114 protein-coding genes and 1 tRNA gene (2 of these 115 only partly in view) are annotated in these 111,088 nt (G+C 57.5%); 42 read left to right on the top strand and 73 right to left on the bottom strand.

Annotated features, from left to right (window positions below):
- Nucleotides 1–1,147, bottom strand: the 5' portion of a protein-coding gene (locus ACR0MP_RS03365; RefSeq protein WP_480885820.1) for a phage portal protein. Its footprint begins 14 nt before the window's first position; the window shows 1,147 of its 1,161 coding nt (coding positions 1–1,147); it begins with the start codon at nucleotides 1,145–1,147; its stop codon lies off the left edge, out of view.
- A 301-nt stretch (nucleotides 1,148–1,448) separates the two neighbouring features.
- On the opposite strand from ACR0MP_RS03365, the gene ACR0MP_RS03360 reads away from it, so the two are divergent.
- Together ACR0MP_RS03360 and ACR0MP_RS03355 are read left to right on the top strand one after the other, a co-directional pair.
- Nucleotides 1,449–2,090: a hypothetical protein gene (locus tag ACR0MP_RS03360; RefSeq protein WP_170403128.1), complete on the top strand. Its 642-nt coding sequence runs from the start codon at nucleotides 1,449–1,451 to the stop codon at nucleotides 2,088–2,090.
- A gap of 105 nt (nucleotides 2,091–2,195) precedes the next feature.
- Entirely contained in the window at nucleotides 2,196–2,450 is a 255-nt protein-coding gene (locus tag ACR0MP_RS03355) for a hypothetical protein (protein ID WP_170396475.1), read from the top strand.
- A gap of 73 nt (nucleotides 2,451–2,523) precedes the next feature.
- Here ACR0MP_RS03355 and ACR0MP_RS03350 read toward each other — a convergent pair whose 3' ends face one another.
- The 3 genes from ACR0MP_RS03350 to ACR0MP_RS03340 all read right to left on the bottom strand — a co-directional run bounded on the left by ACR0MP_RS03350 (nucleotide 2,524) and on the right by ACR0MP_RS03340 (nucleotide 5,215).
- Entirely contained in the window at nucleotides 2,524–3,894 is a 1,371-nt protein-coding gene (locus ACR0MP_RS03350) for a DNA-packaging protein (RefSeq protein ID WP_480885818.1), read from the bottom strand.
- Nucleotides 3,803–4,147 carry a hypothetical protein gene (locus ACR0MP_RS03345; RefSeq protein ID WP_039536221.1) on the bottom strand — a complete coding sequence of 115 codons (345 nt, stop codon included), beginning with the start codon at nucleotides 4,145–4,147 and terminating at the stop codon, nucleotides 3,803–3,805. Before ACR0MP_RS03345 ends, ACR0MP_RS03350 begins: the two co-directional genes overlap by 92 nt.
- 180 nt (nucleotides 4,148–4,327) lie before the next feature.
- A complete protein-coding gene (locus tag ACR0MP_RS03340; protein WP_170403131.1) occupies nucleotides 4,328–5,215 on the bottom strand; it encodes a DMT family transporter in 888 nt (295 codons plus the stop codon).
- A 325-nt stretch (nucleotides 5,216–5,540) separates the two neighbouring features.
- Here ACR0MP_RS03340 and ACR0MP_RS03335 point away from each other — a divergent pair, with 325 nt between their 5' ends.
- A complete protein-coding gene (locus ACR0MP_RS03335; protein ID WP_170403133.1) occupies nucleotides 5,541–6,800 on the top strand; it encodes a DEAD/DEAH box helicase in 1,260 nt (419 codons plus the stop codon).
- Nucleotides 6,801–6,913: 113 nt separating this feature from the next.
- On the opposite strand, the gene mltG is transcribed toward ACR0MP_RS03335, so the two are convergent.
- The 7 genes from mltG to fabD all read right to left on the bottom strand — a co-directional run bounded on the left by mltG (nucleotide 6,914) and on the right by fabD (nucleotide 13,253).
- Entirely contained in the window at nucleotides 6,914–8,071 is a 1,158-nt protein-coding gene (gene mltG / locus ACR0MP_RS03330; RefSeq protein WP_480885815.1) for an endolytic transglycosylase MltG, read from the bottom strand.
- Nucleotides 8,072–9,337 (bottom strand): beta-ketoacyl-ACP synthase II, encoded by a 1,266-nt coding sequence (gene fabF, locus ACR0MP_RS03325; protein ID WP_170403139.1) that lies wholly within the window; start codon nucleotides 9,335–9,337, stop codon nucleotides 8,072–8,074.
- Nucleotides 9,338–9,540: 203 nt separating this feature from the next.
- Nucleotides 9,541–10,284 (bottom strand): 1-(5-phosphoribosyl)-5-[(5-phosphoribosylamino)methylideneamino]imidazole-4-carboxamide isomerase, encoded by a 744-nt coding sequence (locus ACR0MP_RS03320; RefSeq protein ID WP_170396463.1) that lies wholly within the window; start codon nucleotides 10,282–10,284, stop codon nucleotides 9,541–9,543.
- A gap of 123 nt (nucleotides 10,285–10,407) precedes the next feature.
- Complete coding sequence (locus ACR0MP_RS03315) at nucleotides 10,408–10,947, bottom strand: GNAT family N-acetyltransferase (RefSeq protein WP_170403143.1); 540 nt, start codon at nucleotides 10,945–10,947, stop codon at nucleotides 10,408–10,410.
- Between the two features lie 141 nt (nucleotides 10,948–11,088).
- Nucleotides 11,089–11,322 (bottom strand): acyl carrier protein, encoded by a 234-nt coding sequence (locus ACR0MP_RS03310; protein ID WP_008756330.1) that lies wholly within the window; start codon nucleotides 11,320–11,322, stop codon nucleotides 11,089–11,091.
- Nucleotides 11,323–11,532: 210 nt separating this feature from the next.
- Nucleotides 11,533–12,270, bottom strand: coding sequence for a 3-oxoacyl-[acyl-carrier-protein] reductase (gene fabG / locus ACR0MP_RS03305; RefSeq protein WP_170396459.1), 738 nt, complete (start codon nucleotides 12,268–12,270; stop codon nucleotides 11,533–11,535).
- Nucleotides 12,271–12,314: 44 nt separating this feature from the next.
- Complete coding sequence (gene fabD, locus ACR0MP_RS03300) at nucleotides 12,315–13,253, bottom strand: ACP S-malonyltransferase (protein ID WP_170403147.1); 939 nt, start codon at nucleotides 13,251–13,253, stop codon at nucleotides 12,315–12,317.
- 172 nt (nucleotides 13,254–13,425) lie between these two features.
- On the opposite strand from fabD, the gene ACR0MP_RS03295 reads away from it, so the two are divergent.
- On the top strand, nucleotides 13,426–14,655 hold the full coding sequence (locus tag ACR0MP_RS03295) for a cytochrome b/b6 domain-containing protein (RefSeq protein WP_480705155.1): 1,230 nt from the start codon (nucleotides 13,426–13,428) through the stop codon (nucleotides 14,653–14,655).
- Between the two features lie 55 nt (nucleotides 14,656–14,710).
- On the opposite strand, the gene ACR0MP_RS03290 is transcribed toward ACR0MP_RS03295, so the two are convergent.
- Both ACR0MP_RS03290 and ACR0MP_RS03285 read right to left on the bottom strand, forming a co-directional pair.
- The gene (locus ACR0MP_RS03290; protein WP_170646377.1) at nucleotides 14,711–15,283 is read right to left on the bottom strand and encodes a YceI family protein; all 573 of its coding nucleotides are present in this window, start codon (nucleotides 15,281–15,283) and stop codon (nucleotides 14,711–14,713) included.
- 126 nt (nucleotides 15,284–15,409) lie between these two features.
- Nucleotides 15,410–15,928 (bottom strand): hypothetical protein, encoded by a 519-nt coding sequence (locus tag ACR0MP_RS03285; protein WP_170403156.1) that lies wholly within the window; start codon nucleotides 15,926–15,928, stop codon nucleotides 15,410–15,412.
- A gap of 269 nt (nucleotides 15,929–16,197) precedes the next feature.
- Between ACR0MP_RS03285 and rpsF the strand changes: the two genes are divergently transcribed.
- The 6 genes from rpsF (at nucleotide 16,198) to ACR0MP_RS03255 (ending at nucleotide 20,032) form a co-directional block, all read left to right on the top strand.
- Complete coding sequence (gene rpsF, locus ACR0MP_RS03280; protein ID WP_068332653.1) at nucleotides 16,198–16,551, top strand: 30S ribosomal protein S6; 354 nt, start codon at nucleotides 16,198–16,200, stop codon at nucleotides 16,549–16,551.
- A gap of 27 nt (nucleotides 16,552–16,578) precedes the next feature.
- Nucleotides 16,579–16,806 (top strand): 30S ribosomal protein S18, encoded by a 228-nt coding sequence (rpsR, locus tag ACR0MP_RS03275; protein ID WP_005608650.1) that lies wholly within the window; start codon nucleotides 16,579–16,581, stop codon nucleotides 16,804–16,806.
- 12 nt (nucleotides 16,807–16,818) lie between these two features.
- Nucleotides 16,819–17,439 carry a 50S ribosomal protein L9 gene (rplI, locus tag ACR0MP_RS03270; RefSeq protein WP_170396450.1) on the top strand — a complete coding sequence of 207 codons (621 nt, stop codon included), beginning with the start codon at nucleotides 16,819–16,821 and terminating at the stop codon, nucleotides 17,437–17,439.
- A 153-nt stretch (nucleotides 17,440–17,592) separates the two neighbouring features.
- On the top strand, nucleotides 17,593–18,078 hold the full coding sequence (locus tag ACR0MP_RS03265; RefSeq protein ID WP_170396448.1) for a lytic transglycosylase domain-containing protein: 486 nt from the start codon (nucleotides 17,593–17,595) through the stop codon (nucleotides 18,076–18,078).
- Between the two features lie 278 nt (nucleotides 18,079–18,356).
- Nucleotides 18,357–19,058, top strand: a complete 702-nt coding sequence (locus tag ACR0MP_RS03260) for an autoinducer binding domain-containing protein (protein ID WP_170396446.1) — start codon at nucleotides 18,357–18,359, stop codon at nucleotides 19,056–19,058.
- 119 nt (nucleotides 19,059–19,177) lie between these two features.
- Entirely contained in the window at nucleotides 19,178–20,032 is an 855-nt protein-coding gene (locus ACR0MP_RS03255) for an acyl-homoserine-lactone synthase (protein ID WP_170396444.1), read from the top strand.
- A gap of 95 nt (nucleotides 20,033–20,127) precedes the next feature.
- Here ACR0MP_RS03255 and tig read toward each other — a convergent pair whose 3' ends face one another.
- The 3 genes from tig to ACR0MP_RS03240 form a co-directional block, all read right to left on the bottom strand.
- On the bottom strand, nucleotides 20,128–21,459 hold the full coding sequence (gene tig, locus ACR0MP_RS03250; RefSeq protein ID WP_170396960.1) for a trigger factor: 1,332 nt from the start codon (nucleotides 21,457–21,459) through the stop codon (nucleotides 20,128–20,130).
- A 184-nt stretch (nucleotides 21,460–21,643) separates the two neighbouring features.
- Nucleotides 21,644–22,768: a porin gene (locus tag ACR0MP_RS03245; protein ID WP_170403159.1), complete on the bottom strand. Its 1,125-nt coding sequence runs from the start codon at nucleotides 22,766–22,768 to the stop codon at nucleotides 21,644–21,646.
- A 300-nt stretch (nucleotides 22,769–23,068) separates the two neighbouring features.
- Nucleotides 23,069–24,652 (bottom strand): NAD(P)H-hydrate dehydratase, encoded by a 1,584-nt coding sequence (locus tag ACR0MP_RS03240; RefSeq protein WP_480885811.1) that lies wholly within the window; start codon nucleotides 24,650–24,652, stop codon nucleotides 23,069–23,071.
- A gap of 169 nt (nucleotides 24,653–24,821) precedes the next feature.
- Between ACR0MP_RS03240 and ACR0MP_RS03235 the strand changes: the two genes are divergently transcribed.
- From ACR0MP_RS03235 to ACR0MP_RS03215, 5 genes are all read left to right on the top strand, one after another.
- On the top strand, nucleotides 24,822–25,160 hold the full coding sequence (locus ACR0MP_RS03235; protein WP_170396438.1) for a P-II family nitrogen regulator: 339 nt from the start codon (nucleotides 24,822–24,824) through the stop codon (nucleotides 25,158–25,160).
- 33 nt (nucleotides 25,161–25,193) lie between these two features.
- Complete coding sequence (gene glnA / locus ACR0MP_RS03230) at nucleotides 25,194–26,600, top strand: type I glutamate--ammonia ligase (protein ID WP_170396436.1); 1,407 nt, start codon at nucleotides 25,194–25,196, stop codon at nucleotides 26,598–26,600.
- Nucleotides 26,601–26,728: 128 nt separating this feature from the next.
- Nucleotides 26,729–27,376 (top strand): MSMEG_1061 family FMN-dependent PPOX-type flavoprotein, encoded by a 648-nt coding sequence (locus tag ACR0MP_RS03225; RefSeq protein ID WP_170403165.1) that lies wholly within the window; start codon nucleotides 26,729–26,731, stop codon nucleotides 27,374–27,376.
- A 67-nt stretch (nucleotides 27,377–27,443) separates the two neighbouring features.
- On the top strand, nucleotides 27,444–28,238 hold the full coding sequence (locus ACR0MP_RS03220; protein ID WP_170396432.1) for a lytic murein transglycosylase: 795 nt from the start codon (nucleotides 27,444–27,446) through the stop codon (nucleotides 28,236–28,238).
- Between the two features lie 197 nt (nucleotides 28,239–28,435).
- Nucleotides 28,436–29,344 (top strand): hypothetical protein, encoded by a 909-nt coding sequence (locus ACR0MP_RS03215; RefSeq protein ID WP_480885809.1) that lies wholly within the window; start codon nucleotides 28,436–28,438, stop codon nucleotides 29,342–29,344.
- Here ACR0MP_RS03215 and ACR0MP_RS03210 read toward each other — a convergent pair whose 3' ends face one another.
- On the bottom strand, nucleotides 29,345–30,124 hold the full coding sequence (locus tag ACR0MP_RS03210; RefSeq protein WP_170403174.1) for a heme-dependent oxidative N-demethylase family protein: 780 nt from the start codon (nucleotides 30,122–30,124) through the stop codon (nucleotides 29,345–29,347).
- A gap of 124 nt (nucleotides 30,125–30,248) precedes the next feature.
- Here ACR0MP_RS03210 and dddP point away from each other — a divergent pair, with 124 nt between their 5' ends.
- The gene (dddP, locus tag ACR0MP_RS03205) at nucleotides 30,249–31,592 is read left to right on the top strand and encodes a dimethylsulfonioproprionate lyase DddP (RefSeq protein ID WP_170422254.1); all 1,344 of its coding nucleotides are present in this window, start codon (nucleotides 30,249–30,251) and stop codon (nucleotides 31,590–31,592) included.
- Nucleotides 31,593–32,052: 460 nt separating this feature from the next.
- On the top strand, nucleotides 32,053–33,267 hold the full coding sequence (locus ACR0MP_RS03200) for a bifunctional alpha/beta hydrolase/OsmC family protein (RefSeq protein ID WP_170403180.1): 1,215 nt from the start codon (nucleotides 32,053–32,055) through the stop codon (nucleotides 33,265–33,267).
- Nucleotides 33,268–33,322: 55 nt separating this feature from the next.
- Here the strand turns inward: ACR0MP_RS03200 and ACR0MP_RS03195 are convergent, their stop codons facing one another.
- The 5 genes from ACR0MP_RS03195 to ACR0MP_RS03175 all read right to left on the bottom strand — a co-directional run bounded on the left by ACR0MP_RS03195 (nucleotide 33,323) and on the right by ACR0MP_RS03175 (nucleotide 35,795).
- Nucleotides 33,323–33,673 (bottom strand): hypothetical protein, encoded by a 351-nt coding sequence (locus ACR0MP_RS03195; RefSeq protein WP_170403183.1) that lies wholly within the window; start codon nucleotides 33,671–33,673, stop codon nucleotides 33,323–33,325.
- A gap of 10 nt (nucleotides 33,674–33,683) precedes the next feature.
- Complete coding sequence (locus ACR0MP_RS03190) at nucleotides 33,684–34,241, bottom strand: hypothetical protein (RefSeq protein ID WP_480885806.1); 558 nt, start codon at nucleotides 34,239–34,241, stop codon at nucleotides 33,684–33,686.
- A gap of 139 nt (nucleotides 34,242–34,380) precedes the next feature.
- Nucleotides 34,381–34,968, bottom strand: coding sequence for a biotin transporter BioY (locus tag ACR0MP_RS03185; RefSeq protein ID WP_170396416.1), 588 nt, complete (start codon nucleotides 34,966–34,968; stop codon nucleotides 34,381–34,383).
- Between the two features lie 75 nt (nucleotides 34,969–35,043).
- Nucleotides 35,044–35,466, bottom strand: a complete 423-nt coding sequence (locus tag ACR0MP_RS03180; RefSeq protein WP_170403189.1) for a DUF6314 family protein — start codon at nucleotides 35,464–35,466, stop codon at nucleotides 35,044–35,046.
- A complete protein-coding gene (locus ACR0MP_RS03175; RefSeq protein ID WP_170403192.1) occupies nucleotides 35,463–35,795 on the bottom strand; it encodes a hypothetical protein in 333 nt (110 codons plus the stop codon). Before ACR0MP_RS03175 ends, ACR0MP_RS03180 begins: the two co-directional genes overlap by 4 nt.
- 88 nt (nucleotides 35,796–35,883) lie before the next feature.
- Here ACR0MP_RS03175 and purB point away from each other — a divergent pair, with 88 nt between their 5' ends.
- The 4 genes from purB (at nucleotide 35,884) to ACR0MP_RS03155 (ending at nucleotide 40,281) form a co-directional block, all read left to right on the top strand.
- Nucleotides 35,884–37,188, top strand: a complete 1,305-nt coding sequence (purB, locus tag ACR0MP_RS03170; RefSeq protein WP_170403195.1) for an adenylosuccinate lyase — start codon at nucleotides 35,884–35,886, stop codon at nucleotides 37,186–37,188.
- A gap of 380 nt (nucleotides 37,189–37,568) precedes the next feature.
- Nucleotides 37,569–38,111: a hypothetical protein gene (locus ACR0MP_RS03165; protein ID WP_170403198.1), complete on the top strand. Its 543-nt coding sequence runs from the start codon at nucleotides 37,569–37,571 to the stop codon at nucleotides 38,109–38,111.
- Nucleotides 38,112–38,204: 93 nt separating this feature from the next.
- Nucleotides 38,205–39,272, top strand: coding sequence for a flagellar motor switch protein FliG (locus tag ACR0MP_RS03160; protein WP_480885885.1), 1,068 nt, complete (start codon nucleotides 38,205–38,207; stop codon nucleotides 39,270–39,272).
- 85 nt (nucleotides 39,273–39,357) lie between these two features.
- Nucleotides 39,358–40,281: a lysophospholipid acyltransferase family protein gene (locus ACR0MP_RS03155; RefSeq protein ID WP_170396406.1), complete on the top strand. Its 924-nt coding sequence runs from the start codon at nucleotides 39,358–39,360 to the stop codon at nucleotides 40,279–40,281.
- Here the strand turns inward: ACR0MP_RS03155 and ACR0MP_RS03150 are convergent, their stop codons facing one another.
- Nucleotides 40,282–40,983: a DUF1223 domain-containing protein gene (locus ACR0MP_RS03150; RefSeq protein WP_170403201.1), complete on the bottom strand. Its 702-nt coding sequence runs from the start codon at nucleotides 40,981–40,983 to the stop codon at nucleotides 40,282–40,284.
- A gap of 226 nt (nucleotides 40,984–41,209) precedes the next feature.
- Between ACR0MP_RS03150 and acnA the strand changes: the two genes are divergently transcribed.
- From acnA to ACR0MP_RS03135, 3 genes are all read left to right on the top strand, one after another.
- Nucleotides 41,210–43,900: an aconitate hydratase AcnA gene (gene acnA / locus ACR0MP_RS03145; protein ID WP_170396402.1), complete on the top strand. Its 2,691-nt coding sequence runs from the start codon at nucleotides 41,210–41,212 to the stop codon at nucleotides 43,898–43,900.
- A gap of 117 nt (nucleotides 43,901–44,017) precedes the next feature.
- Entirely contained in the window at nucleotides 44,018–45,520 is a 1,503-nt protein-coding gene (locus ACR0MP_RS03140) for a BCCT family transporter (RefSeq protein WP_170403204.1), read from the top strand.
- 115 nt (nucleotides 45,521–45,635) lie between these two features.
- Nucleotides 45,636–46,337 carry an SDR family oxidoreductase gene (locus ACR0MP_RS03135; RefSeq protein ID WP_170403208.1) on the top strand — a complete coding sequence of 234 codons (702 nt, stop codon included), beginning with the start codon at nucleotides 45,636–45,638 and terminating at the stop codon, nucleotides 46,335–46,337.
- On the opposite strand, the gene ACR0MP_RS03130 is transcribed toward ACR0MP_RS03135, so the two are convergent.
- From ACR0MP_RS03130 to yajC, 10 genes are all read right to left on the bottom strand, one after another.
- Nucleotides 46,332–46,874, bottom strand: coding sequence for a DsbE family thiol:disulfide interchange protein (locus ACR0MP_RS03130; protein WP_170635251.1), 543 nt, complete (start codon nucleotides 46,872–46,874; stop codon nucleotides 46,332–46,334). The genes ACR0MP_RS03135 and ACR0MP_RS03130 overlap by 6 nt on opposite strands.
- The gene (gene ccmD / locus ACR0MP_RS03125; protein WP_010442050.1) at nucleotides 46,867–47,025 is read right to left on the bottom strand and encodes a heme exporter protein CcmD; all 159 of its coding nucleotides are present in this window, start codon (nucleotides 47,023–47,025) and stop codon (nucleotides 46,867–46,869) included. Before ccmD ends, ACR0MP_RS03130 begins: the two co-directional genes overlap by 8 nt.
- Entirely contained in the window at nucleotides 47,022–47,795 is a 774-nt protein-coding gene (locus tag ACR0MP_RS03120) for a heme ABC transporter permease (protein WP_480885802.1), read from the bottom strand. The genes ccmD and ACR0MP_RS03120 overlap by 4 nt, the downstream gene beginning before the upstream one ends.
- A 61-nt stretch (nucleotides 47,796–47,856) precedes the next feature.
- Entirely contained in the window at nucleotides 47,857–48,513 is a 657-nt protein-coding gene (gene ccmB / locus ACR0MP_RS03115) for a heme exporter protein CcmB (protein ID WP_170396393.1), read from the bottom strand.
- A complete protein-coding gene (ccmA, locus tag ACR0MP_RS03110; RefSeq protein WP_170403218.1) occupies nucleotides 48,510–49,124 on the bottom strand; it encodes a heme ABC exporter ATP-binding protein CcmA in 615 nt (204 codons plus the stop codon). Before ccmA ends, ccmB begins: the two co-directional genes overlap by 4 nt.
- A 130-nt stretch (nucleotides 49,125–49,254) precedes the next feature.
- On the bottom strand, nucleotides 49,255–49,608 hold the full coding sequence (locus ACR0MP_RS03105; protein WP_170403221.1) for an Mth938-like domain-containing protein: 354 nt from the start codon (nucleotides 49,606–49,608) through the stop codon (nucleotides 49,255–49,257).
- Between the two features lie 10 nt (nucleotides 49,609–49,618).
- Nucleotides 49,619–50,377 carry a TSUP family transporter gene (locus ACR0MP_RS03100; RefSeq protein WP_480893675.1) on the bottom strand — a complete coding sequence of 253 codons (759 nt, stop codon included), beginning with the start codon at nucleotides 50,375–50,377 and terminating at the stop codon, nucleotides 49,619–49,621.
- The gene (secF, locus tag ACR0MP_RS03095; protein ID WP_170403224.1) at nucleotides 50,358–51,326 is read right to left on the bottom strand and encodes a protein translocase subunit SecF; all 969 of its coding nucleotides are present in this window, start codon (nucleotides 51,324–51,326) and stop codon (nucleotides 50,358–50,360) included. The genes ACR0MP_RS03100 and secF overlap by 20 nt, the downstream gene beginning before the upstream one ends.
- 1 nt (nucleotide 51,327) lies before the next feature.
- Entirely contained in the window at nucleotides 51,328–52,989 is a 1,662-nt protein-coding gene (secD, locus tag ACR0MP_RS03090) for a protein translocase subunit SecD (protein ID WP_170403231.1), read from the bottom strand.
- A gap of 33 nt (nucleotides 52,990–53,022) precedes the next feature.
- Nucleotides 53,023–53,310: a preprotein translocase subunit YajC gene (yajC, locus tag ACR0MP_RS03085; RefSeq protein ID WP_155151194.1), complete on the bottom strand. Its 288-nt coding sequence runs from the start codon at nucleotides 53,308–53,310 to the stop codon at nucleotides 53,023–53,025.
- A 192-nt stretch (nucleotides 53,311–53,502) separates the two neighbouring features.
- On the opposite strand from yajC, the gene ACR0MP_RS03080 reads away from it, so the two are divergent.
- Together ACR0MP_RS03080 and serS are read left to right on the top strand one after the other, a co-directional pair.
- Nucleotides 53,503–55,167 carry a mechanosensitive ion channel family protein gene (locus ACR0MP_RS03080; RefSeq protein WP_480885797.1) on the top strand — a complete coding sequence of 555 codons (1,665 nt, stop codon included), beginning with the start codon at nucleotides 53,503–53,505 and terminating at the stop codon, nucleotides 55,165–55,167.
- 72 nt (nucleotides 55,168–55,239) lie between these two features.
- Nucleotides 55,240–56,532, top strand: coding sequence for a serine--tRNA ligase (serS, locus tag ACR0MP_RS03075; protein WP_170565858.1), 1,293 nt, complete (start codon nucleotides 55,240–55,242; stop codon nucleotides 56,530–56,532).
- Nucleotides 56,533–56,585: 53 nt separating this feature from the next.
- Here serS and ACR0MP_RS03070 read toward each other — a convergent pair whose 3' ends face one another.
- The 5 genes from ACR0MP_RS03070 to ACR0MP_RS03050 form a co-directional block, all read right to left on the bottom strand.
- A complete protein-coding gene (locus tag ACR0MP_RS03070) occupies nucleotides 56,586–57,170 on the bottom strand; it encodes a helix-hairpin-helix domain-containing protein (RefSeq protein WP_170403241.1) in 585 nt (194 codons plus the stop codon).
- A gap of 88 nt (nucleotides 57,171–57,258) precedes the next feature.
- Complete coding sequence (locus ACR0MP_RS03065) at nucleotides 57,259–58,245, bottom strand: fatty acid desaturase (RefSeq protein WP_170403244.1); 987 nt, start codon at nucleotides 58,243–58,245, stop codon at nucleotides 57,259–57,261.
- A gap of 164 nt (nucleotides 58,246–58,409) precedes the next feature.
- Nucleotides 58,410–59,873: a ribosome biogenesis GTPase Der gene (gene der, locus ACR0MP_RS03060; protein WP_170396374.1), complete on the bottom strand. Its 1,464-nt coding sequence runs from the start codon at nucleotides 59,871–59,873 to the stop codon at nucleotides 58,410–58,412.
- A gap of 49 nt (nucleotides 59,874–59,922) precedes the next feature.
- Nucleotides 59,923–61,245 (bottom strand): PQQ-like beta-propeller repeat protein, encoded by a 1,323-nt coding sequence (locus ACR0MP_RS03055; RefSeq protein WP_170403247.1) that lies wholly within the window; start codon nucleotides 61,243–61,245, stop codon nucleotides 59,923–59,925.
- A gap of 40 nt (nucleotides 61,246–61,285) precedes the next feature.
- Nucleotides 61,286–61,957, bottom strand: coding sequence for a hypothetical protein (locus ACR0MP_RS03050; RefSeq protein WP_170396370.1), 672 nt, complete (start codon nucleotides 61,955–61,957; stop codon nucleotides 61,286–61,288).
- A 226-nt stretch (nucleotides 61,958–62,183) separates the two neighbouring features.
- Between ACR0MP_RS03050 and ACR0MP_RS03045 the strand changes: the two genes are divergently transcribed.
- Both ACR0MP_RS03045 and ACR0MP_RS03040 read left to right on the top strand, forming a co-directional pair.
- Nucleotides 62,184–63,407, top strand: a complete 1,224-nt coding sequence (locus ACR0MP_RS03045) for an efflux RND transporter periplasmic adaptor subunit (RefSeq protein WP_170403249.1) — start codon at nucleotides 62,184–62,186, stop codon at nucleotides 63,405–63,407.
- Nucleotides 63,404–67,219 (top strand): efflux RND transporter permease subunit, encoded by a 3,816-nt coding sequence (locus ACR0MP_RS03040; protein ID WP_480885794.1) that lies wholly within the window; start codon nucleotides 63,404–63,406, stop codon nucleotides 67,217–67,219. Before ACR0MP_RS03045 ends, ACR0MP_RS03040 begins: the two co-directional genes overlap by 4 nt.
- A gap of 46 nt (nucleotides 67,220–67,265) precedes the next feature.
- Here ACR0MP_RS03040 and ACR0MP_RS03035 read toward each other — a convergent pair whose 3' ends face one another.
- From ACR0MP_RS03035 to ACR0MP_RS03025, 3 genes are all read right to left on the bottom strand, one after another.
- Nucleotides 67,266–67,589 (bottom strand): hypothetical protein, encoded by a 324-nt coding sequence (locus ACR0MP_RS03035; protein ID WP_170403255.1) that lies wholly within the window; start codon nucleotides 67,587–67,589, stop codon nucleotides 67,266–67,268.
- A 136-nt stretch (nucleotides 67,590–67,725) separates the two neighbouring features.
- Nucleotides 67,726–69,537, bottom strand: coding sequence for an ABCB family ABC transporter ATP-binding protein/permease (locus ACR0MP_RS03030; protein ID WP_170403258.1), 1,812 nt, complete (start codon nucleotides 69,535–69,537; stop codon nucleotides 67,726–67,728).
- A gap of 59 nt (nucleotides 69,538–69,596) precedes the next feature.
- Entirely contained in the window at nucleotides 69,597–70,937 is a 1,341-nt protein-coding gene (locus ACR0MP_RS03025) for a LysM peptidoglycan-binding domain-containing protein (RefSeq protein ID WP_480885792.1), read from the bottom strand.
- Nucleotides 70,938–71,063: 126 nt separating this feature from the next.
- Between ACR0MP_RS03025 and ACR0MP_RS03020 the strand changes: the two genes are divergently transcribed.
- Nucleotides 71,064–71,615 (top strand): LOG family protein, encoded by a 552-nt coding sequence (locus ACR0MP_RS03020; protein ID WP_480885790.1) that lies wholly within the window; start codon nucleotides 71,064–71,066, stop codon nucleotides 71,613–71,615.
- 49 nt (nucleotides 71,616–71,664) lie between these two features.
- Here ACR0MP_RS03020 and ACR0MP_RS03015 read toward each other — a convergent pair whose 3' ends face one another.
- Together ACR0MP_RS03015 and ACR0MP_RS03010 are read right to left on the bottom strand one after the other, a co-directional pair.
- The gene (locus ACR0MP_RS03015; RefSeq protein WP_170396355.1) at nucleotides 71,665–72,117 is read right to left on the bottom strand and encodes a baeRF12 domain-containing protein; all 453 of its coding nucleotides are present in this window, start codon (nucleotides 72,115–72,117) and stop codon (nucleotides 71,665–71,667) included.
- Between the two features lie 284 nt (nucleotides 72,118–72,401).
- Nucleotides 72,402–73,001 (bottom strand): superoxide dismutase, encoded by a 600-nt coding sequence (locus ACR0MP_RS03010; protein WP_113789565.1) that lies wholly within the window; start codon nucleotides 72,999–73,001, stop codon nucleotides 72,402–72,404.
- A gap of 101 nt (nucleotides 73,002–73,102) precedes the next feature.
- Between ACR0MP_RS03010 and ACR0MP_RS03005 the strand changes: the two genes are divergently transcribed.
- Complete coding sequence (locus ACR0MP_RS03005; protein WP_480885788.1) at nucleotides 73,103–73,870, top strand: FkbM family methyltransferase; 768 nt, start codon at nucleotides 73,103–73,105, stop codon at nucleotides 73,868–73,870.
- Nucleotides 73,871–73,979: 109 nt separating this feature from the next.
- On the opposite strand, the gene ACR0MP_RS03000 is transcribed toward ACR0MP_RS03005, so the two are convergent.
- The 4 genes from ACR0MP_RS03000 to ACR0MP_RS02985 all read right to left on the bottom strand — a co-directional run bounded on the left by ACR0MP_RS03000 (nucleotide 73,980) and on the right by ACR0MP_RS02985 (nucleotide 79,259).
- Complete coding sequence (locus ACR0MP_RS03000) at nucleotides 73,980–74,546, bottom strand: sarcosine oxidase subunit gamma (RefSeq protein ID WP_480885786.1); 567 nt, start codon at nucleotides 74,544–74,546, stop codon at nucleotides 73,980–73,982.
- Nucleotides 74,539–77,553, bottom strand: coding sequence for a sarcosine oxidase subunit alpha family protein (locus ACR0MP_RS02995; RefSeq protein ID WP_170403278.1), 3,015 nt, complete (start codon nucleotides 77,551–77,553; stop codon nucleotides 74,539–74,541). The genes ACR0MP_RS03000 and ACR0MP_RS02995 overlap by 8 nt, the downstream gene beginning before the upstream one ends.
- Nucleotides 77,554–77,596: 43 nt before the next feature.
- Nucleotides 77,597–77,926, bottom strand: coding sequence for a sarcosine oxidase subunit delta (locus ACR0MP_RS02990; protein ID WP_170422295.1), 330 nt, complete (start codon nucleotides 77,924–77,926; stop codon nucleotides 77,597–77,599).
- Between the two features lie 88 nt (nucleotides 77,927–78,014).
- Nucleotides 78,015–79,259 (bottom strand): sarcosine oxidase subunit beta family protein, encoded by a 1,245-nt coding sequence (locus tag ACR0MP_RS02985; protein ID WP_170396345.1) that lies wholly within the window; start codon nucleotides 79,257–79,259, stop codon nucleotides 78,015–78,017.
- Nucleotides 79,260–79,437: 178 nt separating this feature from the next.
- On the opposite strand from ACR0MP_RS02985, the gene ccmI reads away from it, so the two are divergent.
- From ccmI to ACR0MP_RS02970, 3 genes are read left to right on the top strand one after another with little or no spacing between them, the layout of a single operon-like run.
- Nucleotides 79,438–80,658, top strand: coding sequence for a c-type cytochrome biogenesis protein CcmI (gene ccmI, locus ACR0MP_RS02980; protein ID WP_170403284.1), 1,221 nt, complete (start codon nucleotides 79,438–79,440; stop codon nucleotides 80,656–80,658).
- Nucleotides 80,655–81,119, top strand: a complete 465-nt coding sequence (gene ruvX, locus ACR0MP_RS02975) for a Holliday junction resolvase RuvX (RefSeq protein ID WP_170403288.1) — start codon at nucleotides 80,655–80,657, stop codon at nucleotides 81,117–81,119. The genes ccmI and ruvX overlap by 4 nt, the downstream gene beginning before the upstream one ends.
- Before the next feature lie 17 nt (nucleotides 81,120–81,136).
- Nucleotides 81,137–81,370: a DUF1289 domain-containing protein gene (locus ACR0MP_RS02970; protein ID WP_170403291.1), complete on the top strand. Its 234-nt coding sequence runs from the start codon at nucleotides 81,137–81,139 to the stop codon at nucleotides 81,368–81,370.
- A gap of 9 nt (nucleotides 81,371–81,379) precedes the next feature.
- Here the strand turns inward: ACR0MP_RS02970 and ACR0MP_RS02965 are convergent, their stop codons facing one another.
- The 7 genes from ACR0MP_RS02965 to ACR0MP_RS02935 all read right to left on the bottom strand — a co-directional run bounded on the left by ACR0MP_RS02965 (nucleotide 81,380) and on the right by ACR0MP_RS02935 (nucleotide 85,976).
- On the bottom strand, nucleotides 81,380–81,580 hold the full coding sequence (locus tag ACR0MP_RS02965) for a hypothetical protein (RefSeq protein WP_480885783.1): 201 nt from the start codon (nucleotides 81,578–81,580) through the stop codon (nucleotides 81,380–81,382).
- Between the two features lie 280 nt (nucleotides 81,581–81,860).
- The gene (locus tag ACR0MP_RS02960) at nucleotides 81,861–82,589 is read right to left on the bottom strand and encodes a SpoIIAA family protein (protein ID WP_170403297.1); all 729 of its coding nucleotides are present in this window, start codon (nucleotides 82,587–82,589) and stop codon (nucleotides 81,861–81,863) included.
- 36 nt (nucleotides 82,590–82,625) lie between these two features.
- A complete protein-coding gene (locus ACR0MP_RS02955) occupies nucleotides 82,626–83,411 on the bottom strand; it encodes a hypothetical protein (protein ID WP_170403300.1) in 786 nt (261 codons plus the stop codon).
- Nucleotides 83,405–84,229, bottom strand: coding sequence for a sulfite exporter TauE/SafE family protein (locus ACR0MP_RS02950; protein ID WP_480885781.1), 825 nt, complete (start codon nucleotides 84,227–84,229; stop codon nucleotides 83,405–83,407). The genes ACR0MP_RS02955 and ACR0MP_RS02950 overlap by 7 nt, the downstream gene beginning before the upstream one ends.
- 28 nt (nucleotides 84,230–84,257) lie before the next feature.
- Nucleotides 84,258–85,277 (bottom strand): tRNA dihydrouridine(20/20a) synthase DusA, encoded by a 1,020-nt coding sequence (gene dusA / locus ACR0MP_RS02945; RefSeq protein WP_170403303.1) that lies wholly within the window; start codon nucleotides 85,275–85,277, stop codon nucleotides 84,258–84,260.
- A 92-nt stretch (nucleotides 85,278–85,369) separates the two neighbouring features.
- Nucleotides 85,370–85,446: transfer RNA gene (locus ACR0MP_RS02940), tRNA-His, on the bottom strand.
- 47 nt (nucleotides 85,447–85,493) lie between these two features.
- Nucleotides 85,494–85,976 (bottom strand): GNAT family N-acetyltransferase, encoded by a 483-nt coding sequence (locus ACR0MP_RS02935; RefSeq protein ID WP_170403306.1) that lies wholly within the window; start codon nucleotides 85,974–85,976, stop codon nucleotides 85,494–85,496.
- A 78-nt stretch (nucleotides 85,977–86,054) separates the two neighbouring features.
- Here ACR0MP_RS02935 and ACR0MP_RS02930 point away from each other — a divergent pair, with 78 nt between their 5' ends.
- Nucleotides 86,055–86,243 carry a DUF6324 family protein gene (locus ACR0MP_RS02930; protein WP_170396325.1) on the top strand — a complete coding sequence of 63 codons (189 nt, stop codon included), beginning with the start codon at nucleotides 86,055–86,057 and terminating at the stop codon, nucleotides 86,241–86,243.
- On the opposite strand, the gene ACR0MP_RS02925 is transcribed toward ACR0MP_RS02930, so the two are convergent.
- A complete protein-coding gene (locus ACR0MP_RS02925; protein WP_480436653.1) occupies nucleotides 86,240–86,659 on the bottom strand; it encodes an MmcB family DNA repair protein in 420 nt (139 codons plus the stop codon). The two genes, ACR0MP_RS02930 and ACR0MP_RS02925, sit on opposite strands and share 4 nt — an antisense overlap.
- Before the next feature lie 117 nt (nucleotides 86,660–86,776).
- On the opposite strand from ACR0MP_RS02925, the gene ACR0MP_RS02920 reads away from it, so the two are divergent.
- Both ACR0MP_RS02920 and ACR0MP_RS02915 read left to right on the top strand, forming a co-directional pair.
- On the top strand, nucleotides 86,777–87,097 hold the full coding sequence (locus ACR0MP_RS02920) for a metalloregulator ArsR/SmtB family transcription factor (protein WP_170396321.1): 321 nt from the start codon (nucleotides 86,777–86,779) through the stop codon (nucleotides 87,095–87,097).
- Nucleotides 87,094–87,519, top strand: coding sequence for an SRPBCC family protein (locus tag ACR0MP_RS02915; protein WP_170626627.1), 426 nt, complete (start codon nucleotides 87,094–87,096; stop codon nucleotides 87,517–87,519). The genes ACR0MP_RS02920 and ACR0MP_RS02915 overlap by 4 nt, the downstream gene beginning before the upstream one ends.
- A 215-nt stretch (nucleotides 87,520–87,734) precedes the next feature.
- Here the strand turns inward: ACR0MP_RS02915 and ACR0MP_RS02910 are convergent, their stop codons facing one another.
- Genes ACR0MP_RS02910 through ribB form a run of 4 tightly spaced genes read right to left on the bottom strand, consistent with a single transcriptional unit; the run spans nucleotide 87,735 to nucleotide 90,254 of the window.
- Nucleotides 87,735–88,040, bottom strand: coding sequence for a hypothetical protein (locus ACR0MP_RS02910; RefSeq protein WP_170403312.1), 306 nt, complete (start codon nucleotides 88,038–88,040; stop codon nucleotides 87,735–87,737).
- Nucleotides 88,041–88,099: 59 nt separating this feature from the next.
- A complete protein-coding gene (nusB, locus tag ACR0MP_RS02905) occupies nucleotides 88,100–88,582 on the bottom strand; it encodes a transcription antitermination factor NusB (RefSeq protein ID WP_480885779.1) in 483 nt (160 codons plus the stop codon).
- On the bottom strand, nucleotides 88,579–89,130 hold the full coding sequence (locus ACR0MP_RS02900; RefSeq protein ID WP_170396313.1) for a 6,7-dimethyl-8-ribityllumazine synthase: 552 nt from the start codon (nucleotides 89,128–89,130) through the stop codon (nucleotides 88,579–88,581). The genes nusB and ACR0MP_RS02900 overlap by 4 nt, the downstream gene beginning before the upstream one ends.
- A 2-nt stretch (nucleotides 89,131–89,132) precedes the next feature.
- A complete protein-coding gene (gene ribB, locus ACR0MP_RS02895) occupies nucleotides 89,133–90,254 on the bottom strand; it encodes a 3,4-dihydroxy-2-butanone-4-phosphate synthase (protein WP_480885777.1) in 1,122 nt (373 codons plus the stop codon).
- Nucleotides 90,255–90,573: 319 nt separating this feature from the next.
- Here ribB and ACR0MP_RS02890 point away from each other — a divergent pair, with 319 nt between their 5' ends.
- The gene (locus tag ACR0MP_RS02890; RefSeq protein ID WP_480885775.1) at nucleotides 90,574–91,629 is read left to right on the top strand and encodes a phosphatase PAP2 family protein; all 1,056 of its coding nucleotides are present in this window, start codon (nucleotides 90,574–90,576) and stop codon (nucleotides 91,627–91,629) included.
- A gap of 3 nt (nucleotides 91,630–91,632) precedes the next feature.
- Here ACR0MP_RS02890 and ACR0MP_RS02885 read toward each other — a convergent pair whose 3' ends face one another.
- Complete coding sequence (locus tag ACR0MP_RS02885) at nucleotides 91,633–92,220, bottom strand: riboflavin synthase (protein WP_170612455.1); 588 nt, start codon at nucleotides 92,218–92,220, stop codon at nucleotides 91,633–91,635.
- Between the two features lie 140 nt (nucleotides 92,221–92,360).
- Here ACR0MP_RS02885 and ACR0MP_RS02880 point away from each other — a divergent pair, with 140 nt between their 5' ends.
- From ACR0MP_RS02880 to ACR0MP_RS02870, 3 genes are all read left to right on the top strand, one after another.
- Entirely contained in the window at nucleotides 92,361–93,659 is a 1,299-nt protein-coding gene (locus tag ACR0MP_RS02880; RefSeq protein ID WP_480885773.1) for a capsule biosynthesis protein, read from the top strand.
- An 80-nt stretch (nucleotides 93,660–93,739) separates the two neighbouring features.
- On the top strand, nucleotides 93,740–94,873 hold the full coding sequence (locus ACR0MP_RS02875; RefSeq protein ID WP_170396306.1) for a polysaccharide biosynthesis/export family protein: 1,134 nt from the start codon (nucleotides 93,740–93,742) through the stop codon (nucleotides 94,871–94,873).
- A gap of 3 nt (nucleotides 94,874–94,876) precedes the next feature.
- Complete coding sequence (locus ACR0MP_RS02870; protein WP_480885771.1) at nucleotides 94,877–96,874, top strand: capsular polysaccharide biosynthesis protein; 1,998 nt, start codon at nucleotides 94,877–94,879, stop codon at nucleotides 96,872–96,874.
- A gap of 3 nt (nucleotides 96,875–96,877) precedes the next feature.
- On the opposite strand, the gene ribD is transcribed toward ACR0MP_RS02870, so the two are convergent.
- The 6 genes from ribD to ACR0MP_RS02840 all read right to left on the bottom strand — a co-directional run bounded on the left by ribD (nucleotide 96,878) and on the right by ACR0MP_RS02840 (nucleotide 100,430).
- On the bottom strand, nucleotides 96,878–97,978 hold the full coding sequence (gene ribD / locus ACR0MP_RS02865; RefSeq protein ID WP_255612049.1) for a bifunctional diaminohydroxyphosphoribosylaminopyrimidine deaminase/5-amino-6-(5-phosphoribosylamino)uracil reductase RibD: 1,101 nt from the start codon (nucleotides 97,976–97,978) through the stop codon (nucleotides 96,878–96,880).
- A complete protein-coding gene (nrdR, locus tag ACR0MP_RS02860) occupies nucleotides 97,975–98,445 on the bottom strand; it encodes a transcriptional regulator NrdR (protein WP_039534475.1) in 471 nt (156 codons plus the stop codon). The genes ribD and nrdR overlap by 4 nt, the downstream gene beginning before the upstream one ends.
- A gap of 119 nt (nucleotides 98,446–98,564) precedes the next feature.
- Nucleotides 98,565–98,975 (bottom strand): secondary thiamine-phosphate synthase enzyme YjbQ, encoded by a 411-nt coding sequence (locus tag ACR0MP_RS02855; protein ID WP_170422324.1) that lies wholly within the window; start codon nucleotides 98,973–98,975, stop codon nucleotides 98,565–98,567.
- A 6-nt stretch (nucleotides 98,976–98,981) separates the two neighbouring features.
- Nucleotides 98,982–99,383: a hypothetical protein gene (locus ACR0MP_RS02850; RefSeq protein ID WP_480885769.1), complete on the bottom strand. Its 402-nt coding sequence runs from the start codon at nucleotides 99,381–99,383 to the stop codon at nucleotides 98,982–98,984.
- A 77-nt stretch (nucleotides 99,384–99,460) separates the two neighbouring features.
- Nucleotides 99,461–100,015, bottom strand: a complete 555-nt coding sequence (locus ACR0MP_RS02845; protein WP_170734774.1) for a DUF4166 domain-containing protein — start codon at nucleotides 100,013–100,015, stop codon at nucleotides 99,461–99,463.
- On the bottom strand, nucleotides 100,005–100,430 hold the full coding sequence (locus ACR0MP_RS02840) for a thiol-disulfide oxidoreductase DCC family protein (protein ID WP_480759038.1): 426 nt from the start codon (nucleotides 100,428–100,430) through the stop codon (nucleotides 100,005–100,007). Before ACR0MP_RS02840 ends, ACR0MP_RS02845 begins: the two co-directional genes overlap by 11 nt.
- 68 nt (nucleotides 100,431–100,498) lie before the next feature.
- Between ACR0MP_RS02840 and ACR0MP_RS02835 the strand changes: the two genes are divergently transcribed.
- Together ACR0MP_RS02835 and ACR0MP_RS02830 are read left to right on the top strand one after the other, a co-directional pair.
- Nucleotides 100,499–100,621 carry a hypothetical protein gene (locus ACR0MP_RS02835; protein WP_255612047.1) on the top strand — a complete coding sequence of 41 codons (123 nt, stop codon included), beginning with the start codon at nucleotides 100,499–100,501 and terminating at the stop codon, nucleotides 100,619–100,621.
- A gap of 148 nt (nucleotides 100,622–100,769) precedes the next feature.
- Entirely contained in the window at nucleotides 100,770–101,783 is a 1,014-nt protein-coding gene (locus tag ACR0MP_RS02830) for a helix-turn-helix domain-containing protein (RefSeq protein WP_170396293.1), read from the top strand.
- Nucleotides 101,784–101,967: 184 nt separating this feature from the next.
- Here ACR0MP_RS02830 and rpoD read toward each other — a convergent pair whose 3' ends face one another.
- The 7 genes from rpoD to ACR0MP_RS02795 all read right to left on the bottom strand — a co-directional run.
- Nucleotides 101,968–103,956 (bottom strand): RNA polymerase sigma factor RpoD, encoded by a 1,989-nt coding sequence (gene rpoD, locus ACR0MP_RS02825; protein ID WP_170396291.1) that lies wholly within the window; start codon nucleotides 103,954–103,956, stop codon nucleotides 101,968–101,970.
- Nucleotides 103,957–104,070: 114 nt separating this feature from the next.
- Nucleotides 104,071–106,020 (bottom strand): DNA primase, encoded by a 1,950-nt coding sequence (gene dnaG, locus ACR0MP_RS02820; protein ID WP_480885767.1) that lies wholly within the window; start codon nucleotides 106,018–106,020, stop codon nucleotides 104,071–104,073.
- Between the two features lie 80 nt (nucleotides 106,021–106,100).
- A complete protein-coding gene (locus ACR0MP_RS02815; RefSeq protein ID WP_170396287.1) occupies nucleotides 106,101–106,397 on the bottom strand; it encodes a hypothetical protein in 297 nt (98 codons plus the stop codon).
- A 35-nt stretch (nucleotides 106,398–106,432) separates the two neighbouring features.
- Nucleotides 106,433–106,978: a sarcosine oxidase subunit gamma gene (locus tag ACR0MP_RS02810; protein WP_480885765.1), complete on the bottom strand. Its 546-nt coding sequence runs from the start codon at nucleotides 106,976–106,978 to the stop codon at nucleotides 106,433–106,435.
- The gene (locus ACR0MP_RS02805; RefSeq protein ID WP_480885763.1) at nucleotides 106,971–109,904 is read right to left on the bottom strand and encodes a sarcosine oxidase subunit alpha family protein; all 2,934 of its coding nucleotides are present in this window, start codon (nucleotides 109,902–109,904) and stop codon (nucleotides 106,971–106,973) included. The genes ACR0MP_RS02810 and ACR0MP_RS02805 overlap by 8 nt, the downstream gene beginning before the upstream one ends.
- Nucleotides 109,901–110,164, bottom strand: a complete 264-nt coding sequence (locus tag ACR0MP_RS02800; RefSeq protein WP_170396281.1) for a sarcosine oxidase subunit delta — start codon at nucleotides 110,162–110,164, stop codon at nucleotides 109,901–109,903. Before ACR0MP_RS02800 ends, ACR0MP_RS02805 begins: the two co-directional genes overlap by 4 nt.
- A gap of 55 nt (nucleotides 110,165–110,219) precedes the next feature.
- Nucleotides 110,220–111,088 carry the 3' portion of a sarcosine oxidase subunit beta family protein gene (locus tag ACR0MP_RS02795; protein ID WP_170512810.1) on the bottom strand. Its footprint extends 385 nt past the window's final position, so only the last 869 of its 1,254 coding nucleotides appear in the window; the start codon falls outside the window, past its right edge; it ends in the stop codon at nucleotides 110,220–110,222.

Here is a 111,088-nt window from a genome sequence, read left to right as displayed (position 1 = left end):
GCTCAGGTAGCCCCAGCAACGCCCGCTTTTCAGCATCCGTCAGGAAATCGGCCCCATTGACCCGCGCCCATTGCGCATCGCGTTCCGCCGACAACGCAGGCACCTGATCCAGATCGGGTTTCAGCACCAGCTCTTCGCCGGTAAAGCCCACCAGCCATTCCGAAACCGCCGCCGCCACCCGCGTCACCAGGGGCAGCACGGTCAGGCGATAAAACGCCCGGTTGGCCTCCTGATAGTTCGAATAGGTCGCATCGCCTTGTATCCCCAACAACATTGGCGGGACCCCAAAGGCCAACGCGATCTCGCGGGCGGCGGCTTCCTTGGTCTTTTGAAACTCCATATCGGACGGTGAGAACCCCATCGGCTTCCAATCCAGCCCCCCTTCCAGAACCATCGGACGGCCCGCATTCCGCGCCCCGCGATAATTCTGCTCGATCTCATCGGACAGGCGGCGGAACTGATCCTCGGCCATTACTCCGTGGCCATCGCCTTTCCACACCAGCGCCCCCGAAGGCCGCGCCGCATTATCCAACAACGATTTCGACCACCGGGACGCGCTGTTATGCACATCAATCGCCATCGCCGCCGCCTGCATCGGCGAGAACCCATAGTGATCATCCTGCGGGTGGAACGACTTGATATGACAGATATTTTCCGCCGCAAACCGATGCGTCTTACCGCCCACTGCGTAATCATACGCCTTTGGCCACCCATCCGCCCCCGGCACCACGCTCATACGGTCGGATCGCAGCACATGCAGTTCAACCGGCAGGCCCTCATCGGCCTGCACGGCCTCGACATAAGCATTGCCCGACAGCAGCAATTGCCCAAACAAGGCCTCCATCAACTCCGCCCGCCCCTGCGCCGCATTCGGACGACGCATCAGCGACAGGATCGGATGAACATCAAACCGTTGCGCTAGATCCTGCAACACCAAAGGCAACGCCGCCGCCGCCTCGGCAATCAACTTGACCGAGCGAAACCCCACCGGATTCCCCGAAAACCCCGTCCGCGTCAGCGACACCGCATCCCGAGGGCTCCACGCCACGCGCCCACCCGTCTGCCACGCCACAACCGGCCCCGGCGCGCTCGCCTTCACCTCGGGCGCCTCGCCAGCCGATCCACGACGCAAGAAATCGAATACCATCTGTGCTCCTTTCTGCCGCCGCTCTGCTCGGCTTGTTGAAAGGAGTTATGACGGAAAGAAGTTTAAGCCCCGGGAATGATGCGTACGGGGGGTGGGCAACGGACAGAAATGATCATTAATCTCGTCTACTAGAGCCAATTACTTTAGCCAGCATTTCCCTCCAACGGCTCGCCTCAAACCCGCCGATGTTTCCAAACTTGAAGTACCAAACACCCGCGGCAAAACACCGATAAGCATCCTCCATTTCGGCGTCAGTACTATCATGAACTGAAACGACCAAATTTTGTGTACGAGAGCCGTCTTGCACCAACAGTTTGAAGCCTTGAACATAACAAACGTCAGTATTGGTAGGCAGATTAACTACTGCATCAACCAATTCTCTAGGAAACTGCTCGAGGGCTTTGATAGAAACTCAATCATTCTCAATAAAACCGCGTCCGGAAGCAAAGAAAAAGCTAAGTTCAGCATCCTGGGCGTTAGGCTCAGATCCTACTTTTTCTTGATTGTCCAAAATCTGAACCGCAGTGGCGATGGAGTGAATACCAGCCTGATCACCGCTGTCCTCAACCCGCAAAACGAATGTGAATTTCCCGTAAGGGCTGCCCAGAAGTTGCGCCGATGCCAAGACGGGAAATACGGCGATGCACGTCAGAAGATAGCCCAGAATCCTATTGCTACTCATTTGACTTTACTCGCATTCAGCCCAATTCCGAGGCAGGTAAACGCTGCCGACAAAGATATGCAAGTCGGGACTAACAGTAACAGAACGCAGAAGAAGCATTATCTCTTACAAAGCCCTTACCCGAGGACGCCGATGCGCCCCTGCTGGCCCCACCACCAACTCATGCAGCGCCCTGACCGGCGCGTCGACCCGATCAGGCCAATCCTGTCCCTGAATCCATCATGGCCAATTGTAAGGCTTAGCGGCTTGCTGGACACTTAACTTAAATCCTTTGCAATCACCGCCAAGTTCTTGTGATTTCATGCCACGGCAATTGTCTGCGTTTCACATGCCCCCACGTGTGCTTCAAATTGAAGAGGCCACCCGATGACTGAAAACGAACCTGCACCGTCCGGACACTCCGATACGAACAATAACTGGACCAAGGAACCTACTGCTGCCGACAAACACGTCTACGAGGTGTTTGCCTCCAACGTAGTCGTTCTTGTGCAGCTGCTTGATGACTACAAAACAATGATGTCGCCGGATGTCCACGCAAGGCTGTTTTCTTCGCTGCTGACGTTGTCCCGGTTGCTCGGCGAATACGAGGACAGTTGGAATCAAGAATACCCAACGCCCTGAACCTGAATGCGCCCAGCTAAAGATCAGCCCTTTAGGAGAAATATGATTGTTTGTAGAGCACCCCTCAGAGTGCTCACAAACTCCGCACCCTCGGCCTTCTAAACGCCCCCGCAGGCCCCACAACTAACTCATGGAGCGCCCAGACCAGCGCGTCGACCCGGTCGGGTGAGCCCTGCCCTTCGAACCCGCGCGCGGTCATCTGGCACATCTGCTCCTCCAGCGAGTCCAACCCGGCCACATGGGCCACACGCCCCTGATCGTACAGCGCCGCTACAGGCTCGGCCCGCGCGACCTTGCCGCGTGACGCCCGCACCGCGCGATAAGGCACCAGAGGGTCCACCTGCCGCACGACCTCTTCCACCAGTTGCCCGCCCTGATTGACCTCGGCCACCAGCCGTTCGGCCCCGAACTCATCCATCGCGTCAATCGCCGCCTGCGCCCAGCCCGCCGGGCCAACGCCCTGCACCGTCCGGTCAGCCAGTACATAGGCCCGCCAGTCCTCGGGCGGCCCCTGTAGCTGAGCACCAACGACCACGATCCCGCAGGCATCCGCATCCGACCCCGTCGTCACCGCCGGGTCCAGCGCCACGACAACCCGGTCCAATGCGGGCACCTGCGCACAGCGCGCCGCCTCCAGCATCGAGCCGGTCCACAGCGCCCCTTCGGCATCCGACAGCAACACACCGTCCAACTCCTGCCGCCCCAGCCGCGTACCTGCATAACGCGCGCGCACCTCGTCCAAGAAGGACTCTGCCAGATTGGCCCGGTTCGCCTCGGTCGGCGCATGGGTCTGCACGGTCGACGGCGACGCCAGCAAATTCTTCAAAACCTTCACATTGCGCGGCGTCGTCGTCACACAGACCCGAGGCCGATCCCCCAAACGCAGTGCAAATTGCAACATATCCCAGGTCTCTCCAGCCTTCTTCCACTTGGCCAGCTCATCCACCCAGGCCGCATCGAATTGCGGCCCGCGCAACCCCTCGGGATCATGTGCCGAAAACGCCTGCGCCTCGGCCCCGTTAGGCCAAACCAGCTTGCGTTCGGACGCCTTCCAAACAGGCCGCCGATCCGGCGGTGAACACTGCAAGATCCCACTATCACCAAAGATCATCACATCGCGCACCTGATCGAAGGTCTCACCGACCAGAGCCACGCGACTGGCCTCACCCTTCTCCAACGGCAAAGACCCCTCGACCACCGACCGCACCCATTCGGCCCCCGCCCGCGTCTTACCGGCCCCACGCCCGCCCATGATCACCCATGACCGCCAGTCCCCCTCAGGCGGCAACTGATGCGGCAGCGCCCAGAACTCGAACAGGAAAGGGAGGGCACACAGCCCCCCCTCCCCGATCTCACTCAGAAATCTGTCCTGCACCGCAGCAGGCGCGGAGGCGAGCCAGCCTGCACCCGATCTCAGATCGTGCCCGATCAAGGTCGAGCGCATAGCCCCCTTGGGCAATTCCGGCTTGTCTGTGATGTTGTTCGACAAAGCTTGTCTCCACTTTCTGGCAACTGCGGATCAGCCCCTCTAGCTGACCCAGTTGCTTGCCTGTTCCGGCAAGGTCTGCATCCTCCCCGGCACCGATCTGTTTTCGCAGTTCTTCCGCTGCTTGGCGCAGATCGCGAATGGATCGCTCAAGCGACTGCAACAAATCAGCCGTCTGAGAAATCCGCTCTTCCGGGGTAATCAAAGTCATGTTTGCCTGTGACCTCATGCGTGAGTTTTTCCGCACGAGAGAAACGAAAAACGACCGCCGGGTCGCCCCGGGGCCGTTGCCCACCTCTTCTAGCATGACATAATTCATACCAAGAAAAGCGCGCAAAGTCAATGCGTTACGCAACGCGGACGCAACACCCGGCGTCCGATCCGTTAACGATCAGCCCCGCATGACCTCAAGAAACGCAGCGCTTACGATCAAAGCCGCACCCAATGCTTCTCTCATCCCAAACGGCTCGCCCGAGAAGACCGCCGCCGAGATCAGGCCCACCACAACTTCGCTCATCAGCAGTAGACCAACGCGTGCCGGGGTCAGCTTGGTTGCGGGCCAAATCGTCAGAAAAAACATCGGCAAGGTGTACAGGACCGACAGCAACGCGACCGGGCCGATTCGTATAACCATCTCGCCGACTGCCTCTGATGACGCCAAACCGCCGCCGAATGGAAGGCTCAGCAGAGACAAAACCAAAGCGCCTGAAATAAAGGCAAAAACCTGCCCCGGAACAGAGATACCGGACGTCCGATAAAGCCCCAGCGATCCCATCGCCCAAGTGATCCCCGAGATCAGGGCCAGCCAGTCTCCAGTATTGCGCGGCCAGGGAAACCCCTGTTCTCCGCCAAGCACGATGAACATGCCACCCAGACCGCAGAGTAAGCCCAGCACGCGCGCCGGGCCAAGACGCTCACCCAGAAACACCATTCCAAGGATCGTTCCCCAGACCGGTGTCAGATAGAACAGCAGGATTGACCGGACGACATCTGTGTAAACCAGACTGATGGTAAACAAGCTGAACGCAGCACCGGTGAACATCCCGCTGAAGATCAGCCCGCGCCAATCTTTCAAAAGCGCTTGCCGTTCGCGCATCAGGAAAGGCGTCAGTACGATCAACGCCGAGGTGTACATCACAATACCCGGCCATGGGCCATCCAGTCCTTGGTCGACAAAGTAGCGAACCGGAATCCAGTACAGCCCCCACATCATCCCGCCGATGACAAGGGCGACGCTGGCGGTCCTCAAATCCGCTCCGTGTAAAGCTCTGAATGTCATGACCCGACTCATAAAACCTTCCGAACCGTATCTGGCAAACGCGCAACCCGCGCAAGCTTATGGCCGACACGGCGCTTGACAATCGCGACCGCAAGGCGCATGTGCCCCTCAAACAGCGCTACCGCGTGAGCACGTGGGCGACACCGCCCCCAACAGCGCCCGATTCACCCATAGTTCCCCATCACGCAGGGTTCTTGACGCGACAACCAGATGCTGCAGGGAACGCCTGCACGTCCTGAGGTTTCGCACAACCCCTGCCGGTCGCGGATGCGGCCCATCACGACTTGCCCGTGGACCTTTGCCTCGGGCTGTAAAGGATAGATATTTGTTCGACTTCGATATGCTGGGCCTTGCGCCCGCTCTAAATGATGCGCTCAAACGCGCCAACTTCACTCAACCGACCCCGATCCAGAACCAGGCGATCCCGCTGGCCCTGAATGGTCACGATATCCTTGGCCTCGCCCAGACCGGTACAGGTAAGACATTGGCCTTTGGCCTGCCGCTGATCGACCATCTGCTGGCCCAGCCCGGCAAGCCCGATCCCAAAACCGCCAAAGCGCTGATCCTCGCGCCCACCCGCGAGTTGGTCAACCAGATCGCCGACAGCCTTCGCAACTTGACCAAGAAAACCAAGATCCGCGTCGCGACCGTGGTTGGTGGTCAGTCGATCAACAAGCAGATCATGTTTCTGGCGCGCGGCACCGACATTCTTGTCGCCACCCCCGGTCGCCTGATCGACCTGATGGATCGCGGTGCGGTTAATCTGGGTTCAGTCAAGCACCTTGTGCTGGACGAGGCTGACCAGATGCTCGATATGGGCTTCATCCATGCCCTGCGTCGGATCGCGCCGGAACTGGGCACGCCGCGCCAAACCATGCTGTTCTCAGCCACCATGCCGAAGCAAATGGAAGAGCTCAGCCGCGCTTACCTGACCAACCCGCAACGGGTGCAGGTCTCGCCCCCCGGCAAAGCAGCCGACAAGATCACGCAGTCGATCCACTTTGTTGAAAAGCCTGCAAAACCCGCCAAACTGCGCGAGATCCTCTCGGCTGACATGGACGCGCTGACGTTGGTCTTCTCCCGCACCAAACACGGGGCCGAAAAGCTGATGAAGGGGCTGGTCGCGGATGGGTTCAACGCTGCTTCCATCCACGGCAACAAAAGCCAGGGCCAGCGCGACCGCGCCATCAAGGCCTTCCGCGCGGGTGAGGTGAACGTCCTCGTCGCTACCGACGTCGCCGCGCGCGGCATCGATATTCCGGGCGTAGCTTATGTGATCAACTACGACCTGCCCGAGGTACCGGACAACTATGTCCACCGCATCGGCCGCACCGCTCGTGCAGGCCGCGAGGGCGAAGCCATTGCCTTCTGCTCGGCGGAAGAGGTCGACCTGCTGCGTCAGATTCAGAAGCTGATGAAGATCGAAATCCCGGTCGCCAGCGGTGAGATGCCTGAAGCAATCTCACCAAAGAAAATCCCGCGCCGCCCAAGCAACCGCCGTCGCGGCCCGAAACCTCAGCACTCTGGTGCGCCCAAACCGGGCGGTCAGAAACGCCGCCGACCGCGTCGCGCGAAAGCGGCCTGAATAAGAAACGGCCCGGTCGATTGACCGGGCCGTTGCTTTATCGGGGTCAGAGCTTCGTGTTGTACAAGTCGGACAAAGTGCCGTTTCAAACCTGTACAACACGGACGATTGAATCAGTTCCCGGAATTCCGCTCAGCCTCGATCTCACGCCACTTTGCGACGTTGCGATTGTGCTCTTGCAGGGTCTCGGCAAAGGCATGACCACCGGTTCCGTCCGCAACAAAGAAGATGAAATCCGTGTTGTCAGGTGCCACCGCAGCCTCAAGGCTCGCAAGACCCGGATTGGCAATCGGGGTGGGTGGCAGCCCTTCGATGACATAGGTGTTCCAAGGCGTCGCACGGCGCAGTTCGCTTTGCCGCAAACCGCGACCCAAAGTACCCTGCCCTTTGGTTACACCATAGATCACCGTCGGGTCTGTCTGCAGCCTCATACCTTGGTTCAGACGGTTAACGAAAACGCTGGCTACCTGGCCACGCTCTTCCGGCTGACCTGTTTCTTTTTCGATGATCGAAGCCAAAATCAGCATCTCTTCGGGGCTGCTCAGAGGTAAACCATCCTGACGCCCCTCCCACGCTGCGTTGATTCTAAGCTGCTGTTTTTCCTGCATTTCAGCAAGAATTGCATTCCGATCTTCACCGGGTCTGACCTCATAACTGTCAGGGGCCAACATCCCTTCAGCTGGCAATTCGGCAACTTCGCCGGTTAGCAAATCCATCGCCTTCAGCGACTCGACAATCTGCCAACTGGTGACGCCTTCAGCTAACGAGATGCGATAACGCGTATCCGCCTCACCGCGTTTTTCTGCATAAACTTCCGGGGCGTCCTCTTCGCCGATCACAAAGGAAGCCACCTCATCAAAATCCAGAGTCGCCGGGTTCAGTTCCCGCACGCGGGTCTGCATACGGGTCACACCAATGCGGTATTCGATCTCGGTCCCGCAAGTGCTGGCGCCGCTATGAGTTATGTCGTCGACGATTTGCTCCATCGACGCTCCTTCGCGAACCAGAAAGCTACCCGCTTTCAGATGCTGAGATTTGTCTGTGTAATCAGCAGCTAAGCGGAAAATCAACCCGCTGCTGATCGCACCTTGATCCTCGAGGTCACGGCTGACCCGTGTCATGTTGGAGCCTGGCTTTACCTGCAGGCAGATCGCGGTTTCCAGCGGTCCTTCGGACTTGTATTGCGACTGCCCCCACAGGACGACACCGCCCATCAGGAACAGCCCAACGATCAGTATTGTCAACGCGTTCGAAGCGAGCGCTCGCCACATTTAGTTGACCTTTCCGAAGATCACACTTGCATTGGTGCCGCCGAAGCCGAACGAATTTGACAAGGCCACGTTGATCTCACGCTCGCGCTTGGCATTCGGGGCCAAATCGATCGGAGTTTCGACTGCTGGATTGTCCAGATTGATCGTCGGTGGCGCAACCTGATCGCGGATCGCAAGGATTGAGAAAATCGCCTCAATCGCGCCAGCGGCGCCCAGCAGGTGACCAGTGGCCGATTTGGTCGAAGTCATCGTCGCGTTGCTGGCGTGATCCCCCAGCAGGCGTTCTACCGCGCCCAGCTCAATCGTATCCGCCATGGTCGAGGTCCCATGCGCGTTAATGTAATCCAGATCCTTCGGCTCAAGCCCCGCACTACGCAGCGCTGCTTTCATCGAGCGTTCGGCCCCGTCGCCATCCTCGGACGGCGCGGTTATGTGATAAGCGTCACCCGACATCCCATAGCCCAGAACCTCGGCATAAATCTTGGCGCCACGCGCTTTGGCGTGTTCGTAATCCTCAAGAACTACAATGCCTGCACCTTCGCCCATGACGAAACCGTCGCGGTCGATGTCATAGGGGCGGCTCGCTTTCTTCGGATCATCGGCGTATTTGGTCGACAGCGCCTTGCAGGCGTTGAAGCCGGCGATACCGATTTCGCAAATACAGCCCTCGCCGCCGCCTGCGATCATCACGTCTGCATCCCCGGCGCGGATGATGCGGCTGGCATCACCGATCGCATGGGCACCGGTCGAGCAAGCAGTCACGACCGAGTGGTTCGGCCCTTTGAACCCATGACGGATCGAAACCTGCCCCGAGGCCAGATTGATCAGCGCGCCCGGGATAAAGAACGGAGAAACCCTGCGCGGACCTTTGTCGCGGATCAGGTTGGCCGTGTTGGCAATTGATCCCAGCCCACCGATACCGGACCCAATCAGAACGCCCGTGCGCAGGCGGTCTTCTTCGTCTTCGGGCAGCCAATTGGCATCCTTGCAAGCCATCTCGGCTGCAGCGATGGAATATAGGATGAAATCTTCAATCTTGCGCTGTTCTTTCGGCGGCATCCAATCGTCAGGATTAAACGTCCCGTTGGTGCCATCTCCGCGCGGCACTTCGCAGGCATAGGTCGTGGTGACCCCGCTTGCCTCGGCATCAAACTGCGTGATTGGTCCTGCGCCGGATTCTCCATCCAGCAGCCGTGACCATGTTTCCTCGACCCCACTGGCCAAAGGAGTGACCAATCCAAGACCGGTTACAACGACTCTGCGCATGAAGTGCCTCTTGCCTGCTTCCTGTTATGAGAACCGCTCATACCCCGGCCCGGGGTGCGGGGGCAAGAGCAACGGCATATTCTGAACCGGCATCCTTGTGCCGTAACCTGTTCAAATCCTCTGTCAATTGAGTTGAACGATGCCTGAAAGGCAAAAACCCGCCCTTCCTTCAACGGGAAAGGCGGGTCGTCTGGTACTGAAGTTTACTGGAACTCGGCGACTGGCTCGTGTGCCGATTGGGCGACCTCCAATGCTTCGGACAGATCGACGGACTTGCGGAACAGTGCCCGGCCTACGATCGCACCCGAAATATTCGAGATATAGGCGAGACGAGAGATATCGTCGCTGGTACGCACGACACCGCTGGCTATGATCGGCGTGCGTGATTTTTCGGCCAATCCTGAAATCAGACCCAGCTGCGCCTCGACGTCTTCCATATCGCTATCGATATCGGTCACCAGAATGGCTGCAAGCGGCGTATCCGCGAAAGCTTCGATGAAGGCTTCCGGGGTAAACGCACTTTGGCTGCGCCAACCTTCGGTCATCACTTGCCCTTGCCAAACATCGACCGCCAACACGATCTGATCGGGATAAAGCTTGGCCAATTCCTTAACCAACTGCGGGTCCCAGGCCGCAAGTGTGCCAATCACGATTCGGCCAGCCCCTTTGTTGATCCAATGTTCAACATGCTCGCGGGTCCGCATCCCCCCTGCCAACTGCACTGACATTTCAGAGGAGCGAATGATTTCTTCGATCAGTTCGGAATTGGTATCCCGGCCTTCGATCGCATCAAAATCCGTAAGCTGCATCCATTCCGCTCCAGCCGCAGACCAGCCGCGCGCGGTCTCGACCGGATCGACATGCCAGATCATCGCTTCATCCAGACGCCCCTTGTCCAGCGTAACGCACCGACCGTTCTGCAACTCCATCGTGGGGTAAATCATCATGATTCATATCCTCCGCTGAATCATTCCGTAATTCCACGATAGCATAGAGTCTCAGTTTGCCGCTTTATTTCACAAGATCGGCAAAGCTCGTCCATTTTGCGGCATCGCACTGCCCAATGCGTTTCACACCCGTGTCGGAGGTCCGTCACGGCGAAACAGATGAACGGGGGTGTCGCGGTATTCAGCTTCGCGCAACAGCTTGTAGCCCAGCTTTTCAGCCAATCGCTGTGAGGCTGCATGGTCCGCGTCGATCAGCGCAACCAACGGGCCCGGAATGATCCGGTCGAACCAGTCGTGCGCCGCCTGCGCGGCCTCACACCCGTATCCTTGCCCCTGCATGTCCGGGGCCAGAACCCAGCCGGCTTCGGGAAAACCATCAAAATCATCGCCCAGGGACCGGTTGCCATAAAAGAACCCGGCTTGCCCGATCAGAGTACGATTCGACTGCAGCATCACACCCCATTGACCGAACCCGGTCATCTGCCAATGTCCAGCGTTGCGCAGGAAAGAATCCCACGCCTCGCCGCGCGTTTTCGGGGTGCCTCCAATATGGCGTACAACCTCGGGGTCGCGCCAGATTTCGGCGAACCGGTTGAAATCTTCGGGGCGCATTGCACACAAGGTCAGACGCGCCGTGTTGATCATCGGGGTGGATCTTATCATGCCCTTGCCCGCTCAGAAACTTGCCTCAGGTGTCAGAGTGCGGAGCCTCAACGCCTCAAAGCAAGCGCGAAATGTGGCAGAGCATAAAAAAACGGCGCTTCCGTTGCCCGGAAGCGCCGTTTTTGTCTCAGTCAGGTCAGCTTAGGAAGCTTCGCTGATGAATTTGACCGCGTCGCCAAAGGTCTGGATGGTCTCGGCTGCGTCGTCCGGAATCTCGATGCCGAACTCTTCTTCGAACGCCATTACCAGCTCAACGGTGTCCAGGCTGTCTGCGCCCAGATCGTCGATGAACGAGGCGTTTTCGGCAACCTTGTCCTCTTCAACACCCAGGTGCTCAACAACGATCTTCTTTACGCGATCTGCGACGTCGCTCATGTCTATTCCTCATTTCAATTTCAGGGCTGTCCGCCCGGTTCTGCCCTTGCCCGTTCGGGGTGGACTTGTTTTGCCCTTTCCGGGCGGTTTGGGTCCCGGGTCCCCGGGAAATCAGAGAACCGGCCCTTGGACCGGTTCCTGCGCATATGCGCCGCCTATAGCACAGACAACGCACAAGGCAAACGCTTTCGCGCCCACCCTGAATTGCGATTACAACATGGCCATACCGCCATTCACATGCAAGGTGCTTCCGGTAACATAACCTGCTTCAGGGCTTGCCAGATACAGCACAGCGGCTGCGATTTCCTGCGGATCACCCATACGACCGGCCGGAACCTTGAGCAGCAGACCCTTCTTTTGCTCATCCGTCAGCTTCTCGGTCATCGCGGTGGTGATAAAGCCCGGCGCAACCGCATTAACGGTAATGCCACGGGTCGCAACCTCATGCGCCAGCGCCTTGGAAAAGCCGATCATGCCGGCCTTGGAGGCAGCATAGTTCGCCTGCCCTGGGTTTCCGATCGCAGCCACAACGGACGAGACATTGACGATCCGACCCCAGCGCGCCTTCATCATGCCCCTGATCACGCCTTTGCACAGCTTCATCGTTGCGGTCATGTTCACGTCGATCACGCTCTGCCATTCTTCATCCGACATGCGCATGAACAGGTTATCGCGTGTGATGCCTGCGTTGTTCACCAGAATATCAACCGAGCCCATCGCCTCAGCCGCTTGTTTCGGCAGGGCCTCGACGGCTTCGGGATCGCTCAGGTTACACGGCAAGACATGCGCACGATCGCCAAGGCTGTCGGCCAGAGCTTGCAGAGGCTCCACGCGCGTTCCGGAAAGGCCAACAGTTGCACCAGCGTCGTAAAGCGCGCGGGCGATATCACCGCCAATACCACCCGAAGCACCGGTGATTAGCGCATTCTTACCTGTCAAATCAAACATCTATGTTTCCTCTCTGGCCGCCGAATCCGGCGGCTGTCCCTTGTTCATGCGCCGGGGTTAACGGCTTTTTGTACATCTTCAGGCGTCCCGACCGCTGTGCACGCCAATGCTCGATCGATCTTGCGGATCATGCCCGACAAAGCTTTGCCCGCGCCGATCTCCCACGCTTCGGTCACACCCTGCGCGACCATGTACTGTACGCTCTCTCGCCACCGAACCGAGCCGGTGACCTGTTCCACCAGCAACTGACGGATCATATCTGGATCAGCCACAGCTTCGGCGCGAACATTCGCAACCAAAGGCACGGCAGGCGCTTTGATTTCAACCGAGGCCAAAGCCTCTGCCATTACATCTGCCGCAGGCTGCATCAGCGCACAGTGAAATGGAGCACTTACCGGCAACATAATTGCACGCTTGGCACCTTTTTCCTTGGCGATCTCGGCTGCGCGCTCAACAGCGGCTTTTGAACCAGAAACGACTACCTGGGTTGGGTCATTGTCATTGGCAGCCTGACAGACCTCATCTTGCGCGGCCTCTTCCGCAACGGCGCGCACCGCTTCAAGATCGAGCCCCAGAATGGCGGCCATTGCGCCCTCGCCCACCGGCACTGCACTTTGCATCGCCTGCCCGCGCGTCCGCAGCAGGCGGGCAGTATCGGCAACCGTCAAGGCTCCGGCCGCAGCCAGCGCCGAGTATTCACCCAGCGAGTGACCCGCCACATAAGATGCCATTGAAATCGAAACGCCTTCGGCCTCAAGTGCGCGCATTGCGGCCATCGAGGTTGCCATCAGCGCGGGCTGTGCATTCTGAGTCAGGGTCAGCTCTGCGATATCGCCGTCCCAGATCAGATCGCTCAGTTTTTCGCCCAAGGCCTCATCGACCTCATCGAAAACGGCGCGGGCGGCTGGATATGCCTCAGCCAAGGCCTTGCCCATTCCGATGGTCTGGGCGCCCTGCCCGGGGAAAACAAACGCGCGTGTCATTGGTGCCTCTTGCGTGACGTCAGATTTCGGCGGGGTTTAAACTGACAATCGGCGCGGCACAAGCATTGCCTGCGTTCTGCATCAGGACACCTTTACTGTGCATTTCTCTGTCTTGTGTCCACACGGCATCCATTTAACTTACCCTCAATTCAGAAACTCGGAGAGCCAATCGATGCCCCTTACCAACACCCGGTCCAGCTATGGTGGTGTAACCAAAGCATTTCACTGGCTGACCGCGCTACTGATCCTGACGGCTCTGCCGCTGGGCTGGTTCGCGAACCAATTGGCCCATGCGATTTACGATCCGAGCATTCCCACGACCGAGGATGACATCGCCCGCGCCGCCCAGCTGTTTTCACTGCACAAAACCATTGGTGTTACCGTGTTCTTCGTCGCACTGGCCCGAATCCTTTGGGCTGTTACCCAGACGAAGCCGGGCTTGCTGAACGCTGAAAACAAACCCGAGGCCTTCGCCGCCGAAACTGTGCACTGGCTGCTGTACGGCTCGCTTGTACTGGCTCCACTCAGCGGCTGGATCCACCACGCCGCCACCGACGGCTTCGCGCCGATCCTATGGCCCCTTGGTCAGAACCTGCCGCTTATTCCGAAGTCAGCTTTCCTTGCCGACATCAGCGCCAGCCTGCATTGGCTTTTCGTCTGGGCCCTGGGTGTGGCACTCGTGCTGCACATAGCGGGCGCGCTGAAACACCATGTCGTGGACAAAGACAGCACCCTGCGCCGTATGCTGCCCGGCCAATCGGACGCGCCGGAACCCCCGGCACAGCACCATTCCATTGTTCCCGCCTTCGCCGCCTTGGCAATCTGGGGCGCGGTGCTGGTTGGAGGTTGGTCCAACGGTGTCTTTGACGACCAGTCCAAAGCATCCGAAGACACGGCCGAACTTGCGCAAGTTCAATCGGAATGGGAGGTCGAAGACGGATCCCTGTCGATTACTATCTCGCAACTGGGCAGTCCCGTAAGCGGCGAGTTTGCAGACTGGACTGCAGCGATAGCGTTTGAGGATCCCGCCGAGCCGGGGTTGGCCGGTTCCGTCGATGTAACGATTGCCATTGGTTCACTCAGCATCGGCACAGTCACCGACCAAGCGATGGGTGCGGATTTTTTTGACAGTGCGCAGTTTCCTACGGCTCAATTTAAGGCCGACCTGTTCAAAACGGATGCGGGTTATGAGGCGCGAGGACCTCTGACAATCCGGGACAAATCTATCGATGTCGTCCTGCCATTTACGCTGGAACTGGCCGACGATGCAGCGACGATGTCGGGGAATCTGGAACTCAACCGAATGGATTTCGACGTTGGAACATCGCAACCCACCGAAGATTCGTTGGGGTTCACGGTTATCGTTGCAGTTGAATTGACGGCAGAACGCGACGACAAATGAAAAACCGCCGGGGCGCATAACCCCGACGGTTTCTTTTTTTGGGATCATGAAGGGATTAGTCGGCCTTCTGCGCCTCGATCGAAATATTGACCTCGACCTCGTCACCCACGAATGGAGCGAATTGGCCCAAATCAAAATCGCTGCGCACCAGCGTTGTGGTGGCGTCAAATCCGGCCCATGGCTTGCCCGCCATCGGGTGCTCACCCACCTGGTTAAGCTTGGCATCCAGAACCACGGATTTGGTGACACCATTCATGGTCAGATCACCGGTGATGTTGGCTGTGTTTTCGCCAGTGACCTCAATACCAGTTGAAGTGAAGGTCACCAGATCACCTTCGGCTGCGCCAAAGAAATCTTCGGTCATGAAGTGATCTTCGCGCGGTTTCCAACCGGTGATCATCTCAACGACCGGCATCGAAACAGTCACGCTCGATGCTGCCGGGTCTTCCTGATCAAACATGATTTCGCCCTCAAAGCCCGAAAACATGCCCGTGGTGGTCGAAAAGCCAAGGTGGTTATAGCTGAAGATGACCTGGCTGTGGCTGGGGTCCAGAACGTATTTCTCGGCGCTGGCAAACGCCGAGGTCGCTGATACGGCCAAAGCAGCAGCAAGAAGGGTGGATTTCATGACAATCTCCGCAAATTTGTGAATGCAAACCGAATGGGTTGCTCGATAACAAAAATGTGCTGCCCAAGGGCAGCACACAAGTTTTTTTGATTCACAACTTCTGTTCCTTTTTGAACAGAATAAAAGTCAGGCGAAAATTGTTACGTTTTGGCTGAGTTGACCTTTGAGCGCTGAGCCAACATCCGCCGATTCCAGTGGCAGCTTCATCAGCAGGCTTCCGTCTACATCGTACAGTTCGACCTGGTCGTCAGCGAAACGCGCGCCACCCAGCGAGTCGTAGCTGCGGCGCAATACCGTTTGCGGCCGACCGTTTTCGTTTTTCTGAAGAATGCGAACCTCGCGGCGGATTGGGTCAAAGTAGGCGTCTGGGCGCGCATCCATCACCTCGATGGTCAGCAGGCTGACGCCAACAATCAAGAACATCAGCGAAGCGACTAACTTGATAGGCCAAACCTCGGCCCCCATAACCGAACCCGGCATCAACCACATCGAAAAGGCCGACACAATCAGAAAGACACCAACGGCACGCAGAAGAAACATCCGAGCCCGCCAATTCGGCGCAAACGTAATCAGCACGGGGACGGATTTATCAAATACCGCGGCAGGTGCCGATTGTTCAAAAGTGTTTGTGTTCATGACGGCCATTGTCTTGCCCTGTCTATGTTTTCCAATCTACCGGGTTCTCCCGGCTTCATGAACAACCTCGGGGCGAAAAGCGTCAGGAATTGGGCGCACCAGTGGAAATAGGGCGACTTCACAAAGGCATATGTGGCAGGGCTTGCCCCGCCCGCTCAAACGTGTATACGGGGCCATCCTTCGCAGGAGTTATGAATCGCGCAGCCTCTCGTGGCAGGGTCGCGAAGGACCATATGGCCCCGCCTTTGAAATGCGCCTTGATATAAACAGGAGTGCACATGCCACTGTATGAGCATGTAATGATCGCGCGTCAGGATTTGTCCAACGCGCAGGCAGAAAGCCTTGTCGAACATTTCGGCACCGTTCTGGCGGACAACGGCGGCAACGTCGTCGAAAGCGAGTACTGGGGCGTCAAGACGATGGCTTACAAGATCAACAAAAACCGCAAAGGCCACTATGCCTTTCTGAAGACCGACGCCCCCTCGGGCGCGGTTCAGGAAATGGAACGCCTGATGCGGCTGCATGACGACGTTATGCGCGTTCTGACAATCAAGGTCGACGAGCATGCCGAGGGCCCTTCGGTCCAGATGCAGAAGCGCGATGAGCGCGAAGGCCGCCGCGAGCGCCGCTGATCAACGCCTGACGAAAGGACATAAACCATGGCCGCAAAACCATTTTTCCGCCGCCGCAAGGTCTGCCCGTTCTCGGGTGAGAACGCGCCGAAAATCGACTACAAAGACACTCGTCTGCTGCAGCGCTACATCTCTGAGCGTGGCAAGATCGTACCTTCGCGCATCACCGCCGTTTCGGCGAAAAAGCAGCGTGAACTGGCCCGTGCTATCAAGCGCGCCCGCTTCCTCGCCCTGCTGCCCTACGCCGTGAAGTAAGGAGAGACTGACATGCAAGTTATCCTTCTGGAACGCGTTGCGAAACTGGGTCAGATGGGCGACGTCGTTGACGTCAAGCCCGGCTACGCCCGCAACTTCCTGCTGCCCCAAGGCAAAGCGCTGAGCGCATCGAACGCCAACATCGCGTCGTTCGAAGCCCAGAAAGCGCAGCTTGAGGCACGCAACCTGGAAACTAAGAAAGAAGCTGAAGCGCTGGCTGAAAAGCTGGACGGTCAGCAGTTCATCGTGATTCGCTCGGCATCGGATGCCGGCGCTCTGTACGGTTCGGTCACCCCGCGTGACGCCGCAGACGCTGCAACCGAAGCTGGTTTCACCGTCGACAAGAAACAGATTGCCCTGATCGCTCCGATCAAGGAACTGGGTCTGCACTCGGTCGCAGTCAACCTGCACCCCGAGGTAGAAGTCGAGATCAAGATGAACGTCGCACGTTCGGAAGAAGAAGCCGAACTGCAGGCATCGGGCAAATCGATCCAGGAACTGGCTGCTGAAGAAGAAGCCGCTGCCGAATTCGAGATCGCCGAGCTGTTCGACGACATAGGCTCTGCCGCTTCGGAAGACGAAGATCTGGTTGCCGAAGAAGCTCCGGTCGAAGAAGACGAAGCAAAAGCCTGATCTGACTGCATATCCAATATCAAAGGGCCGCGCTTTTACGCGGCCCTTTTTCTTTTTGTTACATCGCAAGCAAAATTCGGCCCGATTGTTCGCCTGGCCTTGCAGACCGGCGAGGGTTTCATATCATCGCCATTCGCAATCAGGAGTATTTTGATGACCCCCCTCCTTCGTCGCCGCGTCTTAACCTTGTTGCTTATGGCACCGCTTGCAGCTTGTGGCAGTCCTGGCAGCTCGGGTTCCGGCGATACGTTCGATCCCCCCCTCTACCCCAATGAAACACCCGAGCTTCGCGCCTCGATCAATAAATGGGCTGACCACTACGAGCTCCCGCGGGAGTTGGTGCACAAGCTGGCGATCCGTGAAAGCACACATCGGCCGTGGGCGGTGAACCGCCCCTATTATGGGCTTCTGCAAATCCTCCCGGCCACTGCGCGATCAATGGGTTACACTGGAAATGCCAAAGGCCTGCTGGACGCCGATACCAATCTGGAGTTTGCCGGAAAATACCTGCGAGGCGCGTGGCTTTTGTCTGATGGAGATCAACAACGTGCCATCTTTCTTTATGCCAAAGGATATTGGCCCGAAGCAAAGGCCAGGGGCATGCTCGTCGAGACGGGTCTGGTTTCTGCCACAGAATAGGCATGTTTAATTCGCATTTCGATTGTAATGCACATACATAACCTTCGAAATGCCACGGCGAATCCCATGACCTACTGCACAACTCTGACGTTAAATCTTTTAAAGGTGCGTAATTGTGTGCCCGAAAGGCACATTTACCTATAAAAGGCAGACATTTCCCACATCTTCTTGTCTTGACAAGCGAAATGTGGTGTCTTGCTTGACGTCAGGGAAGACAGTATCATTTTCCTGGCCAAGGGGATCCGCCCGCTCACTCGGGTCTAACTGGTCGTTACCGTATGGATATTGTTGATCTCAGCACTCTTCCCGAACAGGATACTCGGTATGACGAGTTCCTGCGTCAGGTCTGTGACAAATATGAAATGGACCACGCAGCCTATGCGGGTATGAATCCTGCTGCAGGTACGATTCACGGCCATGTGACCTATGGGGACGACTGGAAAACCCACTATCAAGAGCAAGGCCTGCACCTGATCGATCCGACGCTGCACATGAGCCAGCGCAGTATCGCTCCGGTCGACTGGAGCCGTCTGGAACGCGGTAAAGATTTCCAGCGCGTTTTTCGCGATGCACATGATTTTGGCATTCCAGATCAAGGCATTACGATTCCGGTTCGCGGGCCGTACGGAGATATCGGCTTGCTTAGCGCAGTGCGCGAGTGCAGCCGGGATGAGTGGAAGAAACTGGTGCCCAACGTGATAAGTGACCTGCAATCATTGGCCGTACACATCCATGACAATGTCATGACATCAGATACGATCAGCCGAATGCTGTACCACCCGACCCTCTCCAGCCGAGAATTGGAGATTTTGCAATGGGCCGCAGCGGGTAAATCGCAACAAGATATCGGCGATATCCTGTCGATTTCGCACCGCACGGTTGAGGTGCACTTGCGCTCTTCACGCGAAAAGCTTAATGCACTGACGACTCCGCAGGCTGTCGGTCGGGCCATCGGAATCGGCTTAATCTACCCAGGATAAAGCCAAATTTTGCCGAAAATGGGCTAAAAAAAGCCAATATTACGGGAAACCCCCAATAGATTCGCTGTGGAAACCGGGTAACGTTTTATCCACAGACAGATCACTCGAAGGGGGTTAACATGATTTTGGTAGTTGATGGGCTGAACAGACATCTGTTCACCGAAGTTCTTGACGATATGTTCGAACTGCGCGCTCGGGTTTTTGGTGGACGACTTGGATGGGACGTCCACATCGAAGACGGCAAAGAAATCGATCAGTTCGATCACCTGGATCCTGCATACGTAATTGGTCTCGACGATGAGGGGAACGTCGTAGCCGCAGTACGTGCACTCCAGACCACCGGCCCGCACATGCTTTCAGATGTCTTCTCGGACATCTTGTGCGGCGAAGCGCCAATGCGCAGCGCGACCATGTGGGAATCCACCCGCTTCTGTGTCGATACGCAGCGACTGACCCGAGGAAAAGAGAAGAACTCGGTTTCTTATGCGACCTGTGAGCTGATGATCGGATCTCTGGAATACTGCCGTAGTGCGGGTATCCAGGACATCATCACCGTGATTGACCCGGTTATGAACCGCGTTCTCAAACGCTCGAACTGTGCGCCTTACGACTATGTGGGCGAAACCGTTCCGATGGGCAAGGTACCGGCCATGGCGGCGTTGCTGGATTGCACAGAAGAAAGGATTTCGGGCCTTCGCGAATTCGCAGACATTCACCACGATGTCTTTATCGAAGAAGAAAAGGCGTTAGAGTTCTTCGAGGCCAAAAAGGCCGCCAAACTCAGCCCCGCAAATCGCGACCACAAGCCGCTCACCGATCTTGAGAAATACTTTGTCGAACAGATGAGTGCGGCCAAGACGGAAGAAGAAAGGCAGGCAGTGCTGAAACTGATCGAAGCGCTGTCCGACACATTCACCCCAGAGCAGAAGACCGCTCTGTTACAGACCCCCCGTGCTTTTGCTCATGAGGCCTGACCCCCTCACCTCATAGTACAAAGCCACCCATGCGGAGCCGTCTAATTCGAGACGGCTCCGCTTTTTTTTGACCCCTAATGGGGGAAGGAAGAGGATTATTCCTCTTCCAGTGCCTCAACGGCTTTTTGCAGATCGTCCTTGCTGACTTCTTTGTCCGCAACCTGAGCCAGTTCGAAGACGTAGTCGACAACCTTGTCTTCAAAGATAGGCGCACGCAGCTGCTGCTGCATTTGGGCGTTCTGCTGCACAAATTCAAAGAACTGGCGCTCCTGGCCCGGGTACTGACGCGCCTGGTTCATGATCGCTTGTGTCATTTCCGAGTCGGTCACTTCAACCTCGGCCTTCTGGCCCAGTTCGGCAAGCAGCAGGCCCAGACGCACGCGGCGTTCGGCAAGCTTGTTATGCTCGTCGGTTGGTTCGATCGGATCGTGATCGTGACCTTCAACGTCAGGGTTTTCCTCGTGCCACAGCTGGTGTGCGATCTGCTTGGCTTCGGCTTCTACCAGTGACGGCGGCAGGTCGAACGAGACTTTCTCGTCCAGCACGTCCAACAAAGCGCGCTTCATAACTGCACGGGACGCACCAGCATATTCGGCTTCCAGTCGCTCGGCGATCTGTGCCTTCAACCCAGCCAGATCTTCGGCACCAAATTTCTTGGCCAACTCGTCGTCGACCTCAGCCGCGACCGGCTCTTTCACCTCTTTGATAGTGCAGGTGAAAACGGCGTCTTTGCCGGCCAGATGCTCAGCACCGTATTCTTCGGGGAAGGTGACGTTGACGTCTTTTTCTTCCTCGGCCTTCACACCAACCAACTGCTCTTCAAAGCCGGGGATGAAGCTGTTCGAGCCCAGAACCAGCGGGTAATCTTCAGCCGAACCGCCTTCGAACTCTTCGCCGTCAACCTTACCAACAAAGTCGAACACGATCTGGTCACCGTCTTTGGCTTTCGAACCTTTGCGACGCGCTTTGAAGTTCTGCGCGGTCTCAGCCAGGTTGTTCAGCGCTTCTTCCACGGCTGCGTCGTCCGCTTTGACAACCAGCTTCTCCAGTTCGACCGATTTCAGGTCAACTTCCGGAATCTCGGGCAGCGCTTCGTAGGACATCGCAACTTCTACGTCGTCGCCTTCTTTCCAGTCCTCGTTGGTCATCTTGACCTCGGGCTGCAAAGCAGGACGTTCGCCGCTGTCCTCAAAGTGCTTGTTCATCGCACCGTCGATGGTTTCTTGCATCGCTTCGCCAAGCAGGCGCTGGCCGAACTGCTTCTTCAGCAGAGCCATCGGCACCTTGCCTTTGCGGAAACCCTTCATTTCAACCTCGGGCTGCGCTTCGGTCAGTTTCTCGTTGACCTTGTCGTCCAGCTCGGCTGCGGTCACAACGATGTTGTAGCCGCGCTTCAGACCTTCGTTCAGCGTCTCGGTAACCTGCATTTTGGTAGTCCCCATAGGATTCGGGGCGCGCAAAACGGGCGCGCCGGGCAAATTTGACGCCTTCTATTTGCACAGCCGCCTGCGTGCAAGAGGCAAAGGCCCTTTCAGGCTGGTTTTACCCCTATTACAGACGAAAAAACGCCCCGGCACAGGCCGGAGCGTTCGATCATCGAAAGCTGAGAAATCAGAACCTCCAGCGGGCCCCCAGCACCCACGCCTCGTTGTTGTCGAACGAAGCGCCATCTTCGAAATCGTGATTGCGGTATTTCAGATATGCATCTGTATTGATGCTGTCGATACGCTGAACAACAGCGATGCCCCAAGCATCGGTGCTGGAACCGTCATTTACGAAGTCCGAGCCCGAGTAATAGTCGATCCCGATACCGGTTTTACCCCAGGATACCCACTGATCCTCATAGGCAATCTTGCCGTAGAAGTAGTTCGGGTCAGACGCACCATCCGCGTCATCGTCCCGCGTACCGGCGGCTACGGTGAAGCTCAGGCCGTTTTGCAGCATAACCGAGGCCGACCCGATCGTATCCTTGCGGTCCCCCGATCCATCGTCAGCCGAACGCACCGAGTATGCAACCGCCGCTGCAAATTCAACCCCGCCGCCGAAGGTGTTGTCATAGCGAAGGCCGATATCGTAATAGTCATCGTCATCGCTGCTGGACAGAATGTTCTGACCATAGGCGATGCCGGCCTTAAAACCGCTGAACTCCGGCGTGTCATACCGAACGCGGCCACGGCGCGCACCGTCAAAGTTGCTGCTGGAATCGCCAACGGTGATGTCGCTCAGAAAACCGTCAGTACCGCGATAGAAGAACCCGCCATTTTCATCGTTGGTAAAGGAATACAGCGCGGTTCCGACGTAAGACAGATCCACTTCGGCAGCGCCATCGGCCACCATGCTGCCCTGACCGGCCGAGAATTTACCCCAGTCACCGGCAAGTGCGAAATCCACGTGACGGATATCTTCACGCGTCCAGCCGCTGAAATCTGTGCCCAGCTGGTTCCACTCGCTCGAGCTCGGCAGACCAAGCCCGGTTTCAAAACGGAAGGTGAAATCGTTGTTGCCGAAGGGCTGCAACAGTTCCAAACCGACGCGGCTGTTTGACAGGTCATTGTCCAGAACGCGCGTTTCGGTCTCTTCACCGTCGTCAACCGAGATTAAGGCCGGGTGCAACTGACCATAAAGCAGGACATAACCGCCCGTGTTGTTTTCGTATTTCAGTTCGGCGGCGGCGGGGATTGCCGTTGTTGCGACAAGCGCCGCTGCTATCGAAGTCAGCTTAAAATTCACTGTCATGTCATTCACCATAGATGGGTCAGTTTTTTTGATATTGCCGATATGCGCACCTGGATTAACGGTTCCAATGATTGCTAAAGCTTATTAGCCCGGCATTGCATTTCTGCCACAGGCGGAGGCGGGGACCTTCAGGGAAAGCGTTTTATAATCAATATTTTGACCTAGTTCGAAAGCAGCACCCAGCTAACCTGCAAGACAATTCTTGCGCTGCGTGTTGCAGCTTGCAAACACCCGTTATGCGCACAGGTAAATCATAAGGCGAAACATTGCCGCTTTGACCCGCGATCGGCCAATATTTGCCTATGACCCATTGATTTCAAGCCGTGCGAATACCGCTGGCACTTGTTCCGGCAGATCTTCAGCAATCAACCCCGGCCCAAATTGCCTGGCGCATTCCACATGTAACCAAGCTGCGGTCTTGGCTGCAGCCATCGGGTTGAAGCTCCGCGCCAGTAGTCCCGTTATGAACCCGGCAAGCACATCGCCCGACCCTGCTGTCGCCAGCCAGGGCGCCGCCCGGTCAAACAGCGCCGCATTGATCACACATTGCCCATCCGGTGCAGCAATCACCGTGTCAGGGCCCTTGTATAGTACCACACAGCCAGCCTGCTTGGCCGCCTCACGCACGGCATCCACTTTGGAATAAGCCGGCCCTCTGCCCGGCTTGATCGAGAGCTTTTCGGAGATCTCCGGGAACAATCGCGCAAACTCGCCCCCGTGCGGTGTCAGAACACATCTGTCATGGAGCATGTCCAACAGCACCTCTGGCGCATCAGCAAACGCCGTCAAAGCATCCGCGTCCAGCACTGCTGGACGCCCCGAGGCCAGCACCGCAGGAACCAGCTCCTGCGCACGCGCCAGCCCCAAACCAGGACCGAGGCATAGTGCATTCAACCGCGCATCCATCAGGACTTCCAACAGATCATCGCCGCTCTGGACCCGCTGCAGCATCAGCGCAGTGATGTGACTGGCAACCTCCATCTGAGCCGAGGGTGGAACACCCAGCGTCACCAATCCGGCCCCGATGCGTAATGCACCACGTGCCGCCAGCCTTGCTGCGCCGGTTGCCCCCGCACCTCCGCTAATAATCAAGGCATGCCCATGCGCATATTTGTGTAAGGCAGTTGCCTTCGAAAAATCAGCATCCGGGGCGGTCACCAGTTTGACCGCACCCTGAACTCCCTCCTCCAAACCAATGTCCTTGACGACCAATCGGCCACTTCTGACCGGCCCCAGCCCCAGATAATGCCCCAGCTTTGCAGTATGAAACGATACCGTGAGCCTGGCCTGAACCGTCGCGGTCCCCGGGACCAGCTCACGCCCACTATCGGAACACAGGCCAGACGGCATATCAACGGATACTGTCTTTTCGGCGATGGCTGGATCCGAGGCAGTCATTTCTGCCCATTTTAGAACATCACCCTCAAGCGGTCGCTGTAAGCCCGTCCCGAATAACGCATCGACATAAAGGTCAGCCCCTTGATGCGCGGCAAACACTTCGGAAAATGGGTGAACCTCCCCCAATTCGCCCCACCTGTCATGATTCACACGCGCATCTGGTGGCAGCTTCGCCGGATCACCAAGAAGAAATGCCGCCACCTCCCAGCCGCGCTCCCGCAGCAAGCGTGCAACAACAAATCCATCCCCCCCGTTATTTCCTGGCCCGCAAAGAATTACCGCACGCAGCGGATCCTCTTCATCTGGCCCCAAATACCTCGGGGGTGCGGGGGCTGGCCCCCGCTGCAGCTCTAGCCATTCTTCAAATACGGCTTGAAGAACACCGCGCCCCGCCCGCTCCATCAGCTCCAGCCCGCTCACGTCGCCGGACTCAATCGCGGACTTTTCGATCGTCCGCATCTGTGCCGCTGTCAGCAACTCTGCCATATTGCGCCCTCACGCGATTCAATTCTGATTACATTTTGTGCACATCGATCAAAATTTAACCCGTTGCACGATTTCGCAGCACCACAAGGCGACCAAATTCGCAGTTCCATTGCCGCCCGATCTTAGACGTGATCATTGCCATCGAGACAACCATACAAGGTGAGCCGGAATGAAAAAGATCGAAGCGATCATCAAGCCGTTCAAACTGGACGAAGTGAAAGAGGCGCTGCAAGACGTGGGAGTCCAGGGCCTCAGCGTGGTCGAGGTGAAAGGCTTTGGTCGCCAGAAAGGTCACACCGAACTTTATCGCGGCGCAGAATATGTTGTCGACTTTCTACCCAAGGTAAAGGTCGAGGTCGTGCTGGATGATGATCAGGTTGACGCAGCGATCGAAGCCATCGTTAGCGCCGCAAAGACCGACAAGATCGGGGACGGAAAAATCTTTGTCTCACCTATCGAACAAGCCATTCGTATCCGCACCGGCGAAACCGGTTCGGAAGCCCTGTAACACAGCAATCTTCAAATCAGAGGAACAAATAGTATGAGCAAGGACGCAGTTCTTCAGCTGATCCGTGATGAAGACGCCGAATACGTCGACATCCGCTTTACCGACCCGCGTGGCAAACTTCAGCACGTCACCATCATGTCTGATCAGGTCGATGAGGACTTCCTGGAAGAGGGCTTTATGTTCGACGGTTCGTCCATCGCGGGCTGGAAGTCGATTGAAGCTTCCGACATGAAACTGATGCCCGACACCGACAGCGCCTATGTCGATCCGTTCTATGCGGAAAAGACCATCTGCCTGCACTGCTCGGTTGTGGAGCCTGACACTGGTGAAGCCTATGAACGTGACCCGCGAGGCACCGCTCAGAAAGCCGAAGCGTACCTGAAGGCTTCCGGTATTGGTGATGTGGCCTACATGGGTCCTGAGGCCGAATTTTTCCTCTTTGATGACGTTCGTTTCTCGAACAGTATCAACAAGGTATCCTACGAAGTTGATGCTACTGATGCATCGTGGAACACCGACACCGAATACGAGATGGGCAACATGGGCCATCGTCCGGGCGTCAAAGGTGGTTACTTCCCCGTAAACCCCGTTGACGAAGCGCAGGACCTGCGCTCGGAAATGCTGTCGACAATGAAGCGTCTGGGCATGAAGGTCGACAAGCACCACCACGAGGTTGCATCCTGTCAGCACGAACTGGGCCTGATCTTCGACAGCCTGACCAAGCAGGCCGATGAGCTGCAGAAATACAAGTACGTGATCCACAACGTTGCACATGCCTATGGCAAATCGGCGACCTTCATGCCGAAGCCAATCGCAGGTGACAACGGCACCGGCATGCACGTGAACATGTCGATCTGGAAAGACGGCAAGCCGCTGTTCGCGGGCGACAAATACGCCGACCTGTCTGATGAGGCGCTGTACTTTATCGGCGGCATCCTGAAACACGCCAAAACGCTGAACGCCTTCACCAACCCGGCAACCAACAGCTACAAGCGTCTGATCCCAGGGTTCGAAGCCCCCGTCTTGCGCGCCTATTCGGCCCGCAACCGTTCAGGCTGCGTGCGTATTCCGTGGACCGAAAGCCCGAAAGCCAAGCGCGTCGAGGCCCGCTTCCCCGATCCGGCCGCAAACCCTTATCTGGCGTTCGCCGCGCTGCTGATGGCCGGTCTGGACGGCATCAAGAACAAGATCGATCCGGGCGAAGCCATGGACAAGAACCTGTACGATCTTCCTGCCGAAGAACTGGCCGACATCCCGACCGTCTGCGGCAGCCTGCGCGAAGCTCTGGAAGCGCTGGCATCTGATCACGACTTCCTGCTGCAAGGCGACGTGTTCACCAAAGACCAGATCGACGGCTACATCGCGCTGAAGATGGAAGAGGTAGAAACCTACGAGCACACACCTCACCCGGTTGAGTACGGCATGTACTACAGCTGCTGATTAAGAATTTTCGACGAAAATTCTCAGGGGGCGCCCATCGGGCGCCCCTTTTTCTGTATCTCTGCGAGATTTGACGGATCGATGATGATCTTTCAAAATTTGAGCTCAACATCAGGCGGAGAGAGCACATGCCCGCAAGCGACGAACCCTTTTCTGAGTATTCAGGACTTGTAACCTCGGAGAAAGATCTGGAACGCATTTGCGGGCAACCCTTGCCGCAGATCATTGCAAAGGAATTGCCTGCACTTGATGAGATGTGTCGAGACTTCATCGGCATGTCCTCGTTCTGCCTGATCGCTTCGGCCAATCCCGATGGGCATCTCGATATTTCGCCTCGTGGCGATCCTGCGGGGTTTGTGCAGGTGCTCTCGAACTCGATGATTGCGATCCCGGACCGGCCCGGGAACAAGCGCGTGGATACGTTTCATAATGTGCTGAAAGATCAGCGCGTCAGCGTGATATTCTTTGTCCCCGGAAAATTGGAAACTCTGCGCCTGCGGGGATCCGCGAGAATTAGCGCAGATCCCGAACTTCTTTCAAACATGGCCGTTGGTGGACGCGTGCCCAAGCTGGCCCTGTTGATCCATGTCGAAACCGTCTTTGCGCACTGTCCCAAATGCATCATTCGATCAAACCTGTGGCAACCCGATGAATGGCCGGACTCATCCAGTCTGCCAAATATGAACGCGATGATGGTCAAACATGCCAAGATCGACAAAACCCCGGATGAATGGTTCGAATCCCTGAAAGGCACAGACGAGCTTGATCTCTATTAAACCACTTTGCGGTAGGTCGAACTCGGCTTAGGCTGAGCATGGTTTTTTTTGCACTCGGATTTCCTCTATGCCTCGTCTTCGCCTTTACGCTGCACTCGCGTTCCTTCTGCCCTCAGTGGCACTGTCCGCCCCTTGTGGGAATACCAGCAGCGGGTTTGAGGCCTGGAAAGCCGACTTTGCCAAAACCGCCAAACGAGCGGGTGTGAAAAAGAAGGGTCTGCAAGCGCTCGCACAAACGCAATATGCAACACGTACGATTGCCGCGGATCGCAATCAGAAGAGCTTTAAATACTCATTAGACAAATTCATGCAGGTGCGCGGGGCAAACACCATCGTTGCGCAAGGGCGCAAGCGCAAAGCTCGCAATCCGCAGTTTTACGCCGCGCTCGAGCGTCAATATGGCGTACCGGCGGGTGTGCTAATTGCCATTCACGGCATGGAAACCGGCTTTGGAGGTTTCATGGGAGATAGTCAGGTTGTTTCCGCAATCACGACATTAGCCTATGATTGTCGCCGATCCGAATTCTTCATCCCGCACGCTATCGGCGCCTTAAAACTGGTTGACCAAGGTACCCTTACGATGGCGACAAAAGGGGCAAAACATGGCGAGCTGGGGCATACACAGTTCCTGCCCGGCAACGCCCTGACCTATGGTGTGGACGCCACCGGTGACGGTCGGGTCGATTTTTATAACATGACCGACGCGCTCGCCTCGACCGCGAATTTTCTACGTAAGAAAGGGTGGAAGCCCGGTCGCGGCTATCAACCCGGAGAGCCGAATTTTGCGGTCATACAGCAATGGAATGCGGCCTCGGTCTACCAGCAATCCATTGCAATCATGGCGGCGCGAATCGACAACTAGGGCGGTCATAGGCTTGACGTCAGAGCACCTGAATTCGGCCACATTGTTGCCACATAGATTTAAGGAAACCCCGATTTTCTTGGTTTCCAAAGCGTAATCAATCTTGGAATATTTCGACTTTTTTCCATTTTGGTCAAAATTTGCGCCATTTCGCCTGTTAATTTGTTGTGAAGATTATGACAGCAAAGGAACATGCTGTGACTGCAAAGCATAGTTACCACGGTGGGCTCCAGTTTGACGGGTCGGCAGATGGCGCGCTTGAGCGTATGTGCGAGGTCGTCTCGACGACGCTGGGTGACTATGGCCATCTGGTCGAGCGCAAGACGCTTCTTAGCGCATCGGAGGCCAGTATCGTCAGCAGCCAATATCTCGTGCGTCTGACATTGGACTCGGAACCAACCCAAGTAGATCACAATCACCATGAGCGGATGGATCGAACCGCTGGTCTCAAAACTATGCCGCGTGCTGCGGTTACGCTGCCGGGAAACCGGCTGACGATCTTGATTTGTCCGGTGTCAAAACTGCTCGATGACAGTGAAATATCCGAGTTGATGCTTGTGGTGATCCTGTACCGAATGGTCGACATCTGCACGACCCGTCGTGTCGAATGGTTGTCGCCCAAAACGGTTCTGACCATCGAACAATTCATGAGTGCCTTTGATTCAATTGCACCGCGCAACGCCCGGAACCGAAAGCAGATATTCGAAGCAGTCAGCGGCCCATTTGCGGGGCTCGATCTGCCCGATCCTGATGCGGAAGATACACAGACCAAACACGCCAAGCCGCGTCCGATCAAGCTAAGTGACGACCAACTGCTCAGTATCGCCTTCCGGACCGAGGCTGATGCTCCCCTGCCCGCCGGCAACATTCACCAGTCCGAGGACGAAACGGAACGCCCAAGCGATATTCTGCGACTGACCAGCTGGGGCATGACTGGTGCTGTGGCAAGCATATCGACACCGATTGCCATATCCCTGGCAGCAGTCAATCTGATCCGGGGTGAGGATTTCCGCCTCAACACTCAGGTTCTGGCTTTTACCACAGCGATTTTTGGTCTGAACGCTACGAATGCTTTTGCCGAGGTCGCCAGCGCGATTGGCATGTAATCAAATTACCCAAGACCCTCCTTGGAGGCCCCGCCGTGAGGCGGGGTTTTCCATTTTAAGGACCTGATCAGCGGCCATTACATAAGTGTGGATCGCGAACACCACTGCGTTTGTCTCAGGTAAACGCAAGAGAGTCTGACGTTCACTACGCAGATATCGGGCCGAATTTTCATCCCGCGGTGTGCGTCGCTGCATGAGACTACGCGGTTGGAACAATTCGGCATCATTGTACCAAAGCGCATTGAACCGCCAGAGTGGCCGGTTGGGCTGAATGCCGTCAAACAATCGTTGAACTCTGCGGGCAATATTGGCGTCGTAGGCATCAACCGGTTCATGGATCCCAATCAACGGGCGCATGAACTTTTCCGACAGCATCCAGCTTGCAGGAAAGCACAGGATCGCGCCAGTCAAAACATGCTCGTCATCGTGTTTCTGCAGAATGCAGAAATCCTCTTGCACCAAATGGCATAGCGTTTCCAACGGGCATTCCCGGTCAACCTCAACCCGTACACCGTCGGGCCGCACAACGTGATCGGAGACATTCGGATAAACTTGCTGAATGACCAGTTCCAGCAACTCCTGCGCGGGTGCCAACGCCTCGGGGCTTTGCGCCAAGACGTCCGGTTTTTGCTGCGCCAACAGCGCGGCGCGTCGTTGCATCTGGGCAGAAAACGCATCGTCGCGATGCAACCAGGCCCTGGGGTCCGCAGGCTTAATGCCAGGCAGCGGGTTTTGGGCGAGTGGATCATAGGGAATGGCTTGCTGTAGTATCACGGTCATAGTCGAGGCATAGCACCCTGCTCTGGCGCTGTCGGTCAAAAAGCGACCAGAAGACGGTCGCAAACCTAGAAGACGCAGCGCATCTGGATTTGCAGGTTGGTCAGGCAAGCAGAAAGGTCCAACCGTGAACACACCATATCGTGACACCCGTAAGATTGACCCGACCCGGGGCGCCACACTCGGGGACGGGACACCGAACGACAATGACAGGATCGAGATCGGACCGACACAGCTTGCCTTTGACGAATGGGCCGCTGCCGGGCTTAGCCTGCCCAATCTAGAACAGATGCGTAAATACCGCTGGAAACGCCTCACTCAGGCCATCGTGCAGCGCGATTGGGGCGGGATCCTGCTGTTTGACCCCCTGAATATCCGCTATGCGACTGACAGCACCAACATGCAGCTCTGGAATACCCATAACCCGTTCCGGGCCGTTTTGGTTTGCGCTGACGGGTATATGGTGATCTGGGACTACAAGAACTCTCCGTTCTTGTCGAAATTCAACCCGCTGGTGCGCGAGCAGCGCTCGGGCGCCGATCTGTTCTATTTCGACCGGGGCGACAAGATTGACGTTGCCGCAGATGTGTTCTCAAACGAGGTGCGCGCCCTGATCGAAGAACACGGCGGCGGCAACATGCGGCTGGGTGTCGACAAGATCATGCTGCACGGCCTGCGCGCGCTTGAGGCTCAGGGGTTCGAGGTGATGGAGGGCGAAGAGCTTACCGAGAAAACCCGTGCCATCAAAGGCCCAGACGAAATCCTCGCCATGCGCTGCGCCAGCCACGCCTGCGAGACCGCAGTGGCCGAAATGGAGCGCTTCGCACGTGTCAATGTCGGAGACGGGAAGACATCCGAGGATGACATTTGGGCAGTGCTACATGCTGAAAACATCCGGCGCGGTGGTGAATGGATCGAGACCCGCTTGCTTGCCTCGGGCCAGCGCACCAATCCCTGGTTTCAGGAATGCGGCCCGCGCATCACGCGGCAAAATGAAATCATCGCGTTCGATACCGACCTGATCGGGTCTTACGGCATTTGCGTCGACATCTCACGAACCTGGTGGATCGGCGATCAAAAACCGCGCCCCGACATGATCTATGCCATGCAGCACGCGCATGAGCATATCATGACCAATATGGAAATGCTGAAGCCCGGCGTCATGATCCCGGAACTAACTGCGAATGCCCATCGGCTGGATGACAAGTTTCAGGCACAGAAATACGGCTGCCTGATGCATGGAGTTGGATTGTGCGATGAATGGCCCTTGGTAGCCTATCCCGACAAGGCGGTCGAGGGATCCTATGATTATCCACTTGAACCCGGAATGGTGTTGTGCGTCGAAGCGGCAGTTGGCGAGGTTGGCGGCGATTTCTCGATCAAGCTGGAAGATCAGGTGCTGATCACCGAAGACGGCTATGAAAACCTCACGAAGTATCCGTTCGACGCACAGTTGATGGGGTCTGGCTAAGCGCTATCGCCTAGTTTGACCAGTGGGACCGTCTGACATTACCGTGCCAATCCTCAGGCGCTGTGAGAGTTGGCGTGTCCTCAGACGTATTCGTCAGCGGCCAGCTTTGTCCCAGTGCAAAACCAATTGCGCCAGTCACGAGAATTGCCAACAGAACTCCGGCGTGGAGTGTCGGGCTTAGCGGTGCAGATGTTGTATGTGCCATTTTGACCTCTGCTTTGGATAAGAAGGATGATTGCAAGTTGGGGTCCAAGTATAAATAAGTAAAATGAATGTTTATCCGAATTATCATCACATTTTTTGATTGTTCAGATACCAACCCCAACAATGCATTGATGCGACGCGCCAAGGGCTACGTGGTCCCACCCCCTCACCTTCCTGTTACGCCACTGACACAGGGGTTGAGAGAACCGCACACAGCACACAGTATTGTCGAAACCTGGACCACCAAGGATTCATCATGCCCACCGAACGCATTACTTTCGCCGGTCACGACGGCAGCCAATTGGCCGCGCGCCTTGATCTGCCGGACGGGCCGGTACTGGCAACGGCTTTGTTTGCGCATTGCTTTACCTGCTCTAAGGACATACCTGCCGCACGGCGCATTTCGGCGCGTTTGGCGGCGATGGGCATCGCCGTGCTCAGGTTTGATTTTACAGGCCTTGGCCACTCGGATGGAGAGTTTGCGAATACGACATTCACCTCAAATGTCGAAGATCTGATCGCTGCAGCGCACTACCTGTCCGGCCGCAACATGGCCCCCGCCCTGCTTATTGGCCATTCACTTGGCGGCGCTGCGGTACTGCGCGCACGCGCTGGCATACCGTCGATCAAGGCGGTCGTCACATTGGGTGCGCCTGCTGACCCGGGCCACGTATCACACCATTTCGAGGCCGCCCTGCCCGAGATTCAGGCGCAAGGCAGCGCAGAGGTTTCGCTTGGCGGTCGCCCGTTCCGCATTGGCAAAGCTTTTGTCGATGACATTTCAGAGGCCGCGCTTAGCCCTGCCGTTTCAGATTTGAAAGCAGCGCTTCTGATCCTGCACGCACCGCGCGATGACACGGTCAGCATTGACAACGCCAGCACCATCTTTCTGGCTGCGAAGCATCCAAAAAGTTTTGTCACGCTGGACGATGCCGACCATCTGATCACACGCGCCGCTGATGCGGATTACGCGGCGGATGTCATTGCGGCTTGGGTGTCGCGATACGTCAAACTGTGCCCGCCCGCCCCACCACCCGGCGCCCCGGAAGGTGTTGTTCGCGTGACCGAGGCAGACCCGGCAGGGTTCCTGCAAGACATCCAGTCCGGCCCGCGCCACCATGCGGTCGCTGACGAGCCCGCTTCGTACGGAGGAACGGACCGAGGCATGTCCCCTTATGGATTTGTGTCCTCGGGATTGGGCGCCTGTACCTCGATGACCATTCGCATGTATGCGCGGCGCAAGAAATGGCCGCTGACAGGTATCACCGTCGATGTCTGCCACGACAAGGTACACGCCCAGGACGCCGGACTGGCCAGCGATGGCAAGGTCGATCAGTTCCGCCGCAAGATACGGCTACAAGGGCCGCTGGATGCCGCGCAACGTGCTAAGCTATTGGAGATCGCAGATAAATGTCCCGTGCACCGAACCCTTGAAGGCTCGGCCCATATCACGACTGAGCTGCTGGACTGAAAACCACCTTTGTCAGCTTATGATAATGATTGAAGGGGGCTTTTGCCCCCTTTTTCTAACGGCGCCTCGGTGAGGGTCGGTGAATTGGTGGCCGTGCCGTCGGAGGACGCGCCACCGGGGGATGCGGACGCGACGGCGGTTTGGCGATCGGTGGCTTTGGCCGCGGTGGAGGGTTCGGACGAACCGGTCGATCGGGGCGGTCGGGCCGGTCTGGGCGGTTTATGTCAACATCTACATTCACGTTACGGTCGTGGTAGTAATCATTCCACAGCATCGAGTCGTAGAACGGGTCATACCCAACGCCATACCCTACCCCGACGGACACGCCATCGCAGGCGGACAATGTAAACGTTGCAGTACCCAACCCCAGCGCCAGAACAGACCGTTTTAACAGTTTGCGAGTCATCCGAGCCTCCTTACTGCAAAGACCGGAACGACGCGAAAACGGCGTTCAAGGCATCAACATAAGACAGGTCGGCCCCGTCACGCAGGATCGCAACCCCAATCGCAACACGGTCTCGCGGCAGGTCGATCACAGTGGCGGTAAAGTTTACGCCTCGCCCATCCCGATTGCCGGTGCCGCGGATAACATGCGCAGGCCGCCCACCAATCCTTGTATCACTGGTGCTGGTCACCGTCGGGTCCTTGACGAGGAATTTGTCGATATCCTCAAGATAGCGCACCCCGCCCTGAATGCTGGAAACCCGTGATGGTGAGACGAAGCCCATCCAGACATTATCGTCGGTCACCGGTCTGATCCCCATGACGCGCGAAACCGCACGGGCATCGCCCAGATTGGTATCCTCGATTTCACGCGGGCCACCGGTACGCAATGCCCAAAAGTCGGGAACCTCAAAGCGGAACAGGGCGCGCCCTTCATCGGTGTAGGTCACCGGTGTGTCAGCTTGCACAGGCGTTACAGCCAACCAAGTCACGGCACTTGCAGCAAGCGCCAAGCTTAACAAAATACGCATATCTCAATAACCTGATCAGTTTTCTGATGTCAGGTTGCCCATGCAGTTTGACTTTGTCCAGTATCCTGTTCTGAAGACAATAAAAAACCCGCGTCCGGAAAGCTCCGAACGCGGGTGTGTCTTGCGCAAGAGCGCGCTATCAGGTGCGTGCGTCGCCCAGCAGCTTCCACAGGCCAGGGATCAGCAGAGCGGCCAGCGCCAGCTTGATCGCGTCACCCAGCAGGAACGGTGTCAGACCCCATTCCAGGATCGGCTTGTCCCAGCCATACAGCTGACCCAGCCACAGCAGGCCCGGTACGTAGATCAGCACGTTGGCCAGTACCAGCGCCAGCGCCAGCTTGCCGACCGAACGATCCCAGCCGCGCGCGGCCAGTGCGCCCAGCAGAATGGTCGCCATCAGGTAACCGACCAGATAGCCGCCGGTGCCACCCATCATGTAGGTCAGGCCGTATTTTTCGGCCGAGGAACCTGCAAACACGTCAAAGCCCAGAGCACCAACCAGCAGGTAACCCAGCATCGTGATCAGGCCAAGGCGCGCGCCATAAGCGGTGCCGATGGTCAGAACGGCGAATGTGCCCATGGTGATCGGAACCGGCCACATCGGCACTTTGATTTTGGCAGCAACAGCCAGAGCAACGATACCCAGGGCAACCAGAGCCACCTGCTTGACGCGCAGCGCCGTCCCCTCACGCGGGCCAAAAGCATTGGCCAGTACGTTTGCGTTCATCTCATTTCTCCACATTCGGACTTATTTGCACATGCAGCAATGCCCGTTCCGGGCCGTTGCTGCAAGATGATTACGCTATCGCAGCGCGTATTTGGTCTCCATTTCATAGGATTTTCGCGGCCCTGATACGGTCCAGCGGACTGTCCAGCGCGGCCATCCCGAGAAATCATAGTGTGCATCATAGCTGTCCGGCGGGCAATCGTGATGATCCTCGACCCGGGTTTGGCCAAGTTTGAGTGCGTGAAAAAACCGATCATCATCAAAATGGATAGCGATCCGATCACCGGCGTCGCGCCAAAGGTATCGACGCATTCCCGTCATTGCAGGCTGCCCCGGAACACGCAGCGTGACCGTCTCATCATAGACCAACCCTTGGGTATCTTGCCGAAGCTCTGCCTTACCCTCGGCCTGAATGATCTGGCCTGCACGCTCGTCCCGGATGAGGCGGCTCAGGTCCCAAACCCCCTGGAAATCATAAATATTTCTGGGCAGGCTCACTTCAAATAGATTCCGTCAGTTGTATTACCTGAATCATCCACAAACCGGATGGTTTCACCGCTTTGCTCAACATCATAACAAGCCCAGAAATCCGAACGCGGCCAGACCGAGCAATAGCGATCATCACGAACGGCCCATCGTCCCGAACTTGGGCGGCCTGAAAAGTACTGCGTTTGCATATTGCTATCGAAGGTCTGGGTGATCCCCTCGCCATAGTCGAGCTTCTTGCCAGCAAGCGCCATCAGAATCTCATCACCCGTCAGTTGCTGAAACTCGTCGGCGGCCACAAATCCCGGCCAAAGCAATAAAATCAGGGCAAACCGTCTCATCCCAGCACTCGCGCCTTGTTCCTTGGTCAATGCGCGGCTAAACCCCGCGCCAACGCCTCATCCCAATCATAAAAAGGTGCTGCCGCCAATGATTCCCCGCTATTCACGCCCCGATATGGTCGCCATCTGGTCACCCGAGAGCAAGTTCCGCATTTGGTACGAGATCGAGGCGCACGCCTGCGACGCCATGGCCGATCTAGGCGTGATCCCGCGTGAAAACGCCGAGGCCGTGTGGAAAGCCAAGGATGTGGATTTTGATGTCGCCCGTATCGACGAGATCGAAGCCGTCACCAAACACGACGTCATCGCCTTCCTGACCCATCTGGCCGAACATGTGGGCAGCGAGGAAGCCCGTTTCGTGCATCAGGGCATGACCTCCTCGGACGTGCTGGACACTTGCTTCAATGTGCAACTGACCCGCGCCGCCGACCTGCTGATTGCAGACCTCGAAGGTCTGTTGGCTGCCCTGAAACGCCGCGCGATAGAGCATAAAGACACCGTTCGCATCGGTCGCAGCCACGGTATCCATGCCGAACCCACCACGATGGGCCTGACCTTTGCCCGCTTCTATGCCGAGATGGACCGCAACTTGTCCCGGATGCGCGATGCCCGCGCGGAAATCGCCACCGGAGCGATCAGCGGCGCGGTCGGGACGTTTGCGAATATCGACCCGCAGGTTGAAGAGCATGTCTGCGACAAGCTGGGTCTGGTGCCTGAACCGATCAGCACGCAGGTCATTCCCCGCGACCGTCACGCCGCATTCTTCGCCACACTGGGTGTTATCGCCAGCAGCATCGAAAACATCGCTATCGAAATCCGCCATATGCAGCGGACAGAGGTGTTGGAAGGTGCCGAGTTCTTCTCGATGGGACAGAAAGGTTCCTCGGCGATGCCGCACAAGAAGAACCCGGTCCTGACCGAGAACCTGACCGGTCTTGCGCGCATGGTGCGTGCGGCCGTGATCCCGGCGATGGAGAACGTGGCGCTGTGGCACGAGCGCGATATCTCGCATTCCTCGGTCGAACGCATGATCGGGCCGGATGCCACTATCACGCTGGACTTTGCACTCGCGCGATTGACCGGTGTAATCGACAAGATGCTGATCTTCCCCGAGAACATGATCGAGAACATGAACAAGTTCCCCGGTCTTGTCATGAGCCAACGAGTGCTGTTGGCGTTGACCCAAGCAGGTGTAAGCCGCGAGGATGCCTATGCCATGGTTCAGCGCAACGCGCTGAAAGTCTGGGAGCATCGCACCGACTTCAAAGAGGAACTGTTGGCCGACGCCGATGTCACCGCCGCGCTGAGCCCGAAAGAAATCGAAGAGAAATTCGATCTCGGCTACCATACCAAACATGTAGATACGATTTTCGCCCGCGTATTCGGCGAATAATTCAAACTCAAACAGTGCTAAAAACTTGGCCCGGTTTGCTCAATGCAGCCGGGCCTTGTGTCTTTGCCAGATTGGCAAAAATCGGTTAATCTGTTGGCACAGTTTCCGCGAAAGGAAAACTCGATGCTACGAACTGCTCTATGCGCAATTGCTCTTATCTGTGCGGGCACCGCCGGATTTGCCTGTAACGGTAACACCAAGCAAACCCAGTCCTGTGCTGAAGGCACAATTTGGGACAGCGAAAGCCAAAGCTGCATGAAAATCGTCAATAGCTGACATTTTTATTTCCTGCTTGTGAATAAAAGCGATCAGTCAATCGTTAGCTTTTTTGAAGATCAAGCTATGATTGTAACAAGTCTCTTTGACAACGGAGTAGGAAAATGCGTCTTGTACTAGCCTCGGCCATCGCTCTTCAGGCCTTTACCTTCGCGCCCATGGCCATTGCTGCGGGTGGTGGGGACAGCAGCCCGCCCAAGCCCACCAACACCACCAAGAAATGCCTGTTTGGCCGCGTCTATGACGAGGCAGCCGGGCGCTGCGTCAAACCCAACAAGACGAATTTCACCGAAGACCAACTGTATGATGCCGTGCGCGAGTTGGCTTACGACGGGCAGTACGAAAATGCTCAGGGCATTCTGCGTATCATGGATCAAGATGATGATCGGGTGCAGACCTATTGGGGGTTCACCTATCGCAAGATGGGTGAGCTGAAACTGGCTGACGCGTTTTACCAAAAAGCAATTGAATCCAACCCCGACAACATCCTCGCCCGCAGCTACATGGGTCAGGGATTTGTTACCCAGGGCAAGACCGAGTTGGCCATCGCACAATGGCGCGAGATCAAGGCGCGTGGTGGCGAAGGCACATGGGCTGAGACATCGCTGCGCGAAGCGATCAGAACAGGGCTGACATATAGCTACTGAGTTTCAGGGTTTCTTTACCCGACTCTCTATATTCTGCCTGCAACGCGAATGAGGCATTGCAGGCAGATGCAGGACACGAAACTAATGGTGCAGATGACGCCGGGCGCGCAACCCCCGGTCGTTGAACAAGACGATGATGCGCCACGTGTTGTGCCGCGCGCCCTCAGCAACCGAGAGAAAGCCGCAGTTGTGGTTCGGCTGCTGCTGAACGAGGGGGCGGATATCCCGCTGGAAGAGCTTCCCGATTCACTGCAGGAACAACTTACCCACCAACTTGGACAGATGGGGTTGGTTGACCGGGTAACGCTGGCCGCCGTCGCGCAGGAATTTGCCGATGCGCTGGATGGCGTAGGGCTTGCATTTCCCCATGGGCTTGCTGGTGCTCTGGACGCGGTGAACGGCAAGATCGCCCCAGCCACCGCCGCCCGGCTGCGCCAGGTAGCTGGCGTGAGGCAGATCGGTGACCCATGGCAGCGTTTGCGCGAAGTACCCTCAGAAGATCTGGCCGAGATGGCCAAAGCTGAAAGCACCGAAGTCGCCGCCGTTATGCTGTCGAAACTCGAAACCGCCAAGGCTGCCCAGTTGTTGGGCCACCTACCCGGCCCCACAGCGCGACGGATAACTTATGCAGTCTCGAAAACGGCCAACGTGACGCCCGAGGCGGTTGAGCGGATCGGATGGTCCTTGGCCGCTCAGCTGGATCAACGCCCCGAGCCCGCCTTTCGGGATGGGCCGGGTGAGCGTGTGGGCGCGATCCTCAACCAGTCGGCCGCGGCAACGCGTGATGGTTTGCTGACCGCGCTGGACGAAGAAGACGCCGATTTTGCGGATACCGTCCGGCAATCGATCTTCATCTTTTCGCATGTGCCCTCGCGCATCCAACCCCGCGATGTTCCAGCGATTCTGCGCGTTGTGGATCAACCCGTTCTCATCACGGCGTTGGCCGGAGCCAATAGCGACGAAGACCTCGCCACGGTCGAGTTCTTCCTAGCCAACATGTCCTCTCGCATGGCGGAAAACTTACGGGAAGAAATGGCCGAACGTGGCAAGGTCAAACAATCCGACAGTGAAGAAGCGATGTCTCAGATCGCTGCAGCCATCCGCGCGCTTTTGGACGAGGGCGCGATCGCACTGGTCGAGGCTGAGGAGAATGCAGAATAGTCCGGCAAGGCGCGACCACTTGTGATCGCACGATGGGGCCTGTATGTCTCGTCGCGCAGTTCACAACGCTCAGGTGTCTCTCCCCATGCCCGTCGAAAAGTCGGAACTAAGCCGATTTGAGCTTGGAAAATACTACGTCGCCAACCTGTTTCTGACCGGCGTAATCCGCGGCATGCGCCTGCTGCCATATGAGCGCCGCATCGGAGCGATGGGCGCGATTGTGCGCTGGCTTGCCCCCATTGTCGGGTTTCGAACCCGCGTGCGCCGCAACCTGAAACTCACCTGCCCAGATCTGCCCGAGGCCGAGGTCAAGCGCATCTGCCGCGCCGTGCCTGACAATGCCGGGCGCGCGATCATGGAGCATTTTTCAGCCGACGGTTTCATCGAGCGACAAAGCAAGGCCAAAGTATCGGGCTCGGGTGTCGAAGCATTTGATGCCGCCGTGGCGGAAGGGCGTCCAGTGATGATGATCACTGCGCATTTCGGGCACTATCTGGCCGCGCGGGTCGCGCTGCAGGCGCGTAGCGGTAAACCCATCGGCAGCCTCTATCGCCGCATGGCAAATCCATATTTCAACGACATGTATGTCGAGGCATTCTATCAGACCGGGTCGCCCATGTTCGAACAGGGCCGCCGAGGTATGGTCGAAATGGTCCGTTCACTGAAAAGCGGAGGCATCATTGCCATTGTATCCGACCTGCATGCGCATGGTGGTGAGGAGCTGACCTTTTTCGGCAAACCCGCCGTCACCTCGGTGCTGAACGCGGAACTTGCGATCAAATACAAGGCTGTGCTGATCCCCTGCTATGCAGTGCGCCAACCCAACGGGATCGATTTTGAGATCGTCCTACACGACCCGGTCCCGCATACTGATGCCAAAACCATGACCCAGTTCACCAATGACGACCTGGAAGCGATGGTGCGTCAGCACATGGGACAATGGTTCTGGATTCATCGGCGCTGGAAGTCCTGGAGGGGACTGGGGGTCCAGCCAAAGGATATGCCCTGATCACTTAACCCGCGCTGCGGCCACGATCGGACCATGGCCACTGCGCTGGATCAGAACAACGGCAGGCAATTCCGATGACAATGTTGCGGTGAAACTCTGCGGTGTTTGGCCATCCCAGCGACCGGCAATCTGCCAATTCTCGACCACGTTTGCATAATCCAGATCATGTCCGGCCAATTCGCCACGCCGGATCGAGGTGCGACGCATCGGCGAATACTGCACAATCCGAACATCATAGGTTTCGTCGTCTGGTAACTCGATCGGAACGACATTCATGGATACTTCGTTCGCAGTACGCGTGGCACTGACCTCGGCCTCCGGCGGCGCAGCCAGGTGTGCATCGATTAGCCGGTTCAGTTCAATTGACTTGGCCCCAACCACATCCTGCTGCCCATTCACAACCATCTGCGGCGTGTAGATCATCGTCCGCCCGCCTTCACGTGCATAGGCGCGCTGACGATCGGTGTGGTCGGGATTGGCGTATTCATCTTTCCAGCCAATGTAGTCCCAATAATCCACATGCAACGCCAGACCGATTACATCATCCCGCTTGGCCAATTCATGCATGATCCGGTCTGCTGGCGGGCAGGACGAGCACCCCTGCGAGGTGAACAGTTCGACCACCACCGGATCATCCTGCGCCTGAGCCGGGGCAGCAAGAAAGAGTGAAACAAACGCGGTCGCAGCGACTGATCTGAGCATGTTTTCTCTCGATAGAGGATGATTGCCTGAAAGGTTTAAGTCGGAACCGAATAAACTGCCAATCAAGGTTTCTTGAGACCTCAGACACAAGCTTTCGACAAAATGTGTGCAATGGTATACTAAAAACCACCCAAACTGCCCGTTGCACCTTGAAACAACTGGTGTGGTAATGCAGATAACCCTTAGCGAAGCCCGTATTCCAAGTCATTTGAGAGGGAGGCCACAGATGCCCATCAAGGTCGGACAGGACACCGCCAAGACACGCCGCAGCCTGAACGTGAATGGCAAATCCATTTCCTATTATTCGATTCCAGCCGCGCAAGAAGCAGGCTTAGGCGATTTTTCGAATCTGCCTGCCGCGTTGAAAGTGGTTCTGGAAAACATGCTGCGGTTCGAAGATGACGGGTTCTCGGTTTCCGTCGATGACATCAAAGCCTTTGCCGAATGGGGTGCCAACGGTGGCAAGAACCCACGTGAGATTGCCTATCGCCCTGCCCGGGTTCTGATGCAAGACTTTACCGGAGTTCCGGCCGTGGTGGATCTGGCAGCGATGCGCGACGGCATCAAGGGCCTTGGTGGGGACGCGCAAAAGATCAACCCGCTGAACCCGGTCGATCTGGTCATCGACCACTCGGTCATGATTGATGAGTTCGGCAACCCACGCGCGTTTCAGATGAACGTGGACCGCGAATATGAGCGCAACATGGAACGCTATCAGTTCCTGAAATGGGGTCAGAACGCGTTCAACAATTTCCGCGTCGTGCCTCCCGGCACCGGAATCTGCCACCAAGTAAACCTGGAATACCTGGCGCAGACCGTCTGGACAGACACGGACCAAAGCGGCGAAGAAGTCGCTTATCCCGATACACTTGTTGGTACTGACAGCCACACCACCATGGTCAACGGCATGGCCGTTCTGGGTTGGGGCGTTGGCGGAATCGAGGCCGAAGCCGCGATGCTGGGTCAACCGATCTCGATGCTGATCCCCGAGGTTGTGGGTTTTGAACTGACCGGTTCGATGGTCGAAGGCACAACGGGAACTGACCTTGTCCTGAAAGTCGTCGAGATGCTGCGCGAGAAAGGCGTGGTTGGTAAATTCGTTGAGTTCTTCGGCGAAGGTCTGGACCGCTTGCCCTTGGCCGATCGCGCAACCATCGCCAACATGGCCCCCGAATACGGCGCGACCTGTGGTTTCTTCCCGATTGACGGCGAGACCTTGCGCTATATGCGCAATACTGGACGCGACGAAGACCGCATCGCATTGGTCGAGGCCTACGCCAAGGAAAACGGCTTCTGGCGCGATGCCGATTACGCGCCGATCTACACCGACACTCTGTCGCTGGATATGGGCACAATTGTTCCTGCGATCTCGGGCCCGAAACGGCCGCAGGATTATGTCGCACTAACCGACGCCAAGGCCGCATTCACCAAGGAAATGGCCGAGACCTTCAAACGCCCGATGGGCAAACAAATAGAGGTCAAAGGCGAAAACTACGGCATGGAATCGGGCAAAGTCGTGATCGCCTCGATCACCTCCTGCACCAACACGTCGAACCCGTATGTGATGATCGGCGCGGGCCTCGTTGCACGTAAAGCCGCCGCGCTGGGATTGGATCGCAAACCGTGGGTAAAGACCTCATTGGCGCCCGGCTCGCAGGTTGTGTCCGCCTACTTGGAGGCTGCGGGTCTGCAGGAAGATCTGGACAAGATCGGCTTCAACCTTGTTGGTTATGGCTGCACCACCTGCATTGGCAACTCGGGTCCGATCCAAAGGGAAATCAGCGAAGCGATTGCCGAAGGCGATCTTGTTGCCACTTCGGTGCTGTCAGGCAACCGCAACTTTGAAGGCCGCATCTCGCCCGACGTGCGCGCCAACTATCTGGCCTCGCCTCCACTGGTCGTGGTCTACGCGCTGGCCGGTACGCTGGACATCGACCTGACTTCGGAACCAATTGGACAGGATCAGGCCGGCAACGATGTCTACATGAAAGACATCTGGCCGACCCAAAGCGAAATCGCCGAATTGGTTGAGGCAACTGTGACCCGCGAGGCGTTCCAGTCGAAATATGCCGATGTCTTCAAAGGCGACGAGAAATGGCAGGAGGTCGAGGTTCCGCAACAGGAAACCTATGATTGGCCACCGACGTCAACGTACATTCAAAACCCTCCCTATTTCCAAGGCATGGGGCCTGAGCCGGGCACGATCTCGAATATCGATGGTGCAAAGGTTCTGCTGATCCTGGGCGACATGATCACCACCGACCATATCTCGCCCGCCGGTTCGTTTGCGACAACGACACCTGCCGGGAAGTATCTGACCGATCGTCAGGTTCAGCCGCGCGAATTCAACTCGTATGGCTCACGCCGTGGCAACCACGAGATCATGATGCGCGGCACCTTCGCCAATATCCGCGTCAAGAACGAGATGCTGGATGGCGTCGAAGGCGGTTATACAAAAGGCCCGGATGGTGAACAAACCTCGGTCTACGAAGCATCGATGGCCTATCAGGAGCAAGGCACCCCGCTGGTCGTCTTTGGCGGCGAACAGTACGGTGCAGGTTCGTCACGCGACTGGGCGGCCAAGGGCACAGCTCTGCTTGGCGTCAAGGCAGTGATCGCCGAAAGCTTTGAGCGCATCCACCGTTCAAACCTGGTAGGTATGGGCGTCATACCATTCGAATTCACCGATGGTGATACCCGCAAGACACTGGGTCTGAAGGGTGATGAGACCGTTTCGATCCACGGGTTGGATTCGGTTGAGCCCCTGCAGGAAGTGCCCTGCACCATCATTTACGGAGATGGTACCGAAAAGACGATCACCCTGAAGTGCCGCATCGATACCGCGCCCGAGATCGAATACATCGAAAACGGCGGTGTGCTGCAATACGTGCTGCGCAATCTCGCAAAAGCGTCATAAATCAGCAGGTTGATATCCAACCTCAGCCCCCGGCCCTGCGCCGGGGGTTTTGTTTTCTGGCCATTTATTTAAAAATCTGAAACTGTTGGGCAAGACAGTCTTCGGAATTCCATCACCATGAAAAAGCCCAACGCCCTACTGGTTTGCTCGCTTAGCGTCATCGCCGTGATCGGGATCTGGGGCGTCGTCGATATCGAAAGCTTGGTGACTTGGGCCAACAGCATCGTGCAACAAACCTTCCACAGTCGCGGTTGGTTCGTGATGCTCGCGGCCTCAGGCATGTTGATCGGGTGTTTGGTTCTGGCCTTTTCACCCTATGGCAAAATCCGTCTGGGCCGGGATGATGAAGAGCCCGAGTTCTCGACCGCCACCTGGATCTCAATGCTGTTCTCCGCAGGAATGGGCGTTGGACTGCTGTTCTGGGCGGTCGCCGAGCCCCTGACCCATTTCAACTTCATCTCGGGCATGGCACCCGACTATGTCGCCGCGCAGCAGGCCATGCTGGCAACAAACTTCCATTGGGGCCTGCACGCATGGGCGATTTACGGTTCGACCGCGCTGACCATCGCTTATTTCAGCTTTCGGCGCGGGACAGGCATGATGGTCAGTGCACCGATCAAAAGCCTGTTCCCAGGAGAACGCTGGGCCGAGCGGGTCGGGTGGCTGTCGGATTTCATGGCCATTGTTGCAATCTCTATCGGTGTTGGCGGTTCAATGGCCATGGGTGTGTTCCAGGTTGCGGACGGGATTGCGGTTCTGGGTGGCCGGGAAACGGTTGGTGCCCTTCTGATCGGAGTTGTTTTCCTGGCGATGGTCGCAGCCTACATCCCTGCTCTGTTAATCGACCTTGGCCAAGGCATGGCGCGCTTGTCGAATGCGGCAATGCTGATCGCGATCTGCCTTGTGGCCTACACAGTGGTCCTCGGGCCTACAGAGTATCTGTTGAACACTGTGGTTCAAGGGTTCGGCGATTACGTCACCAATGTCATCCCTCGGGGCTTTCAGACCTTCACCTTCTTCGGCGATGACGTCACCAAATGGTTCAGCGACTGGACCCTCACCTATATGGTCTGGTGGATCGCCTGGGGACCTTTTGTTGGTGTGTTCGTCGCGCGTATCTCTCGCGGTCGCACGATCCGGGAATTCGTGATCGGAGTACTCTTTGCGCCCACGCTGTTCTCGATCCTTTGGTTCGGTGCCTTCGGCGGCATCGGTCTGTTCGAGGCGCTCAACGGTGCCGGAGAACTGCTGGCCTATACGCAAACAAACATCGAGCGTGTGACCTTCGCCCTGCTCGACCGTTTGCCCTTATCGCAGATCACAATACTTGCAACCGTAGCAGCGGCGTTTCTGTTCATCGTAACCAGCGTTGTAAGCGCGGCCTTTGTGCTGGGTACATTCTCGTCCCAGGGGGACGAAAACCCGCCCCCGCGCGTGCGGCTGATCTGGGGTGCATTGCTGGGCTTGTTGAGTGTCGCGATGATCCTGTCGGGCTCGGTGGAATCGGTCAAAGTCCTGATCTCACTCGGAGCGCTGCCCTTTGTGTTCATCTCGGTTCTGCTGATGGTCTGCCTGTTCCGAGGGCTACGAGAAGAGGGGCTGAGCCATGCTGATCGGTGATCTGACGGATACGCTTATGAATCTAACCACCTTTGCATTCATCGGCGCGATGATCTGGATTTTGGTCCGTAAGTAACGGCTTGAATCCCGACCATTTTACCGATTTCCTACGATTATGGACAAAGTCGCATTGATAACCGGCGGTGCACGCGGAATTGGGCGTGCAATCGTCGAAGACCTCAGCCGTGATCACCGCGTCGCGTTTACTTGGTTGTCGAGTAAACCCATGCCCGAGCTACTGGGTGGGGATGTTCTGGCCATACGCTCTGATCTATCTGCGCCCGACCAGCCGGCTATCGTGATTTCGCAGGTGATCGAGAGGTTTGGAAGGCTGGATGTGATCGTCAACAATGCCGGCCTTGTGAAATCTACCCCCAAAGAGGAATTTCGGGCCGAGGACCACCGCGCCATTCTGGATTTGAACCTGCTGGCCCCCGCCGCATTGTTGGCTGCTGCGCTACCACATCTGAAACGCGACGCCTCAATCGTCAGTATCTCATCTATGAACGCGGTCTTACCGCCTCGGGATGCGGTGACCTATGGGGCAAGCAAGGCCGCCCTGAATCTATGGACCCATGCCATGGCAAAGGAGCTTGGGCCAAAGGGGATACGCGTTAATGCAGTCGCACCGGGTGCGATCAACATCCCCGAAGCGCCCCGGTCCGAGGAGTTGACCGCGCTGTTTGTCAAAGAAACCGCTTTAGGTCGCGCGGGAAAGCCCGAGGATATCGCCAAAGTCGTCAGGTTTCTGGCGTCCGATGCCGCATCCTTCATCACTGGTGAGGTTCTGGGCGTCACCGGTGGCTATCGCTTATGAGCCACCTGCGGCTTTCTCAAGCGCTGGGCGGATCGCGCTTTCGATCACCCGCTGAGTGACCGGACCAGCCCAGCGCAGGATGATCGTGCCCTCACCGTCGATCACATAGGTTTCGGGCACACCGTAGACGCCCCAGTCCAGCCCCATTCGGCCCTGTTCATCCCGACCGATACCGGCATAGGGATCGCCCAGTTCGGCAAGGAATCCTTCGGCGTTGTCCAGTTGGTCCTTGTAGTTGATACCATAGACGGGGATACCCTCGTCAGACAGAGCCTGCAGATTGGGGTGTTCGACGCGGCATGGTGCACACCAACTGGCCCAGTAGTTGACCAGCTTGACCTCGCCATCACGCAGTGTGGCATCATCGAAGCCCGGTTTGCCCGTGAACTCGGTCAGTACAACCGGCGGCGCTGGCTGACCCTCGCGCGCCGAGGGCAAGGCGTTAGGATCGTCGCGGAACATGCCGATGCCCGCGAGCACAGCGAAGGCGCCGAAAATCAGCGGAGGCGCGATCATCAGGGGCGAAATCTTAGCCATTGCGTGACATCCTTTGTTCAACCTTCTCCATCTCGGCCCGTACCTTACGGCCCCGGATCACGCTGAAACCCACCAATGCGATCAGAAGTCCGATTGATACGACATAAGACCACAAGACGGTATCGGCATATTTTCCAAGATCAGGGATCATCCGCTCACCCTTTCACGCGCCATAAGCGCCTTGGTCCGGCGGGCGCGAATTTCTGTGCCCGTACGATAGAAGACCAGCGCAATGAACAGCAGTACAAAGCCGATGATGCAGAGCAGCAGTGGATAGAAGTAGATATTGCTTACCTTCTCCTCAGTATCCGTGCCTGTGATCGCCCCGGCGCGCATCACCGAAGCCCCCTGATGCAGCCCCTGATTCCAGAAGTTCACCGCATACCGGCTGAGGAACGCAAAGACAGAACCCACAAGGCAAAGGACCGAGGTCAGGTCCGCCGCTGTATCCGGATCTTCGATCGCTTCCCAAAGCGCGACATAACCTAGATAGAACAGGAACAGGATCAGGAACGAGGTCAGGCGCGGGTCCCAGGCCCACCATGTCCCCCACATGGGCTGCCCCCAGATCGCTCCGGTGGCCAATGCGATCAGCGTCATCACGATGCCGATGGGCGCAGCGGCGCGGGCAGCCAGCGCACTGACATGGTGGCGACGCACCAGCCAGACCAGCGAAGTTGCCAGCATCATCAGCCAGCAATTGATCGCCATCAACGCGGCGGGCACATGCAAATAGATGATCTTTACGGTCGAGCTTTGCTTGTAGTCATCCGGGGTGAAGAAAAAGCCCCAGATCAATCCGACGACCAGACAAAGACCTGAGCTGATCCAGAAGAACGGAAGGACCCGTTCGCTGGTCGCGAGGAACTTACGCGGGTTGGCGTATTCCCAAAGGGCATTGGCTTTGGCTGCGATTGTCATGGGCTCTATCTAGTCCGAGTCGGCGTGGTTCTCAATTGACCTCAGTCAAGCTTTGTGGCCATCACCTAAGATTGATGCGCAGTACCGCTGCGCTGGCAAAGGGTAAAAGTGCGACCGTTGCGGCGGTAATCCCTGCCAGCATTAGCAGGGGCGTTTGCGTCTCCATGCCTGTCGCACCGCGTCGGGCGACCTCGGCTCCGAAGATCAAAGTCGGCACGTAGAGCGGCAAAACCAGAAGCGACAGTAGCAGACCGCCCCGTTTTAGACCAACAGTAAGCGCCGCGCCAAAGGTGCCGATAACGCTCATCGCCGGAGTACCGAGGAGCAGTGAGATCACTAGCCACGAAAACCCGGGTACAGGCAGGTTTAGCAACACGCCTAGGAACGGCGCGGCCAGAACCAGCGGCAATCCGGTGGTTAGCCAATGGGCTAGCGCTTTGACGGTAACAACTGATTCCAACGGAAGTGGCGCGGTCGCGAGCAGATCAAGCGAGCCGTCTTCCCAATCCAGCGCCAGAAGGCGATCAAGTGACAGCAGACACGCCAAAAGCGCGCCCAGCCAAAGAACGCCCGGTGCGATGGTCGAAAGCAGCGAAGATTGCGGGCCAACCGAGAATGGCACCAGAACGGTGACGATCAGGAAGAAAGCAAGACCGAGACCAAAGCCACCCCCCGCACGGAAAGCCAATTTCAGATCACGCAGCAATAAGGCGATCACAAGAAACCTCCGTCGAAATCGTCGATGGGCTTGGGCTTGGCCTTGTTGGGGCCAACGTCCAGAACCTCTCCGTCCAAGCCAAGATCAATATGGGTCGCGATCAGGGCCGAACCACCCTGCCCCAGATGCGCGCGCACCGCATCCGCAAACATCTGCACGGCGTGACGATCCAGCGAGACCGTCGGCTCGTCCAGCATCCAGATCGGGCGGCCAGTAACCAACATACGCGCCAATCCCAGACGCCGTTTCTGCCCCGCCGAAAGGTTGCCCGCATGGCGGTCAGCCAACTCGTTCAGCTCAAACGCATCAAGGGCGTGCTGGATATCACGGGTGCCAAAGACCGACGCCCAGAAGTTGAGGTTTTCGACAACGGTCAGGGTCGGTTTTAACCCGTCGGAATGAGACGCGTATGCGATCTGGTCTTCTGCCCCGACGATTTGCCCTGCCAGCGGCGGTTGCAGGCCCGCAAGCGTACGCAGTAATGTTGTCTTTCCGATCCCATTCGGTCCCCGCAGGATCAGCGCCCTTCCTGCCTCAAGCGAGAAGCTCAGCCCTTCGAGCACGGGAACTCCGCCGCGTGCGATGGCCAGATCGGTTACCTTTAAAGTCATGAAGCCCGCTTAGCGGATTGTGCGTGTGGGCAAAAGGTCGGAATTGCCGCAGAGCGGCCGGTTGGGTCGCAGTGAGGGGCCAGCCCCTCACACTCCCCGGGATATTTTTAGCCAGTGGAAGAACAGATCCTCAGACCGGGATCAGCGCAAGCGCAACGCGGCGGCCTTCGGAAAGCAGCACGTTGTAAGTGCGGCAGGCCGCCGGAGAGTTCATGATTTCGACACCCAGACCTGCCTCTTCCAATGTGGTGCGCAAGTCGGCTGGGATGTGGGTCAGTTCTTTGCCCGTACCGATGAACAGAACATCGACATGTTCGGACAAGGCCAGCAGGGTCTGGGCGTCGGAGTAACCCGCCCAAGCCGATGTACCAGTGGGGCCGGTCAGGACTGCCCCATCATGAACTTCCCCGCCTATCCGAAAGAACCCGGGGCCATAGCCATCAACCGGCTGAGCGTTTGTATATGTGATCTCGTTCAGGCGCATGTGCAGGGTTCTAGCCCCAAAACGGCAGGCCGGACAAGGCCGCTGTTGCAATCACCAGATAGGCTGCGGCGCGGTAGAGGTTCTCGTACTCGGGTCGGAACATCCAGCCCCCCAGCCAGTTGCCCGCGATGTTGGGAACCGCAAGCGCAAGGCCCAATCCGATGCTCGCGATCGAAAGACGCCCCATCCCGCCAAGATATCCGAGGATCAGCAAATCGAAAGCAAACAGGAACAATAGGATCGTCGCGCGGATGATCTCAACCGGTAAGGGCCGTGACATATAAAACAGGATGACAGCAGGCCCCGGTATCCCGGCTACCCCGCCAAGTAGCCCTGCAGCCCCGCCGATCGCAGCAACCATGCCACGCGATACCGCTCCCCGGTAGCGCAGACCAAAAACCAGAACGGCCAGCATCGACAAGGAAATCAGGCTGACGATATAGCGAAACACTTCAGGATCGGTCCGGGTCAGCAGCCATAAGCCAACCGGTAGAAGTAGCGCGCACCCGACCAAAAGGCGCATCAGATCTGCCTTGTCAACAACCGTCCATGCGCGGCGCAGGTTCGGGATCGGGCCAAATATGTCCATGACCGTCAGCGCGATGATGGCACCGAAGGGGCCAAGATACGGGCTGGCGATGGGCAGGAAGATCAGGGCCGTCCCAAAGCCGGAGAACCCACGCACGATGCCCCCAACAAAGGCGGCGAAAATAATAACGGCCAGACCGGTTAGGGTCTGGCCGAAATACTCAGGCATCAATGTTGGCAAACTGGTTGCCCGCCGTATTCGACGGCTTCGACCAGTCGCGCTTGACCCCCAGCCACAGCAGGATGGTCGAGGCCACGAAGACCGACGAATAGGTCCCGACGATCACGCCCCAGATCATCGCGAAGACAAAGCCTCGGATCACGTCTCCGCCCAGTACATAGAGCGAGATCAGCGCCAGCAGCGTGGTCACAGAGGTCATCACCGTCCGGCTGAGCGTTTCGTTGATCGAGATGTTCAGCACCTCTTTGAGGTTTTTCTTCTTATACTTCCGCAGGTTTTCGCGAACCCGGTCGAAGACGACCACGGTGTCGTTCAGCGAATAGCCGACGATAGTCAGTAGAGCGGCGATGATCGCCAGGTCAAAACGGATTTGTAGTTCCGAGAAGATGCCGATGGTCAGGATCACGTCATGCACCAACGCGGCGACCGCCCCGAGTGCGAACTGCCATTCGAACCTAAGCCAGATATAGACAAGCACTGCGCCAATCGCCAAGGCGACCGCAATGACCGCGGTCTGGATCAACTCACCCGAAACCTTGGGGCCAACCGATTCTACCGAGACGAACTGGATATCCGGCGCGGCAACGGTCAGCGCTTCTTCGACGGCTGTGACGGTTGCGGCCGCCACAGCTTCGGCCCCGTCCTGTGCCTGAATGCGGATCATCGCGACGTTTTCATCCTCGCCAAAGGTGGGATCAAAAATCTCGGTGATAGTCACATCGCCAAGCTCAAGCGGCGCGATGGCGTCGCGATAGGCGCCGACGTCGATCTCTTGCGCGCTTTGGGTCCGGATCGTGGTGCCGCCGCGAAAGTCGATGCCGAAGTTCAGCCCTTGCAGCAGGAATGACGTGAATGCGATCACCATCATCAAACCCGAGATGCCCAGCCAGACCTTCCAACGGCTAAAGAAATCGAACGAGGTGTTTTGGGGTACGAGTTTCAGTCTCATGTCAAACCTCGATCGTTTTCGGACGGCGGCGTTCGAACCACATCACGATCATCAGACGCGTCACAAAGATCGCGGTGAAGACCGAGGTCAGAATACCCAGACCAAGCGTAATGGAGAAGCCGCGCACGGGACCACTGCCCATGGCAAACAGGATGGTTGCGGTAATGAATGTGGTCACGTTTGCGTCCAGAATGGCCGAAAGCGCTTTTTCGTATCCCAGTTCGATGGCACGCGCCGGACCTTTGGCAGATTTCAGTTCCTCGCGGATACGCTCGAAGATCAGCACGTTGGCGTCAACTGCCATGCCCACCGTCAGCACGATACCCGCGATCCCGGGCAAGGTCAGCGTGGCGCCGATCAGTGAGAGCAGGCCAAACAAAAGCCCCACGTTCAGGATCAGCGCAATATTGGCGAAGATGCCGAACAGGCCGTAGCTGAGAGCCATGAATACCAACACGGCGACAAAGGCCACGATTGTCGCGACTTTGCCTGCGTCGATACTGTCCTGACCCAGCTCAGGGCCGATGGTGCGCTCTTCCAGGAAATCCAGACCTGCAGGCAAGGCACCTGCGCGCAGCAGAACGGCCAAATTGGTGCTTTCTTCAACTGTGAAGTTGCCAGTGATGATGCCCGAACCACCTGGGATATGGCTTTGGATTACAGGGGCCGAGATCACCTCGTCATCCAGGACGATAGCAAAGGGTGCGCCAATGTTTTCCAGCGTGTAATCGCCGAATTTGCGCGCGCCAGAGGTGTTGAACCGGAAGCTGACCGCAGGGCGGCCGTTCTGGTCGAAAGATGGCTGCGCGTCGACCAATTCTTCACCGGTCACGACGGGTGCGGCGTCCAGAGTGTAATACACACCATCTTCATCGATCGATGGCACAAGCTTCTCGCCAACTCCCGGAATGGCATCCGGGTCAGTCCCGCGTCCAACGACAGGATTGAACGTCAACTGTGCCGTCGTGCCGATAATCTCTTTGAGCTCCCCGGCGCTGCCGATGCCGGGCACCTGAATCAGGATACGATCAGCGCCCTGACGCTGGATCGTTGGTTCGCGTGTACCAACCTCGTCGATCCGACGGCGGATGATCTCAAGGGACTGGCGCACGGTGCGGTCATCCGAAGCAAGCTTTTCGGCCTCGGACAGTTGGACAACGATAGTGTCCCCCTCGGCGCGAGCCTCTATATCTGTTGCCCCTGCCCCGGTCAGCGTCTGCACCTGTCGGGCCAGACCGCGCACAACCTCTAATGCGCGGGACATGCCCTCGGGTTGGCTGATGCGCACGCGAATCTCGTCAGGCGCCGAATCCTGACGACGGATCGTGCCGACCGTCGCGCGTTCATCACGCAGCGCGTCGCGGATTTCGGGCCACATCGCCTCCATCCGGGATTCGTAGACATCATCAACCTTGACCTCGGCCAGCAAATGCGCGCCGCCGCGCAAGTCGAGCCCGAGATTGACCAGAGACGACGGCAGCCAATTCGGCCATTGCGCGGCCTCGGCCTGCATTTCAGGTGTATCAATGCCAAGCTCAATCGCAGCCTTGGCATCGTTAGATTGTTCGACGCGCGTATAAAACGCATTCGGCAGGGCAAGGAATAGACCGATCACACAGACCGACCAGATCAGAACCCGCTTCCAGGAATCAATTTGCAGCATTACCCTGCCTTTTCAAGGAATTGTCGCGCGAAGTTACTTCGCAGGTTCGGTCTTGTTCAGAACCTGAGCGATGGTCGATTTGACCACGCGAACCTTAACGCCCTCGGCGATCTCGACTTCGATCTCGTTATCGCCTTCCTTGACCTTCGACACCTTGCCGATCAGCCCGCCTTGGGTGACAACCTGATCGCCCCGGCGCACGGCTTCGACCATGGCCTGATGTTCCTTCATCTTTTTCTGCTGCGGACGGATCAGCAGAAAATACATAATCGCGAAGATCAGGATCAACGGGAGAAACTGGGCGATTGCGCCACCTTCCATGGGATATTCCTTTGTTCTGATGATGCAGAGAGCTCTCTGCAAAGTTTGCGGGAACCTATGCTTTGAAACATGGGTTTGCAAGCAAACCTGGCCCCATTTCGACCATCGGGTTCAAAGGTTTGCTGCCGGACGTTGCAGATATGTTCTAGGCAGACCCTTCCAGTCAGATATAGTCCTGTGGCAGGAGGCCTAATGATTCAATCAATCCAGACCCTTGGCGCGTTTGTTCGCCTGATGCTCGTGACAACCTGTATAGGTCTTCTGGCGTCGCCCGTATGGGCACAGAACGCCACTAGCGAAGAGCCTGCGATAGAAGACACTGAATCAGAGATTTTTCAGGCTCCGGTTATCGTTGACGGCGACACCTTGTTTCACCTGCGCGGCTCCAGCGCGCTGCCCGCTCCGGAACGGGCCGCGAGTGTACAGAACAAGATCATCGAAATCGCCGAGGCCTCAGACGCCGAGCAGGTCTCCATAACCTTCGAGGACTCAGAGTTCGGCATTCGAATCTTTGCCGATGGTGTTCAAGTTTCGATCGTGACCGATGCCGATTCCGAGCTAGAGCAGTTGGACTTGAACGTTCTCAGTTTGTTGCACGGCGACGCTATTAAACAATCCATTGAAAGCTATCGCGCAAACCGCACCGAACAGGCGCGTGTTTCGGGTGCCATCGAAGCCTTAGCATGGACAGCTGGATTCGCGCTTTTTGTCGTCGTTATCCTGTGGCTGCACCGGCGCATTCGCCGCCGTACGCTGAAACTGGTCAAGCGTTACCTCAAGGATGTCGAAACCGCGACCGCCAAAAGTGTTCAGGCCGAGGCCATCGCCGCGTTGATCCGGTATGCTCTGAATTTTGTCCTGCTGGTGATCTTTTTCCTCGGTTTCTACTACTACCTCTCCTTCGTTCTGCTTGCCTTTGCCGAGACGCGCTATTTCGCGCAACTCCTGCTGACCTACTTGACCGAGCCGGTCCTGCTGATCTTCAAAGGCATCCTCAGCTACATCCCAAACCTGATCATGTTGATACTGATCGCATGGATAACGCTGTATATTATCCGGGGCATGCGTGTGTTCTTTGACGCCGTCGAGGCGGGAACCTTTGACATGGGCGATTTTGAAAGCCACTGGGTGAACCCGACCTTCAACATCGCCCGCGTCGTCGTTATCCTGATCGCTCTGGTCTTTGCTGTCCCTTACATCCCCGGATCAGATTCGGCGGCGTTTCAGGGGCTGACGATTCTGGTTGGTGCCATGCTGTCGCTGGGCGCAAACTCGGTCGTCTCGAACATGCTGGCGGGGCTCTTCGTGATCTATCGCCGCTCGACCTCTATCGGGGATCGGATCCAGATCGGGGACCATATCGGCGATGTGGTACAGATCAAGTTGATGGAGACGCATCTGAAGTCCATCAAGAATGAACTGATCTCGATCCCGAACGCCCAATTGATGAATTCGGACGTGGTGAATTTCTCGAAGAGAACCGACGGTAGCGGGTTGCTGCTGCACACGACCGTAGGCATCGGGTACGAAGAGCCACCCGAGAAAGTTGAGGCAATGCTGATAGAAGCCGCCCATCGCACCAGGGGGATCAAGGCAAAGCCCGAACCCTTTGTTTTATGGACCGCATTGGCCGATTACGCGATAAACTATCAGATCAACGGTTATACCACGCGGGGCAGTATCATCCCGAAAATCCGCTCGGACCTGCATCGCAACATCGTGGCCGTGTTCAATGAGAATAACGTGCAGATCATGACACCTTCGTACATGGCCGACCCGCCCGAGCCGAAAATCCCAACCGAAGAGTGGGATGGCCATCTGGCGCATGAATCCCACGAGGAATCGGATAAGTCGTAACCGGTGCTACACCCTGCCATTCAGATGGTGCATAAGCGGATTCAGTGATTCACGCAGTTAAGGATCTGAACCATGCACGACATCCGCGCCATACGCGAAAACCCAGCCGCCTTCGACGCCGCCCTTGCGCGCCGTGGGGACGCGCCGGTGTCGTCAGACCTGCTGAGGCTGGACGAAAGCCGCCGCGCCAAGATTCTGGCTGCTGAGACAGCTCAGGCCGAGCAGAACAAGGCCTCCAAAGAGGTTGGCGCTGCCAAAGGGCGCGGGGATGAAGCTGAATTCGAACGCCTGCGCGCTCTGGTCGCCGAGAAAAAGGCCGAAGTGGCCCGGATGCAGACCGAGGCCAAGGATCTGGACGCTCTGCTGGCCGACCAGCTGATCCGCATCGCGAACCTGCCCGCCGAGGATGTGCCCGAAGGCGCGGATGAGAACGACAATGTCGAAATCAACCGCTGGGGCACACCACGCGAATTGGATTTCGCGCCGAAAGAGCATTTTGAAATCGATGCCGTTCAGAATGGCATGGATTTTGAGACGGCTGCCAAACTCTCCGGCTCGCGCTTTGTGCTGCTGTCGGGCGGCGTCGCGCGTATCCACCGCGCTTTGGCGCAGTTCATGCTGGACACCCATATCAACGAGAATGATCTGACCGAGGTCAACGGCCCGGTTCTGGTTCTCTCGGAAATGATGCAGGGCACCGGCCAGTTGCCGAAGTTTGGAGAAGACAGCTATCAGACCCGCGAAGGCTGGTGGTTGATTCCAACCTCCGAAGTGTCGCTGACCAACATCGTCAACGACACGATGATCGAGGAGAGTTACCTGCCTCGCCGCTATACCGCGCATTCGCTGTGCTTCCGGTCCGAGGCTGGTAGTGCGGGCAAGGACACACGCGGGATGCTGCGGCAGCACCAGTTCGAAAAGGTCGAGATGGTCTCGGTCACCCATCCGGACAAGTCGGATGATGAACAGAAACGTATGCTGCGCTGCGCCGAAGGCATTCTCGAAAAGCTGGGCATCCCCTATCGCACCGTGATCTTGTGCACCGGCGACATGGGCTTTGGTGCACGACGCACTTACGACATCGAGGCGTGGCTGCCGGGCCAGAACACTTATCGCGAGATCAGCTCGGTCTCGACATGCGGGGATTTTCAGGCGCGCCGCATGAATGCGCGCTTCCGGCCCGAGGCCGGGGGAAAGCCAGAATATGTCCATACCCTGAATGGTTCGGGCCTGGCCGTGGGGCGCTGCCTGATAGCTGTGTTGGAAAATGGTCAGAACACGGATGGGACGGTCACCCTGCCCGAGGTTCTGGCACCCTATCTGGGCGGCAAGCTAACCCTTCAGACCAACGGCACGCTGACATAAAAAAAACCGGCGCATTCAAGCGCCGGTTCCCGATCAGACAAGGCGGAGAAGTATCACTTCTTCGCCTTTTTCTTATCTTTCTTCTTTCCGGGCTTCTTGTCGGACTTCTTCTTGTCAGACTTCTTATCGTCCTTCTTTTTCTTAACGTCTTTTTTGGGCTTCTTGTTTTTCTTACCCTTCTTGGACTTTTCCTTGACCTTTTCCTTAGCTTTGGAAAACACCGCCTCCATTTCAGACTTCTTCTTGGCCGCCTTTTCAGCCTTGGCCTTGGCTTTCGCCTTTTTCTTTGCCTTGGCCTCGGCAGCGGCCTGCTCTGCCGCCGCGCGCTCCTTTGCCGCCTTACGCTCGGCCTCGGCCTTGATCGCAGCCGCATTGCTTTTGGCTGTCGCGCGCTGCACAGCCGATTTCCGCTCGGCAGGCTTGCGGGTGGCAGCGCGGCGCGCGGGCTTGGGCTTGGCATCAACGACTTCTTTCGCAGCCGCGATCAGCTTAGCTGCGCGAGTGGAACCGACGCGCGGGGTGCCGGACAGATCTTCCGGTTTGGCCTTAGCAATGGCTTCTGCTGTTTTGTAGCCCTTTGCATTCAAGGCCTTTGCCAGCGCTGGCCCTACGCCACGCACCTCAGTAACTGCGGTCATTTCGTTTCCTTTCGTTAACTCCCCCAGATTGTAAACGCACAGCACATACGTTCCTGCGAGAGCGCTAATTCAAGAATTAGATAGAAGGTTACCCGCTTTCGGCCAGGCGATGGCCTGCAGTTCGGCTGGGAAATGGGACAAGTCTTTTGGCGTCTTCATCCCATAGTTTCAGATTCAGCGCCGCCACTGCCTCGGGAAACTTGATCCGTCGCGGTGTGTATTCTGGCGGCAGGTTATAGTGGCACGCGCGCAGCCGGTAAGATGGGATGCGCGCATTGAAATGGTGGATGTCATGCAATGTGATGCAGGCCACCGCATTATCGAACCACCAGCCGAAATCCAGCGCCGAGGACCCCTCCAACGCAGCCAGCTTTGGATCCAGCTCGGGGCGGCGATCCCAGTAGGTGTCTTCGAAATTGTGCTGCAAATACACCAGGAACACCCCAAGCATCCCGCCCAGCAGCGAAAACACCAGCCAGACCAGAATGCCGGTGGCACCGGCGATCAAATACAGCAGTCCCAAAAACACAACAATCGAGAGGTTGTGCAGCACCACGCCCATCACACCGAACCGCACGGTGTTCTTTGGCCAGCGATAGCGGATGAAGTATGTGAATAGCGCGCCAACCGGCACCAGAATGAAGGGATTCCGATACAGTCGGTAAAACAAACGCTTTTTCCAATCCGCCTCGTTCCATTCGCGCAGCGTCATGGTGTGGATTTCACCAGTCTCGCGATGCTCGAGGTTGCCGATTCCGGCGTGATGCAGATTGTGGTTCTGCTTCATCACCTCGAACGGGGCAAATGTGAAGGGCGATAACCCATGGCCAGCCCATTCGTTCTGCTCGCGCGTCTCGAACAACGAATGGTGCCCGCAATCATGCTGCAGGACATAGAGACGCACGGCAGAGAAGGCAAAAACGATCCCGGCCGGGATCATGATGTACCAGCGGTCGACATAGGTGATCGCCAGTGTAAGCGATGCGAAATACACCACGAATGTTCCGAAATAACTGAGCGCGGCAAGCTTGTTGTCCTGCACCGCGTATTGTCTTGTATATTCTCTCAGATCCATCACGCCCGCTCCCCACGGAGGTCCGACCAATCACAAATTCAAAATTAAGTGCGGAGATCCCGCAAACAAGCAGCACGTGCAAAACAAATGCACGTGCTTGAATGCTAACGCGCAGAAACGGGGCTGTCACGCCCCCTCTCTGAAAATGCTGGAAATTAGCGCAGTTACGCCCGTCCCTTGAGATGCTTGGCCAGTGCGCCTGCGTTTTTCTTGCGCCGCCCTTTGTAGGGGTTCTTGTCCCCTTGCCCGCGCAAAGTCAGGCGGATAGGGGTGCCCGGCATATCAAAATCCTCGCGCAGGCCGTTGACCAGATAACGCGAATAGCTGTCAGGCATCTTGTCAGGGTGCGAGCACATGACCACAAACCCGGGCGGGCGGGTCTTGGCCTGCGTCATATACCGCAGCTTGATCCGGCGCCCCTGCGGGGCTGGCGGCGGGTGCTGTTCCAGCATGGCGGTCAGCCAACGGTTCAGCGCTGCGGTCGGCACCCGGCGGTTCCAAACATCATGGGCACGCAGGATCGCGGCGCGCAGACGTTCCAGACCGCGGCCTGTTTTTGCCGACACGGTGATCAAAGGAGCACCACGCAACTGCGGCAGCAGACGTTCGAAGGATTCTTTTAGGTCGCGCAGCTTTTCCTGTTTGTCTTCTTCGATGTCCCATTTGTTGACGGCGACGACCACAGCACGACCCTCACGTTCGGCCAGATCGGCAATGCGCAGGTCCTGTTGCTCGAATGGGATAGCCGCATCCAGCAACACGACGACGACCTCGGCAAACTTGACTGCGCGGAGCCCGTCGGAAACCGAGAGTTTCTCAAGCTTCTCCTGCACCTTGGCCTTCTTCCGCATCCCGGCGGTATCAAAAATCCGCATCGGGGTGCTGTCCCCGTCAGGGTCGGCCCAGTCGATCCGCAAGCTGATCGCGTCGCGCGTGATCCCGGCCTCGGGGCCGGTCAGCAATCGATCCTCACCGATGATCTTGTTGATCAGGGTGGATTTACCGGCATTCGGACGGCCAACTACAGCGACTTGCAGGGGTTTGTCAGCGGTGATCAGCGGGGCTTCGCCTTCCCCGTCTTCGTCCAGCTCGATATCGGTTTGCGGTGTCTCTTCTACGCGCGCCTCTTCAGCCGCGTCAGCCAGTGGCATCAACTGCGCATAGAGGTCCGTCATCCCCTCGCCATGTTCGCCCGACAGACGCACCGGCTCGCCAAGGCCAAGGTTGTATGCTTCAAGCACGCCCGCATCAGCCGCGTTCCCTTCGGCCTTGTTCGCTGCCAGGATCACGTGTTTGGAGCGCTTACGCAGAATCTCGGCGAACATTTCGTCCGTGGGCGTCAAGCCCACCCGCGCGTCAATCATGAACAGGCAGACATCGGCCATGTCCACTGCACGCTCGGTCAGGCGGCGCATCCGACCTTGCAAGCTGTCATCGGTTGCGTCCTCAAGACCCGCCGTGTCGATCACGGTAAAACGCAGATCGCCCAGCCGCCCTTCACCTTCGCGCAGGTCACGCGTCACGCCGGGCTGGTCGTCGACCAAAGCCAGGCGTTTGCCCACAAGGCGATTGAACAGAGTGGATTTGCCCACATTCGGGCGCCCCACGATGGCGAGGGTCAGCGACATGATACTCAACTTTCAAGACTCAAGATGCGCCCTTTAACGCATCTTGTCGTCAACGGAAAGCGTGCAGTTCGCCCTTGGTCGACACAACATACAGCGTCTGGCCCGCCACAACCGGTGCCGTGGTCGCGCCACCCGGCACTTCGACCTGATGCACCAGCGCTCCGTCGACGGGATTGAAGAAGCGCAGATAGCCGTCGTTCGAAGCCACGACAAGGCGTCCACCGGCCATGATCGGGCCGTAATGGGCAAAGATCGGACCCCGGCGGCCCGGCTTGTTCTTGACGAAGCCCGGCAGATCGATGGCCCAGACAGTCGAGCCATCGGCTGCATCCAACCGTACCAATTGACTGCGATCACTGATCAGAAAAACACTGTTCCCCGCCGGCCAGACTGTATCAACGGCCCCCTCAGGTGCAGTCCAGTTCCGCTCACCCGAATTCCCGTCGAAGGAAACCGTGCGCCCCGAGTGGTTGCCGATTATGACCGAACTACCCGACACCATGGGCCCGGCGGTCACATCCACGATCTGAGCTGCCGCTCGGCCCCGACGCCCGCCTGCAACGGACGCGTTCCAGCGTAAAATACCGCCCCGGCGGAATGTTGCCGCGACATCACCCGATCCAAAGGCAAAGACTGACAAGTCCGAGGCAATCACGGGCGCAGGTGCACCCAGAACGTTGCCGACGCTCGGCGTGCCTTCGATTTGCCAGATGATCCGCCCATCCTTGGTATTCACCGCCCAACCGGTTTCGTCCCCGGCCACCAGATAGAGTATGCCGCCGCTAACCAAAGGAGCACCGCTGCCAGTTGCATTCAGACGTTTCTGCCACCTTTGCGCCCCGGATTTCGCATCGAGCGCGGTCAGCCTTCCGAAACCCGACGAGACATAAAGCACACCGTCGGCATAGGCGAGCCCTCCGCCTGTGGCATCCCCGTCCTTTTCATTCGGCGGGATAAGGTTTGTGCTCCAGACGACCTGCCCTTGGGGCGTAACAGCCGAGACATTTGCCCCGGAATCGAGCGTATATATCAGGCCACCAGCAACAACAGGGTCTGCGGTGATCCGCTGTTTTCGGCTATCGCCGGACCCAATGTTAGCAGACCAAATACGTTGCGGTGTGGCACTCAGCGCTGCGTTGGTAGTGCGGAAGGCGGGTGTACCCGCGCTTTGCGACCAGTTGGCGTTGCGGCTTTGAGCCGGAATACTGATCGGTTTGGCGCCACGGGTTTCAACGGTTTCGTTGTCGATGGAGGCACGAATATCCTCACGCTCACCCGGCAGAATGACTTCGGGTTCCTGACAGGCGCTGAGAACGGTGAGCGCGGCTGCCGCAACGGGCAATCCGAAGCCTGAGAAATAACGTGATAGCATAATCTACAAACTCGCCTGTGATGTTCCGTTTCGCTGCCGGTTAACCCTGCTGGTTCGCCACGGGCTCGGGTTCGCCCCCAAGCGCGACGATCAGTTGAGCCGCGCGCTGTTGCAGATCGACGCTGGCCTCGGCGTCCTGGCGCAACGCCTGCAAACGGTCCAAAGCGGCTTGCGTATTGCCCTCGGCCACATCGATCAGGGCCAATTGTTCTTCGGCGAGCAGACGCAACGGAGCACCAGGTATGGCCAGCGCTTCGAACTGTTGACGACGATCCGCCACTGGCATCGTGTCAGTTTGCAGTAGCAATGCCTTGAAACTTGCAATCGCGCGATAGATTTCGGGCAAATCCCCCTGCGTGGCGATCGCGTTCAGACTGTTCACCGCATCTTGCGCCGATCCGGCCTCGGCCTGAGAGGCGGACAGCAACATGTTCAAAACCGCGTCACCGCCGACAGATGCAGCATCGATCGCCTGCAGGCTTTGTGCCCGCTCGGCCGATCCGTTTTCAGCCAGCGCCGACAGAATCGCATCACCTAGAGCCTCGGCCTGGTTGGTATCACGTGCTTTTCGGTATTCGTTGAACGCAGCGCCCCCGACAATGGCCACGACAGCCAGCACACCGACCCAGCCCCAACGGCGCAAAAGAAGGTACATGCGATCGCGGCGCACCTCTTCGGTGACCTCTTCAATAAAACTGTCGGCGTCGCTCATCCCTGCCCCCAGGCTTAAGTGTCCGGTTTTCTAGCGCCATGTCATACCCCGGCGATCAGGCCAAGCCAAGTGCCCGAATTCATACATTTACCACCATGTGGGTGACCCTTGCGTAAAAAACTAAACCGAACTATTCAGTTCAGTATGGAAAAGACATGGCCACAGCCCCATTTTAAGGGATAGCGGCTAAAGCCGACCGCGCGAACAGATCTGGAGATTCTACCGCATGCGATTGATTTCATTCGTTAACGCCATTTTGGTTATTGTTGCGTTGTATTTTCTTGTTTTCGAGCGCGACGCGCTGTTTGCGTTTGCAGGTCGCGGAGACGAGCCATCCGAGACCGCGACCGAGGCCTCGGAATCGGTGCAATCACCGGACTCGATCGGCGTTGTCGTGCTGCGCTCGACTGCGCGCGAGATCGGCAGCGCCGTTCAATTACGGGGTCAGACCAAGGCAAACCGCCAGGTCGAGGTCCTTGCCGAAACCATTTCGACAGTCCTGTCCGAGCCCAAGCGCAAAGGAGCTTTTGTCGAAGCAGGAGATCTGCTGTGCGAGCTTGACCCCGGAACCCGGCCCGCGAGCCTGGCCGAAGCCATGGCAGCCAAGCTTGAGGCCGAAAGCCGCGTTCCCGAGGCCGAAGCGCGCCTGGAAGAAGCTCACGCCCGTTTGGCTGAAGCCGAAATCAATCTGAAAGCAGCCCGCAAGCTGTCGGAAACCGGGTTTGGATCAGAAACGCGCCGTATCTCAAGCGAAGCCGAAATGAGCACTGCCGAGGCCGGAATCAAATCCGCCGAGGCCGGTCTGGAAGCTACGCAAGCCGGGATTGAAGCCGCCACCGCAGCAGTAGCAGCCGCCCAGCGCGAGATTGATCGCCTGACCATCAGCGCACCGTTCAAGGGTCTGCTTGAAAGTGATACTGCGGAATTGGGCAGCCTGATGCAGCCCGGCTCGCTCTGCGCAACCGTCATCCAGCTCGACCCGATCAAGCTGGTGGGTTTTGTGCCTGAATCAGAAGTGAATCGGATCATTGTCGGATCGATGGCAACTGCGCAGTTGGTTACGGGGCTGCAGGTCGAGGGGCGCGTGACCTTCCTCAGCCGTTCGGCTGATGAGACCACGCGGACATTCGAGGTCGAGATCACAGTGCCAAACCCGGAACTGCTGATCCGTGACGGCCAAACCGCCAACATTCAGATCGCGGCCGAAGGGGTCAAGGCACATCTGCTGCCCCAATCCGCACTGACCTTGAACAATGAAGGTGAGCTTGGTGTTCGCACCGTGGTAGCCGACAATGTCGTTGATTTTGTTCCGATCCGCCTTCTGCGTGACACCGCTGATGGTGTATGGGTTGGTGGCCTGCCGGAAACTGCTGATATCATCGTGATCGGGCAGGAATTCGTCACACGTGGTGTGACGGTCGCGCCGACATACAGGGAAGTATCGCAATGACGGGTATCGTCAGTTGGGCCGCAAGCCGTGCCAGAATGGTGCTGGCTTTCATCGCGATTTCGCTGGTTATCGGCGGGTATGCTTATGTCGGGCTCCCAAAAGAGGGTGAACCCGACATCGATATCCCGATGCTCTTTGTGTCGGTGCAGTTTCCAGGGATTTCAGCCGAGGACAGCGAAAGCCTGCTGATCAGGCCGATGGAAACCGAGATGGCCGATCTCGACGGGTTGGACACGATGACCGCCACCGCCGCCGAGGGCTACGCAGGCATTCTGCTGGAGTTCGAGTTCGGTTGGGACAAATCCGCCACCATCGCGGATGTTCGCGATGCCATGAACACCGCGCAAGCTGATTTCCCTGATGGGGCTGAGCAATACACGATTACCGAGGTCAACTTCTCCGAGTTTCCCATCGTCATCGTCAACCTGACCGGCCCGGTACCAGAGCGTACAATGGCGCGCGTTGCCAAAGATCTGCAGGACGAACTTGAGGCGTTGGACGCAGTGCTGGAAGCTGGCATTGCCGGAAACCGCGATGAAATGCTTGAGGTCGTGATCGACCCGCTGCGGCTTGAGGCCTACAACGTCACGGCCGCCGAACTGATCAACGTTGTGCAAAACAACAACCAACTGATCGCTGCAGGTGAGGTCGAGACCGAACAGGGCACGTTCTCGGTCAAGATCCCGTCGTCATTTAAGACTGCTCAGGACGTCTATGGCCTGCCCGTAAAGGTCAACGGAGACCGCGTGGTCACCTTAGGCGAACTGGCCGAAATCAACTATACGTTTGAAGACCGCGCGGGCACGGCCCGGTTCAACGGCGAACCCACCGTCGCGCTGCAGGTGGTCAAGCGCAAGGGCTTCAATCTGATCGACACCGTTGCGCTGATCAAAGCCACTGTCGCCGAAGAACAGATCAAGTGGCCAGCCGAGCTGCAGGCCGCTGTTGATGTGGGCACCTCGAACGACCAAAGCCGCATCGTCGATTCAATGGTGCGCCAGCTTGAAGGATCGGTTCTGACCGCCGTCGCGCTCGTGATGATCGTGGTGCTGGCTTCGTTGGGAACACGCGCCGCGTTGTTGGTGGGTTTTGCCATTCCTACCTCGTTTCTGTTGTGCTTCGCCTTCCTCGCGATGATCGGGGTCACCATCTCGAATATGGTGATGTTTGGCCTGATCCTTGCCGTAGGCATGCTGGTCGATGGCGCCATCGTTGTTGTGGAATATGCCGACAAGCGCATTAAAGAAGGCGTTGGTCCGATGCACGCCTATGTCGAGGCGGCGCAACGGATGTTCTGGCCGATTGTTTCGTCGACGGCCACGACCCTGTGTGCATTTCTGCCGATGTTGTTCTGGCCCGGTATTCCGGGTGAGTTCATGAAGATGCTACCCATCACGCTGATCTTCGTTCTGTCGGCCTCGCTGATTGTGGCACTGATCTACCTGCCGGTCGTGGGCGGTGTCTCGGGCCGTATGAGCCGCAGTTTCGAGCGCAGCTCGAACTGGCTGCGGGCCCGCACGCCTTGGTGGCTGCGAGTGCTTCTGGTACCGCCTTCACTGTATATGATCTTCCTCGGCGCAATGCAGGTCTTGAACCCCAGCTATCTGCTGCCCGGCGGTTCACTTTCTGGCGTGCTACTGTTTCTGTTCGGCGCCTTTGCTGGGTCGGTCACGCTGAGTGCTGCCAAGATCGAACGCGCCCCGGATGAACATGTTCATACCGCTAAAGAGCACACGCCCTTCGGTTATGTGATCAAGTTCCTAGTCGGCAATCCGGTCATGCCGGTGGTGTCCATCGCAGTCGTCTTTGCGGCGGTGTTCTGGGTCGCATTCATCATATTCCCGCAAAACTCTCGCGGCGTTGAATTCTTCGTGGAAAGCGAACCGGAACAGGCCACGGCCTATGTCCGGGCGCGCGGCAACCTGTCTCTGGCTGAAAAGGACGAAATGGTTCTTGAGGCCGAGCGCGTAATCAGCGAACACCCGGCGGTGATCAACGTATTTGCCTTTGCGGGCGAAGGCGGGCTCAATCAGAACAATGGCGGTGCAGAAGCCCCCGCCGACACAATTGGTCGCGTACAGTTCGAGCTCATTCCTTGGGAAGATCGCCCAATCAGCTCTGAACAGATTACCGGTTGGTTCTGGGGACCGATTGCAGGTCTACTTGGCTTTGCAAAGGAAGAGGTCGCGGCGGAATATGACGGCAATTTTGTTCTGGACGAACTAACCGCAGAGCTGGCAACCCTTCCTGGCTTTATCGTTGATATTCAGGCGCTGGAACAAGGTCCCGCTTCCGCCAAGCCCGTTCATCTGCGCATCAAAGGCGATAGCTGGGAGGATCTGACGGCCGCGACCGTCACAGCACGAGAAGCCTTTGACACCACACCCGGCCTGATCAAGATCGAGGACACCCTGCCCCTGCCCGGCATCGACTGGCAGATCGACGTGGACGTGGCCAAGGCGGGTCGATTCGGCGCGGACGTCGCAACCGTTGGCGCGATGGTACAGCTTGTGACGCGTGGCATCTTGCTGGGTGAAATGCGACCGGATTCAACCGATGAAGAGGTAGAAATCCGCGTCCGCCTACCTGATCAGGATCGCGTCCTGTCAACGCTGGATACGCTGAAAGTTCGCACACCGGACGGGTTGGTCCCCCTGTCGAACTTCGTCACCCGCAAACCCGTGGCCAAGCTCGCCGAGATCAATCGCGCGGATCAACAGCGCTACTATGACGTTAAAGCGGATGTCGAGCCTGGGCTGAGCAAGATCGTGACCACCGGTCCTGACGGTGCAGAGCTGCGTTTGGCAACCGTGCGCGCGATTGGCGAAGGTGCCACACCAACTGGCACCACGATTACCAGCGCGGACGGAGCAGAGTTCGAACTCGTTCAACTAACGGGTGCCGAGAACGTGGGTGAAGTGCGGTCCGCCATCGAAAGTGGTGACGCTCGGTTTGCCCTGATAAATCCGAACGAACGGATTGCCGTGCTGACCGAGTGGCTGGAAACCGATCCTTTTGGTCGCACCATCACTTGGGAATGGACCGGCGATCAGGAGGATCAGGCTGAAAGCCAGGCGTTCCTGTCCAGCGCATTCCTGGCAGCACTGGGTCTGATGTTCGTGATCCTGCTGGCGCAGTTCAACTCGTTCTACAACTCGGTGCTGGTGCTGCTGGCCGTGGTTCTGTCTACGACCGGCGTGTTGCTGGGCATGATGGTAATGCAACAACCGTTCTCGATCATCATGACCGGGACCGGGATCGTGGCGTTGGCCGGTATCGTGGTGAACAACAACATTGTTCTGATCGACACCTATCAGGAATATAGCGGCTACATGTCTCGCATTGATGCAATTGTCCGCACGGCTGAGGCGCGCATCCGTCCGGTTCTGCTGACTACGCTGACAACAATGGCGGGTCTGACCCCGATGATGTTCGGCCTGTCGCTGGATTTCATCGGCGGAGGGTATTCGATCGACAGCCCCACGGCACTGTGGTGGAAACAGTTGGCCACGGCGGTGGTCTTTGGCTTGGGTACAGCCACGGTGTTGACACTGATCGTGACGCCGTCATTCCTGGCGCTGCGAGTGTGGGTCACAACCTACGCGGTATGGCTGGGTAAGGCGCTGGCACGCGCCACGGCGGGTCGATCCAGCCAAATCGCGCAGGACATGGCAATCGGCCAAAGCGCGCGAGATGTGCAAGCAGCCGAAATGATCTGGACCGATGAACAGGACAAAGCTGTCCCTGATCAGAGCGCTCAGGACGACCGCCCCGATCATCCCCCGACAACACCGCTGAAGGCGGCGGAATAAAAAAAGGCGAGCCTTCGGGCTCGCCTTTTCAATTCTGGCAGACGCGTTACTCGACGAACGCGTATTCGCCCAGATCACACAGGTTCATACCATAGTCTTCAATCGATTCTCCGTCGCTGAAAACACCGCGGATGTCATAGACACACGTGGTCAGCCCGTCCGCGATGAGGACGCCCACTTCGTAATCCGCGCCCAAATATCCACCCTCAAGAAGGTTGCCTTCCCAGCTGCCGGATGAGGCCGGAGACACGTTGAACTCGACCAGATCATAGCTGGTTTCATTGATAATCAAGAATTCCAGATCCTCGGCTGCCGCCGAAGTCGCCATCAACAGTGTTGCAGTCAACGCTGCTGCTGCTCGCATTTTCATGAAGTTTCTTCCTTGTCTGTGTTTCGGCCCGCACAGTGTCGCGGCGGCGGGTCCGCGTCAAACGGAAAACCGTATCGCAGCGGCCGATTTTTATCGAACCAATCCACGCAATCATCAGTTGTAAGGACCGTTGGGCTCACGCCGCTTCACTGTCGGCCTGTTGACGGTTCCACAGCTGGGCATATCGCCCTTCGCGGCGGAGCAGCTCATCATGCGTGCCCTGCTCAATGATCTCACCACGTTCCAGCACGACGATCCGGTCGGCCTCGGCAATGGTGCTAAGGCGGTGTGCGATGGTGATCACCGTCCGCCCCTCACCCGCTCGGGCCAAAGCATCTTTGATGTCCTGCTCGGTATCCGTATCCAAGGCTGACGTCGCTTCGTCCAACAACAGGATCGGCGGGTTTTTTAGCAAGGTTCGGGCGATGCCGACGCGTTGCTTTTCACCGCCTGATAGTTTCAGGCCGCGTTCGCCGACCTTGGTATCGTACCCTTCTGGCAGGCTGACGATGAAATCATGAATCTGCGCGGATTTGGCGGCGGTCTCTACATCCTGCTGGGTCGCGCCTTCACGCCCATAAGCGATATTGTATCGGATCGTGTCATTGAACAGGACCGTATCCTGCGGAACGACACCGATCGAGGCATGCAGGCTTGACTGGCTAACATCGCGCACATCCTGCCCGTCGATTTTCAGCGACCCGCCGGTGACATCGTAAAACCTAAATAGCAGCCGCCCGATTGTGGACTTCCCAGACCCGGTGGCGCCGACAATCGCAACGGTCTGACCGGCTGGTACGGTCAAAGAAACGCCCTTGAGGATTTCGCGATCAGGCTCGTACCCAAAGCGGACATCTTCAAGCGTGACCTCCCCACCATTTACCTTCAGGTTCGGGGCGCAGGGTTTATCCATCACTTCCGCTGGCTGCTCCAACAGATCAAACATCTGCCCCATATCCACCAGTGACTGACGAATTTCGCGGTACACCGTGCCAAGAAAATTCAGCGGTACGGTTATCTGGATCATGTAAGCATTTACCATCACGAAATCGCCGACGGTCAGCGCCCCCTTCTGCACGCCCATTGCAGCCAGAACCATCACGCCAATCAGGCCACATGTGATCAGGAACGACTGACCAAAATTCAGGAATGCCAGCGAATAGGCCGTCTTCAGCGCGGCCTTCGCGTAACCTTTCATCGAAACATCATACCGTTCGGCTTCGCGGGTTTCGGCATTGAAATACTTGACTGTTTCGAAGTTCAGCAGGCTGTCGATGGCGCGCTGGTTGGCCTCGGTATCCTGATCGTTCATCTCGCGCCGCAGCTTCACGCGCCACTCGGTCACCGCAAAGGTGAACCATATGTAAAGCGCAATCGTCACCGCAACGACGACCAGATACCAGACGTCGAATAACCATAGCAGGATGATCGACACCAGAAGCAATTCCAGGATCAGCGGCCCGATTGAAAACAGCAGAAACCGCAACAGAAACTCTACGCCTTTCACGCCCCGTTCGATTATCCGGCTGAGACCACCCGTGCGCCGGGTCACGTGATAGCGCATCGAGAGCTGGTGAATGTGCTGGAACGTCTCAAGCGCCAGCGCTCGCAGCGCGCGTTGCCCAACCGGTGCAAAGAACGCATCCCGCAATTGCTGGAAGCCAACAGTCATCATGCGGGCCACACCATAGGCAACGGTCAATCCAATCGCACCCAACGCAAGCGGCGGTACACCTTCGCCCGCCAAACCATCCACGGCACCTTTGTACAGGATGGGAGTATACACAGCGATCAGCTTGGCCAGCACCAGCATCGCCATCGCCAAAATGACACGCCGTTTCACCCATGGCTCGTCCTCGGGCCAAAGATAGGGCGAAACCTTGCGGATGGTTCGCCAGCCCGAACGATGCTCGTCCGTGTCGGTTTTGATCGCGGATGGTTGTCTCATCACGTACCTTAACTGCGGTCAGAGAAAAGCCCTGGCCCGGGTTGGGCCAGTGGTCATGTTTATTCAGGAATGGTGAAAATCTGCCCTGGATAGATCAGGTCAGGATCACGGATCGAATCTTTGTTAGCCTCGAAAAGTTTGACATACAGCACACCGTCACCAAACCGGTCGCGCGAGATCGCCCAAAGCGTATCACCCTTTTGAACCGTGACCGAGCGGATCGCCGGAGCGTCGGTTGAGGCCTCACCCGGATTGGTGGTTTCGGTCGCGCGCAAAACCTCAACGGGTTCGCGTTTGAACGGTGTCTCAAGCCTGCTGACCACAGTGCCATCAGGGGCAACCTCATCCACCCTCAGAGTGTACACTCCGGGGTCAATGCCCTCGACCTCGCCGCGCCATTGCCCGTCAGTCGCTGGTGCAATGTCGGCCACAAGCTGGTTGTCCAGATACAAGCGTACGGCCGATCCATCCTGCGCCCGCCCGGTCAATTCCACATCACCCGCGTCCGAATAGCCAATCGTGTCCAGGGCAATCTGCTCTGGCGGCGTATCCTGAACAGTGGGTGCTTGCAAAAGTTCAACCCCTTCTTCGCCCGAGCGTAGGATCGCAACCTGCTGGTCAGGCGCGTCGCCTGATTCCGGCTGAGTTTCAGTCGCGGGCGCGGTCTCATTCACAGGTGGCGTTGCGGCACCTGCAACTTCTGGTTCATTCTCTTCGGTTTCAGCTTGGTTGGCTGCTTGCTGATCGGTTGTTTCCGTATCCGTCGTCTGTGCCTCGGCGACCTCTTCGACCGGCTCATCGGCAGCGGGCTCCGACACGGCCGGTGGGGCCGGTTCGGGCAGCGCCGCGATCAGATAATCATCTGAACGGCTGGTGTCTTCGCCTTTCCGGGTCTCAAGAACAAGCCCGCGAGCGTCGTCTGCAAACGGGATCGATACAAACTCGGCGAACTGGCCGCTGTCATCGACGGTGAAGCTGTGAACAGTCTCACCGTCCAGCAAAACACTGACCTCGGACCCCGGCTCGGCATTGCCGGATAGTACCGCGTTTCCATCGGACTCAACGAATATCTGATCCAGAACCGGCGCGGCCACAACCGGAACATCCGCATCTTCGCTATCCGGAGTTTGATCGGAAATCTCGGGCGGTGTGTCTTCAGCAACAGATTCGCCGGCTTCCGCCGCCTGGCTTTCGGGCTGCGCCTCCGCTGGCTGGGTTTCCGGCTCGGCGACCTCCGCAATCGGCTCGGATGTTTCAGTCGCTTCCTGCTCAGCCTGCTGTTCCGGCCCCCCGAACAGACCGGACAGGTACAACCCGCCCGCAACGAGCACCACAACGATCCCGGCAACCAGCCCCCATATGAAGGTACCAGAACCTCCGCTTCCCGATTTGGCGTTCATTCTTTTCCTTTCACTCCGCCCGGGAAATGCCCAGTTTGGCGCGCATTTCATGGAGCGGTTGAGCCAACCTATCAATCCCGCTATCAGGGGTCAAAACCCCTAACACAAGAGCAGAAAGCCCTACCTATGTCCCAGAAATCCGTCTGTGTGTATTGCGGGTCACGCAATGGTGTGAATCCTGCCTACTCCGCCGCTGCCCTCAGCTTTGGAACCTTGTTGGCCAACGAAGGCTGGCGGCTGGTCTACGGGGCCGGAGATGTGGGTCTTATGGGCGAGGTCGCGCGTGCAGCGCAATCGTCCGGCGGCGATACATTTGGGGTGATCCCGGTGCACTTGCTTCAGCGCGAGGTCGGCAAGACCGACCTTACCCGGTTCATCGTGACCGAGACGATGCACGAGCGTAAAAAAGTGATGATCATGAACGCGGATGCCGTAGTTGTCCTGCCCGGCGGCCCCGGATCATTGGACGAACTTTTCGAAGCACTGACATGGCGGCAACTGGGGCTTCATGACAAACCCATTCTGGTGATGAATGTTGACGGGTACTGGGACACGCTGCACACGCTGCTGAATCAACTGATCGGTCAGGGGTTTGCAGATGGTTCTCTGGCAGAATTCATCACCTGGGTCGACACACCGGATGCGACCATGTCCGCGCTTCGCAAATTACTGAACTAAGAAAAACTGGCAATCGGGCGGCGCAAACCGCCCGAGTCTCAGTATTCGTTTAGGCAGGTTTCGCCAACCGAGTCTTCAGTATCCGTTCGACCTTGTGCAACGGGTGGTTTGTGAGTGTTTTGTCGACTTCGGCCACAACCTTTGCCAGCACTTCACTGTGCAGCCGACGGCGCAACAGGCCCAGAACATGCGGACTGGCAACCAACACCAATCGTTTATAGGCCCCTTTCAGCCCCTTGCGATTCAGAAGGTTCGCCACATCCTGAACGAACAGAGATTTTGCGTGGGACTTCCATGTCTCCTCTTCAACTGCAGATTTCTGGTTCGGTCCCGTATCGGGTCGCCGCCCTGCCCTGTCACTTGGCTTTGTCGGTGCTGCGTCCTGTTCTTCGACCGACACGACGACCAAGTTGGGGTCCTGTGCGTCCGTGATATTCTCCATCACCAGCGCTTTTTCCCCATCGGCGATGATAACCCATGTTCCCTGTTCAAGTGCAGCCATTCGTGATCTCCTGTATCGCTTAGGTTGGCCTTCGCCTGTCCCTTAGACACACCTGTTTAACGATGCGGCGTTGGTGTTTCGCTCGCATTTTGATAGGTTTTTGGTTGATTGGCGGTTCTCTCCCTCCGCCTACTTTACGTAGGTGCTGAAAGGCCGTGCACAATAGGTGGGATAATGAAAGTTGACGTACCGGCAGGTTTTTACCGGCCACCCATCAATTCATAACAAAAAGCCCGCCAGCATCACTGCCAGCGGGCCATTCATTAAGTTCTACCAAGTGGAAATCACATCCGCGAGGCTACGTTTTCCCAGTTCACCAGGTTGTCGAGGAAGTTCGACAGGTAGGCCGGACGCTTGTTGCGGAAATCGATGTAATAGGAATGCTCCCACACATCACAGCCAAGCAGTGCGGTTTGACCGAAGCACAGCGGGTTCACGCCGTTTTCAGTTTTCGTCACTGCCAACGAACCGTCGGCATTCTTGACCAGCCACGCCCAGCCGGAACCGAACTGACCGGCACCGGCAGCGCTGAACTGCGACTTGAATTCGTCAACCGAACCAAAGCTCTCGGTCAGAGCCTTCTCCAGCTCACCGGGCATCGCGTTGCCACCGGGGCCCATCATCTCCCAGAACTGGTTGTGGTTCCACAGCTGGCTGATGTTGTTGAAGATACCGTTCTGCGCGACGGCATTTGCGTCGTATGTGCCAACGATGATCTCTTCCAGTGACTTGCCGTCCCACTCGGTGCCGGCGATCAGCTTGTTGCCGTTGTCGACATAGGCCTTGTGGTGCAGGTCATGGTGATATTCCAGCGTTTCCGCGGACATACCCTTGGCTGCCAGCGCGTCATGTGCATAAGGAAGATCAGGAAGTTCAAAAGCCATCTCGGCCCCCTGTTGAAAATGAATGTTGCGGTTCCAAAGGTTAAATGCTTTGACAGCCGCCGCAGGTCAAGGGCCGCAACACAAAAACCCGGAGGTCCGCGATGCTGACACAGGTGCGCAAAATGTTCTATCGCGCCCGCGGATACTATGCGGGCAACTTGAACGGTGAACCCTTTCGCCTGGACCCCTACCACTCGAAATTCTGGCGCAAGGTATCAGCCGGGGAGTGGGAACCTGAGACATTTTCGGTGCTGGACCACTATCTGTCGCCCGAAAAGGACTATCTTGATATCGGTGCATGGATCGGCCCCACGGTCCTCTATGCCGCGCGCCGCGCTCGCCATGTGTGGTGTTTTGAGCCTGACCCAGTGGCTTACCGCCATTTGGTCTGGAACCTAGAGCTGAACGACATCCGAAACGTATCAGCCTTCAGCATCGCCTTGTCAGATGGATTTGGAGTGACACGAATGGCTTCAGCGCACGGAGAGGCAGGCGATTCAACGTCATCATTGCTCCACGAAGGAAGCCATGGCACCGACGCACTTACCATCGGTTGGGATCAATTTTCTGAATCCGTCGACCTGACTGATGTCTCTTTGGTCAAAATGGATATCGAAGGCGCTGAATTTTCGGTCCTGCCTTCTATGCTGCCTTGGTTAGAAAAAGATAACCCTGCGCTGTTTCTCTCAACGCACGCACCTTATCTGAGCGCAGACAACCGCAGCGCGGCCATGAAAAAACTTTCAGAAGACCTGGCTTTCTATCGCCAATGCCACGACCCACACACAGGCGAAACCGGCAAGTCAGCCCTCACGGGCCAGCGTGCACTCACTCAGTTCCCGACATTCCTGTTCAGCACGACCCCCTGAGACCCGAACCAGAGATCCGGCCTTCATCTAAACAGAAATACCCTGGGAGTGAGGCCGCAGGCCGAGGGGGCAAAGCCCCCACACCCACATATCATCAGGCGATCAGGGCTTAATAAACCCCGACCTCGCTGCCGGGCTGCGCCGCAACCTTCAGCAATTTGAACGCATAGTCCGCCGCAGAGCGGAAGCAGACGATGCGGAAAGTTTCAGCGTCGTCCATCCAGAAGGCACCTGCCACCTGCGCCAAACGCGAACGGCGGATCTGGCCGGGTTGGAATGCCTCGGCCGACAGCTCGACCGGAGCGAGCTTGCCCAATACCTCGCGCGCATTCGCGCCCGAAACACGGAACACAGCGCGCGCGTCGGAGACGTTGACCGCCAGCGCGTGCGTACCGCTTAGCGCGTTGGTCATCGCGGCCAGTTTGGCCTCGACCTCGGCATAAGGCACAAGCACCAGCAATTCGTCGGTGGACATCCAGCAAACACCGGTGTCGCCATTCACAAACGCTTCACGCTGAAGGGGCACTTTCTGCCCGGTGGCGTCTTTGACAGCCTTAGCCAGTACCTTATCCGACAGATCACCGCGCAGTGTGATCATGCCCTGCAGGCCACATTCCTCGATCTTGGCGATGCCATCATATGAGGCGTTGTTCAGTGCGCTGATGGGTTCAGACATTCTGCTTCTCCCCGTCCTTGTCATAGAAGATCGGGTCCACGATCTTGGCCTTGTAGGTTTTGCCGTCAGTGCCCGGGAACTCGACCACTTCGCCCATCCGGTCGGGGCCGTGTTTGATCAGGCCCATGGCGATGCCTTTGCCCAGATTGGCCGAGTAGTAGGTCGAAGTTACGCGACCGATCATGTTGCGCTGACCGTTCGCATTCACGCCCTCGCCCACCGCATAGGCACCGTCCGGCAGAACCGATCCATCCACAGTCTCAAGACCAACCAGTTTCCAACGCTCAGGATCGGCCATATGGGTCCGCGAATGGGCGCGTTTTCCGAGGTAATCCTCTTTCTTTTTGGACAGCGCCCAGTGCAGCCCCAGATCCTGCGGGATCACGGTGCCGTCGGTCTCATCGCCGATCATGATAAAGCCTTTCTCGGCACGCAGAATATGCAGACATTCGGTGCCGTATGGCATCACTCCGAACTCCTGCCCTGCCTCGATCAGAGCGTCCCAGAACGCCTGACCTTGGCTTGCAGGGACCGCGATCTCATAGGACAGCTCACCCGAGAACGAGATACGGTAGGCCCGCGCGTCGAACGCGCCGATCTTGCCATCGCGCCATTCCATGAAGGGCAGCGCCTCTTTCGACAGATCCATGCCGCCCAGCTTCTCAAGTACCTTGCGGGCGTTCGGACCTACCACGGCGACCTGCGCATATTGCTCGGTGACGTTCGCGACGTAGACTTTCCAGTCCCACCACTCGGTCTGCAGCCATTCTTCCATGTGGCCATGGATACGCTCGGCCCCGCCGGTGGTGGTGTGGCACAGCCACGTGTCCTCATCGATGCGGGCAACAACGCCGTCGTCGATCAGGAAGCCATTCTCGGAACACATCAGGCCATAGCGGCATTTGCCGACCTTCAGCGTGGACATCATGTTGGTGTACATCATGTCCAGGAACTTGCCTGCGTCGGGGCCTTTGACGATCAGCTTGCCGAGGGTCGAAGCGTCCAACAGCCCGAGGTTTTCGCGGGTGTTTTTAACCTCGCGATTCACCGCATCATGCACGGATTCTCCGGGTCGCACATAGGCATAGGTTCGACGCCAATGGCCGACCGGCTCCCAATCGGCCCCGTTCTTATCGTGCCAGTTATGCATCGGCGTTTGACGGATCGGCTGGAACACCTCACCACGCGCTTCACCACCAATCGAAGCCATCGAGATTGGAGTATATGGCGGGCGGAAGGTGGTGGTACCGACCTTCGGGATCTCTGAATCCAGCGCATCAGCTAGGATTGCCAGACCGTTGATATTACTCAACTTACCCTGATCCGTTGCCATGCCCAGCGTGGTGTAACGCTTGGTGTGCTCGACACTTTCATAGCCCTCGCGCGCAGCCAGTTGCACGTCCGAGACCTTGACGTCGTTCTGGAAGTCCAGCCACGATTTCATGCGCAGATCAATCTCGGCATTAGAAGGCATGAGCCAGACAGCGGCCATTGGGGCCTCGGCCGTAGTCTCACCAACTGGCGCTTTGGTGCGCTTCGCGGAGAACCCGGCCGCCTTCGCTGCCGCTTTGCCGGCAGTATCTGCATCCTTCAGGACATCCCCCAGGGCCAGCGGGCCGTTCGAAGCCCCTGCCGCCAGAACAAAACCTTCACCGTCTGCCCCCAGCGGAGGACGTGAAGGATCGGGGCGGAAATGCGCGTTCGCCTCGTCCCAGATCAGCTTACCGCCGCAATGCGACCACATATGCACGACCGGAGACCAGCCACCTGACATGGCAATCGCATCGCATTCGACCTCTTCCCGGGCGCCTCCGATCCCCTCTTGATTGCAGATCGCAACTTTCTTGACCCGCTTGCCGCCTTTGACCTTTGCGATCGCCTTGCCCGGATCGACGCGGATACCCAGCTGACGCGCCTCTTCGGCCAGAGGTCCGGCGGTGTCGCGCGCATCAACCACGCGCAGGACATCGACACCGGCCTGTTTCAAGGTAATTGCAGTCCGGTAGGCGTCATCATTGTTGGTGGCGACAATCACACGCTCGCCCGGCGTCACGCCCCAGTTGACCACATAGTCGCGCATGGCAGAGGCCAGCATAACGCCAGGCACATCATTGCCTGCGAATGACAGCGGACGCTCGATGGCACCGGTCGCGGTCACGACCTGCTTCGCACGAATGCGCCACAGGCGGTGACGCGGCCCCTGAACACCCGGTTTGTGGTCTGTCAGACGCTCATAACCCAGTACATAACCATGGTCATAGACCCCCGCACCCATGCAGCGGTTGCGCATGGTGACGTTGCCCATTGTTTCGAGATCGGAAACCAATTGTTCCACGAACTTATCCACAGGCTCGCCATTGATGGTTCCGCCATCAACCGGAGCGCGACCACCCCAGTGCGCAGTCTGCTCGATCAGCATCACCTTGGCACCGGTTTGGGCTGCCACCTTGGCGGCCTGCAAACCCGCGACACCACCGCCAATCACCAAGACATCGGTGAAGGCGTAAAAGTGCTCGTATGTGTCCGCGTCACGGTTGTCCTTGTCGGGCGCTTTGCCCAAACCCGCCGACTGGCGAATAAACGGCTCGTAAACATGTTTCCAGAACGGTTTCGGATGGATGAACATCTTGTAATAGAATCCGGCTGGCAGAAACCGCGACAGATGCGTATTGATCGCGCCGATGTCGAACTCGAGGTTCGGCCAGTGGTTCTGTGATGCGGATGTCAGACCATTGAACAGCTCTGTCGTGGTGGCGCGCTGGTTCGGCTCGAACCGGTTGCCCTCACCCAGACCGACCAGAGCGTTTGGCTCTTCCGCGCCACTGGCGACCACGCCGCGCGGGCGGTGATACTTGAACGACCGGCCCATCATCATCTGATCATTGGCCAGCAAGGCAGACGCGAGCGTATCGCCCTCGTAGCCCTGCATCGAGGTGCCGTTGAAGGTGAAGTTGACCTTTTTGGACCGATCAATCAAACGGCCATGTTTTGCGAGACGGGTGCTCATGATGCGGACCTTTCGCAGGCGGTATTTTGGATGGCTGTACGGATCATTTGTACTCTCTCCACGTCCAGCCGGGACGCTTGGCGGTGATGGCATCCTTGATCTCTTGCGGCGGCTCGGTTGTCTGCGCCGAATAGGTGCCAAAGACCTCAAGCGTGTTCGTACAGCGCGCGGCGTGGAACCACTTGCCGCACCCATTGGCATGGCGCCAGCGTTCGAAATGAACGCCTTTGGGGTTTTCGCGCATGAACAGGTAGTCGTGGAACTCATCATCTGACGAGCCCGGGCCATAACGCTTCAAATGCGCCTCGCCACCTGCAGCCAGTTCAGTTTCTTCGGCTTCGACGCCGCAATAAGGGCATTTCAAGATCAGCATGTGATCATCCTCTTGGCAGCAGGCGAGACGTATCTGCCTGCAAATTCTGCGTGACGGGCGTGCGAGATTTTTCGACGAAAAATCTTCATCAGTGCGCCACCCCGGCCGCGACGCTTTCGTCGATGAAGCGGCCCTCTTTGAAACGATCCAGCGAGAAGGCTTCGGTCAGTGGTGAATGCCCCGTGGCCATCAGCTGTGCCATGCCCCAGCCCGATCCCGGAATGGCCTTGAAGCCGCCGGTGCCCCAGCCTGCGTTGATAAAGCAGCCATTAAGCGGTGTTTTCGACAGGATGGGTGAACGGTCGCCGGTCATATCCACAATACCGCCCCACTGGCGCAGCATTTTCAGGCGCGAGATCATCGGGAAAGTTTCGACCAATGCGCGTACCGTTTCCTCGATATGATGGAAGCTACCGCGCTGGGTATAGTTGTTGAACCCGTCCGTGCCACCACCAATCACCATCTCGCCCTTGTCGGACTGAGACATATAGCCGTGTACGGTGTTCGCCATCACAACGACATCCATGCAGGGTTTGATCGGCTCGGACACCAGCGCCTGCAGCGCGACGGCCTCAAGCGGCAGACGGAAGCCCGCCATCTCAGCCAACTGGCCGGAATGCCCCGCAACCACGATGCCCAGCTTGTCACAATCGATGGCCCCTTTTGTGGTATCGACCCCGACAACACGACCGTTTTCAGACCGGACACCTGTAACTTCGCATCTCTGGATAATGTCCATACCCATGGCCGAACATGCGCGGGCATAGCCCCATGCCACCGCATCATGGCGCGCGGTCCCACCACGTTCCTGCCAAAGCCCGCCCAGAACCGGATAGCGCGGACCTTCCAGATTAATGATCGGCACCAGTTCTTTCACACGCTCGGGCCCAATCCATTCGGTCTGAACACCCTGCAGCGCATTCGCATGCGCAGTACGCTGATAGCCGCGAATCTCGTGCTGGGTCTGCGCCAGCATGATTACGCCACGCGGACTGAACATGATGTTATAGTTCAGTTCCTGGCTCAGATCTTCGTAGAGACCGCGCGCCTTTTCGTAAATCGCCGCTGACGGGTCCTGCAGATAGTTCGATCGGATGATGGTCGTGTTCCGACCGGTGTTGCCACCGCCCAACCAGCCTTTTTCTATTACGGCGACGTTCTGGATGCCGTAGTTCTTGCCAAGATAGTAGGCTGTTGCCAAACCGTGACCGCCGGCCCCGACGATAATGACGTCATAGCGCTTCTTAGGCTCCGGCGAACGCCATGCGCGCTCCCATCCGGTGTGATAGCGCAGCGCTTCGCGCGCTACAGCAAAGGCTGAGTAGTGTTTCATGTGCGAATCCGTCCGGTCTTCGATGATTGGGCGCAGGTATGCCGTGCCCGTACATTTTAACCCTGCCGCGCAACGCCGCAATAATGCACTATTGCGACATGAGCGCCCTTCGCGGCTATTTGTCCCTTTTTTCCATGCGCCGACAGGTCTAAGTCAGGGCAACCATTTTGGAGGGACCATGCCGTTCTGGGTTCTCATCTTTTTGATCGCGCTGCTGATCGCGATTTTCCTGAGTTACACGATGCTGCGCGGTCGTCGCGGCACCGGCCCGACAGCTGCTTATGATCTGCGAGTCTATCGTGAACAGCTAGCAGGCGTCGACAAAGACTTGGCGCGCGGCGTGATCGCGAAAGCTGATGCCGAGCGTGTACGCACGGAAATCTCGCGCCGTATCCTGGCCGCAGACGCGCAGATGCGCAATGAAGACAAAGGCACCGGGCCATCACGCTTGGTTACCATAATAGCGTTCCTCGCCATGGCCGCCGTTCTGGTTGGTGGCGGGTTGGCGATGTATCGTCAGTTGGGTGCCGCCGGTTTCCCTGACATGCCCCTTTCAGTTCGTCTGGAAATGGCAGAAGACCTGCGCGAAAATCGACCCAGCCAGGCTGAGGCCGAGGGCATTGCCACACCGCTCCAGACGCCTCCGCTGGACGAAAGCTATGCAACTTTGCTGAACCGGCTGCGCGAAACTGTGGCCGAACGCCCCGATGATCTGCAAGGCCATACCCTGCTGGCACAGCATGAAACCAACGCGGGGAACTTCAAAGCAGGGTATGAGGCACAAACCCGTGTGATCGAACTGTCGGGTGACAATGCCTCGGCTCAGGCCTATTCGGATCAGGCAGAGATGATGATTTTGGCCGCTGGCGGCTACGTCTCACCAGAAGCGGAAGCCGCCTTGCGACAGGCGCTTGAGCGCAATCAGCGCTTGGGTCCTGCCCGGTATTATTGGGGGCAGATGCTGGCACAGACCGGGCGGCCTGATATGGCTTATCGCGTTTGGGTCGAAACCCTGAATGACGCCCCGGCCGGCGCGCCATGGGCGAATGCCATCCGGTCACAGATCGATGAATTGGCATTCCGCGCAGGCGTGTTCAACACACCCGACTTTTCTGCTGCATCCGGCCCCAGCCAAGACGATGTAAATGCCGCTGCCGAGATGTCGCCAGAAGAACGACAAGAAATGATCCGCGGTATGGTCGATGGCCTTTCGGACCGCCTTGCGACCGAGGGCGGGACACCCGAGGAGTGGGCACGCCTGATTGCCGCCTTGGGCGTGCTGGGCGAAGGCCAACGCGCCATCAAAATCAGGAACGAAGCCAAGGAAGTATTTGCGGGTAACGCCGAAGCGTTGGAGATGATCGACGCTGCCGCGCTGCAGGCCGGAATCGCTCAATGATCCACGACGCGTTCGAAGACTTCGCAGCATCCCTGCCCCCAATGTCAGCCCTGATGGGGCTGGATCTGGGAGAAAAGACCATCGGCGTTTCCGTCTCGGACCGGATGCGCGGCGTGGCCACCCCGCTTGAGACGGTGCGACGCAAGAAATTCACACTGGATTCCGCGCGTTTGATCGAGATTGTGACCGAACGTGAGATCGGCGGAATCATCCTCGGACTGCCGCGCAACATGGATGGCAGCGAAGGGCCGCGCTGCCAGTCAACCCGCGCCTTCGCACGAAACATGACCCGTTTGACCGATCTGCCCATCGGTTTCTGGGACGAACGACTAAGTACCGTTGCGGCAGAAAAAGCACTGCTTGAGGCGGATACGACACGAAAACGTCGCGGACAGGTTATTGATCACGTCGCAGCAGGTTATATTCTGCAAGGCGCGCTGGACAGACTGCGCTTTCTTTGACGGATCGGAAAACGCCCATGACGAATATGGTTTGGAAACGGGACGAGGTCGAAAGCCCTTGCATCCAAATCTGCGTCGTTCATCCGACCGAACGTATCTGCACCGGCTGCTACCGCACCATTGAGGAGATCACGCGCTGGTCAAAGATGGACAGCACCGAACGGGCCGAAATCATGCAGGATCTGCCGGAACGCAAACCCCGTCTGGCAAAGCGCCGTGGTGGCCGTGTCGCCCGGCTGCAAGGGTCCTGATCCGCAAGCCTAGTATTTTGGCGACCGCGCAGGCTTAAGATCACTCAGAGATTCGTGATCCCGCAACTCAGAACCGAACAGTTCAACCAGCTCGTTCTGGGTTGTCGTCTTTGCAGGTCGCGGGCGCAACTCAGCTTCCAACTCGTGGATTTCAGCCTGTTCGGGGGTGTCCTTCGAAAGAATGCGCTTTAGTACTGAGCGAAAAATCATTGCTCTTCCAATATTTAATAAACGACGCGCCACTGCGGGACCGTTCCGAACACCGAGGGGGAAGAGTCCGGAAGCTGTGTTTGAGTGAGTGGTGGCCCACAGCGACGCGAAACAGCTTGTTGCCTCTCCCTCTAAATTCGGGACAGGTAAGGACTTTTTAAGTTATTTGACCAACCAGTCAATAATAGCGCTAACTTAAAGTTGCATTCCGTAACGTCAACGCAAAAAAGAACAATGCCTATGATTGCAAGACATTGTTTCTGAAACATTTTTAGAGCATTTAGCCAGTCGCAAGCCAGGTTATTGCATTCTCGTATTCCTCCGCCGGGAAATACTGAGTCCGCGTTCCCAGAACATGACTGGCCATGCGTTGCGCCATTTTTTGCCATGTCTTGTCACCGACAATCGCTGCACGATCCAGCATCCCAATGTGACCAGCCGCCAGTCTGAAATGGGCTGCCATTGCAGTCAGACCCTGCCAACCATCGAACTCGCGCAGATCGATCAACAGGCGAAACCCGTCACGTTCGCGCAATAGCGCATCAAGATCGGTTTGAGCCTGACCGTATTCCTGTGAATCCAGTTTGCCCATCAGGCTGATCTGCACGCAAGGTCCGCCCAGATCCGTCACGTGGATCGCCCCGAGAGATTCGCGCATCCAGCGACGCGCTTCCTCCACCTCATCCATTCCAAAAACGTGCACCGGGCAAGGCAGGATCGGGGCAGCCAGGCGGACGCTTGTTTGCACCCATCCCTGGTCCGCCACAACGCCAATCCGGTCGAATCCGCGCCAATGGCTGAGCCCCAACTTGGTATCAGACCATGCGGCACCCAGATCATATCCCTTGAACTCGGACCCAACGATCGCCAGCAGACGTATGGCGTCGTGCTCTTCCAATGCGGCCTCAATAGCGGGAACAAGCGTGCTCGCGTAATCTGCGCTAGTGACCTCGCCCGAAAGCTCGACCTCAATAAGGGCACCATCTGCATTCGTGTGAACCGTAATCATCGAACCAACTCTCCAAAGCCAAACAATGGCAGGAGGTTACGGGGATTCGAGCCATTGCGCTACACCACCAGGCAACTGAGGGCGGAAATAGGCGATCATCCGTCCATCCGGTCCAGCGCTGGCATTCGGACCCCATGGTGCAACACCATGCAGACAGTGGCGGTGCAACAGATAGGCTTCGCCTGGGCGTGCTGGTAGTTCGAGGCGCGGACAGGTCTCGAATACTTCGCGGCGCGCAGCCTGATAGACATCTGTGATATCGGCCTCGCCCAATTCATGCCGCGGCACCTTCTTCATCGCGGACCGAAAAGCATCGCCGAGGATTTTGTGGCTTCCCTCCCACAGCACCATTGGTGCTGCGTCCACACTGGCCTCGGTAAGTGGGATACCCAATATCCAGGCATGAGGTTCATCCACCCGCCGTCGTCGATCAGGGCCAGCTGGCTTGAGCCCGTCCACATGCGCCGCATCTCGCCGCGCACGATACCGCGCCGCAGCCTCGCTTTCGCCACGCCGGGGTTGAGGGTAGCCCGGATATATTACCGACACCTGCCCTTTGTGCAGATCAATCGATCCAAACTGCTGATGTGCCAGTTCGATGGCCGCGCCCGCCAGTGCAGGCGAACCCGCGACCCTGCCCTGCGCATCATTGTCCAGTGCATCAACGCCAATGAACCACGTGCCATCGCAATCGTGCCAAGCTGCATGAGCCGGATCGCTGACGGACGCACGCGCAGTGGGAAGAGCGTGCGCCACCCAATCCGCCAACGCTCCATCATAAGGAAACTTTACCCAACCTAGCTCGTAAAACGTCGCTACCACCCCAACGCCTTTCTCAGCATATTCAGAGCAACCAGTGTAAGGAATACCGCGAAGACCCGCCTGAGCGGCTTCGGATCCATCGCATGCGCCAGCTTAACGCCCCACGGGGCGGTGATCATAGTCATCGCAACGACGATACCGAAAGCCACCAGATTGACCGCGCCAATGGTCAGCGGCGGGCGATGCTCCGGAGCGATGTTGAGAAATAAGAAACCCAGCACCGACGGTACAGCGATGATCACGCCAAAGCCCGCTGCGGTCGCAACCGCCCGGTGGATCGGAGTGTTATAAAGGCTCATGAGCGGAACACCGAAACTGCCCCCGCCAATTCCCATCAGTACCGACAGAAACCCGACCGAAGGCGAAAGCACAGCGCGGCGCAATCCCTTGGGCATTGCATCCCCCAACCGCCACTCGGATTTTCCCAAACCAAGATAGACGCCGATGACCATGCCAAGCATGCCGAACAGCGCCTGCAAAAACTCTGTCCTCAGAGCTGAAGCCACTAGAACACCGATCACCGCACCCACCGCTATGCCTGGCCCCCAGCCGCGCAGGATGCCCCAATCCACCGCGCCTTTCTCGTTATGGCTAAGAACCGATCGGATCGACGTTACAATGATCGTCGCCAGCGAAGTTGCTAGGCATAGCTGCATCAGCTGAGGCCCGCCATATCCAAGTGTCTGAAACGCATAGAAAAACGCGGGCACCAGAACGATTCCACCACCAACGCCCAAAAGCCCAGCCAACACCCCGGCCAAAGCGCCGATCACAAGCAAAAGGCCCAGCATCTGGGCCAGCAACATCGTCTCGGGCATCATTCCCCCATAGCGGCTCGAAGCCGTCTTAGCCTACCTGTTCCACCTGCGATAGCGCAGCGACAGAGTCCAGAGCCTGCAGGATCACTTCTGGGCCGGCATTCTCGCGCACAGCACCTTCGGAGAGCATCCGCCGCCATCCCCGCGCACCGGGACGCCCCGCGAACAGGCCCAGCATGTGCCGCGTGATCTGGTGCAATCGACCACCGTCGACAAGATGCGCCTCGACATAGGGCAGCATATTTTGCACCACTTCAATGGGATCCGCGACACTGCCCGTTCCAAAGATCAACGGGTCCGCAGCCGCCAGAATATCTGTCGGTTGGTGATAGGCGGCACGACCGATCATGACACCATCAAGCCCAGCCTCCAGATGCTGTTGCGCCTGAGCAAGCGACGTAATGCCACCATTGATCGAGATGTGCATGTCCGAAAAATCAGCCTTCATCCGGTGCACAAGACCATAGTCCAACGGTGGAATATCCCTGTTTTCCTTCGGGCTTAACCCCTGCAACCAAGCTTTGCGCGCATGGATCGTGACACGTTGGCATCCGGCCTCGCGAATTTGGTCGAGGAAAGCAGGTAGCACTTCTGAAGGTTCCTGTTCGTCAACACCGATACGGCATTTCACCGTGACTTCGACCTTCACTGCCTCGCGCATCGCCGCAACGCATTCCGCGACCTTTTCGGGTGCGCGCATCAATATCGCACCAAATGTCCCTGATTGCACCCGGTCAGACGGACACCCACAGTTCAAGTTGATCTCGTCATATCCGGCTTCAGCGCCCAGCATGGCCGCCTGCGCCAATTCCTGCGGGTCAGAACCCCCTAGCTGCAACGCAACCGGGTGCTCCTGAGGATTAAAGTCCAGCAGATGCAGCGCGCCGCCGCGCACCAAAGCAGGCGCTGTGACCATTTCAGTATAAAGCAAGGTCTCAGAACTCAGCAAACGATGCAGAAACCGGCAATTCTTGTCGGTCCAATCCATCATCGGCGCGACAGACAGTCTCGCACTTCTACGGATGTCTACAGGTTTCTTATCCGGCATATCTTGCTCATGTCATCGGAACGCAGCTTTCGCCAAGTACCGGGTATACAGAAAGACCTGCAACCGGCAAACCGTTCTTGGGTTTTGGGAGATGGTACCGCCTCCCTGGCTTGAACAGGGGACCTCTGGATCCACAATCCAGCGCTCTAACCAACTGAGCTAAGGCGGCACTTGTGAGGGGCGATTTAGCGAAGGCGTACGGGGATTGCAAGGGGATTAAAGCTGAATTCGCCAGCTTTGTTCGACCAGATCGACACCGAAGGAATGCACCGGCTTGCTGTCGACAAGCTCCCACCCAAACGCACGATACAGCCCGCAAGCGGCGGCGTGACTCTCATGGGTCCACAGCACCATCTGGCGATATCCTGCGTCGCGGGCGAAACCCATGCAGGCAGTCAGTAGCCGCTTGCCCAGCCCCTGTCCACGAGCCTCGGGCAGCAGCAGAAACAACCGCAGCTTGGCGGTTTGATCATCCAGCCTGACACAGAAAATACTACCCAAACGATCCCCGTCGCACTCGGCGATCCAGCCTTGTTCGCAAGTTGGATCGTGATCCGCGATGAATTCCGTCAGAATGCGGGCAACCAGCGGGCCGAAACTGTCATCAAACCCTTCGTCGCGGGAATAAAGCACTCCATGCTGTTCAACCAGCCACGGCGCATCCTCGGCGCGGAAAGGTCTGAGCGTTGCCGTCTCCATGCCCTATCTGAACCCATAGTCGGCTTGATTCTCAACCCATCGCGCGTTAGCACCAAAGCGCATTTCCCGGAGGCGAACATGAGCATCAATACCGAACGCGATATCGAAGCGAACCTGCAGATCGGCCCCACCGATCATGGTATGGTGCGGCTGTTCATTGAAGGTGCCGGTATTGAGATTCCAATGGATTTCGACCCCGAAGAGGCCGAAGAAATCGCCGAGGAAATCCGCGCCGCAGCCCAAGCCGCGCGCGCCATCAAAAGCTAAACCCTGGGGTCGCGCAAAGCCTGCAACCGACGTGCAGAATCCATCGCGAATTTCTGAACCATCTTTTTGCGCCGCGCCGGGGCTAGCTTGCTTTCTGGCCCCATACGGATGATTTCGGCATCATAGGCATCAGCGATGATCAAGCCTGTTTCCGCAGGCAGAAGCTCGGTCGGGAAATCCGTATCAACCGCCCAAAAGAATCGGTCACACCAGTCAAGATAGCCCTGCCATTTGGAATCCGACTGATAATCGGCGCGGCTGGATTTACACTCGACCACCCAAATCTCACCCTTTGGGCCCAACCCCATCACATCGACCCGCAGCCCTCGGGTAGGGACAAATTCTTCAATCGAAACATAGCCGTGGGTCAACAAGTGACGCGAAACACCACGGGCCAGCTTCTGTCCAGGCTGCATAATTAGTGTCATTCCGAGAATGTGAACAATTCATGAACAAAAATCAAGCAGCTTGACATAGTACCATTTGGTATCGCAATAATATGAAACCAAATGGTATCTAATAAGAGGTGCCCGATGAATACACAGACCCAAAACGCATTTCGCGCCCTGGCGGACCCGACCCGCCGCGACATCGTTCAGATGCTAGCAGCGCAGGATATGACGATCGCTCAACTAACCGAACGTTTCGACATGACCCGCGCGGCCGTCAAAAAGCATCTGACCGTTTTGTCCGACGGAGGATTGATCACCGTCGAAGCTCGTGGACGCGAACGCATCAATCGCCTTGAACCCAAAGGAATGGCTCCGGTTCTGGACTGGCTCAGCTACTTCGACCGGTTCTGGGATGATCGCCTCGCAAATCTGAAGAAAGCTATCGAAGGGAATAAGAAATGACAGACGCAGTTTTGCAGAAAACAATCTTTCTCCGCGCCACACCGGAAGTCGTTTGGGACTATTTGACTGATCCCGACCGGTTGGCCGAGTGGTTTCACAAACCCGAACGTCCCCTTGCTGCTGGACAAAAGCTTGAGATGTTCGGGACGACCAGTGGCGACCTTCTGATTTGGGGTGAAGTGCGTGAAGCGAGACGTCCAGAGTATCTTGAATATACATTCACCATAAAACCGATGGGCGGCGCCGAAAGTGTGGTCAAGTGGACGCTGGAACCCGTCGCCGGCGGTACACGCCTTGGACTGCTGCACGAGGGCTTACCTCAAGGGGCTGACGCCTTTGGCCTGATCCTTTCGCTGGATGACGGATGGGATGAACATTTCGGCAAGATGCGCACCGCATTGCACGAAACTGTTGATGCTTAACCCCTTGTGCGAACCTGCTTCAGGCCCTACTTAGGCCCGTGGCGGGTTCTGCCCTTCTTGTGACAGGTAGCATTCTGGTGGCCTTAAGCAATTCCGAGGGGGCTGGCTCTGTTCAGGTCCTGGCCTGATTACCTGGCGCCCACCTGTACATACAGGTCCTCGGGAATCAAACCGCACGGTTGACTGGTGGTCCCGCCACATATTTACCTAATAAATCAGCGCCCTGCGCGCACTTCCTGTTTGATCGGCGCAGGCTTCAAACCATGAGCAATCGGTGTTCCACCACGTGGTTTGTTCGGCTTCTCAGCCATGCTCATGATAGCATAGGCGAACTGCACACCCGCAAAGACGATCCCGTTCATGAACCAGATCATGGCCAACGCGATCAGACCAATTTCCGAACTGGTGATTAGATGCCGTAGATTGGCCACGTTGAGCGCCAGCAGCACCCCGACAAAGACGGCCGAGATCACAAAGCCCCAGATGACTTGCGTAATGTAGAGACGGACCAGTTTGGGCATGGCGAACCTCCTTGCGCTGTGATGGTGAGTCTAGCGCATGCAGGGTCGCGGTAAAGGCGTCAGAACGCCTCGGGCTGGGCTTCGCGCGCCATGTGATCCAGCACAGCGTTCACGAATTTGGGCTCTTTGCCTTCCGGGAAGAACGCACGTGCGACATCGACGAATTCGGTGATCACGACCTTTGGCGGCGTGTCGCTCTGGGTCAACTCAGCCCCGGCCCCGCGAAACACAGCGCGCAGGGTCGGATCGATGCGCGCAATAGGCCATTTGGCGACCAATGCACGATCGGTCATCTGGTCGATGGTGGCCTGATAGTTCACGGCGTCATCCACCAACTTGCGGAAGACACTAATATCGCCATCCAGCATCTCATCCCCCTCGTAGACCGCGCCAAACCGATGATCCAGAAACTCATTCACAACCTGTTCAGTCGTCTGGCCCGACTGCTCCATCTGGAACAGTGCCTGCACGGCATAAAGCCGGGCGGCGGATTTCATAAGGCGTTTCTGGTTGGCCGGTTTCGGCGCGTCTGTCTGGGTCATGCTGTCGTGGGTCCGTTGCTGTCGCCCGCCACAAGGATGGACTCGGACGGTGGCTTGAAGCCCACGCCCTTTTTGGAAGAGCCCCACTTACGGCTGAGCGCGATCAGATGCAAGGCCGCAGCCGCCGCTCCACCGCCTTTATTCATCTTTTCGGGGTTTGCACGTACCTCGGCCTGTTCGTCGTTTTCGACAGTCAGGATGCCATTTCCGATCAGCAGGCCCTGCAGGCCCATCAACTGGATTGCACGGCTAGAGTCGTTGCAGACGGTTTCATAATGCGTCGTCTCGCCCCGAATGACACAGCCCAACGCGACATAGCCGTCGTAGTTACACTGGCGGTCGGCCATGGCGATAGTGGTTGGGATTTCCAGCGCACCGGGCACTTCGACCACGTCGCAGGTTCCGCCTGCGGCCTCGATCTCGGCCTTGGCACCAGCGACCATGTTGTCAGCGATGGCACGGTAGAACGGAGCCACCACCAGCAGCAGTTTCACCGGCTTGTCGAAGCTGGGAGTCGGCAGAATGCCATGTTTGTCTTTTTCAGCCATTATCAGTCTTCCTTGAGGATCGAGCGGGTGCCGACGATTGACAGTCCAAACGCGTCGAGCCCCAGATATACGGTTTCAGGCGAGTCTGTCAGCAACACCAGTTCCTGAATACCCATCTTGGACAGGATCTGCGCACCCAGACCGGTTTGCTTGATCGTGCGCGGGCCTTCGTCGTCTGCGGCATACAGCGAATTTCGCGGCTGACGGAAAAGGCAAACGACGCCGCGCCCCTCTTCGGCGATCTTTTCCATCGCGCGGGGCAGCTCTCGTGAAGATTTCGGGCCAAGACCCAGAATATCGGGCGCTTCATGCAGGGCGTGGGTCCGGGTCAGGACCGGCTCGGGCGTTGTGATGTCGCCCTTGATCATGACAACGTGTTCGATACCGTGGGTCTGGTCGGTGAAAATCCGCAGCTCCCATTCGCCACCGTATTCGGAATTCACTGACTCGCGCGAAGTTTCAACCACCAGATTGTCGTTACGCGAGCGATAGGCGATCAGATCACTGATCGTGCCGATCTTCATGTCATGCTCTTTGGCGAAGGCGACCAGATCAGGTAGGCGCGCCATTGTGCCATCGGGCTTCATGATCTCGCAGATCACGCCCGAGGGGTTCAGCCCGGCAAGACGCGAGATATCAACGGCGGCCTCGGTATGCCCCGCCCGCACCAATACCCCGCCCCTTTTGGCGCGCAAGGGGAAGACATGGCCTGGGGTCGCTATGTGAGCCATAGTGTTTTGCTCGTTGATCGCGGTCGCCACCGTTAGTGCGCGATCAGCGGCCGATATTCCCGTCGAAACTCCCTCGCGGGCTTCTATAGACACGGTGAAGGCTGTCTCATGACGCGACGAGTTGTTCACCGCCATCATCGGCAGCCCCAGACTATCGATTCGTTCAGCCGTCATCGGCAGGCAGACCAACCCGCGCCCATGGGTCGCCATGAAATTGATCGCCTCCGCGTCAGCGAACTCGGCCGCGATCACCAGATCACCCTCATTCTCGCGGTCCTCGTGATCCACAAGAATGTACATCCGGCCCTTACGGGCCTCTTCGATGATCTCTTCAATCGGACTGATCGCCTCGCGCAATTGGGCCTCTACCGGTCCGGGGGTTTCAAAACTCATAGGGCAGCCTTTCGCACAACGGGTTTGAATGGCGGGATAGACCAGAGTGGACGCAAAGACCAGCCTGTAAGCACTGCGAGATAGATTGATATGCCCAGCGCTATAGGGCCAGCGATGAAATCTGGTGCCAACTCAGTTTACCAATCCTATGCGCCAGTTTTGACTTAGGCCTTTTCTGCGCATTGTTGCCAATAGCTGAACCTTTAGGCCGGTTGCGTGAACTTTGTCCACAAATTGCCCCAATTGGGCCCTTGGATCGCCTGATATCCTGGGCACCAGTCATTGTATAATGTCCTAGCTAGACGAGAATTTGAGCCCAGTGTCTAAGACCGCTGATCTGCCCGCTGCGAATTTCGTGCGTGTAAACGCCCTTCGGCGAAACAGGCTGCTGCTATCACTCATTGCACTGCAGATGGTCTATGCCATTGCCGTTAGCATCTATGTAGGACGGTCATATTGGGATTTTTCGACCTCTTCCCTGATTGTCATCTCAGTTCGTCTGCTTGGTTTCATGTTCGCAAATTTCGTTCTTTGGCGACTTGGCGTTGCCATGTTCGTTGTGCGACCCAAAAAGCCAATTCAATGGATGTTGCAAGATCTGCAATCCAAGATGGCAGATGTTGAAAAAGCGACCGATGCGGTTATCTGCTTTCTCAGCATCGTCGCTCTTATCCTGACCTATACCTTCCTGAAGAACGAAATACATGCTGTGAATCCGACACTCTGGGATGAGCAATTTGTACAATGGGACCGGTTTCTGCACGGCGGCGTCGATCCGTGGACTTTGCTATGGCCCATTTTGGGATCACCGATCGTAACCACTGCGATAAATGGCGCCTATCACATCTGGTTTCCCATGATTTACATTGCGGTTTGCGTCGCCTGTCTGGACCGTAGTGACCCGAACCGCAGCACCGTTTTTCTGGTTGCGTTTGCATTGTGCTGGTTTGTAGGCGGCAACGTGATTGCAACCATCTTTGCCTCGGTTGGTCCCGTTTACTACGAACCCTTCAATCTTGGCTCTGACTTCGTTCCGCAGATAGAGCTGTTACGCAATTCACACGAAATCAGCCCGGTCTGGGCGCTGAATGTGCATGAAATGCTGTTGGATGGTTATCGGAATAATGGGCTAGCAGGCGGAATCTCGGCGATGCCCAGCATGCATGTTGCCTCTACCGTGCTGCTGGCGTTCTACGGCTTCACCTATTCGCGTTGGCTCGGCTGGGCGCTGTCGGTGTTTGTCTTCATCATCTTATTAGGCTCGGTTCACCTCGCCTGGCACTACGGCATCGACGGGTATGTCTCAATCCTGCTGGCTTCATGCTTCTGGTGGCTGTCCAAGAGGCTGACGGCCAAATTTAGACCTTCCACCTGAAGGTCAGGACATCTCGGCCAGTCGCGCGACGTATCGGGCCAGAGTATCGATCTCAAGGTTCACGCGATCACCAACCGAGACGTCACCCCATGTGGTGACCTCTTTGGTGTGGGGAATGAAGTTGATACCAAAGTCACACCCGTCCACATCATTAACCGTCAGCGATGTGCCGTTCAGCGCGACGGACCCTTTCGGAGCGATAAACCGGGCCAGATTGGCCGGCGCCCGCAATGTCACCCGCGTGCTGTCACCCTCGTCTATCACAGAGACCACCTCTGCCACGCCATCCACGTGGCCCGAGACGATGTGCCCTCCCAATTCATCCCCGACTTTCAAGGCACGTTCCAGATTGACGCGCTTGCCCACCTGCCAACTGTCCAGATTGGTTTTCGAAACCGTCTCAGCGCTGATCTGGACATCATACCAGTCATCGCCCAGTGTAATGACGGTCAGACAGACGCCATCGCTTGCGATGGAAGCGCCAATATCAATGCCCGCCGTTTCATAGCTTGTCTTGATCCGTGCCCGCAGGTCTCCCTGCTGGTCCAGTTCGGTAACGGTGCCAATATCGGTGACGATCCCTGTGAACATATCATTAACCCTCTGAACCTAGCTTCAACAGCCGAGGTAAAGGCACACAGCCCCACCGGCAAGCCCTGCCTTGCCGCGAAAATGACAAAGAGGCATAATTTTATACAAACGCACCAAAAGTCACCACACGAGCAGACCGCATGATCCCTTTGGCCAACAGCCCGAACCGGCGTGTGTTCCTGTTTCTACAAGGACCGCATGGCCCGTTCTTTAACGCGCTTGGTCGGATGCTGCGTGCTGCGGGTGCCCAGGTCTGGCGGGTTGGCTTCAACGCGGGTGATCAGGCCTTCTGGGGCGACAAATCCAGCTATATTCCGTATCGCGGTGCGCCCGACGACTGGCCAGAAACCTTCAGCGATTTGCTCGCCCACCATGGTGTGACCGATATCGTGCTCTATGGCGACACCCGGCCCGTGCATGCACGCGCAGTTGAGATTGCCAAAGCACGCGGGACCACTGTTCATGTGTTTGAAGAAGGCTACCTGCGCCCTTGGTGGGTGACCTATGAACGAAACGGGTCGAACGGAAACTCACGCCTGATGGAACTGGATGTGGCGCAGATGCAGACGGCGCTGGAACAGTCCGAAGGGCATGCGCCCCCACCGCCTTCCCATTGGGGGGATATGCGCCAGCACATATTTTATGGGGCGCTCTATCACTGGTTTGTGCTGTTTCTGAACCGCAGATATCAGAAATTCCAACCACATCGAGAGCTGCCGGTTTCGAAAGAGTTTCGTTTGTACTTCAAACGTCTGAGTCTGATGCCCATTCACAGGCTACAGCGGGGTTGGGCCGCAGCACAGGTCAGGTGGAGCGGTTTTCCATACCATCTTGTGTTGCTTCAATTGGGCCATGACAGTTCGGTGCAGTACCACTCGGATTTTTCCTGTATGTCCGAGTTTCTCGAACAAGTGATCGCCGGATTCGCCAAAGGCGCCCCTGCGCATCACCACCTTGTCATCAAGGAACATCCGCTTGAGAACCACCGTGAACCGCTGCGGCTGCGGGCGCGCCAGCTTGCAGCACAGCACGGCATCACAAACCGAATTCACTATGTGCCCGGTGGTAAGCTGGCCAGGTTGCTAGACGATGCAAAATCCGCTGTGACGGTGAATTCCACGGCAGGCCAGCAGGTTCTGTGGCGTGGCATGCCTTTGCGGATTTTTGGGCAGTCGGTTTATGACAAGCCCGAATTCGTATCTCGGCAATCGATTGAGGCATTCTTTGCCCAGCCAGATGCCCCGGGCGGCAAGGCCTATCGGGCCTATCGCCAATTTCTTCTGGAAACCTGCCAAGTCCCCGGGGGGTTCTATTCTCGCCAAGGGCGTCGTCAATTGCTGCGGCGGGCGGCTGAAATGATGTTATCGGCTCAGGACCCCTATCAAGGGTTACTCTCCGATAAAGAGGCCACAACGCCACAGTTGCGCGTTGTTGAATGATCGCGGGCAACCCACTGCTGGATGTTTCGAAGCGATGCGGGTAACCTTCCCAAAACAAAGACGATTGAGGTAAATCGGCAGTGCAGCGCTTTCCTACCCGATGGATCCGGGGGGTTTCCCTTGTGGCGACCCTTGGCCTGCTGGCAGCATGCCAGCTTCCCAAATCCGGACCGAACAAAAACGAAATTCTAGCTGGGTCGGTCGAAAACGGGGGTAACGCCTTTGTGGTTGAGGTCGACGACCGTGTTGCGCGGGCCACATCGGTGATTCCGCAATACGGGTTTTCGAAATCCTTCCGCAGCGCGCAAAGCGTCGCATCCGATACCGTACGCCCCGGCGATATTCTGAGCCTCAGCATCTGGGAAAATGTCGAGGATGGGTTGCTAAGTTCCGCAGCCGGTGGCGCAACCGTTCTGGATCAGGTGCAGGTCGACAGCGAAGGTTACATATTTGTTCCTTATGCAGGGCGGCTGCGTGCAGCGGGCAATACGCCCGAACAGCTCCGCACGTTGATTTCCTCGAAGCTGGAAGAACAGACTCCGGATCCGCAGGTCCAAGTGTCGCGTACTCCGGGCGATGGGTCGACCGTTTCTCTGACCGGAACTATCGGCGCGCCGGGAATCTATCCGATTGAGCGACCAACTGGCTCGTTGTCGACCATGCTCGCGCAAGCAGGCGGGGTGGCAGTTGCATCCGATATCGCATTGGTCACTGTGATCAGGGGCAAGCAAAGAGGAACCATCTGGTACGACGATCTGTTCCGCAACCCGGAAACCGATATCGCCCTGCGCGGCGGCGATCGCATTCTGGTCGAACAGGACAGCCGCTCATACATCGCGCTGGGCTCGACCGGTGGACAGTCCCGCGTGGCCTTTGAAAGTCAGGACTTATCTGCCCTTGAGGCGCTGGCTCAGGTCGGAGGCCTACAGCCGCTATCTTCAGACCCGACCGGTATTTTTGTTCTGCGTGAGGAACGGCAGGATGTGGCGCGCAATGTCATGGGACGTCCCGAGCTACAGGGTGATCAGCGCATGATCTATTTGCTGAACCTGACCGCGCCCAATGGCCTGTTCATCGCCCGCGATTTCGTGATCCGAGACGATGACACGATATACGTCACCGAGGCCCCATATGCACAGTGGAGCAAATCTGTCTCGCTGATTGCTGGAGGTCTGACGCCATTTGCGAATGTGGCGACGCTTACGGGTAACTGATGAATGCTCTCTGAATCGGAGAACACGGCCGGGGGCGAACGCTCCCGGCTTTTTGTTTACAACGGTGGGTTCCTGTCACAGTCGCGGCTGCGTCGTATATTGTCTCTGGCCGGGTATGACATCCGGCTTGGTCTGCCACAGCCAGACGATCTGGTCGGGGTCTGGGGCAACAGCCCGACAGCCCATCGGGGCATGGGTATCGCGCAGAAACGCGATGTGCCCGTCCTGAGGGTCGAAGACGCGTTCCTGCGGTCTCTGCACCCTGGACGAAGCGGTGAGGCACCCATGGGTCTGTTGTTGGATCGATCGGGTCTGCATTTTGATCCGAGTGTGCCTTCGGATCTGGAAACTCTGTTAGCCACGCATCCGCTGGATGACACCGCCCTGCTGGATCGCGCGCGAGGCGCAATCGCGCGCATCCGAGAGCTGCATCTGAGCAAATACTCGGCCTTTGACCTTGATCTGACGCCTCCCGATCCTGGCTACGTTCTAGTGATCGACCAGACGCAGGGAGATGCTGCCGTCACCGCAAGCAACGGCGACTATGCACGGTTCCGCGAGATGCTGGTAATCGCGCAAGAGGAAAACCCCGGCGCACGCATCCTCATCAAAAGCCACCCCGAAACCACGGCAGGCCACCGCAAGGGATACTTTTCCGATCAGGATCTGAGTCACAGAATATCGATCCTCGACAGCCCGATAAGTCCATGGTCGCTGCTTGAAGGGGCCATCGGGGTTTACACGCTGTCCTCGCAGATGGGATTTGAGGCGATATTGGCCGGGCACAAACCTCGCGTGTTCGGGCAACCATTCTACGCTGGGTGGGGGCTGACGCAAGATGATGCACCCCTGCTCCGTCGCCAACGGAATCTTACGCGGGCGCAGCTTTTTGCAGCTGCGATGATCTTGTATCCGCGTTGGTATGATCCCTACAATGATCGCCTGTGCGAATTGGAATGCGTGCTCGATACGCTTGAGGCGCAAACCCGGGCCTGGCGGCAGGACCACAAAGGCTGGACCGCCTCCGGGATGCGGGTATGGAAACGCCGCCACCTGCAACGCATTTTCGGCCAGCACCATAAGGTGCGTTTCGTGGCCGAGCAGCCAGAGAACACCAAACAACCCCATATGGTCTGGGCCAGCCGGGCCGGTGAGACGCTGAATGCAACCCGGATTGAGGATGGCTTTTTACGATCCCGCGGGTTGGGCGCGGAGCTGGTTCCACCGCTGTCGCTGGTGACCGATGATATCGGCATCTACTACGATCCAACGCATCCCAGCCGCCTGGAAGAATGGATCACCACGCGCGAAACCTTGCGCCCTGATCAGAGGCTCCGCGCCGAGCGGCTGACAGCCCGGCTGCTGACCGAGGGCCTAAGCAAGTACAACATCGGCCACCCCGCCCCGGACCTACCGACGGGGCATCGTATTCTGGTGCCAGGTCAGGTAGAAGATGACGCCTCGATCCGGCTGGGAACAAGCAATATCCGCACCAATCTCGATCTGCTGCGCGCGGCGCGCGAGGCCAATCCCGACGCTGTGTTGATCTATAAACCTCATCCGGATGTCGAAGCTGGTCTGCGCGACGGCAAGATCGAAACTGATCTGGCCGATGTCATTGTAGAAGGCACCGATCCTGCCACCCTGCTTGGACAGGTGGATGAAGTCTGGACTATGACCTCTCTGCTGGGGTTCGAGGCTTTGCTGCGCGGCGTCCGGGTCACCACACTCGGCGCACCGTTCTACGCCGGTTGGGGGCTGACAACGGATCTGGGGGCAGTGCCTGCGCGACGTGGCGTGCGGCCTTCGTTGATGGGATTGGTGCACGCAACGCTGATCGACTACCCGCGCTATCTCGATCCGGTGACAGGACAGAACTGCCCCGTCGAAATCGCGGTCGAACGGCTTGCGCAGGGTACGTCATCCCCTACCGGACCCGTAAATCGCATCTTGTCCAAATTTCAGGGCGCACTGGCGACGCATGCGCATTGGTGGCGCTGAAGGCTAGTGCGTCACGCGCGCCCAGCGATGTAGGATATCGCCGCCAACGACCTGTGTTTCGATCAGATCAAATCGGGGGGCAGTATCCAGAGTATCAAGCCTCAGAGCCCCGATCGCGGACAGACCTTCGGCCCCGATGGTCAGCCCCGCTGTAAAACCGACCAACTCATCGACCAGATCGCCCTTTAGCAAAGATGCAGCCAATGCTGATCCGCCTTCGCAAAAGACACGCGTCAATCCGGCCTGCCCAAGCTGCTGCAACAGATCAGCCGCATCCACGTGATGACCATCCAGCGCACAAGGGATCAGACGGGCACCCAACCCCTCCCACGCACGCGCACGCTCGGGGTCTGGATGGGGGCCGTGACAGAGCCAGACAGGGATATCGGACGCGGTTCGCGCAAGTTGCCCCATCAAGGGCAAATCCAGATGGCGCGAGACCACCACGCGCACCGGCTGATGCTGCACGCCCAGATCACGAACCGTCAGCGACGGGTCATCGGCGCGCGCTGTCCCTGCCCCAACCATCACCGCATCGTGGCGCGCACGCATCGCATGCACCGCGCGGCGAGCATTTGGACCTGTGATCCACTGACTGTGCCCGGTTTCCGTAGCAATCCGTCCATCAAAGCTGCTGGCCAGTTTCAAAGTCACAAACGGGCGGCCCTGCTCGGTTTTCAGGAAAAACCCTGCGTGGTCGCGTGCTGCCTGTTCCGCCAGAACACCGGTGGTGACCTCAATCCCGGCCTCGCGCAACATGGCAAACCCTTGCCCTGCGACCCGAGGATCGCTGTCTTCGATCGCCGAGACCACACGGGTAACACCGGCCGCAATCAGCGCTTCGGCACAGGGCGGCGTCTTTCCGTAGTGTGAACAGGGTTCAAGCGAGACATAGGCGGTGGCACCTCGCGCGGCCTTACCCGCCTGCGTCAGAGCCATAGGTTCTGCATGCGGACGACCCCCGGGCTGCGTCCAGCCGCGACCAACGATGCGTTCATCGCGCACGACGACACACCCGACGGACGGATTCGGCCAGCAGGTGCCTTGGCCGCGCCGCCCCAATGATAGGGCCAGCGCCATATATCGCTTATCTGTATCGCTCACTCATCCGTCGAAGGTTGCGGCGGGCGCAACTCGTGGACAAACTCCTCGAAATCATCGGCCGCCTGGAAATTCTTGTACACACTCGCAAAGCGAACATATGCGACCGTATCAATCCGGGCCAGCGCTTCCATTACAATTTCACCGATTTTATTCGAAGGGATATCGGTTTCCCCCATGCTTTCAAGACGGCGCACGATACCGGAGATCATCTGATCAATCCGATCGGGATCAATGGGCCGCTTCTGCATCGAAATACGGATCGAGCGTTCCAGCTTGTCGCGGTCGAAGTCTTCGCGCTTACCGTTGGTTTTGATGACGACCAGATCACGCAGTTGCACGCGTTCATAGGTGGTGAACCGTCCGCCGCAGGCCGGGCAGAACCGCCGTCTGCGGATCGCGACATGATCCTCTGCCGGGCGTGAATCTTTGACCTGAGTATCGATATTTCCGCAAAACGGGCAGCGCATCCGCCGTCTCCTCGTCCCTAGCTGGCCACTTTTTGTAAGCGCTGCGGCTTACTTATCCACAACTATAGGACAGCCTCTAGGGTTTGGGTAGTCGGAATTTTCCACCCCAATATAAAGCGTCACCCAAAATGCGCAGCGACCTTTCTTTCATGCGGCGCGTTGCGGTGTTCAAACAGATATATCCCCTGCCATGTGCCCAGCGCAGGTACCCCATCTGACACCGGTATCGACAGCGATACAGGCATCATCGCGGCCTTGATATGGGCTGGCATGTCGTCCGGCCCCTCATAGGTGTGGCGCAGATAAGCCATCGACGGATGATCCGATTGCGGCACCAGCCGTTCAAAGAATGCGCGCAGATCAGTCTGCACCTCGGGGTCGGCGTTTTCCTGAATAAGCAGCGAACAAGAAGTGTGGCGCACAAAGAGCGTCAGCAAACCGTCCGAAACCGGCCTCAGCCAACTGCGCACAGGGGCGGTAATCTCATAGAGCCCCACGCCCTGTGTCTGGATCGAGAATTCTGTCTGCATCGCAGGTCAATTGATAAACGGACGGACGCCGCACCGTGCATTTGCGCCCTGTACCGACATGCTGTCACCCGGCTGGAACCCGGCTGTGACCGAAAAGCTGCCTTTCTGCGGGACATTGGCGGGTTGTTTCAGTGTGAACTGTACCGCCGTCCGGCGTCCCGTTGTCACGCTGGGGCCGTAGCCGCGCAGAACGTAGATTTGTTGCTGCCACCCAGCACCCAATTTCCGGCGGGCAAAATCAGCAGCGGCGCACCAATATCCATCAATATCCTGACGTGTCCTTGGAATGACCTCGAAGTCTGTGCCGCTCATCGGTTCTGTTCGATAACCGTTCGGCGCTGCATCGACAACGCCCGCAGAGCTGGTCATAAGCAGTGCTGCAAATGCGCAAAGTATTGTCTGTTTCATCGTGACCATCTTCCTGTTTCCATGTGAAATATAGACTAGTGCGTCGCCATCGTCAGCACAGCGAACTAACGATCATGTCAGCTTGACCCACGTGGTTCGTGAACAGGCTCTAACCATCCCTGATAGCGGATCAGGTGTCCCAATCCCGGTGCTTTCGCCGAAATGTCAAAGCGAAACCTCAATTGTACGTCCTCAGCCTCGGTCGATCCGGAACGTGGCAAAAGAAACCCCGGACACGGAATGCCAAACAAAGCGAGGCGGCGGATCTCAATGGTCAGCCCCTTATCAGTTCTCGCCGGCTGCAACCATATTGTCAGCCCGCCGATCTGTTCCCGCACCATGCCACACAGCGGATCAAAAGTGATCCGTGAACGCGTTTTGTGGCCTGCGAAATCCCGTTCCCATTGCCAATATGCGCCGGACTTTCGGATCGTAAGGGTGACCGGCAAATCTTCGCCCGCAGGTGGAAATCGCCCGATGCGAAGTGCCAGAGCGACCAAAACGCCTCGGCCACGCTGAATGCTGCATCGACCAGAGTAGCGACCTTCCCCGCTGTGCAAATCCCTGACCAATCCAGGCACAGCTTCATCTATACCCAGCGCCTGCAGGAATGGATCACGATCAGAATCCATCTTGGGCGAACCGCGATCTGAGAGAAGGATCAGGAACTAGGCACTCATCCCGCCGCCCAAATAGCGCATATCTGTTACGGGCAATCATCCGGTACAGCGGGTTCTTCAGAAACCTCGGCAGGTATCGACACAAGGACAATACCCGCCACGGACCATATAATGCACGCATCGCAGCGGCAAATGCGTCGAGATTTTGGTGCACCTTTCCTTTGACGATCACCAAATTGGTTTCAAATTCGTCTGTCGGCAGGTTCAGGAGAGTATAAAGCTGCTGCCCAAGCGGTGACTGCGCAGTTGCAAATAGAAATTTCTGATCTCGATCATGGCGCAACATGAAGTGAAAAAACCCTGAACACAGCACGCATTCACCGTCGAAGACGATCAAATCTGTATCGATGGAAAGATCATCAGCCACGAGAGATCAAGAAATAACAAAAGGTTCCCCGTGATGCTGTCACGTCGAATGCGCCGCAGCAATGCGACATGACTGACCAGAAGAATGAGAGGGGCGTGCCGGGGAACCCGTTGAAACGGCTTGGTGGACCGCTCGCTCAGGCTCTGACCTTTTCCCCAAAAGGCGCTGACCCGACAACACCGGTCATGTAGCTATTGGCCAAGGCTACGGACATGGCCATTTCTGCCATATCTTTGTGAGTTGCGGTCAATTCCTGGGTATCAGCACCGAGGCTGGCGCATTGCCACGGTTTGCCGCTAGGGTAACGGTATTACAGTAACGCGTTTTTTGGGCTGGGTGATGGACGTCGACATTTCACGCATTCAATTGCTGACACGGACCCTTGAGGATCACGCAAGCGCGACCGTGGTGGAACAGGTCCTGAGTGACTGCGCATTGACCCGCAGCGATATTGAACCGCCTGCCAAAAGGTACAGCGCCCACAAAGAAGCGCTGTTTGTCCGACACGCCTGCGATGCACTTGGCGATATCACCTTTGGCGCACGGGCGGGTCTGGAATTCAGTTCTTCTTCCAGCATTACGGCCTATATTAGCAAGTACTCTCGTGATCTGAAGCAGGTGATCGAGAATACGGCGCGGTTTCATGGCATTATCGACCCGGCCCTGGCCTTCAATCTGCGCCTTTCAGGTAACGCTGCCTCGCTTGAGGCCGATTGGAAAGACCCGAGCTTTTCCCGCTATCATCGGCGGACCGAGTTCCTGCTGTTTGGCGCGATCGCCCGGATGCGGGCGTTGACTCAGTTGAATCTGAATCCGATTGAGATACGGTTTCAGCACACAGTTGGGCAACACCAAGCCACCTACCAGAAAATCGGAGGTTTCCCAGTTACCTTCGGGGCCGAACGCTTGGAAATCATCCTGTCGCTGCCCTCGCTGGAAACACCGATCCCAACTTACGACCCTAGCCTGCGCGCGCATTTGGTTGAATTTGGCGAACGCCTGCTGGCCGAAAGACAGTCGCCAAGACAGAAAACCCGAGCACAGATCGAAGGGTTGATCACAGATGCGATGCCGGGGGGAATCGTACAGGTGGACGACGCCGCCTCCCAGCTCGGCCTAAGCCCTCGAACATTGGCTCGCCGCCTAGCTGATGAAGGCACCTCATATCGTGAGATTGTTGAAGATTTACGATGTGACCTGGCGCAGACCTTCATCAAGAACGGTATGCATCTGTCCGAAATCTCGTATTCGCTCGGTTATTCCGATCAGGCTGCGTTTTCCACCGCCTTCAAACGTTGGACGGGTCAGGCCCCGACTGCTTTTCGCAAACGTGTCTCTCATCCGCTTTCATGAAGCTAAAAAGTGGCCGGGGGTCATCAGCCCAATCACCTCGCCCCGGCCTGTCCATGAGTGGACAGCGGCGATATAAAGATGGCATCGCCGGACTCCTTGCGAATTCCCGCCAATTTGATTTGAAGTTCAGTCATTGTGAGCGGGCGAAAGAAAAAAGGCGCCTCGGGATGAGGCGCCTTTCGATTTACTGATCCAGGAAGGACCGCAATTTACGCGACCTACTCGGGTGTTTCAGCTTACGCAGCGCCTTCGCCTCGATCTGGCGGATACGTTCGCGCGTCACGCTGAACTGCTGACCGACCTCTTCCAGCGTGTGGTCGGTGTTCATGCCGATGCCAAAGCGCATCCGCAGAACCCGTTCCTCACGCGGGGTGAGAGAGGCCAGAACCCGTGTGGTGGTTTCCTTGAGGTTTTCCTGAATGGCGCTGTCCAGTGGCAGCACGGCATTCTTGTCTTCGATGAAATCACCAAGCTGGCTGTCTTCCTCGTCGCCGATGGGCGTTTCGAGGCTGATCGGCTCCTTGGCGATTTTCATCACCTTGCGCACCTTCTCAAGCGGCATTTGCAGCTTTTCGGCCAGTTCTTCCGGCGTTGGCTCGCGGCCGATTTCGTGCAGCATCTGACGACCTGTCCGGACCAGCTTGTTGATCGTTTCGATCATATGCACCGGGATACGGATCGTGCGCGCCTGATCCGCGATCGAACGCGTGATCGCCTGACGGATCCACCAGGTCGCATAGGTCGAGAACTTATAGCCCCGGCGGTATTCGAACTTGTCCACCGCCTTCATCAGGCCGATGTTACCTTCCTGAATAAGATCAAGGAATTGCAGGCCGCGGTTCGTGTACTTTTTGGCAATCGAGATCACCAGACGCAGGTTGGCCTCGACCATTTCCTTCTTGGCTTGCCGCGCCTCTTTCTCACCCTTTTGAACCTGCTGCACGATGCGGCGGAATTCAGGGATATCGAGACCAACATATTGGCCAACCTGAGCCATGTCGTTGCGCAGTTCCTCAACCTTTTCGGTCGAGCGTTCGATGAACATCTGCCAACCCCGACCCGGTTTCTCGGCCATTTCGGCCAACCAGTTCGGATCCAGCTCGCGCCCACGATAAGCATCAATGAACTCGCGACGGTTGATGCGAGCCTGGTCAGCCAGTTTCACCATCGAGCTGTCCAGTGACATAATCCGGCGATTGATGCCATAAAGCTGGTCAATCAGAGCTTCGATCCGGTTGTTGTGCAGGTGAAGACCATTCACCAATTCAACAATCTCAGCGCGCAGCTTCTGATAGGTTTCTTCGTCCTTCGCGCTGAAAGTGCCATCCTCGTTCAGCGTCGCAGATATCCTGCTGTCCTGCATTTCGGACAGCATTGCGAAATCGGTCGAGATGCGTTCCAGCGTGGTCAGCACCTGATCCTTCAGCGCTGCTTCCATCGCGGCCAGGGACATGTTGGCCTGATCGTCGTCATCATCGTCATCATCATTGGCAATCGGGTTGCCGTCAGCGTCAAGCTCCGGCCCCTCGTCCTTGGCAGGCTTGGCCGCCTGCACCGATGAGGTATCGACAACCGGCTCTTCAACCTCGCCGTCTTCATCCATCTGGTTGCCGAAAGTGGTTTCCAGATCGATGACGTCCCGCAGCAGAATGTCTTCGGACAAAAGTTCGTCATGCCAGATGGTGATCGCTTGGAAGGTCAGCGGGCTTTCGCACAGACCAGCGATCATGGTGTTCCGACCGGCTTCGATCCGCTTGGCGATAGCAATCTCGCCCTCGCGGCTCAGCAGTTCGACTGAACCCATCTCACGCAGATACATGCGTACGGGGTCATCGGTGCGATCCAGCTTTTCGGTTGCAGCACCAGCCAGCGCAACCTCGCGCGGACCTTCGGTGGTGACCAGTTCGGTCGAGCCTTTGTTTTCTTCTTCTTCGGCTTCTTCATCTTCGATGATGTTGATGCCCATCTCGGACAGCATCGACATAACATCTTCGATCTGTTCCGAGCTGACCTGATCAGGCGGCAGAACCTGATTGAGCTGGTCGTAGGTGATGTAACCTTTCTCGCGAGCCTCGGCGATCATCTTCTTGACCTGGGCCTGGCTCATGTCCAGCGAGATTTCCTGTTCCTGCTCGTCGGATTTGCGGTCTTCGTTCGTATCCTTGGCGGCCATTCAATGCTCCTGCAGGGATGGGTGATTCGTTTGAACCGAATCATTAGCGCGTAGAAGTGATTCGGCCACCCGTTTACCCGTTTTTCTTTTCCAGTGCCTTACGAAAACACCACTTCATCGATGTTTCCGTTCGAATTTGATGCCAGACGTGATGGCCTCAAACGCGTCTTTCTCATCGCGGTTGATTCGCGCACCATTGTCGGCGATGTCGAAAACGGCCCTGTCTTCGTTCTGGCTGCGGCTTGTACGGTTGCGCTCTTCGGCGGCTTGCGCCAGCCGATATGTCAGCGCCTCATCGGCCAGATCAGACAATTCCTCTGCCGCTTCGGCAATCTCAGCATCCAACCCCCGGAGCGCTTTGATCTTTGCGAGTTCCTCGGCCAGCGTCATCTCGGCCTTTTCAACGTCGCCCGGTTTGTACACACAGGGGATCACTGCGACATGGCGAAGGGCCAGCAGGTTTTCAAGGGGTTCCGGTCCCAAAGTTTGCATGATGTGATCCTGCAGATTGTCCGGATCGTCGATGGCATGGCGCAGGATTGCTCCCCGCAAGGCCGCATGATCAGGGTCGTGGCAATCCATTTCTTCCAGCTGAGTTTCGAATTGCACGACAACTTGTGGATTCAGGATGGCAATCGCGAGAATTGCCGCTTCGCGCAGTTGAATATCCGCATTCTCAGCCGAGGCCAGAAATGACGCCCGTGCGCCTGGCGTGGCAGGCTGTGCCTGCGGCTGCCATTTTCCGCGCGGTTGCCACGGACGATTTTGCGATTGTCGCTGTGGGCGAAACAATTGCCAGCGCAGGTCCTTAATTTCCTGCCCGTAGTGCGATCGGATCGAGGGGTCGCGGATCAGCTTGATCTTCTCTCGCAGGGATTTATCCAGCGCCGCTTTGCGTTCGGGGCTGTCAAAGACCTTGCCTTCCGTCTCGCGTTGCCAGAGCAGTTTGACCATCGGGATTGCAGCATCCAGCACATCCTGCACCGCCCCCGAACCTTCGGCGCGCAACAGATCGTCGGGATCCTTGCCTTCGGGCATCAGGGCAAAACGCAAGGATTTGCCCGCTTCCAGCAACGGCAGTGCCAAATCGACCGCTCGCATCGCCGCGCGCAGCCCTGCCGTATCGCCGTCCAGAGCGATGATCGGCTCGTCAGAGATGCGCCAAAGTAGTTGCAACTGATGCTCGGTAATCGCAGTCCCCAATGGCGCAACCGACGCGCCAAACCCGGCCTCAGCCAAAGCGATCACGTCCATATAGCCCTCGGCCACAACCAAAGGCTGCCCCTTGCCTGCCGCCTGTCGTGCGGGGCCATGGTTGTAGAGGCTGCGGCCTTTGTCGAACAGATCGGTCTCGGGCGAGTTCAGGTATTTGGCGTTGTCATTGGGATCCATCGCCCGGCCACCAAACGCAATGCACCGCCCGCGTGGGTCGCGGATCGGGTACATGATGCGGTTGCGGAACGTATCATAGGGTTTCTTACCTTTGTTCGACGGCTTGGCCAGCCCGGCCCCAAGGATCAGGTCCTCTGAGACACTCTTACCGGTTAGATGATCCCACAGAGCCTGCCAGCCCTCGGGTGCGAAACCGATTTCCCAACGGTCCAGCGCCTTCGCGTCAAGACCGCGACGTGTCAAATAATCACGTGCCGCCGCCCCTGCCCCAGCCTTGAGTTGCAAACGAAAGAACTGCACAGCCTGTTCCATCACCTCGGCCAGCTGTGAACGGCGGTCCTGCTTTTCCTGCGCCTTGGGATCACGCGCGGGCATCGGCATCCCGGCCTCGCGCGCCAGAATTTCCACGGCTTCTATGAAAGAGACATTCTCGGTCTCTTTCACAAAACTGATCGCGTCCCCTTTGGCGTGGCAGCCAAAGCAGTAATAGAATCCCTTTTGGTCATCGACGTGGAACGAGGCGGTCTTTTCGTGATGAAATGGGCAAGGCGCCCACATATCCCCCTTGCCCTGATTGGATTTGCGCTGGTCCCACATGACCTTACGCCCAACAACCTGAGACAGGCTGAGGCGCGTGCGCAGTTCATCCAGAAATCCGGGGGGCAAAGACATGGGTCAAACCTGCCAGAAATGAAAACGCGCGCCAAGGGGATGGCGCGCGGTTGTCCACAGAGAAATGATCTGACTGTGGATTATTGTTGTAAACACAACTCCAGCCACGCGGCCCCGAGATCCTTCTTACGCACGTCGCGCATCTTCTGCTCATATACCCAAGGCGTGATCAGCGGAACAGCGGCATTGTAGTTCTCGGGCCAGGTAGGACCACTGTCGGCCACCGCCTGCGCCACATCGCGTTCCTTGACCCGGTCAAGTCGTGCTTTCTGTATCGCGGCAACAACGTCAGCCTGATACTTGCAGCTCTGTTCCTTGGTTTCCTGTGCAACCACTGGCGTGGCCAGCACGGCCGCAACGATAGCGATACGCAACATGGGGATCTCCGAAGATTCGTTTCTTTCAGCGCAGCTTACCCGCGCGCGGCGATGCCTTCCATCGCCCTTTTCAATTCGTGAACCAGTGTCTCAGCCATGGATCGGAAGACCATGATCTGAAACGTGTTCTCCCCAACGCGCGTGATCGAAGCGGTCATGTGGAACAGCAGGGTCCGGGCGGAGTGGCCGCGCTTGAAGTTCGCCTTACGCAGATCAATAGGCACTACGCGCGCCAGTACGTCTTCGACATCAGCACCCTCTAACCGGACCACAGCCCAGGCATCTGATTGGTCCACAATGGCAGCATTCTCGGTCAGGGTCGCATCAGGAGACGGCCCGATCAGCATCGCATGCGCGGGGCCGAACCAGATCGCCCGCGCGCCAGCCCTACCCGTTGCGCGATTGGCCGATGGATAGGCCATCCCGTGCGCTGCTTTCAAAGCTTCGGATAGCGCCTTTTGCTTACCCTTGAAAGGTGAGATCGAATGGATCGCCCCTACATCCTCTTCGCTGAGCGTTACTGAGCCGATAGTCAAAGGCAGCAACCCGTCGCAGGGTGTTTTGGCGGTCAGATTATCCACGGACGCGCCCTCCTTCGGGGTCAAAGAAAACCGGGTTCACCACTTCACACAGGGTTGTCACGCCGCGCAGATGATCGACCATTTTCACTATTTCTCCATACCTCTCAGGCCCGTCCGCCAGGAAGCCCAAGCCCAACATCGTTTCCAGCGTCGGGGAATAACACACGGAGGTCAGATAGCCCTGATCATTGGTGCGCACCGGCTCGGCCTCTTCCCGATACAGATGCGCGCCCGCCAGCAATTCCTTGCTTTCGCCAATGGGTTTAAGCCCGACCAAACGCTCGCGCCCCGGCTCTTCAAGGCCCGGACGTTGCGACATGGTTTTGCCGATGCAATCCTTCTTCTGCGACACCATCCGACCCAGGCCGATATCATAGGCAGTCGTCCGTCCGTGGATCTCGGAATGCGTAATAAAGCCCTTTTCGATCCGAAGAACGTTCAGTGCCTCCATCCCATAAAGACCACCGCCCAGTGTCTCAGCCCGGTCGGTCAAAACATCGAACAGGCTCGCGCCATAGCGCGCAGGCACGGCGATTTCATATGCATGCTCGCCCGAGAACGAGATCCGGAACAAACGCCCCTGCACACCCAGCACCGAGATCGACCCGCAAGCCATGAAGGGCCAGCTTTCTTCATCAAGAGGTGTGCCCAGCAGATCGTTCAACAATTCACGCGATTTTGGTCCGGCCACGGCAAACTGTGCCCACTGTTCAGTGACCGAGATGAACGAGACATCCAGATCAGGGCGCAGTCCCTGATGAACGAACTCCAGATGCTTCATTACATCGCCAGCACCTGCTGTGGTGGTGGTCATCAGGTAATGCGTCTCTCCCAGCCGCGCGGTGGTGCCATCATCCATGACGAATCCATCCTCACGCAACATCAGGCCATATCGCGTTCGGCCAACTTTGAGGGTCGAGAACATGTTCGTATAAACGAAGTCCAGAAACGCCCCCGCATCCGGCCCCTGTATGTCAATCTTGCCAAGCGTCGAGACATCGCACACCCCGACGGCCTGACGCACCATTTTAACCTCACGGTCACAGGATTGCCGCCACGTGGTTTCTTCATCCTTTGGGAAATAGCTGGGGCGATACCACAGCCCGGCCTCAACCAACGGAGCTTTCCGCGCTACGGTCGCTTTGTGCGAAGTGATAAAACGTTGCGGTTTGAAACCCTTGCCTTCAGCCCCAGCGCCCAGCGCGGCAATGGCGATAGGAGAATACGGAGGGCGGAACGTCGTGGTTCCGGTTTCGGGTATCGCGCGCCCGGTGACGTCCGCCAGAATGGCCAATGCTGCCACGTTCGAATTCTTGCCCTGATCCGTCGCCATACCTTGCGTCGTATAGCGCTTCATGTGCTCGACTGACCGGAAATTCTCAGTCGCGGCCTGTTTGACGTCTTTCACTGTAACATCGTTCTGGAAATCCAGCCACGCGCGGCCTTTGCCGGGCACGGCCCAAAGCTGCGTGATCTCGTATGGCGTATCCTCGGCCTGCGGTGGCACAGTCTTCGTGGCCTTGTAGCCAAGATCGCCGAGCACGCCTTTGGCTGCCTCAATCCCTTCACGAAGGCAGGCTGTAGTTGAGAAAGATCCGTTGCACGCGCCCGCTGTCACCATGCCCGGCACGGCCCCCGGCGTTGGCACAAAGGCCTCGATCTCACGCTTCCAGATCGGGCGGCTATTCATGTGACATGTTAGATGAACCGAAGGATTCCAGCCCCCTGTCATGGCAAGGCAATCCGTGTGTATCCGTTCTTCTCCACTGGCGCGGCGCACTGTAATCGCCTCCAGCCCTTTACGGCCCGAACTGTTACAAACTTGCGCCCCGCGTAGAACCTCGTAGTCGTCAGACAAGAGCGCGTCATGGCGACTATCGATCACAGCCGCCACATGGACACCAGCATCCAACAAATCACGCGCAGTGCGATGGATATCGTCAGTATTTCCGAAGATCGTCACATTGCGGCCCGGGCTGACACCCCATCGGTTTAGATACGCCCGCACCGCGCCAGCGGTCATGATCCCCGGGCGATCATTGTTGCGGAATGCGACCGGGCGCTCCAGCGCGCCTGCCGCCAGAACTGACCGCTTGGCCACGATCCGCCAATAGGTTTCCAACGGCGCCCCGTTGGGGCGGTGATCCGTATGGTGAAAAACGCGTTCCAACGCCGCAAAGGTACCTTGGTCATAGGCGCCTGCGATAGTGGTCCGGGTCATGATGCGGACATTGTCCATCGCGGCTAACTCGGCCAGCACTTCGTCAACCCAATCGGGACCCGGTTTTCCGTCGACCTCATAGGTCTCGGCCAGCAGACGCCCACCCACGCGACTGTTTTCGTCGGCCAGAATGACGTCCGCGCCGGCACGACCAGCGACCAGTGCGGCCATCAGCCCCGCAGGCCCTGCCCCGATAATCAGCAGATCGCAAAAGGCATAAGCGCTTTCGTACTTGTCGGCATTGTCTTCGCCCGACAGTGCTCCCAATCCGGCGGCACGTCGAATGATCGGCTCGTATAGCTTTTCCCAGAAGCTTTTCGGCCACATGAAGGTTTTGTAGTAAAAACCCGCGCCCAAAAACGGGGAAGCCAGATCGTTGATCCCCATCAAATCGACACTCAGGCTGGGCCAGCGATTCTGGCTGCGCGCTTCAAGTCCCGGATAGATCTCTTGCATCGTGGCGCGAATATTTGGTTCTTGTCCTGCGCCTGCCCCCACGGTCATCAGCGCATTCGGCTCTTCGCTGCCTGCGCTCAGCACACCCCTAGGCCGGTGGTACTTGAACGAACGCCCCATCAGTCGTACGCCATTCGCCAAAAGCGCTGAGGTCAGGGTGTCGCCCGCATAGCCGCTATAGCTGGCACCATCGAAAACAAACGGAATCGACTGCGTACGATCGATAAGACCCTTTCCATCGATTCTCATGCCCGCTCCTCCGATGCCGGCTGCGCGTCGATCATCTCATGCGTGACCGTGTTTCGTGTGACCACGATCCATGCACCGCACCCGCCTTCGTGATACCAAAGCTCTCTTGTCGGCCCTGCCGGGTTTTCCCGTTGGTAGACAAAATCATCCCAAGCCGCCTCACCGGCATCCGGGGCCGGTCGGTCCAGATCCACTGCCGCCCCGCGATAGTAGAATTCGCGCCGATCCCGCTCGCCGCAATATGGACAGGTGATCCTCATAGCCGCGCGCCCTTCTTGATCTTTTCAATAATACCCAAATCCAACATCGCGCCCCTCAATGCAGATTGTGCTGAGAGCCCTTGCCCTCTTCATCGATAATCCCGCGCCCGGTGCGGAAACGATCCAGTCGGAAGCCGGTGGCATTCTCGTGATACCGATCCGTCGCAATCAGATGCGCAAACACATTCCCCGAACCCGGAACCGCCTTGAACCCGCCATAGTTCCAGCCGGCATTCAGATAGAGCCCGTCGATATCCGTCCGGTCGATGATCGGAGAGCCATCGGGCGACATATCCATGATCCCGCCCCAGGATCGCAGCACCCGCGCCTTGCCGATCATCGGCATCAGCGCCATCCCGGCCTCCATCACGCTTTCGACGGTGGGCAAATTACCTCGCGCCGCATAGGAGGCGTAAAAATCCAGATCACCGCCAAAGACCAGACCGCCCTTATCTGACTGGCTGATATAGAAATGCCCCATGCCAAACGTCACCACATGATCGATGCAGGGCTTCAGACCTTCGGTCACGAAGGCCTGCAAGACATGGCTTTCAATCGGCAGCCTCATTCCAGCCATCGCCGCCACCTGACCTGAACGCCCGGCAGCAACCATCGCCACCTTCTTGGCCCGGATCGGCCCACGCGAGGTCTGAACACCGCGCACCACGCCGTTCTCGATATCAATACCGGTCACTTCGCAGTTCTGGATCAGATCCACGCCGCGCTGGTCTGCTCCGCGCGCATAGCCCCAGGCCACTGCATCGTGTCGCGCTGTACCTCCGCGCGGGTGGTAGAGACCGCCATACAGAGGGAACCTAAGGTCATCGAAATTCAGATAGGGCACCATCCGCCTCAATTCATCGCGATTGAGCAGGATAGCATCGTCACCCTGACTGATCATCATGTTGCCCCGGCGCGCAGCGG

Source organism: Ruegeria sp. K3 (assembly GCF_056531845.1).
This window is presented reverse-complemented; position numbering and strand designations above follow the sequence as displayed.

What these genes read in the sequence shown, in the direction of transcription:
- nrdR (WP_039534475.1), bottom strand. Translation starts at nt 98,445, where the DNA reads ATGCGCTGCCCGTTTTGCGGAAATATCGATACTCAGGTCAAAGATTCA.
- serS (WP_170565858.1), top strand. Translation starts at nt 55,240, where the DNA reads ATGCACGACATCCGCGCCATACGCGAAAACCCAGCCGCCTTCGACGCC.
- ACR0MP_RS03195 (WP_170403183.1), bottom strand. Translation starts at nt 33,673, where the DNA reads ATGACTCGCAAACTGTTAAAACGGTCTGTTCTGGCGCTGGGGTTGGGT.
- ACR0MP_RS02970 (WP_170403291.1), top strand. Translation starts at nt 81,137, where the DNA reads ATGACGAATATGGTTTGGAAACGGGACGAGGTCGAAAGCCCTTGCATC.
- acnA (WP_170396402.1), top strand. Translation starts at nt 41,210, where the DNA reads ATGCCCATCAAGGTCGGACAGGACACCGCCAAGACACGCCGCAGCCTG.
- dnaG (WP_480885767.1), bottom strand. Translation starts at nt 106,020, where the DNA reads ATGTCTTTGCCCCCCGGATTTCTGGATGAACTGCGCACGCGCCTCAGC.
- ACR0MP_RS02995 (WP_170403278.1), bottom strand. Translation starts at nt 77,553, where the DNA reads ATGAGCACCCGTCTCGCAAAACATGGCCGTTTGATTGATCGGTCCAAA.
- ACR0MP_RS03030 (WP_170403258.1), bottom strand. Translation starts at nt 69,537, where the DNA reads ATGAGACAACCATCCGCGATCAAAACCGACACGGACGAGCATCGTTCG.
- ACR0MP_RS02815 (WP_170396287.1), bottom strand. Translation starts at nt 106,397, where the DNA reads ATGTTGCGTATCGCTATCGTTGCGGCCGTGCTGGCCACGCCAGTGGTT.
- ACR0MP_RS03285 (WP_170403156.1), bottom strand. Translation starts at nt 15,928, where the DNA reads ATGGCCGTCATGAACACAAACACTTTTGAACAATCGGCACCTGCCGCG.
- ACR0MP_RS03175 (WP_170403192.1), bottom strand. Translation starts at nt 35,795, where the DNA reads ATGAGACGGTTTGCCCTGATTTTATTGCTTTGGCCGGGATTTGTGGCC.
- yajC (WP_155151194.1), bottom strand. Translation starts at nt 53,310, where the DNA reads ATGGAAGGTGGCGCAATCGCCCAGTTTCTCCCGTTGATCCTGATCTTC.
- ACR0MP_RS03065 (WP_170403244.1), bottom strand. Translation starts at nt 58,245, where the DNA reads ATGGATCTGAGAGAATATACAAGACAATACGCGGTGCAGGACAACAAG.
- ccmD (WP_010442050.1), bottom strand. Translation starts at nt 47,025, where the DNA reads ATGATCCCTGATCTTGGAAAATATGCCGATACCGTCTTGTGGTCTTAT.
- ACR0MP_RS03240 (WP_480885811.1), bottom strand. Translation starts at nt 24,652, where the DNA reads ATGGCAGAGTTGCTGACAGCGGCACAGATGCGGACGATCGAAAAGTCC.
- ACR0MP_RS03035 (WP_170403255.1), bottom strand. Translation starts at nt 67,589, where the DNA reads ATGAAAATGCGAGCAGCAGCAGCGTTGACTGCAACACTGTTGATGGCG.
- ACR0MP_RS03105 (WP_170403221.1), bottom strand. Translation starts at nt 49,608, where the DNA reads ATGCGCCTGAACGAGATCACATATACAAACGCTCAGCCGGTTGATGGC.
- ACR0MP_RS02845 (WP_170734774.1), bottom strand. Translation starts at nt 100,015, where the DNA reads ATGGATTCTGATCGTGATCCATTCCTGCAGGCGCTGGGTATAGATGAA.
- rplI (WP_170396450.1), top strand. Translation starts at nt 16,819, where the DNA reads ATGCAAGTTATCCTTCTGGAACGCGTTGCGAAACTGGGTCAGATGGGC.
- ACR0MP_RS03235 (WP_170396438.1), top strand. Translation starts at nt 24,822, where the DNA reads ATGAAAAAGATCGAAGCGATCATCAAGCCGTTCAAACTGGACGAAGTG.
- ACR0MP_RS02805 (WP_480885763.1), bottom strand. Translation starts at nt 109,904, where the DNA reads ATGAGAATCGATGGAAAGGGTCTTATCGATCGTACGCAGTCGATTCCG.
- ACR0MP_RS03070 (WP_170403241.1), bottom strand. Translation starts at nt 57,170, where the DNA reads ATGACCGCAGTTACTGAGGTGCGTGGCGTAGGGCCAGCGCTGGCAAAG.
- ACR0MP_RS03160 (WP_480885885.1), top strand. Translation starts at nt 38,205, where the DNA reads ATGACGCCGGGCGCGCAACCCCCGGTCGTTGAACAAGACGATGATGCG.
- ACR0MP_RS02830 (WP_170396293.1), top strand. Translation starts at nt 100,770, where the DNA reads ATGGACGTCGACATTTCACGCATTCAATTGCTGACACGGACCCTTGAG.
- ACR0MP_RS03355 (WP_170396475.1), top strand. Translation starts at nt 2,196, where the DNA reads ATGACTGAAAACGAACCTGCACCGTCCGGACACTCCGATACGAACAAT.
- ACR0MP_RS03315 (WP_170403143.1), bottom strand. Translation starts at nt 10,947, where the DNA reads ATGATAAGATCCACCCCGATGATCAACACGGCGCGTCTGACCTTGTGT.
- ACR0MP_RS02910 (WP_170403312.1), bottom strand. Translation starts at nt 88,040, where the DNA reads ATGCCCAAACTGGTCCGTCTCTACATTACGCAAGTCATCTGGGGCTTT.
- ACR0MP_RS02985 (WP_170396345.1), bottom strand. Translation starts at nt 79,259, where the DNA reads ATGAAACACTACTCAGCCTTTGCTGTAGCGCGCGAAGCGCTGCGCTAT.
- ACR0MP_RS03185 (WP_170396416.1), bottom strand. Translation starts at nt 34,968, where the DNA reads ATGAACGCAAACGTACTGGCCAATGCTTTTGGCCCGCGTGAGGGGACG.
- ACR0MP_RS02880 (WP_480885773.1), top strand. Translation starts at nt 92,361, where the DNA reads ATGATCCCTTTGGCCAACAGCCCGAACCGGCGTGTGTTCCTGTTTCTA.
- ACR0MP_RS03340 (WP_170403131.1), bottom strand. Translation starts at nt 5,215, where the DNA reads ATGACATTCAGAGCTTTACACGGAGCGGATTTGAGGACCGCCAGCGTC.
- ACR0MP_RS03345 (WP_039536221.1), bottom strand. Translation starts at nt 4,147, where the DNA reads ATGACTTTGATTACCCCGGAAGAGCGGATTTCTCAGACGGCTGATTTG.
- ACR0MP_RS02850 (WP_480885769.1), bottom strand. Translation starts at nt 99,383, where the DNA reads ATGAAACAGACAATACTTTGCGCATTTGCAGCACTGCTTATGACCAGC.
- ACR0MP_RS02990 (WP_170422295.1), bottom strand. Translation starts at nt 77,926, where the DNA reads ATGCTGATCTTGAAATGCCCTTATTGCGGCGTCGAAGCCGAAGAAACT.
- ACR0MP_RS02870 (WP_480885771.1), top strand. Translation starts at nt 94,877, where the DNA reads ATGCTCTCTGAATCGGAGAACACGGCCGGGGGCGAACGCTCCCGGCTT.
- ACR0MP_RS03265 (WP_170396448.1), top strand. Translation starts at nt 17,593, where the DNA reads ATGACCCCCCTCCTTCGTCGCCGCGTCTTAACCTTGTTGCTTATGGCA.
- fabD (WP_170403147.1), bottom strand. Translation starts at nt 13,253, where the DNA reads ATGACACGCGCGTTTGTTTTCCCCGGGCAGGGCGCCCAGACCATCGGA.
- ACR0MP_RS02935 (WP_170403306.1), bottom strand. Translation starts at nt 85,976, where the DNA reads ATGGAGACGGCAACGCTCAGACCTTTCCGCGCCGAGGATGCGCCGTGG.
- ACR0MP_RS03200 (WP_170403180.1), top strand. Translation starts at nt 32,053, where the DNA reads ATGCCCACCGAACGCATTACTTTCGCCGGTCACGACGGCAGCCAATTG.
- secF (WP_170403224.1), bottom strand. Translation starts at nt 51,326, where the DNA reads ATGAGACTGAAACTCGTACCCCAAAACACCTCGTTCGATTTCTTTAGC.
- dusA (WP_170403303.1), bottom strand. Translation starts at nt 85,277, where the DNA reads ATGCCGGATAAGAAACCTGTAGACATCCGTAGAAGTGCGAGACTGTCT.
- ACR0MP_RS02930 (WP_170396325.1), top strand. Translation starts at nt 86,055, where the DNA reads ATGAGCATCAATACCGAACGCGATATCGAAGCGAACCTGCAGATCGGC.
- ACR0MP_RS03050 (WP_170396370.1), bottom strand. Translation starts at nt 61,957, where the DNA reads ATGAGCGACGCCGACAGTTTTATTGAAGAGGTCACCGAAGAGGTGCGC.
- ACR0MP_RS03015 (WP_170396355.1), bottom strand. Translation starts at nt 72,117, where the DNA reads ATGGCTGCACTTGAACAGGGAACATGGGTTATCATCGCCGATGGGGAA.
- ACR0MP_RS02835 (WP_255612047.1), top strand. Translation starts at nt 100,499, where the DNA reads ATGACTGACCAGAAGAATGAGAGGGGCGTGCCGGGGAACCCGTTGAAA.
- ACR0MP_RS03140 (WP_170403204.1), top strand. Translation starts at nt 44,018, where the DNA reads ATGAAAAAGCCCAACGCCCTACTGGTTTGCTCGCTTAGCGTCATCGCC.
- ACR0MP_RS02885 (WP_170612455.1), bottom strand. Translation starts at nt 92,220, where the DNA reads ATGTTCACAGGGATCGTCACCGATATTGGCACCGTTACCGAACTGGAC.
- ACR0MP_RS03210 (WP_170403174.1), bottom strand. Translation starts at nt 30,124, where the DNA reads ATGACCGTGATACTACAGCAAGCCATTCCCTATGATCCACTCGCCCAA.
- ccmA (WP_170403218.1), bottom strand. Translation starts at nt 49,124, where the DNA reads ATGACTTTAAAGGTAACCGATCTGGCCATCGCACGCGGCGGAGTTCCC.
- ACR0MP_RS03220 (WP_170396432.1), top strand. Translation starts at nt 27,444, where the DNA reads ATGCCTCGTCTTCGCCTTTACGCTGCACTCGCGTTCCTTCTGCCCTCA.
- ACR0MP_RS03025 (WP_480885792.1), bottom strand. Translation starts at nt 70,937, where the DNA reads ATGAACGCCAAATCGGGAAGCGGAGGTTCTGGTACCTTCATATGGGGG.
- ACR0MP_RS02915 (WP_170626627.1), top strand. Translation starts at nt 87,094, where the DNA reads ATGACAGACGCAGTTTTGCAGAAAACAATCTTTCTCCGCGCCACACCG.
- ACR0MP_RS03295 (WP_480705155.1), top strand. Translation starts at nt 13,426, where the DNA reads ATGCCCCTTACCAACACCCGGTCCAGCTATGGTGGTGTAACCAAAGCA.
- glnA (WP_170396436.1), top strand. Translation starts at nt 25,194, where the DNA reads ATGAGCAAGGACGCAGTTCTTCAGCTGATCCGTGATGAAGACGCCGAA.
- secD (WP_170403231.1), bottom strand. Translation starts at nt 52,989, where the DNA reads ATGCTGCAAATTGATTCCTGGAAGCGGGTTCTGATCTGGTCGGTCTGT.
- ACR0MP_RS03120 (WP_480885802.1), bottom strand. Translation starts at nt 47,795, where the DNA reads ATGACAATCGCAGCCAAAGCCAATGCCCTTTGGGAATACGCCAACCCG.
- rpsF (WP_068332653.1), top strand. Translation starts at nt 16,198, where the DNA reads ATGCCACTGTATGAGCATGTAATGATCGCGCGTCAGGATTTGTCCAAC.
- ACR0MP_RS03000 (WP_480885786.1), bottom strand. Translation starts at nt 74,546, where the DNA reads ATGTCTGAACCCATCAGCGCACTGAACAACGCCTCATATGATGGCATC.
- ACR0MP_RS02855 (WP_170422324.1), bottom strand. Translation starts at nt 98,975, where the DNA reads ATGCAGACAGAATTCTCGATCCAGACACAGGGCGTGGGGCTCTATGAG.
- ribB (WP_480885777.1), bottom strand. Translation starts at nt 90,254, where the DNA reads ATGAGTTTTGAAACCCCCGGACCGGTAGAGGCCCAATTGCGCGAGGCG.
- mltG (WP_480885815.1), bottom strand. Translation starts at nt 8,071, where the DNA reads ATGTGGCGAGCGCTCGCTTCGAACGCGTTGACAATACTGATCGTTGGG.
- ACR0MP_RS03055 (WP_170403247.1), bottom strand. Translation starts at nt 61,245, where the DNA reads ATGCTATCACGTTATTTCTCAGGCTTCGGATTGCCCGTTGCGGCAGCC.
- ACR0MP_RS03130 (WP_170635251.1), bottom strand. Translation starts at nt 46,874, where the DNA reads ATGGCTAAGATTTCGCCCCTGATGATCGCGCCTCCGCTGATTTTCGGC.
- tig (WP_170396960.1), bottom strand. Translation starts at nt 21,459, where the DNA reads ATGCAGGTTACCGAGACGCTGAACGAAGGTCTGAAGCGCGGCTACAAC.
- ACR0MP_RS03150 (WP_170403201.1), bottom strand. Translation starts at nt 40,983, where the DNA reads ATGCTCAGATCAGTCGCTGCGACCGCGTTTGTTTCACTCTTTCTTGCT.
- der (WP_170396374.1), bottom strand. Translation starts at nt 59,873, where the DNA reads ATGTCGCTGACCCTCGCCATCGTGGGGCGCCCGAATGTGGGCAAATCC.
- ACR0MP_RS03255 (WP_170396444.1), top strand. Translation starts at nt 19,178, where the DNA reads ATGATTTTGGTAGTTGATGGGCTGAACAGACATCTGTTCACCGAAGTT.
- ACR0MP_RS03245 (WP_170403159.1), bottom strand. Translation starts at nt 22,768, where the DNA reads ATGACAGTGAATTTTAAGCTGACTTCGATAGCAGCGGCGCTTGTCGCA.
- ACR0MP_RS02960 (WP_170403297.1), bottom strand. Translation starts at nt 82,589, where the DNA reads ATGATTACGGTTCACACGAATGCAGATGGTGCCCTTATTGAGGTCGAG.
- ACR0MP_RS03350 (WP_480885818.1), bottom strand. Translation starts at nt 3,894, where the DNA reads ATGCGCTCGACCTTGATCGGGCACGATCTGAGATCGGGTGCAGGCTGG.
- ACR0MP_RS03290 (WP_170646377.1), bottom strand. Translation starts at nt 15,283, where the DNA reads ATGAAATCCACCCTTCTTGCTGCTGCTTTGGCCGTATCAGCGACCTCG.
- ACR0MP_RS03225 (WP_170403165.1), top strand. Translation starts at nt 26,729, where the DNA reads ATGCCCGCAAGCGACGAACCCTTTTCTGAGTATTCAGGACTTGTAACC.
- ACR0MP_RS03310 (WP_008756330.1), bottom strand. Translation starts at nt 11,322, where the DNA reads ATGAGCGACGTCGCAGATCGCGTAAAGAAGATCGTTGTTGAGCACCTG.
- rpsR (WP_005608650.1), top strand. Translation starts at nt 16,579, where the DNA reads ATGGCCGCAAAACCATTTTTCCGCCGCCGCAAGGTCTGCCCGTTCTCG.
- ACR0MP_RS03320 (WP_170396463.1), bottom strand. Translation starts at nt 10,284, where the DNA reads ATGATGATTTACCCCACGATGGAGTTGCAGAACGGTCGGTGCGTTACG.
- ACR0MP_RS03040 (WP_480885794.1), top strand. Translation starts at nt 63,404, where the DNA reads ATGACGGGTATCGTCAGTTGGGCCGCAAGCCGTGCCAGAATGGTGCTG.
- ACR0MP_RS02925 (WP_480436653.1), bottom strand. Translation starts at nt 86,659, where the DNA reads ATGCAGCCTGGACAGAAGCTGGCCCGTGGTGTTTCGCGTCACTTGTTG.
- ACR0MP_RS03080 (WP_480885797.1), top strand. Translation starts at nt 53,503, where the DNA reads ATGATTCAATCAATCCAGACCCTTGGCGCGTTTGTTCGCCTGATGCTC.
- ACR0MP_RS03190 (WP_480885806.1), bottom strand. Translation starts at nt 34,241, where the DNA reads ATGCGTATTTTGTTAAGCTTGGCGCTTGCTGCAAGTGCCGTGACTTGG.
- ACR0MP_RS02920 (WP_170396321.1), top strand. Translation starts at nt 86,777, where the DNA reads ATGAATACACAGACCCAAAACGCATTTCGCGCCCTGGCGGACCCGACC.
- ruvX (WP_170403288.1), top strand. Translation starts at nt 80,655, where the DNA reads ATGATCCACGACGCGTTCGAAGACTTCGCAGCATCCCTGCCCCCAATG.
- purB (WP_170403195.1), top strand. Translation starts at nt 35,884, where the DNA reads ATGATTCCCCGCTATTCACGCCCCGATATGGTCGCCATCTGGTCACCC.
- ACR0MP_RS02900 (WP_170396313.1), bottom strand. Translation starts at nt 89,130, where the DNA reads ATGGCTGAAAAAGACAAACATGGCATTCTGCCGACTCCCAGCTTCGAC.
- ACR0MP_RS03005 (WP_480885788.1), top strand. Translation starts at nt 73,103, where the DNA reads ATGCTGACACAGGTGCGCAAAATGTTCTATCGCGCCCGCGGATACTAT.
- ACR0MP_RS02950 (WP_480885781.1), bottom strand. Translation starts at nt 84,229, where the DNA reads ATGCCCGAGACGATGTTGCTGGCCCAGATGCTGGGCCTTTTGCTTGTG.
- fabF (WP_170403139.1), bottom strand. Translation starts at nt 9,337, where the DNA reads ATGCGCAGAGTCGTTGTAACCGGTCTTGGATTGGTCACTCCTTTGGCC.
- ACR0MP_RS03045 (WP_170403249.1), top strand. Translation starts at nt 62,184, where the DNA reads ATGCGATTGATTTCATTCGTTAACGCCATTTTGGTTATTGTTGCGTTG.
- ACR0MP_RS03165 (WP_170403198.1), top strand. Translation starts at nt 37,569, where the DNA reads ATGCGTCTTGTACTAGCCTCGGCCATCGCTCTTCAGGCCTTTACCTTC.
- ACR0MP_RS02965 (WP_480885783.1), bottom strand. Translation starts at nt 81,580, where the DNA reads ATGATTTTTCGCTCAGTACTAAAGCGCATTCTTTCGAAGGACACCCCC.
- ACR0MP_RS03135 (WP_170403208.1), top strand. Translation starts at nt 45,636, where the DNA reads ATGGACAAAGTCGCATTGATAACCGGCGGTGCACGCGGAATTGGGCGT.
- ACR0MP_RS03155 (WP_170396406.1), top strand. Translation starts at nt 39,358, where the DNA reads ATGCCCGTCGAAAAGTCGGAACTAAGCCGATTTGAGCTTGGAAAATAC.
- ACR0MP_RS02800 (WP_170396281.1), bottom strand. Translation starts at nt 110,164, where the DNA reads ATGAGGATCACCTGTCCATATTGCGGCGAGCGGGATCGGCGCGAATTC.
- fabG (WP_170396459.1), bottom strand. Translation starts at nt 12,270, where the DNA reads ATGTTTGATTTGACAGGTAAGAATGCGCTAATCACCGGTGCTTCGGGT.
- ccmI (WP_170403284.1), top strand. Translation starts at nt 79,438, where the DNA reads ATGCCGTTCTGGGTTCTCATCTTTTTGATCGCGCTGCTGATCGCGATT.
- ACR0MP_RS03020 (WP_480885790.1), top strand. Translation starts at nt 71,064, where the DNA reads ATGTCCCAGAAATCCGTCTGTGTGTATTGCGGGTCACGCAATGGTGTG.
- nusB (WP_480885779.1), bottom strand. Translation starts at nt 88,582, where the DNA reads ATGACCCAGACAGACGCGCCGAAACCGGCCAACCAGAAACGCCTTATG.
- ACR0MP_RS03010 (WP_113789565.1), bottom strand. Translation starts at nt 73,001, where the DNA reads ATGGCTTTTGAACTTCCTGATCTTCCTTATGCACATGACGCGCTGGCA.
- ACR0MP_RS03260 (WP_170396446.1), top strand. Translation starts at nt 18,357, where the DNA reads ATGGATATTGTTGATCTCAGCACTCTTCCCGAACAGGATACTCGGTAT.
- rpoD (WP_170396291.1), bottom strand. Translation starts at nt 103,956, where the DNA reads ATGGCCGCCAAGGATACGAACGAAGACCGCAAATCCGACGAGCAGGAA.